Below are 115,343 nucleotides of genomic sequence, written 5' to 3'. Positions count from 1 at the left end.
GACTGTGATGTGCTGGCGCTGGCGGCACTGCAGAACCAGGTGACGGTGGAAAATGCCGACCGGCTCAAATGCAAGCTGCTGGCCGAAGGCGCCAATGGTCCCACCACCCTGGAGGCGGACGATATTCTCGATGAGCGCGGGGTGTTCGTGTTGCCGGACGTGATCGGCAATGCCGGCGGGGTTACGGTGTCCTATTTCGAGTGGGTGCAGGGCACGCAAAACCTGACCTGGACCCTGGAGGAGATCAACGCGCGTTTGAAGTCCATTTTGCTGGATGCGTTTCAGCGCACCTTGCGCCGGGCGCAAGCTGAGCAGCTGGATATGCGCACCGCGGCCCTGATCGAGGGAGTGTCGCGGGTCACGGAAGCGAAGTTACTGCGCGGGTTGTTCCCATAGGCACCTAAAGCCGAAATTGGCGGTCGTTGCCATGGCGTTCAACTGCAATTGGATTCATTGATCTCGCTGACCTTGATAAAACTAATAATATTATCAATCAATAAATCGCGCTTTTTTTGCCGCGATAGCTTGGTGTATGTATACCCTTTTAGTATCCGGGTAATCGGACGCATGGCCAGCACTCCGATCATCATGGAGAAGATCATTACTGGTTGCATGCCTTCACCGCTGCCTTCGATAAATTCGTTGAGCAACACTTTAAGTTCATCGAAGACCCCTTGCAGGGATATATCTACTAAAAACTGATGGTTCTGTTCCCAGTCCTCGACCAGATTGCGTTGCAATAATTTAAAGTAGGCCGGGTTGGATTCCAAACTATCCACCATATTGCCTATAAACGCGCGCAACCGTTTCTCGGGTTGGTCATTGGCGAGCATCGCTTGCAGCAGGCTCTGTGCGTGGGGTGCGTACATGGCCGATTCAACCGCTTTGTACAGCTCCTCCTTATTGCCAAAGTGGTGATAAATAGCGGGCAGGGTGACTTTCGCTGCCTGTGCAATTTGGCGCATCTTTACTCCTTCAAAGCCGTGCTTGGCAAACAATTGAACCGATACGTCGAGAATAGTATCGCGAGAACTTCCCGTTCTCGAGCTAACTTTAGTCATGTGTTGCTCCGTTAAAGCCTGGGCAGTCAGTGGGCTCGTTAGCCCTGCCTGCCACAGCCTGGCTGATTTTGGGAATCTTTACAGTGCATTCATTTTTGCGTCGACCAGCTGTGCTAGCACTCGGCCGCGGCAATCAATCTGGTCCGCTACCGCTTCGTGCCCTGGGGCTGCACTGAGGTGGAAATATTCCCCGTGCCTGTTGACTTCCATAACGTACGTTATATATTATCACTACTTGAGTATAACGATCGTTAAGGGTGGTTGTCGAGTAGGTGGTGCCAATTACCTGATTTAACTGTGATTAATCGGAGGGGTTAAAAGAATGTCATTTACTGAAAAAATGATGGAAATGAGCTACGGCAACTGGCTGCCAGTGCCGGCGGATTATTTTGCCAATGAGGTGGTTGCCTGGGTATTTACTATTTGGGCCGGTGGTTTTGGTATAGCAGTGATACCCTGGGCGCTATATCGCTGGCTCAAACGCGATGACGCAATCGTATTGCTGATGTGTATCGGCGGCTTGATTTGCTCGCTGCTGGAGCCGATGCTGGATTCACTCGGTCACCTCTGGTATCCGACCAATTTGCCGGGGCCTGCCTTTGTTGGGTTTGAGCTGAATATACCGGCGCTGATTCCTCCCTGTTATGTATTCTTTATTGCCATGACCGGCTACTGGGCTTACCTGAAGATGAAAGAAGGGTTGAGCGTGAAAGGTGTGTTTGTAGTTTGGTTCCTGATCTCCATGACCGACGTTATTATGGAGATGCCGGGCACTTACACCGGCGCCTATACTTACTATGGTGATCCCTCCTTCAAGGTGCTGGGTTTTCCGGTCGTCTGGGGCTGGCTGAACGGCACTTCCATGCTGGCGGTAGGCTTTTTGCTGTACCTGGTTGAGCCCTACCTGAAAGGCGCTAATCGCCTGTGGATAATCATGGTGCCGACCACAGCTATGGGTGCAGCTTATGGAATGGTCGCCTGGCCTTACTTTATGTCACTCAACTGGGACATGCCGTGGATAGCCACTCGCCTGCTCGCTATTTTGTCGCTGCTGTTAAGTATTATGGTAGTTCGCTTTATTGCAGCAGTGGTAGCCGCAAAATCAGAGTCACCGGTAGACGTCCTGGTTGGTCAGCCGAAGCTGGCTTGATCGGTTGCGGCTCCAAATGCCCCGTTCTGTTATGGCGGGGCTGCCGCCTCGGTTGAATTTGCTTTGCCAGTATCAAGTGGATCTGAATCGGATTAAGCCTGTAATGATGATAAATGACACGACGCTGCCCATGAAGCTCAACGCCAATGCCAGGGATGAGGCTGAAGACTTGCCCGCTAACGAGACTATCTGGGTATTTGTACTCGGCGATATGAGCGTGTTTTCCATGTTCTTTTGCATGTACATTTACTTTCGCAATAGCAACCTGGAGTTGTATCAGCAGTCACAGGCGTTACTAAACCTGCACTACGGTTCTATCAACACTCTGCTGCTGTTGGCCAGTTCCTGGCTAATAGTGATCGCCGTGGCTGCACTGCGCAAGGGTGAGATCAGGTTGTGTCGCCTGCTGACAGGGGGGGCATTTCTGTGTGGTGCGGCATTCTCGATACTGAAAGTATTCGAATACCATGAAAAAATTAACGCTGGAATCAGTTTTGAAAGCAATGATTTTTTCATGTTTTATTACTTGCTAACCGGCATACATTTTATGCACTTGGTGACGGGGCTGGGAGTGCTTGGCTACCTCTATTTTACTTTTCGTCCCACCGAGTCAGCCACCGCAGAACAAGTGAACAACTTTGAACTGAGCGCGATCTACTGGCATATGGTTGATCTGCTTTGGATACTGATATTTCCCTTACTTTACCTGATGCCGTAACGCCATGTACAAATTAATAAAGTCTCGAGAAACGATGGTCTGGTTATTGCTAATGGTGATCACTGGTGCTTCCTGGATGCTGGGCGCCAACCATAGCATCCTGTTTACAGAGCCGGCCAAAGAGGCCGCGGTCTTGCTGCTGCTTGCCTTCTTTAAAGTACGGCTGGTGATTCGTTATTTTATGGAGGTGAGGCACGCTTCGATATTAATAAAACTGGCTTCCGAAGCCTGGCTGATTGTGTCTTGCGTGGCCATTGTTGCTTTATCATTTGGGGTTAGCTCAAGCTAGGAAGCTGTAGAAATTCCCTGTGCAAGTGTTTTGTGCAATTTTACACGACCTGCAGGTGCAGGAATATTGGTTATGACCAATGGGAAAGTAACGCGTTATACGCCTTATTTTTCGCAGTTACGCCGGTAACCTAAGTGGTACTGGATTGTTTTGGTCTGGCTGTTAAAAATTTTATACAACAATATAGACTGAATCATACACTCGAATAACTTAACCTGGACCAGAGGCTCGATATGTCTGACGTGAAACCGTTTTTTTTAACACCAAACCCCGGATTTGGACAAGCAACGGAAAAAGATGATCTCTTACATCCGGAAAAAAACTCCCTGGTTGATCATGACTCCCTGACCGAAACCCAGTATTTTGGTTTCAGTGTGCCGGAGGCGGGCATTCACGCTCTTTGCTATATGTGGCATCGCCCTAATATGGGCATTGTCACCGGTGGCGCCTGGGTTTGGAAAGGCTTTAAGGACAGCGTGGTTCACTCCGAATTGTGCGATCTTCGCACCTATAAAGACACGGCATTGAATAACGATCTGCATGAGTATCGCTTGAACAATGGCTACGGAATAAAGATCCTGGAACCGCTGAAACGCTTCCATATGACCTACGCTGATCCGGCGGCCAATAATTCCATCGATATTATTCTGCAGGCCGTGTCACCGGTGGTTATGTTTGCTGACGGCAATCACTTCGAGCAGGCCATGCACGCCAAAGGCGAACTGGTATTGCGCGGTGAGCGCTACGAGGTTGACAGTTACAATATTCGCGATCGCTCCTGGGGCAAGCCACGTCCAGAGGACAATATGCCATTGCCACCAACCTCGTGGATGACGGCGACATTTAACGAAAATTTCAGCATCAACTGTAATGTATTCGATCAGGTTAGCCGTGCCCCGGAGTTGCAAGGCTCCAAATTTGCCTTTGCGGATGAAAACACGGTCAACGGTGGCTGGATCTTTCGCGATGGCAAGGTGGGGCGAATCGTTGCCGCAAAAAAACAGATTAGCCGCGCGAAGGGCACGCTATTGCCTGAATCCGTCGAGCTTGAAGCCAGCGACGATCTGGGCCGCACCGTGAAGATGACTGGCACCCTGGTCTGCTCATGCAACTGGTACACCTGGGCCAATGTGCGCATGGCCATCAGCTTGATGCGCTGGGAATGTGAAGGCATGGTCACCCACGGCGATTGCCAGGAAGCCATGTGGAACGACTACCTGGTGTATATGCAGGACAAATAGGTAGCCCCTGTAGCGTAAAAGACTTGAAATTATTTATTGCTTTATTACAATGTAACGAACGATATATAAAATAGTTGTTCAGGCTGTAGCTTTACTATCGTTACTGTATATAAAATTGAGGATATAATAGTGATTAATCAAGCATTTAAAGTCAGTGCACTGGCACTGGCAACCATGTCGTTAGTTTCAGCTAACAGCCACGCGCAGAGTGGTAATACACTTGAAGAAATTGTCGTGACTGCACAGAAACGTTCTGAAAGCTTGCAGGAGGTTCCGGTCGCCATTTCGGCATTTACGGCCAACACGTTGGAAAAGAAAGGTATCACTTCCACCGATGACCTGACCATTGTTACCCCGGGCTTGCAGGCCGGGCGTCAGACCAGTTCCAGTACACCTTATCTGCGTGGGGTCGGTACGCAATCGTCAGCGGCGGGTGATGAAAACAGTATTGCCATGTATGTGGATGGCGTTTACGCGCCAAGCGCCCGCTCCAATACCATGTCGTTCAATAACATTGAACGCATCGAGGTCTTGAAAGGCCCGCAGGGCACCTTGTTCGGGCGCAATGCGACCGGAGGCCTGATCCATGTGATTACCAAAGATCCGCAATATGACACTTCTGGCAAGGTGGAAGTTTCCTACGGCAGCTACGACACCAGCGGAGTGAAGCTCTACGCAACTGGCGGTTTGTCGGAAACGGTGGCCGTGGATTTTGCCGCTATATACGAACATCAGGATGAAGGGTGGGGCACCAATCGGGTTACCGGCCGGGATGTGAATCTATCCGAAACCCAGGCGTACCGCAGCAAGATCCTGTTCGAACCCAACGATGACACGCAGATCAAAGTGGGTATCAACTACTCCAGCAGTGAAGGCGATATTGGCATGACTCGCCAGGTCGCTCCTGGCGCCTTGGGGGGCGACGGACTCGGGGTCTTCCTCGGCTGCACCGCACCGGCCGCCGTGGGCGGGCTAGGTCTAACCGAGGCTGAGTGTGCGCCTCTCGCTGCGTCGCTGGCAACAACCTATACTGGCGACTGGTATGATTCCGCCACCGCCAGGACCACATTTTCAAACGCTGAAGACCAGGGCGCGACGCTGCACATCGAGCACAGTTTTGACGGCTTCGATTTCCTCAGCATCAGCGCTTATCAGTACAGCGATTACGAGCAGTTGATGGTGGTGGATGCTGCGGCGGGTCCCTTTCAGGATGCCGTACTCAACTACGACGTGGAGACCTATTCACAGGAGTTCCAGGTGACATCCTCCAGTGGAGAGCGGCTGGAATGGATTCTGGGCCTGTTTTTTATGGACTCTACCTCGGCCTACAAACCATTTTCGCTGTTTACCCCATTTTCACCGCCACCGGCGCCAACCGTTACCGCGACCAACTCCCAGGATACCCGCTCTATTTCGGCCTACTTCCAGGGGGGCTATGACCTGACCGATGCCACCAAGATAACCCTCGGGCTCCGTGTTACCCAGGACGAGCGTGACATGCAGGCCAACCTGACAGTATTTGATCCGTCTATGGGTTTTATACCGGTTCAAGCGGAGTTGAGTGAAGAGTGGGTTGAGCCTACCTGGCGCCTGGCGCTGGATCACCAACTGGATGACAGTACCCTGTTATACGCCAGTTACAGCCGTGGCTTCAAAAGCGGCGTATACAACCTGGCGGGCTTGCCCGCAGACCCGGTGGACCCGGAAATTCTGGACGCGTTCGAAATCGGCAGCAAGTCAGACCTGTTGGATTCCAGTTTGCGCTTAAACACCTCACTGTTTTTCTACCAATACAGCGATGTGCAGTTGCAACGCGTTGAAGGCGGTTCGGCCTTCCTGGTCAACGCAGCAGAAGCCGAAATTATGGGGCTCGAAATTGATGCTACGTGGTTGGCCACGGAAGCATTAACTTTAACTGCAGGCCTGGCGCTCACCGACAGTGAATACAGCGATTACCCTGACGCGACCTATAATACCCCCACCGGTTTTGGCGGCAACTTGCAGGCATCCGCTGATGCCTCCGGGAATGATGTTATACGAACGCCGGAATTCACCCTCAGTATTGGGGCTGATTATGCCTGGTATACCAGCAGTGGGGAAGTTGCCGCCAGTGTTCACTACTATTATAACGATGGTTTTTACTGGGAGCCGGAAAACCGCCTGCGGCAGGACGCTTACGAGATTGTGAACCTGGAGCTGGCCTGGGCAAACCCGGAAGAAACCTGGCAGGCGCGGGTCTACGCCAAGAACCTGCTGGATGAAGAGTATTCCTACTACAGCAATAGTTCCCAGGCGGGCGATGCCATTTCAGCGGCACCGCCGAGAACTGTTGGTGTGGCACTGGGCTACAACTTTTGATGGCACCAATAATGACACTGATTGACGGTGCACCTGGGCCAACCGTGAGCGAACCAATTCGCTTGCGGTTGGTGGCAACCGCGTCAACAAGCTGGCAAGCATCACTGCTAGCGGTCTTGGCGGGGTTAATATGACTGCATTGGATCTGCATTACACGCAGCCGCCGCCGGAACTGATTATGCCAGCGATGCCACAACTCGTGACCACGGTTATATACGGCATTGGCGCGCTGGTGTTTGTGATTTACGCCTTGCGATTGTGCGTCCGGCACAAATCGGCTATGCCGGTCTATTTTATTCTGGGAGCGCTGCTGAGCATTTATTTTGAACCGGTAGTCGACTTGCTCGGCAACGCCGTTCACCCACAGATTGGCCAGTACAATATTGTAACCAGCAATGGCCACCCGGTTCCCTGGGCGGTTTTTGTCGGATATGTGTGGTATTTCGCTGCACCGCTACTCTTGTGTTATGACCAGTTCAAGAGCCAGCAACTGTCTCCGTCTTTTGTCTGGAAGGTGTTCGCCGCAGTCGTGGTTGGGGCCGCTATTGTAGAGCAGATACCACTCTACTTCGGCACCTGGGTTTACTACGGCTACCAATCGATAAAAATCGGCTTTATACCGGTCTGGTGGGTATTTGCCAATACCGCGGCAGTACTGGTGCCGTTCCTGATTATTTACAAGCTGTTTCCTGCGCTTAAGGGCTGGCGTCAATTACTGGTCATTGTGCTTATCCCCAGCGGCGCTTTTATGGGCCACTCGGCAGCGGGGTGGCCAATGTACAATGCGCTGGGTACCAACACAGAAACTTTTCCACATTGGATTATTCAATGCGCCAGTTTGGCAGCGGTCGGTTTGTCGGTGATTGTCGTTTGGGTGATGTTGAAAATGGCAGATGTGCATGCGCCTGAATAGATATTGCGGCGCCGGCAAAGCTCAAACGTGTAGCGGGATATCGGTCCGATGCCGAGCATAAGACATTAAATGCGGCGCTGGTAACCAGGTGTACCTCGCTATCTAATACTCTTTAACTCAATAAATGGTAGAGCTATGAAACTCAATCCCAATGATCGGAAATTAGCGTTAGTTCTCAAGGCTATGGAAGATGTAGTTGTGCCGGAGCTGACCTCATCCGGTGCGCAGTCAGCCGCTGGAATGATCATCGCAACCTTGACTGACATTTTGAAACAGGAGCACGGCAGTGTAGCGATTCTGCAGGAATGCATTGGTGCGGGTGTCACCCTGGCCAATGAAATCTCGGCACAGCTGGGCAGTTCGAGTGCGGTCTCCGAATTGTCGCTCGCCGAAGCCGACAGTTTGGCAAAGCTATTGCCGCTCCATGAAACGTTGACCGCCGGCCTGGCGCAACTGTGCGAGCAGCTATCGGCATCGACGCTGCCGGCGGAATCGATCTCGGCCACGCTGCGACGAGCGGCGGAATGGGAACTGTCTTACTATACCTGCCAGGCGGCGCTGCCGGTGCCGGAACTGGCACGGGTCGAGACTGCTGGCTCGCCATTGAGTAAGGAGTTGCTGCAGGACTATTTGAACAGCCTGCAGCAGGATTCTGGCGATGGCATAGAAGTTACTGGTTTCCGGCCATTGCCCGGTGGCTTTGGCAAGCAAACTTACCTGTGTGAATATCGCGACCCTGATGGTGTGGATCACGACCTGGTGGTGCGTAAAACCGATCCGACTCCAATTATGATGCACGGTGCCTGTGATCTGGAAAATGAATGTGAGTTGTTAACCGCATTGGCCAAAGTGGATTACCCATCACCCAAGCCGTTACACTTTGCCGCGAGTTTTAAAGACGTAGACGGCAGCTTTTACACCATGGATAAAATTGCCGGCAGTCCACCTGGAGGCTTTTTGGATGGTGTCAGTGGCGAGGTCGACGAACGTGTATTTCTTGAGCTGGCTGAGCTCCTGGGGCGCCTGCACAGCTTGCCGATGGAAACCTTTGCCGATTACATTCACAAGTACGATGACCCGCGCATCCTGGAAGCAACCACTGAAGAGTGCTATCGCTATAATTTGGAGGGCTGGGAACGCTATATGCAGCAGCAAGAGCACCTGCCGTCACCTTATATGTTCTGGTTGTTGGACTGGCTCAAGCGCAATATTCCAAAGGATACGCGCAAGCCGATCCTGATACATGGGGATTTTAATATTCACAATGTACTGGTCGACGCTGATCGGGTGACAGCGGTGCTGGATTGGGAGTGCGCCGGCTTCGGTGCACCGGAGCAGGACCTGGCTTACATCCAGCCCCATATTTCGAAGCACATTGATTGGGATCGCTTTGTGCAGCACTACCGGGACCACGGTGGCAAGGATATTGATCCTGCCGCCATGCCATTCGGGCTGGTCTACTCGGCCTTGCGCACCAATTTGGCGGGTAATCGCGGTACTCACAACCTGCAGGTTGGGGCCAATGAAGATGTCCGCTACGCCATGGTTGAGCTTGGTTTTACTGCTTCTTTCATGGGTATGGCCTTGCAAAGCGCGAAGGGTTAAGTCTCGCGTTTTTTTATTTAATTTATATAACTAACGTTATTTTATTGGCGGTATTTTCTCAGTCGTTTTTTGTAGCTCGCGGTCGGGCTGCAGGTAAAAGGAAAGGCGCCGGTCAAGACAATGACCGGTAGTGGAGTACAGAGAACGGTTTCGCTATTGGTGGCTTGCCTAAGCCGAAAAAATAACATCATCAGTTTTCGAGGGTAAAGATGTTTGATTTTACGAGTTATAACGATACACAACTGGAAGGGAAAACCTTCGACGTTATTGTCGCCGGTGCTGGCCATAATGGACTTGTTTCAGCCTGCTATCTGGCAAAAAGCGGTTTAAAAGTACTGGTGATCGAGGCTCATGATACTCCTGGTGGCATGACGGCAACCAATCCCATGGCGCCGGAGGCACCGGAGCATATCATCAACGAAGCCTCCATCCACGCCTCGCTGTTCAGGCTCTCGCCTATTGACGCGGAGCTTGAGCTGTCCAGCAAATTTGGTTTGCGCCAGCGGCAGATTGATCCCTGCCACATTCAATTGATTTCTCCCGAAGGCGATGAGTCCTTCGCCATGTGGAATGATGCGCGCAAAACCGCTGAGGAAATCAAGTACTTTTCGCCCAAGGATGCAAAAGTATGGCTGGAAATGTCAGAAGTGATCGATTCGGCGTTTAAAATAGCCATGCCCATGATGTTGACCAGCCCGGTAAAACCCGGCTTCTCCGCGATCATGAAGTCGGTTGGATCGACTTTGAAGCACCTGCGACACCTCAAACCCATTATCGACATGGTGACCAACTCCCACGCCGGGCTGGTGGAGGAGATGTTCGAGGCGGACATTGTCCGGGCCGCCTGTTTAACGCCCTTGCCGTTTATGGATTTCAAGGTCGACACCTCCGGGTTTGCCATGGTGTATTTGGCCGCTTTGCAAAGTAGCGGTATTTCCATGTTTGAGGGCGGTACCGGCGCATTTCCCAGGGCCCTGGTGCGCTGCCTGAAACACTATGGCGGTGAATTGAAAACCGGTGCGCCCATTGCAGAAATGATTGCCCGTGACGGTGCTATCAAGGGAGTACGACTGCAGAATGGCGATGAAATTTTTGCGGCGAAAGGTGTGATTACGGCATTTAGCCCGAAAATGGTGCTTAATCATATGTTGCCTGAGGGTCTGCTGCCGGAAAAAATGCAGACTCGGGCCAAACGGATTCCGACCAACCAGCGGGGGCTTGGTGATTACAAGCTGAATATCGCGCTCAAAGGAAGGATAGAGCCCACTCGCCATATCAACTGGCGCAAGCAGCGCGGCTGGAGTGAGGATATGCGTTTGCCGACGCTGCAATGGCAAACCTACCAACAGGCACTGGATGCCTACGACGCCTGTATCCAGGGTGAGGTGCCCGAGCAAATCGGGGGCTTGTCACAGATCACCACGGCCTTTGATCCGAAGATGGCGCCAGAGGGGTGTGACACCTACTGGTTCTGGACAGGGTTAATACCGTCGCAGCCGAAAGCGGACTGGGACCAGGTTCGGAATGAGATAACCGCCAAGACCGTGAAAGATGCCGCTATCATCTATGAGGGTATTGAGGAACTGGAAATCGCCCGCCGGCCACTGGCGCCGCCGGATATCGAGAAGCGCTTTTTTGCCATCGACGGCAGCGTCTATCACGTCGAGCCGTACTTGACCCGCTTTGGCCCGGGCCGGCCAATGTTTGGTATGGCCGATTACAAAACCCCGATCCCGGGTTTGTACCTCAGTGGGTCTGGCACTCATCCCAGTGCGGGTATCTCCGGTATGCCTGGGCGCAACGCCGCGCTGGCGTTCGTAAAAAATGAAAAGTAGCTTACCCTGTAAAGTTATTATGCTCTAAGGTGAATGGCACTGACTTTAGGGCACTTCTATTCGTTGCTCGCGACTTCTGGTTTTTAATGCGTTCAGTTGAAAAGGCGTGTGACTGAGTCGAGCTGGTTGTCCGGTGCATGAGCGGTCCGGTGAATGAGCGCTTAACGCGCTTGGCTTCGTATACTGGTCTTGGCTAAGTGGAGGGGTTGCTGAGTGAGTAAGCATTTGGACCGGCCCGATTCTCGGCGGGGTGGAGGCGGTGCAGTTTTTTGTTTCTGGAAAACCTGTATGCAGCACATTCATGTGCTTAATAGGGCCAAGGATGACCCCTTAGGTGGAGAAGTTCTCACTCATTCAGTAGGTCCGGTAGAATAGCACTTAACCTTTCGCATAAATTTATCTTCAACACGTCTGAAGTGGCTTGAGCCCGGTTTATTTCCCTTTTTGGTGATAATCTTATTCAGAGGTAAAGAAAGCCCCTTCTCGACATTTGCTGGAGGAAGGTTTGGCCTAACAACTAGTGTGCAGGGATTATCCACAAACCATTGGGTAATCTCAGCCACTATCAGCAGTACTTCGTAATTCAAGAAAAATGTTAACGAACCTTTCTATTTGATCTCTGCAGCGCAAATAGCCGGCAAGAGTTTTTGCAACCAAGTTCAGTATCAGTTTTCGCTACTCTGTTCTCGGGCTCATTGATTGGTAATTATGAAGCCTTAGCAGGCGCGCGCTGAGCCGGTCTTGAGGTGGCCTATCAACGGAAAGGGGGCCTGCGCGGCTGAGTTGGAGCGGTATATTCTCCGGCGAATGAGTAATTCCGCGATTTGGCTAGCCGGAGAATATACCGAATGAGTTAAAGATCGAGTGCGAATTTAAGTGCCCGAGCCTGGTACTGCAGCAGTCGCTCAATCGAATGGGTGGCCACGCTGGCGACAATGGCGTCGTCCCGTGCACCGGTATGGTAGTAAGTACGCAGGCGGGTGGCATTGAGGATATGACGGGTAAACAGCAGTATACTGTAGTAGGCGACCGCCTCTGGGTCACAGGCGTTGGCATCCCCGCCGGCGCCGACGTACTGGGTCACAAAATCTTCCCATTTGAAGACGTCGCCAGCTACCATCATGCGTATCATGGCCAGGTCTTCAGCGGGATCTCCCTGGTGTGCCAGTTCCCAATCGACGACGGCAACCAGGTGGCCGTCGCGCACTAGATAGTTGTGCATGCCACAGTCGGCGTGGACCAGACCGCAGGGTCTGTTGTCTGGTAGTGGGCGTTGTAACAGCCATTCAAAACCCAGGTCGACGGCGATGGACATGGGCGGCCGAGAGATTGATTGCCATTCTGCTTGCAGTGCCGATATCTCTTCCAGCAGCGCTGCGCGGGCTTGCTGACGCTGCTCGATGCTGTGTTCTGTGAGCGCGGTTTTGCTGTGCAAGGTCGCCATAGTGGAAGCAATTTCCTGGCAAAATCCTGGGCCCACCCGCACTGGCTCCTGTTTTCTTTCCTTGGCGAAATAGGCGCCGGCAGGTGAAACATTCGCGACTTCTTCCATAAGCAAAAAACTGCCGCCGAGAATGGTTTCATCCTCCTCCGCGAGAATGGGGCGCGGCACCGGCAGCCCCAGCGAGTAAACTCGCTCCATGACTGGAAACTCGTCAAAAGATCGGGTGCCGGTAAAGCTCATAGCCAGGTCGCGACGCAATACTATGGTTGAGGGTAGAGCGTCGTTGGCAACGAGGGTGACTTTCGCCATCTGTTTAACGTAGCCGCCGTAGTAAGGTGTAAAATTGGTTATGATTATTTCCGGTAATTGTGGATATTTATTACGCAGATACTGTTCCAGTTTCGAGCAGATGGTGTCATTACTACTGGCGGCAACGTCTTCGGCCTGCTTTATAGTCGCGCAGTTCACACCGTTTTCAATTTCTTCCCATAACGAAAAGGCGGCTACACCGGCCTTTCGAAACCATTGCCACTCCTTTGAGTGGGCTTCCGTCACCAGGCCGTTGGCGCGAATCAAGGTGCTTTGTGAGAAGGTATTTTGCAATTGTGCCAGCGATGCTTCCAGTTTTTCCCTGGGTTTCATTTCGGCATTGAGCAATCCTGGAGAGGCGTTATTATTCGTACACAGTTCATCCAGTTCCTGCTGAATATTTTCCCACTCTGCCATATGTTCAGTTGCGATGACGTTACGGGCGGGGCTGAGGCGCTCAATCAAACGTCCAAGTACAAGATTGAGTGCATCGGCAACACGGCGGCCGGTATCATCCTCGATAGTTGGTCGCAGGTCGTTGGCAATTGCGTTTCGTACGGTATTGAGGTAACGCGCAGTTTCCTCGGAAATTGTGTCTGCAAAAATATTATTCGAAGTGGTCATCGTTTAACTCTTTAGTAGATAATTACTGCTGCCGAAGAAGTTCCTGCAGCGGCACACAATTGGTGGATTTTTTCAGCTGCTGCTCATTACAGCGGGGCGGTAGCGATACCTCGTTCCGACCAGCCAATGCCCGGGATGCCATCGCAGGTCATGCGTACGGACTCATCGTAGATACAGGCTACATTGCGGTGCTTGACGACCCCAAGGGCGGTATCGAACGGCATTAGCATCGAATAGGGAAAAATGTTGAGTACTTCGATAATTTCAATGTCCATTTGTCCTAATTCACTTTCCAGAATAACTTTGTGAGTTTTGCCCGCATCGCCGACTTTGGTTATCAATTCGGTATGCACAACTTTTGCGCTGTAAAGTTTCCCGTGCGCTATAACTGCAGCGGTTGATAAGCCCAGTTCAGTAGTATCCTGGGCGCGCATGGCGTAGAGAAAAAAGGCACGACCATCCGCAAAACTGCCGTTGATCCAGTTGTGTGCTCCGAAGTGCGTCATGTCGCGAACACCTCGGCTGTGGTCCCTAATCGAGTAGCCGTCGGACAAGTTAAAGGTCTTGCCGTCGTATTCAATGTGGCCATTTGACTTACCGATTTGTTCAATGTGTATGCCGCCTGCCATGGTTGCCGCTTCAGTGGATTCACCTTTCATATTCCATACCGGGGTATCGGAGTCGAACTGCAGGTTCATAACGCAACGCTTCGCCGGTGGTTCATTCAATGGGGCGTTGAGGACCAGAAAATCGCTGCTGGCTTCCGACATCGGGCCGTCAAAAGTTAATTGCACGGATCTTCCGGGCTCGAGAATGTCGTACTTTGAAAGGCATCCTCCGGGACCTTGTGCATCAGCGTTTCTGCCGTACCCGCGGTGAAATAAAAAGCGACCATCGGGAAAGGCTACCATAACAAATTCGCGCCATAGGGTAAGGTCTCCATGCCAGCGGCCGGTACTGTACATTACCGCTAAATTGGATTTGGAGTCGGTAAACATTGCCGCAAAATTTTCACTCCATAACGGCGTATCGGGTAAGACCTTAATGGGGTATTCATCGGGTCCGGTGTAGTGAGTCATGCTGTTCGCGCCCTCTTTAGTTGTTGTGGAACCGCTGCCTGAATCAGTAGTTCCACCGCTGTCAATTAAAAATTTATATTAACGCTGACACCGTAGGTGCGCGGCGCAGAAGGAATGATGAGGTCGCCGTATTCTGAGGATACACCTGAGCGCAAATAGTACTCATCGGTCAAGTTGCGGCCCCACAATACCAGGTTGTAAACCTCATCCATGGAAGTCCAACCCACTGAGGCATTGAGCAGGGTGTAGTTCTGCTGGTTGTGGCGATTGTCAGGAGAATAGTAGAAGCCGTCGTTGAACATGGCAGTCGCTGACAAAAGGTACTCACCGCTGGCAACCGGAATGTTGTAGTCGGCGCTCAGGCTACCAGAGAATTTTGGTGTGCGGACAGTATCCTTGCCCGAAGCGTTGATAACCACAGCTGCACCGGTTGAGGTAAAGGCCTGGAAGCTCTCATAGTCTTCGTATTCACCGTCGAGAATGGCGAAGCCACCACTGATGGTCAAACCTGGCATGGGCAGGTATTCAAAATCCAGATCAAAGCCCTGGATGACGGCTGCTGCTGCGTTACCGGTCTTGGCGGCACCACTGGCGAACGTCTGCACCTGGATGTCCGTGTAATCATAATAGAATACCGATGCGTTTAAACGCATACGGCTATCCAGTAATTCTGACTTTACCCCGAATTCATAGGCGTCCAGTTGCTCCGGGTTGTAGCCATTTTCTGTCGGTGCCGACAATAAGTCATAGCCTCCACTTTTTATTCCGCGGTTGTAGGACAGGTAGGCATGGGCGTTGTTGGAGAATGCATGATCCACTGCCAGGCGCCAAGTAAATTCTTCAAACTCCTGTGTGGCCTTTAAGTGCGGCAGCGACACGCCACCCAGCACAACATCACTTTCGAAGTCCTGGCTCTCGTTGGTGTAGCGTAGACCAGCGGTAAAGTCGGTGCTGTCGCTGATGGCAAAAGTGGATTGACCGTAAAGTGAATGGGATTGGGTGCGTTGTTCAGAATCGAAATCGGCTAAAATTCCTGGGGAATAAAAGGCGGCTAACTGACCGTGACTGTAACCGGCGGTATTTTCAAAGTAGAACGCACCCAGCAACCAGTCGATATCCGAATCTGACGCTGATATCAATTGAAACTCTTGGGAAATGTTGTGCTGATTCAACGGCAATTCTGCGTCCAGAACCTGCAGGGCAATGGCGTCGGTGTCAAACGCCAGTACACCACTAGCTTCGCGGTAGGATGAAATGCTGACAAACTGGGCCCAGTCAAACTCGTGATTGATGCGCAGGGAAGCGCCACTTTGTTTAGCGAGTAAATCATTCAAACCGCCATCATTGAGGACAACGTTGCTGGCCGTATCGTAATCGCCCGCGGGTGGGGCAGCGCCATCCTGGCCATTGATGCCTTTGTCCAATTGGTAGTCGACACGAGAACCTTGCGCGCGGTTGTAATCTGCAGAAAAACGAATCTCAGTCACATCGCTGGGTGTGTAGAGTAATTTACCGCGTATGCCAAAATTACGCTGTTTGTATGTGTCTTCGCCCAGAGTTTGGTTGGTGCCCCAGCCCTCGCCTTGATAATCCGCTTGAATCGCCAGGTCGGCTGCCAGGTTGTCAGTCAAGCCGCCGGTGATATAAAAGGAACCCATCGACGTTTGAAAGTTGTCGTAACCCAGCTGAATGTTACCTGAGGAGTCATGTTCCGGATCACGGGTGACCACCTGGATGACACCGCCGGTAGCGTTGCGTCCAAAAAGGGTGCCCTGAGGTCCTTTTAGCACCTCGACGCGCTGGATGTTATTAAAGTTGGTATAGTTGGCGAAGGGTGCGGCAATATAAACACCATCAACATACATGGCCACGGATGGCTCATCGTTAGGGTTACCGGCATTGGAACCCACGCCGCGCAGGTAAGGTGTGCCGGCCGCACCAGTGGTGGTAAAGTCAAGGCCTGGTACCACCGCTTGCAAGGATGCAGTATCGATAACACCCTTGTTCCTCAGGTCATTGCCCGACATTACATTGACTGCAATAGGGACATCTTGCAGGCGCTCGTCTTTACGCTGTGCGGTTACGATAACCTCTTCGAGTGTCGATGACAGTTGGCGTTCTTGGGCTGTCACGGCGTCAACACCGCCGAGCAGGGTGGTAAAAAATGCGGCCACGCCGGTCAATTGTCTTTTACTTATATTCACGGTTGCTTCCTTATCTGGGGCATCTGCGGCTGCAGCAATTATCACAGTCAGCACGCCATTCGGTTCCAGAACCGGCCTAATACCGGTGCCTTTGAGTAAAATCTTCACCCCGGACTTTACCGTGTGACGACCACTCAAGCGGTTCGAAACCTTGCCCCGGACTTTGTCATAGGGAAACAAAATCGGTTGCTCTGCCTGGCGGGCAAACTCATTTAATGCTGTAGCCAGATCCTGTTTGGGGATGTTAAAACGGTGGATCTTTCTTGATCCATCGGCAGCAATTGCCAAGGGTATAAAAATGATCAGTAGCAGCGCGGCAACGCCCTTTACCATCGATTTAAATCCGACGAGAAATTGTGCAAAATCCTCAAACCGGTGATGCAAGTTATAGATGTGTTGCTGTTTCGACATAAACATTGTCAGTTAATAGGACAGGCGCGGAAGGTGAATCTGCCATAGGAAATATTTAATATTTTGTTTTTGAGTTTACCCGGACTTTTATATTGTTTTATCGTTCTACCGCCCGGAAGCCAGGCAGATTATTGCTATAGGGTCGCCATAATAATTCCAGGAAGCTGTTATTTGGCAGGAATTACAGTTGGCTGTTTTTCCCCAGCAAGACCAGTTTTGGATTAACCCGGGTGACTTTAATGTCAAAGCTGTTTTGCAGGGCGTCCAGCATGGCGTGGGTGTCTCCCGTGCGAAAATAGCCACCAATGGCAATGTTGGCGATGTCGGCGTCATCAATAATAATGCGGGTGTCTGTATAGCGAGTAACTTGCTCAATGACCTCGGCCAGGCGCTCACCATTGAACATTAGCATACCTTTTTGCCAGGCCAGTTTGCGATGAATTTCTTCGGGTTGCAGTTGCCGCACAGCTTGAACACTCTTGTCGATTTTTGCTGATTGGCCCTCACTGAGGGATATTCTGGACGCTGCTGGAGCCGGGGTCCTGTCGGCGAGGGTGGTAAAAAATCCATTAGTCGCGGGGGGGGCAGCATTAATTTCGACCACACCTTCGGTCACCAGCACATCGGCAATGTCGCGACTGTAGTCAATGTTGAACGCGGTTCCGACGGCGGTGACGGAAGCCTCGCCGACCCGCACGGTAAACGGCCGCTGGTTGTCTTTTTTAACATCGAACTGGGCCTCTCCCTGTTGCAGCACGATCAACCGAGTGCTGCCGGAATAGACGACCTTTATGCGGGTGTTGGTATTCATTCGCATGAGGGAGCCATCGGCGAGGGTCATGGTTCGCTGGGTGCCGACCGGGGTGACATAAGTTTTTCCGAACAGCTCTAGCTGCCAACTTAAAAAGACCAGCAGCAGGGTACAGGCCATGGCAGCATAGGCTGTTAATTTTCGTGCCAGCCGTGTGCTGATGCTCTTGGTGCATTGTCGCCACCATTGTGCCAGGCGGCATACCGCAAGAGGCTCAGCCTTGCCGGATGGGAGTAATTCAGAAAGCACTTTGAGCTCATCCGTCACCCCCCAAATTTCAACCATTTCCGCAAATGCCTTGCGGTGAGAAGCACTTTCAGCCAGCCATTGTTGTAATTGTTCTACTTCATGTTGGGTTAGGGCAGAATTATCCATACGCACGACCCATTCACTTGCGGTCTCGAGAATTTGCTCACGGTTTCTGATATTTGTAACTGTCACACCTGCTACCTGTTGCTACCGACCCCTGGATTTCATTGGCGCATGGGCTGTTTACCTGTACTTCGACGGTAAAATTCCAGAATAACTGCTAATAACCTTTAGACTTTAAGTGATTTAGGCACATAACCAGCCCTTTGGCTATATGTTTGTCCACGGTACTCACGCTAATGTCCAGCTGCTCAGCGATTTCCAAGTTGGACATTCCGTTGATTTTTTTCAATACAAATACTCGCCGACATTGCTCTGGCAGCGCACCTACAGCCTGACACAGTTCAATAAACCGTTTGCTGCCATCAAGTTCCTGTTCCGGCGATATGTTATTAACTAAGACACCCAGACTGTCCAAATCTTCTACAGCGTCAGTCAATCGATAATCCGACCGGGCCCGGTAGTTAATGGCTAGGTTGCTGGCAATTTTATACAGGTAGGCTTTGGGCGCCAGCACCGGACGTGCTCCACTGGCTTGAGTGGCGCGCAGGTAGGTCTCTTGCAACAAGTCGTCGACGTCCTCGCGATTGCTTAGATAACCGCCCAGGTGTCGGCGCAACCCCCTGATATTATTGATAAATACATCGGTGATGGGGCTTGTTGGCACGGCGCAGCTTCTTTTCTTTTTATCTGTTCGCAAACCGATCTCCCGCCATGATAGGAATGGCGCTTTCAAAAACTAACGATCGTTATATGGTAGGCCTTCGCGCGGGAAAAATAAATATAAATTCGCTACATCTGTAAAATGGATGGTTAACGGGCGCGAGTCGCGACAGATTGAAGAGCAGAAAATAGGGCTCTGCGGTTGCAATTCAATTCGACCAGATAGCGGGGCTGGTCGCAGCCGTCGGGCTGCAACTTCGGGCGGTGCGGGTCTCTTAGGATGGATGCCACAGCTCATGCAGAAATACCTTGATGTTTACGTTCAAGTTGAATTGTGACTTCTGGAAATGCTGGGCAAAAATGATTAATGGTGGTGTCGGATCGAGTTGTGGTTGGCCCGCTGAGCTGGCGCGATAAAGTACTTGCTGATAGAAGGGGGAGTTTGGTGTCAGAATTCGTATGATTTTCATACAGCACCTAGCGCAAGATTGTTTCCATTGTGTTAAAATCCGCGCCCGGTTTTTAATATTGGCATGAATTATGACTGTACTTGAAAAAGCGCCTGCGCAACAGGATCGTCTGGAATTGGTGCGCGAGCACCTTGCGGTGGTTCCCTCTCAAGTGATGAGCGAGGCCGAACAGGAGGCCTACAAACGCGATATCAAGCAGCTATTAAAGGCGAACAACGCCGTGCTGGTGGCGCACTACTACACTGACCCGGTGATTCAGGCGCTGGCCGAAGAGACCGGTGGCTGCGTGTCCGATTCGCTGGAAATGGCCCGTTTTGGCAAGAACCACGACGCTACCACCCTGATTGTGGCGGGGGTCAAGTTTATGGGTGAGACGGCCAAGATCCTGTCCCCGGAAAAGCGCGTGTTCATGCCGACCCTTGAAGCCACCTGCTCCCTCGACCTGGGCTGCCCGGCGGATGAGTTCTCCGCTTTCTGCGACCAGCACCCGGACCGTACCGTGGTGGTCTACGCCAATACCTCGGCGGCGGTAAAGGCACGGGCGGATTGGGTGGTCACTTCCAGTATCGCCCTCGACGTGGTGGACTACCTGGACTCCCAGGGCGAGAAGATCCTCTGGGCGCCGGACAAGTACCTGGGCGGTTATGTGCAAAAGCAGACTGGCGCCGATATGCTCCTGTGGGACAGCGCCTGTATTGTGCATGAGGAATTCAAGGCCAAGGGCATTGAAGACCTGAAAGCGGCGCACCCCGGCGCGGCGGTGCTGGTGCACCCGGAGTCACCGGCCAGCGTGGTAGAGCTGGCGGATGTGGTGGGCTCAACCTCGCAGCTGATCAATGCCGCCAAAACCATGCCCAATCGCGAGTTTATCGTCGCGACTGACCAGGGTATCTTCTACAAGATGCAGCAGGTATGCCCGGACAAGGTTCTGCACATTGCCCCCACTGCTGGCAACGGTGCCAGTTGTCGCAGCTGCGCCAACTGCCCGTGGATGGCGATGAACGCCCTCGATAACCTGAAAGCAGTCCTGCAGAGTGGTGACGGCAAGGAAATCTTTGTCGATGCCGATTTGGCCCAGCGGGCGCTGCGACCACTCAACCGCATGCTGGAGTTTTCCAAGGGCTAATAGCCCTGCGGTTAGATCCGGGGCGGCACCTGCCCGCCCCGGCAGTTCGGCACCTCAGATTACTTTAAAATTGACCGCTGACTTTTACCGGGGGCTGAATGTATGGTGTTGACGGTTTGCTAGCGCTTACTTACTGGGTCGCAGCAAAGGCCCGACAACTTAGGCGCGGATAAGCCCGGATTTTCCGTTTTATTTTCGCTAGAATGGTGGCCCTGCAAAAACCAGCTAATCCAGGCCCCAATGACCCAGAACTTTGTCCACCTTCGGCTGCACACCGAATTCTCCCTCAACGACAGTCTCATTCGCATCAAGCCCCTGGCTGAAGCTGTGGCCGGCTTGGGCATGGGCGCCTGCGCGATCACCGACGACTGCAATTTCTTCGGCCTGGTCAAGTTTTACAAGGCAGCCCAGGGGGCGGGCATCAAGCCCATCGCCGGCAGTGACTTCCGCATTTGGCCGGACGACCCGGACGCCGCGCCGGCGCTCATCACCCTGCTGGCGATGAACTCCCAGGGCTACAAAAACATCATCGAATTGATTTCCAGGGCCTACCAGCATGGGCAGCATATGGGCCTGCCGTACCTGTCCCGGGACTGGATCAGCGAGCGCGCCGAGGGTGTAATCGCCCTGTCCGGCGGCAAGCAGGGCGATATTGGCCAGGCCCTGCTATCTGGCAAGGGGGAGCTGGCGGCGAATCTGCTGGCGGGCTGGATGAGTGATTTTCCCGGCCGTTTCTACCTGGAGCTGCAACGCACCGGCCGCGCCCGGGATGAAGACTACTTGCACGCTGCCGTGGCGCTGGCGGAGCAGCAGCAGTGCCCGGTGGTGGCCACCAACGACGTGCGCTTTCTCAAGGCCGACGAGTACGATGTGCACGAGGCGCGGGTCTGTATCGGCGAGAGTCGGGTGCTGGATGATCCGCGCCGGGAGCGGCGCTACAGCGAGGAGCAATACCTGCGCAGCCCGGCGGAAATGGCGGAGCTGTTTGCCGATCTGCCGGAGGCGCTGGCCAACAGTGTGGAAATCGCCAAGCGCTGCACCCTGGATATCGAGCTCGGTACCTACTATTTGCCCGATTATCCCATTCCGCCCGACTTTGAGAGCGACCCCTGGTTCCAGAACAAGGTGCCCTACGAAACCCTGGCCGGGCACGCCCGGGCGGCAATGACTGAAAAGTGGGCCGGGCGCGAGTCCGAACCGGCCTACGCCGAAATGCTGCGCACCAATGTGTTCTTCCAGAAAATCTCCTACGAAGGCCTGGATGAGCGGCTGGATTTTCTCTACGACACCAGTGCCGAGGATTTTCCCGGCATCTACCAGACCTACCTGGAGCGCCTGCAGTTCGAGCTCAATATCATCATGCAGATGGGGTTCCCGGGTTACTTCCTGATCGTGATGGACTTTATCCAGTGGGCCAAGGACCACGATATCCCGGTGGGGCCGGGGCGGGGTTCCGGTGCCGGCTCGCTGGTGGCCTACGTGCAGAAGATTACCGACCTGGATCCGCTGGAATACGACTTGCTGTTCGAGCGTTTTCTCAACCCGGAGCGGGTATCCATGCCAGACTTCGACGTCGACTTCTGCATGGAAAATCGCGACCAGGTGATCAGCTACGTGGCCGACAACTACGGCCGCGACGCGGTGTCGCAGATCATCACCTTCGGTACCATGGCCGCCAAGGCGGTGGTGCGGGATGTGGCGCGGGTGCAGGGCAAGTCCTACGGCCTGGCCGACAAATTGTCGAAGATGATTCCCCCGGATCCGGGCATGAAGCTGAAAGTGGCCTACGAGCAGGAAGAAATGCTGCGCGAGTTCCTCGCCAACGACGAGGAGGCGCAGGAAATCTGGGACATGGCGCTGCAGCTGGAGGGCCTGACCCGCAACGTCGGCAAGCACGCCGGGGGTGTGGTAATCGCCCCGACCCGGTTGACGGATTTTGCCCCGCTCTACTGTGACGAAGCCGGTTCCGGCCTGGTTACCCAGTACGACAAGGGCGATGTGGAAGACGCCGGCCTGGTGAAGTTTGACTTCCTCGGCTTGCGCACCCTGACCATCATCGATTGGGCCAAGAAAATGATCAATCGGCAGCGCTCGGCCAAAGGCGAGGAGCCGCTGGTGATCGAGGCCATTCCACTGGACGACGCGCGCACCTTCAAGTTGTTGAAGGCGGCCGAGACCACCGCGGTATTCCAGCTGGAATCCCGCGGCATGAAGGACCTGATCAAGCGCCTGCAGCCGGATAATATCGAAGATATGATCGCCCTGGTGGCACTGTTCCGCCCTGGCCCGCTGGACTCCGGCATGGTCGATGACTTCGTCAACCGCAAACACGGGCGCGCGGCGGTGGCCTACCCCGACGCCAAGTACCAGCACAAAAAACTGGAGCCCATTCTCAAGCCCACCTACGGGGTGATTGTCTACCAGGAACAGGTGATGCAAATCGCCCAGGAACTGGCTGGCTACTCCCTCGGCGGCGCCGATATGCTGCGTCGTGCCATGGGTAAGAAGAAGCCGGAGGAAATGGCCAAGCAGCGCTCGACCTTTGCCGCGGGGGCGAAAGAGCAGGGGGTTGACCCCGACCTGGCGATGAAAATTTTCGACCTGGTGGAAAAGTTTGCCGGCTATGGCTTCAACAAATCCCACTCTGCCGCCTACGCGGTGGTGTCCTACCAGACCGCCTGGTTGAAAGCTCACTATCCGGCCCAGTTTATGGCGGCCACCATGTCGTCGGATATGGACAAGACCGACAAGGTGGTGACCTTTATCGAAGAGTGTCGGGTCATGGGCCTGAAACTGTTGCCGCCGGATGTGAACCAGGGGGAGTTCCAGTTTAATGTCGACGACCAGGACAATATCATCTACGGGCTGGGGGCGATCAAAGGCCTGGGTGAGGGGCCGATTGAAAATATCATCGCCGCGCGCCAGGAGGGTCCGTTCAAGGACTTGTTCGATTTCTGCGCCCGGGTCGACCCGCGCAAGGTCAACAAGCGGGCGCTGGAGGCGCTGATTCGATCCGGCGCCCTCGATGGCATCAGCCCCGGGGTGGATCGCGATTACGACCGCGCGGTAATGTTTGCCGCGATGGGGGAGGCGGTGAAGGCGGCGGAGCAGAGCAGTGCCAATGCCAGTGCCGGTATGGCCGACCTGTTCGGCGAGCTGGTGCCCACGGCCAACGAGGAGGGCGATGCCTACCGCGAGTTTCGCCGGGTGCGCAGCTGGAGCATCAAGGAGCGCCTGGAGGGGGAAAAGGAGACTCTCGGCCTCTACCTGACCGGCCATCCCATCGAAGAGTACCGGGCCGAACTAAAGCACCTGGTCTCGGCCCGGATCGTCGACCTGAAGCCGGATAAGAGCAGCCAAAACGTAGCGGGCCTGGTGGTGGGCTTGCGGGTGATGCGCACCAAGCGCGGCGACAATATGGCCTTTGTTACCCTCGATGATCGCTCCGGCCGGATCGAGTGCGCCGTGTTCAGCGACACCTACAATGAGTTTCGCGAATACCTGGTCAAGGACGCCATGCTGGTGGTGGAGGGGCAGGTCAGCTTCGACGAATACCGCGGCGAATTGAAAATGCGCGCCAACAAGGTGCTGAGCCTGGCGGATGCGCGGGTCGATATGGCCCGCGGTTTGACCATCAGGGTGAGCTCCGACAAGATTCGGCAGGGGTTTCCCCAGCAGTTGGCGAAACTGCTGGAACCCTATAAAAGTGGCCGCTGCCGGGTCAGCCTGGATTACTGCCGCCCGGATGCAGAGGGCCAGTTGCTGCTCGGCAGCGTCTGGCGGGTGCGCCCCGAGGATGCGCTGCTGGAAAATCTGCGCGAGATTTGCGGGCGCGAAAACGTGCAGCTGCAATACAGTTAATGTCCGGCCATAGCCTGGTGCCAATTGTGCGGGGTAGCGCCAGCCGGCGCCCCCTAAAAAGGTCGACTCATAAGGTGCTTTCGCGTATCGTATTTTGCCATCGCAGGGGGCGGCACATGGCCGCGGTTGGCACATGGGGCGGTGGCTGGACCGCCGTTCCGGCACCCCTGGCGACACTTTTTCACACCCTGTTTGGACACCCTGGTTGTTATGAACCCGAACTATCTTGATTTTGAGCAGCCCATTGCGGATCTGGAATCCAAAATTGAAGAGCTGCAACTGGTTGGCACCGACAACGATATTAATATCGTCGAGGAGGTTGCCAAGCTGCGCGAAAAAAGCACCAAGCTGACCGAGAGCATTTATTCCCAGTTAACCCCCTGGCAGGTGGTTAAAGTCGCCCGCCATCCCCAGCGTCCCTACGCCATGGATTACATCAAGCGTATGTTTACCGACTGGGACGAGCTGCACGGCGATCGGCATTTCGGTGACGACAAGGCTATTGTTGCCGGTGTCGCCCGGCTGGACGGCAAGCCGGTGATGGTGATCGGCGAGGAGAAGGGCCGCAGTGTGGCAGAGAAGGTGGCGCGCAATTTCGGCATGCCCAAGCCCGAAGGCTATCGCAAGGCGCTGCGCCTGATGGAAATGGCCGAGCGCTTTAAAATGCCGGTGTTGACCCTGATCGACACGCCCGGGGCCTACCCTGGCATCGACAGTGAGGAGCGCGGTATCAGCGAGGCGATTGCGCAAAACCTGGCGGTGATGTCGCGCCTGCGCACGCCCATTATCTGTACCGTGATCGGTGAAGGCTCATCCGGTGGGGCTTTGGCCATCGGCGTCGGTGACCAGCTCAATATGCTGCAATACTCCACTTACTTTGTTATCTCACCGGAGGGCTGCGCCAATATTATTTGGAAAACCGTCGACAAGGCGCCGTTGGCGGCGGAGGCCATGGGTGTGACCTCCGACAATCTCGAGCGTCTCGGCATCGTCGATGAAACCATCAAGGAGCCTCTCGGTGGTGCCCATCGCGATATCGATGCCATGGCGGAGCTGCTGCAGGAAAGGTTGATCGCCCAGGCGGATCGCCTCTGCGCGACCCCTATCGATGAGCTGCTGGAGACCCGTTACCAGCGCTTGATGAGTTACGGCAATAATATTTAGGTGCCCTGGGCACCTTTATTTTTCACTGCTTTTTGCATCGATTTTGGCCACCACAAGCATTTCACCTATGCAGTAGCGTTCTCCTGGTAGCCGCGGGCAGGCTAACGCCTGCGCCAGATGCCTGCTCAGTTTTTGTTTTTCATGGCCTTGTAGCCGACGATGGACATGGTCTCTGCCGCCACTTCACAGCTGACTTTGGCGGTTTCCTGGGGAGCGTCGACCCGGCTGATGGTCTTGGTTTCAATAAAGATCCGGTACACCTGCTCTTCTTCGCTAAAGCGGCTGGCGACCGGGTCCAGCTCATAGGCAATATGCTTGCCGCTGTTGCTGCTGACCACCTTGTCCTCGCAGATGTACATGGCCTGTGACATGGAGTGCAGTGCCGGTTTCGGCTCGGGGGGGGGTGGTACCGCCTCAGTCACGGCCGGATCCGGGTTTTCCGGCTCGTCTTGCGGCACTTCGCTGGCGGCGGGCGGGTCGCTGGAAAAGTGGCCGGTGGCGAACAGGGTGCCGACCACCGACAGGTTGGTCAGGACAATGGCGCCAATGGCGACGATCGCGATTTCTTTGGGACGCATGCAATTACCCGGTGATAAGGATATGCCGCCAGGCCCGGCGTCTGTCGCTCGAGGCCTTTTGGCGTAGCCGCAATATAACCGGAAATATTATGTGGTTAAAGGCTTTGTTGGCTCCTGGTGAGCCTAGCTGGCCAGTAATCGATCATATTTGTGGCTGAGGATGTCATAAAACTGTTCGCGCAGTTGCAGGATTTCCTGTTTCAGGCGGACAATTTCCTGTTCGCTGATGTCCTGGCGCCCCACGTACACCTGTTTGCGAAACTGGGCTATCCTGGCACCGTACAGGCGCAGGGTTTTCTCCAGGGCTTTCTCCCCCAGCATCAACAAGCGCGCTTCGGCGTCGGCAATCTTGCGAAACTCGTCCACCAGTTCGCTGTTGACCTTGGCCAGTTCTTCCTTGCGCGCCTGGGGCCAGCGCCCGCCAAAGCGAGTTGATTCGATCACCAGCGACGAATATTTGGCGAATATGTGGTTGACGTTGCCAACGTCGCTGGACACCGCCTCGAGTATGTCGATGCGGCGGTTACTGTGGGGTTTGTTGAGGTTGGAGCGATGCTGGCTGAGCCATAGGCTCAGGCCGGCAATGGACGCGCCGAGGGCGATTTTCACGGCGGTGTCGATCAGGGGCCAGAAATCGGTAGGTTGCATCGTGCTGCTCTCTGGGTTGCGGGTTGCCAAAAATGTGGCGGTTACGGGTTGCAACCTATGACAATGCAAGGAATGAGCCAGATATGTGGCGCTCGGCTCGCTGCGAAAGAGGCCCTAGGCGCCGGCCAATTTGACCTGAAAGCCCTTTGCTTCCAGCAGGGATTTGATTTTCTCCCGGTCGTCGGTCTGGATTTCAATCACCCCGTCTTTGATGGCGCCGCCCACGGCACACTTCTGTTTCAGCAATTTGGCCAGTTCCTTCAGTTCGGCGCCTCCCAGGCCCAGGCCGGTGACCAGGGTTACCCCCTTACCCTTCCTGCCCTTGGTCTCCCGCAGCAGGCGCACGGTGCCGTCACCGCGATCAACGGCGGCGGGGCTGCCGGCGTCGTCTTTAATGCGTCCGCGGTCAGTGGAATACACCAGTTTACTGTTTTTGCTCATTGCTTCGCTCCGGAGGATGGTGCCTTGCTCAACTTCTGGGTAAACAGGCCGGCGACGATAATGGCTGTGCCGAGGCCAAACAGGTGGGTGCTGCTGATAAAGTCCAGCTCCCAAAAATGGAACAGCGGCGCCAGGATAACGGCAACGAAGATCCCCATCGACAGCACGGTGTCGGCCTGCTCCGGGAAGACCACCGACTTCTGGCAGTGGGGACAGGGAAACGGCTTGCGCTTGAGAAAGGTTTGCAGCAGGCCGTGGCGGCGCAGCAGGTTTTTGTCGATGGGCTCGTTGCAGTATGGGCAGCGCAGCGGTTTGATAACGAGTGCCAAGTGAGGCTCCGGGGGCAGCTGGAAAAGGCGTTATTCTAACCAGTTGCCGCTGCCGCGCAAAGCCTCGGTCGACGAGCCGCCAGCAGAGACGGTGGCGCGGTGACTGGCGGTGCCGCGGCTGAACTGGTTAAATGGCGGGGTCAATACTCAGGAACCGGCTATGCCCCGCTCAGCCCTGCAGGAAAAACTCTACACCGTTATCTTCGGCACCAATACGCCCGCGGGCAAGCGCTTCGATATGGTGTTGATCTATATGATCTGCCTGAGCGTGCTGGCCATGATCCTGGAGTCGGTGGACCGGATCTCCGATCACTTTGGCGGTTTGCTCAGCGTTCTGGAGTGGACCTTCACCGGCCTGTTTACCCTGGAGTACGCGGTGCGCATCTACTGTGCGCCGGATCGCTGGCGCTATATGCGCAGCTTTTATGGCGTCGTCGACCTGCTGGCGATACTGCCTTCCTACCTGGGTATTTTCCTCAGCAATATGAACTACCTGCTGATTATCCGCTTGTTGCGGGTGCTGCGAGTGTTCCGGGTATTGAAGCTGGTGAAGTACCTGTCGGAGGCCAATATCCTGTTGCGGGCGATGAGCATGGCGCGCCGCAAGATCCTGGTGTTCTTTTCCTCGGTGCTGGTATTGTCGACCATCTTTGGTTCGCTGATGTTCCTGGTGGAAGGGCCGGAGCACGGTTTTACCAGTATCCCGAAAAGTGTTTATTGGACCATCGTCACCATCACCACGGTTGGCTATGGTGACATTACTCCGCAAACGGTGGTCGGGCAGATTATCGCTTCGGCGGCCATGTTGACCGGCTACTCGATTATTGCCATTCCCACCGGTATCCTGACTGCGGAGTTGGCGGCGGAAATGCAGCGCGAGCGCAGTAACCGCTTGTGCCCAAGCTGCACCCATCCCGGTCATGACAGCGACGCCGTCTACTGCAAGAAGTGTGGCCACGACCTCAGTAAAAAACCGGAGGCGGCGGTGCCGGACCAGCCACCCGGGCAGTCCGGTTAGGGCGCTGCCCGTCGCGGCAGAGATTACAGCGGCATGATCATTGCCGGCGCTTTGCGCTCCAGTTCGGCGTCGGCGGATTGGTTGGCGGCGGCCGCAGCGATGGACGTTTTACCGGTCACCGGCACCGGTATGGGCGCCAGCATATCCTCAATTTCATCGATGCTTGTATCGATCGCGTCCAGCGGCCGGGTAGCGCGCTGTTGCCAGCAAAGCAGGCGCATATTGCCATCGAAGTCTTCGGCAATGGCGCTGCAGGAATCCACCCAGTCGCCGGTGTTGTAGTAGTCCACCCCACCGATGCGCTTGCTGGCCGGGTGGTGGATATGGCCGCAAACCACACCGTCGAAGCCCTGTTTTTGCGCCGCCTTGGCCACGCTTTCCTCGTAATCCTGGATATAGGTCTTGGCGCGGGGAATGTGGGTCTTGATGTAGCCCGCCAGCGACCAGTAGCCGTAGCCGTATTTTGCCCGCAGGGCATTGTAGGCCCGATTGAGCAGCATCAGCAGGGCGTTGCCGCGGTCGCCAAAGAACTTCAGCCACTGATGACAGCGGGTCAAACCGTCAAATTGATCGCCGTGGATAACCAGCAGTCGGCGGCCGTCGGCGGTGGTGTGCAGCGCGCGGTTGAGTAAATGAATGTTGTCGAAGCGGTTGTTGGCGAAGCGGCGCAGGAACTCGTCGTGGTTGCCGGTTATATAGTCGATCTGTACGCCGCGTTTGGACAGGGTCAGCAGGCGCCGCAGCACGCGATTGAAGTCGCGCCGCCAATAGACGCCGGTTTTCATATTCCAGCCATCGACAATATCGCCAACCAGGTAGATCTTCTCGGCCCGGTTCTGCTTTAAAAAGTCGTTCAACAGGTCTGCCTTGCAGTCCTTGGTGCCCAGGTGAACGTCTGAAATCCACAGCGTGCGATGTTTTTCCATGATTTATCCTCGCAGCAGAGCTGTTACAATTGATGGTTGAGTTTAGGGCACCTCTAATAATTGATCGCAGCCTCTGCGCAATCTGAGCGGCGCCATTACAAGGCGCCTTGCGAAGGCAAAGGCTCGGTCCGACGTATCGGCGGTCCGGCGTTCCGGTTGTCCTTTGCGAGCAAGGCAACGCAGTAATGGTGCCGCTCAGGCCGCGCCCTTCGGGGCTTTCAGGAAATCCCGCTAGCAGCGTTGCGCTCATTCGCCGGACAACCAGTCCGACTCAATCGCGCGCCTTGCCAGCCGAATTTCCTGAAAGCCAGAGGTCGCGAGCAATTATTAGATGTGCCCTTTAAAGAGTGCCGCCGGGCTGTGACGCAACTGTGAAGGTTTCGTTGCGAGGCCGTGAACAGCTGGTGTCAGTTGCGTTACAGTGGGATCGCGCGCCGGGGTTTGCGCGGGCTGGCGGGCAATATTGGATGGATGATGAAAGTGAGTGCATGTGGTTGCTATACAAGGTGAATTGAGCCCCGGGTTCGAAGAAGTCGGCGAGGCATTTCAGCAATTGTTTGCCTCCTTTGGCGAGGTGGGCGCGGCGGTAGCGGTGCAAGCGCACGGTGAAACTGTGGTCAATCTGTGGGCCGGCGAGCGCGACCGGGCGGGGAGCCAGGCCTGGCAGGAGGATACTCGCTGCAATATCTTTTCCGCCTCCAAGGGGGTGGTGGCGCTGGCCGTGCTGCAGTTGGTGGATCGCGGCCAGCTGGCGCTGGATACGGCCATCGCCGATGTCTGGCCGGAATTTGGCTGTCACGGCAAGGATGCCATTCGGGTGCGCGATGTCCTCTGCCATCGCGCGGGGTTGAATGCGTTCCACCCGCGGCTGGCCGACGACCTGATCTACGACTGGCAGGGCATAGTGCAACAGGTGGCGGCCGAGTCGCCCTGGTGGACACCCGGCAGTGAGCAGGGTTACTCACCCATGATCTTTGGCTGGCTGTTGGGGGAGGTGGTGTGCCGGATCAGCGGCGCCAGCAGCTTCAACGATTACGTGCAGGCCAATATTACCGGGCCGGTTGCCAGCCAGTTGGTGTTTGGTGTCGACCCGGAGCAGCATTCCGGGCTGGCGGAAATGGGGCCGCTGCGCCAGCCACAGAAAGTTGTCGGCAGCAGCCTTATGGAAATTATGCGCGCTGACCCTCGGGGGGTGGTCAACCGCGCGTTTGCCAATCCACCGACGCTGATGATGGGCACCAATAAGCCCGCCTGGCGCAGCGCCCAGATTCCGGCCGCCAATGGCCACGCGTCGGCGCTGGACCTGGCCGCCATCTACGGTTCCCTGGCCGACCTGGACGATGAGCGGCTGCTGTCGGCAGCGGCACGGACCGGTTGCTGGCAGGAGCAATCCAGCGCGATGGACAAAATCCTCCACAGCGAGATCAGCTTTGCGCTGGGATTTATGCGCCTGCTGCCGGCCGGCATTCGTGCGCAAAAATACTTTTGCCATCCGGGCGCTGGTGGCTCCCTGGGTTACGCCGATGCCGGCGAGGGCTTTGGCTTCGGTTATGTCAGCCGGGCCATGGGCCAGTACATTTTACTGGATGAGCGGGCGGAGCATCTGCTCAGCGCTGTCTACCGGGCACTGCGAGGTTGAATAAGAGATGGTTGATATGAAGCGAGACCTTGCGGCACAAGAACTGGACCGGCAGCGGCTGCTGGATTTGCAGCGCGACGTTGAAGATTTACAAGCCCGGCTGGAGTTTCAAGCCGATACTTTGGCGGCGCTGGATAAAGTCGTCACTGAGCAGGATCAATTGCTACTGACCCAGCAGCGACAGCTGTTGCTGCTGGCGGACAAGTTCAGGCAGCTGGAATCCCGGGAGGAACAGGCGCCGGGCAGTGCCGTCGACCAGCCCCCGCCCCACTATTAATCTTTCCTAATTACGCCTATGAATAGGCCAGCTATCGGCGATAGTAAACATATACTCTGTAGCCCTTGGGACAGCAGCTTTGCTCCCCGCCTGGCTCCAGGGACTTGCTTTCAAGACTCGCCGAGGTTCCATATATGCCCAGCCGCACCCATCGCCGGAGGCCAGGGCTCTATAGATCCCGCTCCTGTTGCATCTTGGTCACCTGCTTGAGCTTTTCCTGCAGAATGGCGGTTTTCTGGTAGTTGCCGGCGGTCAGCTTGAGGGCGTTCTGCAGTTGCTGTTGGGCCTTGTCGAACACACCGTTGAGCAGGTAGTACTCGGCCCGGGCTTCGTGCACGCCGAGAATGTTGCCTGCCAGGCCGTGTACTTCTGCCAGCAGGTACCAGACGTAATCGTTTTTCGGCACCCGCCGCACGTGTTTTAACAGCACCTCTTCAGCCAGGGCGTAGCGGCCAGCCTCCATCAGCAGTTCGGCGTAGCGCACATTGTAGGCGTGCAATTGCGGCTGTTGCTGCAAGCCGGCTTTTATAATGGCCAGCGCTTGCTCGAGGTTGCCCGCGGCCGCCTCGATGTCGGCCTGGGCGATCACAAAGGCGGGCTTGTCGGGGTAGTCCCGCAGCAGCGGGGCCAGGGTTTCCCGGGCGCGCTCGGTTTGGTTGCTCTTGGTCAGTGCCAGGGTCAAGCCGTAGCGACTGGCATCGTGGGAGAGGCTCTCGCCGCGCAACTCCTCGGCAAAGCGCTTGACCGAGTCCTGCACAGTCTGGTCGTGCTTGAGGTGAATGCGGGCGCGCATCAGGTGGAAATCCAGGTTGTCGGCGTACTGCTGGCGCGGGTACTTCTGCGCCCGATTGAGGGAATCGGCGATGCGACTCTCGGTTATCGGGTGGGTCAGCAGGAACTCCGGTGGCTTGCGTGTGTAGCGGGTCGATTGCAGCATGCGCTCGAACATCGCCGGCACCGCGTAGGGGTCTTTGCCGGCCTCGACCATGGTCAGCATGCCGATGCGGTCGGCCTCCTGTTCGTTCTGGCGACTGAAGCGCAGCTGGGCATCCAGCGCCGCGGCCTGGGTGACGGTCATGGCGGCCATACCGGCGTCGCCCCCGGCGGTTGCCGCCAGTACCAGGCTGGCCAGCAGGGCGGCCATGGTGGGAATGCTGTTCTGCTGCCTTTTCTCAACCCCGCGGGCGAAGTGGCGCTGGCTCAAGTGGGCCAGTTCGTGGGCCAGCACGGAGGCCAACTGGGCTTCCGTTTCGGCAAACAGGAACAGGCCGGTGTGCACGCCGATCACGCCGCCGGGAACGGCGAAGGCATTCATGGTGGGATTTTCCACCACCACCAGGTCGAGACGCTGGTCCTTCAGCTGGCTGCTTCTGGCCAGCGTGGCGAGCAGGTCTTCAATGTAGGAGTGCAGCAAGGGGTCGGAGGAGACCGGCACCCGGCTGCGATAGGCGCGCAACCAACTCTGGCCGAGCTGGTATTCCTGTTGTGGCGAGACGATCGCCGATGAGGCGTCTCCCAGCTCTGGCAGGTTGAGGCCAGCCGCCCGTGTGCCGACACTGGCCCAGCCGAGCAGGAGAAGTGTCAGGAAAAGGGTGGCGCTGCGGTATTGACGACTGTTAAACACAAATAGATTGCCTGGCAAAAGTGCTGCTAACTCTATCGCAGTTAATGCTTTGGCTCCACACCTGTGCCCAACTGCAAGTAAATTGGAAGTTTTAGCGGCTGCCTATTGTCGAACGGAGACGCGTCCTACATTATACGTAGCCGATGGATATAGACCCCGAATTGGCGGAGAAAGTCCGTGCCGACGTGTTTGCCATAAATCTGACCAGATATTTGAGTTGCGATAATCAGCTGTTTTATGCAGGAATTGGATGCCAGGGGCTTGCAGTGCCCTCTACCTTTGTTAAAAGCCAAACAGGCCTTGAATCAACTGTCGGCGGGAGAGCGTCTGCGGGTGATGGCCACCGACCCGGGCTCGCGCAGGGACTTTGCCACCTTTGCCAGGCTCAGCGGGCATGAGTTGTTGCAGAGCACGGTGGTGGACGGGGTTTATTTGTATGTGTTGCAAAAGGTTTAGGGAGTTGTATTGATGTTGCGCGTAATCAGGGGCTGGGTGGATCGCTACTTCGGCGAGGAAGAGGCGGTGTTGCTGGCGCTGCTGCTGATTGGCAGCATGGCGGTTATTCTCACCATGGGCAATATTCTCGCCCCGGCCATTACCGGCCTGATCGTCGCCTTTCTGCTGGAAGGGCTGGTGGATAAAATGACGACCTGGCGTTTGCCGCGTTGGTTGGCGGTGGCAATCGTCACCTTGTTGTTAATGACCCTGCTGGCGATTTTCTTCTTCTACCTGATGCCGGTGCTGTGGCAGCAAATGGCGCGCCTGGTGGGTGAAATTCCGCGTATGTTGACCGAGTGGCAACAGCTAATGCTGTTATTGCCGCAAAAATATCCGCAACTGGTGAGCGAGCAGCAAGTGCGCGAGATAATGAACTCCGTCGGCAGTGAATTGCGTACTTTAGGCCAGGGGGTCCTGACCTTTTCGGTGGCAAACTTGCCGGTTCTGTTGGGGGTGCTGATCTATATGATACTTCTGCCCATTCTGGTGTTTTTTTTCCTCAAGGACAGCGACCAGATATTGCGCTGGTTGGGGTCTTTCCTGCCCAGCCGGCGGCCGGTGATGAACCGCATTTGGCAGGAAATGAACGATCAGGTTACCAACTACGTGCGCGGCAAAGTGATCGAAATCCTGCTGGTGGGGATTGTCTCCTACGTATCCTTTTTTATTCTCGGTCTCAACTACGCCCTGCTGCTGGGGGTAGCGGTGGGCTTTTCGGTGGTGATTCCCTATATTGGTGCCGCAGTCGTTACCATACCGGTGCTGTTGATCGGTTTTTTGCAGTGGGGCATCGGCAGTGACTTTTATGCGCTGTTGATTGTCTATGCCATTATCCAGGCACTGGATGGTAATGTGCTGGTGCCATTGCTGTTTTCGGAGGCCGTCAATCTGCACCCGGTAGCAATTATTTTGGCGGTATTGGTGTTTGGCGGATTGTGGGGGTTCTGGGGCGTGTTTTTCGCTATCCCCCTGGCCACCCTGGTGAAGGCGGTGTTGAATTCGTGGCCCGTGGCCATCAGGGAAACTTGTCCCTGACCGGTGCTGGAACGGTTGCGGAAACCGGTTTGCCGGCCATTGCGCCCGGGTTGTGCAAAAGACTGTATTAAAGGTAGTGTAATAGGTAGTGCAATAGATAGTGCAATAGATAGTGCAATAGATAGTGCAGAAACAGGAGTAGTTCTTGCGAGTAAATAGGCAAGCCTGGCAGCCGGTGACCTGGTTGCTGGCGTGGGTCGTGATGAGTGGCAGTTTGCTGCTGGCGACAGCTGCGCAGGCAGCGAATATTGAAGTTCACAAGGTTATCAGCAGTGAAAATGACGAGCGGTTGTACCGCTACCTGGTGTTGCCGAACAAGTTGCGGGTGCTGCTGGTTTCCGACGCCGATACCGACAAGGCGGCGGCCTCGCTGGATGTGGGGGTGGGCAGTAACGATGATCCAGTCGAGCGGGAGGGGCTGGCCCACTTTCTTGAACACATGCTGTTTCTGGGCACCAAAAAATACCCTGAGGCGGATGAATACCAGCAGTTTATAGCCTCACACGGCGGCACCCACAACGCCTATACCAGTGGTGAGCACACCAACTATTTCTTTGATGTTGAACATGTGCACCTGGACAGCGCGCTGGACCGGTTCGCCCAATTTTTTATCGCGCCGCTGTTTACCCCGGAGTATGTGGAGCGGGAAAGGCAGGCAGTGCACTCGGAGTTCAGGGCAAAAATCAAGGATGACTATCGGCGCCAGCTGGATGTGTATCGGCAGTTGGCCCGCCCCGAACACCCGCTGGCCAAGTTCAGTGTCGGCAACCTGGAGACACTGGCAGACCGGGAGGGACGGCCGGTGCGGGAGGATTTGCTGCAGTTCTACCGGGACTATTATGTCGCCGGCAATATGACCCTGGTCGTGTTGGGGCGGGAGTCGCTGGATGATTTGCAGGCCATGGTGGTGGATCGCTTTGTCCAGGTCGAGAGCCGGAAGGCCCGGCCCAGGGTTGCCGGTGAAGAGCTGTTTGAGCGCGACCAGTTGCCGCAGCTGGTCAAGGTGAAGCCGCTGCAGGATGCGCGGCGCCTGGCGCTTTCGTTCCCGGTGCCCAGCTCCAGCGCCCTGTATCGCAAGAAGCCACTGCAGTACATCGGCAGCATTATCGGCCACGAAGGTGAAGGCAGCTTGCTGTCGGTATTGAAAAGCAACGGCTGGGCAGAGGGGTTAGGTGCCGGTGGCGACGCCAGCGGTCGCAACCAGGGAACATTCGATATCACCATCCAGTTGACGGAGGAGGGTTTCCGCCAGCAGGAGAAGGTAGTGGCGCTGACCTTTAAAATGATCGGTCTTTTGCAGCAGGACGGTATCGACCGCTGGCGCTACCAGGAGCAGGCGAAGCTGGCAGAAATGGCGTTGCGCTTTGCCGAAGAGCGGGAACCCATTCACACGGTCAGCCGCCTTGCCAGTCAAATGCACGACTACCGACCCGAGGATGTCATCCGCGGTCCCTACGCCTTTGACAGCTTTGACTCCAACCTGATCAAACGATATTTAAGCTATTTGTCGCCGACCAACCTGCTGTGGGTGCTGGTGGCGCCGGAGGTTGAAACCGACCAGGTCTCACCCCTCTACCAGACGCCTTACCGGCTCGAGAAAATGGGCACCACAGCGATCACTGTGCCCCGTGCGCAAACTGCCCGCTTGCAGTTGCCAGGCAAGAACGGGTTTATTCCCGGGCGCCTGGCGGTAAAAGAGATCGTCGACCAGAAGGGCGGTGATAACCCGGTGCTGATCAAGAGCACCGAGCATCTGGACGCCTGGTTTAAGCAGGACCACAAGTTTCGCCAGCCGAAAGCCGATATACGTATCCGGGTCTACTCGGCGCTGGGCGGCAGCGGTGTCAGAGCGGCGGCGATGAGCCAGCTGTACGCCGCGCTGGTCAACGACGCGCTTAATGAATACGCCTACCCGGCCAGCCTGGCGGGCTTGTCATTCAGCGTCCGGGCCAATAGCCGGGGCTTCGATATTGTGCTGTCCGGCTACAACGATCGCCAGGGGTTGCTGTTGAGTCGCATCCTGGATGTTATTCGGCAGGGGCGTTTTGACGCGTCCCGGGTCGAGAACCTCAAACAGGAGTTGCTGCGCAAATGGCGCAACCAAACCCGGCTTACTCCCTATGAGCAACTGTTCCGCAAGTTGCCGGTGCTGCTCTATGCGCCGCTGTGGGATCAGCTGGACATGGCTGACGCGCTGGAGGCAGTGACTGCCACCGAGTTGCACCAGTTCAGTGGCAAGTTGTGGGTGAATTCAAAAATTCAAATGCTGGTGTACGGTAACTTCTTTCGCCAGGAGGCATTGAAGTTTACCTCTATAGTGGAAAACCACTTGTACCGGGAACCGGAGGGCGTGGCGCCGACCATCGCGGCAGCCAGGGTGGCAGACTTGCCGGATGGGCTGCAGCATTATCACCTGCTGACCGATCACCAGGATGTGGCCGCAGTGCTCTATTTACAGGCGCGGGAGGATAAACCGCGCGACCGCGCCGCTATGATGCTTATTCGGCAGATGTTACGCTCCGGTTTTTTCCACCAGCTGAGAACGCAGCAGCAGTTGGGTTATGTGGTATTTTTAAGTGATTTCGAACTCAAGGATGTGGCCGGCAATGTGTTTGTGGCGCAATCTCCCTCGGCCTCACTGAGCGAGGTGATGCGGGCCATCGAGAGGTTTGTGGCGGAATCTGCTGGCGCGGTGGAAGATTTCGAACTCTATCGCCGCGCGGTGCTGGCCGAACTGACAGACGCGCCGAAGAATTTGCAGCAGCAGGCCGAACAGTACTGGTCGGAAATCGTCGCCGGCCATCCCAACTTTGAGCGCCGCACCGATTTGATTGCGGCAGTGCAAAGCCTGACAGCAGAAGAGGTGGCCGAATACAGCCGGGCGATACTGGGCAGTCCCCAGGGCGTGTGGTTGACCGCCGCTGCCGAGCGTAAAGTGGAGGGTTTTTCGCCGCAATTGATGGGATTGGATAAATTTGATTTCAGTCAAATAAAAAACGGTGGTAAGGTCTTTACCTACCGCTGAGAAGAATAAGATGGCGGTGAGTGAGACAGCTCTGCCGGAGAGAGTGCCGGTAGAGTGTCAGTCTGAAAGCAAACAGGTTCTGTAGTAAAGTTACATACTATATATCAAATATTGCCTTAATAATTATGGGTTTAGGGGAATTTCTAAAATTTCACCCGGTCCGGCTTGTATTTCTACAGGCAAATATGTAAAAATACTACAAACCATTTCAAGGTCGAGCTTTGCCTCGGCGTGCGCCTGTTATTTGGGTGTAGCAGTATCGGAAGTATTGGTCTTAAAAAAACAACTTCAATCATTGGTTCAAGCGGGATTGTCATTATGAGTACTGAGGAAAATCGGGCGGTAGAAGACGTAGATGGAATTGAGACCCGTGAGTGGCTGGATGCTTTACAGTCGGTAATTCGTTACGGTGGCAAGGAGAGGGCAGCGTTTTTGATAAAACAGCTGTCTGATCGCGCCACCGACAACGGCGTGCAATTACCTGCGGCAATCACCACTCCTTACTACAACACCATTCCACTCACTGAAGAAAAGCGCATGCCTGGCGACTTGTTCATGGAGCGACGTATCCGCTCCCTGATTCGCTGGAACGCACTGGCTATGGTGATGCGAGCCAATGACAACAACGAGGGGCTGGGCGGTCATATTTCGTCCTTCGCGTCATCGGCAACACTCTACGACGTGGGCTTTAATTACTTTTTCCGCGGCGGTGATGGCGACCAGCAGGGCGATCTTATCTACTACCAGGGTCACTCTTCGCCGGGCATGTACGCCCGCTCATACCTCGAGGGGCGCCTGTCCGAAGAGCAGCTGGATAACTTCCGCCGCGAAGTGGATGGCGATGGCCTGTCTTCTTACCCGCACCCCTGGTTGATGCCCGATTACTGGCAGTTCCCGACTGTCTCCATGGGCTTGGGACCACTCCAGGCCATTTACCAGGCGCACGTTATGCGCTACATGTCAGCCCGCGGTCACGTACCTCGCGGCGACCGCAAAGTGTGGGCGTTCCTCGGCGACGGTGAGTGTGATGAGCCGGAATCTCTGGGTGCCATCTCTCTGGCGGGTCGCGAGCAGCTGGAAAACCTGATCTTTGTGATCAACTGTAACCTGCAGCGTCTCGATGGGCCGGTGCGCGGCAACGGTAAAATTATCCAGGAACTGGAAGGCGTATTCCGCGGCGCTGGCTGGAATGTGATCAAGGTGATCTGGGGTCGTCACTGGGACACTCTGCTGGAGCGCGATAACACCGGATTACTGCAGAAGCGTATGGACGAAGTCTGCGACGGCGAGTTGCAGAACTACAAGGCCAACGGCGGTGCCTATACCCGCAAGCATTTCTTCGGCAAGTATCCGGAGTTGCTGGAGCTGGTCAAAGACCTGAGCGACGAAGACATCATGTATCTCAACCGCGGCGGCCACGACCCGTTCAAGGTCTATGCAGCTTATGCCGAAGCGATGGCCTCCAAGGGCAAGCCCACCGTAATCCTGGCGCAGACCGTCAAGGGCTACGGTATGGGTCAATCGGCGGAAGCGCAGAATGAGACCCACTCGGTGAAGAAGCTGGACCTGGAGAGCCTGAAACGCTTCCGCGACCGTTTTGGCATCCCGATCTCCGACGAAGAATTGAAAAACGTGCCTTACTACCGTCCGGCGCCCGACAGCCCGGAAATGGTGTACATGCGCAAGCGGCGCGAGGCGTTGAACGGTTACCTGCCGGCGCGCAAAGCGGATTTCCCGGCCCTGACTACCCCGGAGCTCGATGCGTTTAAAGCCCATTTGAAGGGCACTGGTGAGCGTGAAATCTCCACCACCATGGCGTTCGTGCGAATTCTGTCGGCGCTGGTGAAAGACAAGAACCTGGGTGAGCGAGTGGTGCCGATTGTACCGGACGAAGCGCGTACCTTCGGTATGGAAGGTATGTTCCGCCAATTGGGGATTTACTCTTCGGCGGGGCAGAAGTACACCCCCCATGACCATGACCAGATCATGTTCTACAAGGAGAGCAAGCAGGGCCAGATCATGGAGGAAGGCATCAATGAAGCCGGCGCCATGTCAGCCTGGATTGCGGCCGCCACAGCTTACAGCAATAGCGCTTGCCCATTGATCCCGTTCTATATTTACTACTCCATGTTCGGCTTCCAGCGCATAGGCGATTTGGCTTGGGCTGCCGGCGATAGCCAGGCGAGGGGCTTCCTGATCGGGGCAACGGCCGGGCGTACCACGCTCAATGGCGAGGGTCTGCAGCACCAGGATGGCCACAGCCATATCCTGGCCAACACCATCCCCAACTGCCGCACCTATGACCCCACCTACAATTACGAGTTGGCGGTGATCATTCAGGACGGTATCAAGCGGATGTTTGGCGAGAAGGAAAACTGCTTCTACTACATCACCACTATGAATGAGAACTACCAGCATCCGGAAATGCCGACGGGTGTGGAAGAGGGCATCATCAAGGGTATGTACCTGCTGCGCGAAGGCAAGAAGACCAAGAAGTCTGAGCTGCGGGTACAATTGCTGGGTGCCGGTTCCATACTGCGTGAGGTGGAAGCCGCGGCGGAAATCCTGCGTGAGGACTACGCCATCGAGTCGGATATCTGGAGCCTGACCAGTGTCAACGAGCTCACCAGGGAAGGTCAGGGTTGCACCCGCCACAACCTGTTGAACCCTACTGCCGAGCCGCGCCAGGCATACATAACCCGGCAATTGGCCGATCGCCAGGGACCTGTAATCGGTGCCACCGACTATATGAAGAACTTCCTCGAGCAGTTGCGTGCATTTATTCCCGGCACCTATGCGGTGCTCGGCACGGATGGCTTTGGTCGCAGTGATACCCGCACCAAGCTGCGTCGCTTCTTTGAGGTCGATCGCCAGTTTGTTGTGTTGGCATCACTCAAGGCGCTGGTTGATGAAGGCAAACTGGAAGCCAGTGTAGTGGCCGATGCTATGGCCAAGTTCGGTATTTCCGCAGACAAGGCAAACCCACTATACAGTTAATCCGGATCACCGGGATTTGAGGAGAGAACGTGGCTATTGAAATAATTCCCGTACCTGATCTGGGTGGTGCGGACAAAGTTGAAGTCATTGAGTTGTGTGTCCAGCCCGGCGATATGGTCGAGGTGGAGCAGTCGCTGGTGGTATTGGAATCGGACAAGGCGTCTATGGAAGTGCCGAGTCCGCTGGCGGGGAAAGTCATTTCCCTGAAGGTCAAGGAGGGGGACTCCCTCTCCGAGGGCGACCAGATTCTGGAACTGGAAGTCGAGGCTGCGGGCGATGCCCCGGCTGAGCCAGTTGCGGCGCCGGCATCCGCTGAAGCTGCGGAGACCACCGCGGCACCGGTGGCGGCGGCAGCGCCCCCGGCAGCCAGTGCGGCCAGCAGCAACGAAACTATTGTTGTCCCTGACCTTGGCGGCGCGGAAGCTGTTGATGTGATCGAGCTGTGTGTGGCGGTCGGTGATACCGTGGCAGAAGGCGACTCGCTGATTGTAGTGGAAAGCGACAAGGCCTCCATGGAAATTCCTGCCTCGGCAGCCGGCAAGGTGCTGGAGTTGAAGGTCGGTGAAGGCGACAAGGTATCCGAGGGCGTTGCTATCGTGGTGCTGGAGGTGGCGCGTGCTGCTGCGCCAGCAGCGGCCGAGCCGGCAGCGGCTCCAAGCACTGCGGCTGAGCCGGCAGCGCCGGTGGCCGAGGCCGAAGTTGCGGACAGCAGCTCAGGCCCGACTGAACAGATCGTCGCAGTGCCCGACCTGGGTGGCAGCGACTCGGTGGATGTTATCGAGCTGTGTGTTGCCGTTGGCGATAGCGTCGCCGAAGGCGACTCGCTGATCGTGGTGGAAAGTGATAAGGCTTCCATGGAGATCCCGGCACCGGCAGCGGGCAAGGTGCTGGAACTCAAGGTGGCCGAGGGCGCCAAGGTGTCTGAAGGCGATGCCATTTTGGTGCTGGAAGTGGCGGGGGCGGCGAAAGCGGCCAAACCCGCAGCGGCAGCACCTGCCCCGGCAGCGGCAGCACCGGCGCCAGCGGCGGCACCTGCCAAAGCAGCTCCGGCGGCCAGTAAGGCCAGCGCTGCAGATACGGTTGTGACCACCGGTGACGCGGACTTATATGCCGGTCCGGCGGTGCGCAAGTTGGCGCGCCAGCTCGGGGTTGACCTGGGCAAGGTGAAGGCGTCGGGCCCGAGGGGACGGTTTACCAAGGACGATGTCCGCGGTTACGTCAAGCAGGTGATTGCCGATGTCGGCAAGGGCAAGGTGGCCGCTGGTGCTGGTACAGGTTCCGGCATTCCGGCCATACCAGCTGTCGACTTCGCCAAGTTTGGCCCGGTCGAGATGCAGAAGCTGAGCAAGATTGCCAAGGTCACGGCGGCCAATATGTCGCGCTCCTGGCTCAACGTCCCCCACGTTACCCAGTTTGACGATGCCGATATCACCGAGCTGGAAGAGTTCCGCAAGTCCATGAAAGCCGAGGCAGAAAAGCGTGGGGTTAAACTGACTCCGCTGCCATTCCTGCTGAAGGCCGCCGCGGCAGCGCTGGTGGCAGAGCCGAGCTTCAATGTCTCCCTGCACTCTGACGGAGAGCACCTGGTGCGCAAGCAGTATGTGCATATCGGAGTGGCAGTGGATACGCCTAACGGCCTGATGGTGCCGGTGATACAGGATGTCGACAAGAAAGGCCTGTGGGAACTGGCGGCTGAGACTACCGAGCTGGCTGGCAAGGCTCGCGCCGGCAAGTTGATGCCGCGGGATATGCAGGGTGGTTGCTTTACCATTTCCAGCCTCGGCGCCATGGGTGGCAACGGCTTTACGCCAATCGTCAACGCACCGGAAGTGGCCATCATGGGTGTCTCTCGGGCGCAGATCAAACCGGTTTGGAACGGCAGTGAATTCGTGCCACGGCAAATGCTGCCGCTGGCCGTTTCCTACGACCACCGGGCGATCAACGGGGCCGACTGCGGTCGCTTCTTCACTTACCTGGTGTCGGTCATCGCCGATATTCGACGTTTGCTGCTCTAACTGGCAAGGGTTGAAGCAGCGGCTATAAACTGCTGCAACTTTTAAAAAAAGGCGCTTATTCCCGGTTGGGGGTAAGCGCCTTTTTTCGTATTGGAGATAGCAGTCTCTCAGTGCAAGTTCGCGTCGGAGGTGCAGTTGAGTTGTGCCAGGGTGGCGCGGGTATCGATGTCGATAGCGGCCTCGGGCAGCGGCACGTCGATTCTGTCGGCGGGGTGTTGCAGCAGCAATTTCCTCGCGCCGCTGTCGCCCTCCAGCTGCAGCAACTCGGCATAGTAGGGCGCCGGAAACAGGGCGGGAATGCCCGGCTTGTTGTGATACCAGGCGCAGCAAATTTTGCCCGGCTGTCGGTGCCAGGCGTCTGTGACTTGCAGCAGATGCGCGCGGGTCAACAGCACCTGGTCAGCGGCGACAAACAACAGGGCCTGGTGGGATTGTGCCAGCCGACTCACCGCCGTGCGGATGGAGGCAGCGATGCCCTCACTCCAGCCGGGATTGCCGAGCACGGTGACCTCACCCAGGGGCAGGCTGCTCTCGATAGCCTGGCGATGGGCTCCCAACACCAGGTAGGTGGTGTTGTCGACGATGCCGCTGCAACTGTCGATGGCGTGCTGGAGCAGACAGGTATCACCCCAGCGCGCCAGTTGTTTGGCGCCGCCAAAACGCCGGCCTGCTCCCGCTGCCAGGATAACCGTGCCCAGTGCGGTGGCCAGGGCAGTCATCGGGCGCTGGCCCCTGCGCGGCAGGTCATCAGACCAGCCCCTGTTGTGCCAGCGTTTGGTGGCATTGGGCCAGCACTGACAGGGCGACGGATTCGGGCAGGTCGCCGCCGATATCAAACCCCATCGGTCCGTGAATGAGTTGGCAGAAGGGTTCGCTGCCGCGCAGGCCGGCCAGCTCGAACACGGTCTGTTTGCGCTGTTGCGGCCCCAGCAAACCGACATAGCGCAGCGAATCGGCCCGCTGCAGTTGCCGCAACCAGGCGGCGTCGGTGTCCAGGTTGTGGGTCATGACAAGGGCGGCATCGGCGCTGATTGGTTCCGGCAATTGCGTCGGTGGCAGCTGGATAAAGCGCGCGGCGTTGGGAAACTTCTGCCGCCTGGCATTGGTCAGGCGATGGTCGGCGATAGTCACCTGCCAGCCCAGCATAGCGGCGATGCGGGCGATGGGCTGGGCATCCATGCCGCCGCCCAGCAGCCACAGTTGCACCGGTGGCAGGTGCCGGGTCAATGACCACTGGCGTTCGTCGCCGTTGAGAAGCTGGTGTTTGGCCGGCTCGATGTCGCTCAGCTTGGGCAGGCTCACACTGCCCGAGCTGGCCAGTAGCGCAAGATTTTCATCCAGCAGCGCCAGGCCACTGAGCTCGGCCGGCTCCGGGCTCTGGAAGCAGTGCAGCAAGTGGGATGGCTGGCCCCGTTGCAGGCGCTGGTAAAGCGTCGCCAGGATTTGCCGGTGGGGGGCGGGCAGCTGCTGGATCAAGACCGTGATGCGGCCGTTGCAGCCCAGTCCCAGTTCGACGGCGATATTGTCTTCTTCAGTGCTGTCGTAGACCACCAGATCCGGTCGGCCCAGCGCCATGACTTTGCGCGCACGCAGCTGGATATCGGCTTCCAGGCAGCCGCCGCTGAGCAGGCCGCTGGTGTGGCCCAGCGGATCGACCAGCATCATGGCGCCGGCTTTGCGGTAGCTGGAGCGGTACCTGGCAACGATGGTGGCGCTGCACCAATCCTCGTCGGCCGGTGCCGCCAGGTAGCGGCGCAGGAGGCTGAACAGGCTGGCGTTGTCGCTGGTCGGGTCGATGAGCATGGAGACGGGTCTTTCGCAGTTATGGCCGGTTCTGGTGTGTGCCCAGTGTACCTTAAATCGAAGTGCCCCGGTGACCTGGCAGTGGTGGCAATGGTTGCGGCGGGAAGCCGTTGCACTCCAGCGCGTGGATAAATTTGAGGGTGCGGAAGGCGTCGAACCAGTGGTGAAAATGCTGCACTCGCCAGGCGCCGTCGGTGGACTGGTTGAGGTGCCGCCAGCAGGTATCGATGCCCAGGGTTTGCAGTGCCACTCGACTGGCGGGGTGCAGGTCGAGGTGAAGTAACGGGTCGCCGGCGATAGCCGTGCCGGCGCTGTGGCGGAGGTAATTTTGCGCCGCGCTCAACCAGTGCTTGAGCTCGATAAATACCTGCGGGTTATAGCTGCGGCAGGGCTCGCCCTGCTGCAGTTGCTCCAGTATGCGCGCGCTGGCCGGGCCGGTGCCAAACGGCACCCGCCGGGACAGGCGCGGCTGCAATTCTACGCAGGCGGACAAGGCCTCGACCCGGCCCAGCTTGGCCAGTTTGTTGAGCAGGTAGAAATCCTCCCCGCCGGCGCGCTTGGGAAACCCGCGGGCCTGGCAATAGGCCCGGCAGTGAAAGGCGAGGATACTGCCGATGGTGTAGAAGGCGTAGGGTGACCCGGCCCGGCGCAAGCCCTCGGTGTAGTTGCGCAGGTGCAGTTCGTAATAGCGGGTGGCCAGGGCGATGTCGCTGCCGTCGTCGCGGTGACTGAAGGCGTAGCAGGCGGCGGCGCTGTCCGCCGTCAGTGCATCGCTCTGGCGCAAGTAAGCTGGGGGCCAGTGAGCATCGGCGTCGCTGCTGTGAATCCAGGGTGAATCAATCTGGCCCCTGTGAACCAGCGCGGCGGCCAGGTCGGAACCCAGTTTGCGCGCCAGTCCCACGCCCTGGCGAGCCGGGATCGGCCGGTTGTGACGATCGACCAGTAATACCCCACAGCGGCCGTCGCCATGCAGGCTCAGGGATCCTGCCGGGTTGCGCCAGAGGGCTGGCAGCTCGGCTGCAACAACGTCCATCAGGCGCTGGTTTTGTTCGCAACTGGCAACAGAGTCGGGCCGGTTGACGACGATAATCGCCAGCGCCCGGTGGTCGGGCAGGGTGTTGGCCAGGAGTCGCTGCAGGAACTCCGGCGACTCGTCGAAAGCCGGCACCACCAGGCCGTAGGCGAAACGACAGTGCGCCGGCCAGTCCTGCAGCTGCCGGACTTCCGGCTCGGCGTAGCTGTGCAGGTACTTGTCGGTGGCGGTGCGGCTCATAATTGCCTGGGTTCTTTGCTTTGCCTGTGTACTTTGCTTTGCCTGTATACTTTGCTTTGCTTGATTGCTGGCGCCACGCTCAGTGCAGTGCCGCCCGCACAGGCAAACCGCTGGCGATCGCCGCCTCGATGTCGAGTAGTTCATCCAGACGCTGCTGAATGGTGGCGGCGGGAAAGTACAGCGCCGCAAGGTCGGTAAACAGGGTGTGGTGTTTGGCCTCAGACCGGGCAATCAATCGGTAGAAATCCTGCAGTTTGCCGGCCGGCAGCGCCTCTCCAACCAGGCCAAAGCGCTCGCAGCCGCGGGCTTCGATAATAGCCCCGGTGAGCAAACGATCGAGAAAATAGGGTTCCTTGCCCTTGCGCATGGCCTGCCGGAATTGATTGATGTAGGGGTCTTTTTCATCAGCGCCCAGCTGCAGCCCGCGCTCGGTCATGATTTTGACCACTTCGCGGAAGTGGGTCATCTCTTCGATCGACAGGTCGATCATGACTTTTACCAGCGCAGTTCGATCCGGGTAGTGAGAGAGCATGGAGATGGCCATGCCAGAAGCTTTCTTTTCCGCGGCGGCGTGATCGACCAGAAACAGATCCATATTGTCGATCACGGTTGCCGTCCAGCGAGCGCTGGTTTGATAACGTAAGGTAAGCATGTGCAGTCAAAACTGTCCTGTTGGCGAATCCGGGGGGCATTATAAGGAAAAGCGGGGGCGGTTTCGTGTTTTTATCGGTGTCATATCCATGCGCGAACATTATAATAGCCGGCAATCGGTCGCCGTTTGGGCGGCTTGCCCACAGGTTTCGATATTTAATTGCAACGGGACAAACTGATGATTATTAAGCCTAAAGTTCGTGGATTCATCTGTACTACCGCTCATCCCCAGGGTTGCGCTGCCAATGTGCAGAGCCAAATCGAGTTTATTAAAGACAAGGGTGCCATTGCCGGCGCCCCGAAGAATGTCCTCGTCATCGGTTGCTCCAATGGCTATGGCCTGGCATCGCGTATTACTGCTGCCTTTGGTGGCGGCGCCAATACCCTGGGCGTGTGCTTTGAAAAACCGCCCACGGACAAGCGAACCGCTTCTGCCGGCTATTACAACACTGCCGCCTTTGAGCAAATAGCTCGCGACGAAGGTCTGTACGCGGAGACCATCAATGGCGATGCGTTTTCCAATGAGTGCAAGGACAAGGCCATAGCCCTGGCGCAAGCCAATATGGGCAAGATTGACCTGATCGTTTACAGCCTGGGTGCGCCGCGGCGCCAGGACCCGATCACCGGCGAGCTCTACACCAGTACCCTGAAGCCCATCAACAAGGGCTACACCGCCAAGAACCTCAACACCGACTCCCTCACGATCACCGATATCACCGTGGAGCCGGCCACCCAGGAAGAAATCGATCACACCGTCAAGGTCATGGGTGGAGAGGACTGGGAGCTGTGGATCAAGGCGCTGAAGCAAGCGGATGTGCTGGCGGACGGCTGTAACACCGTGTCCTACACCTACCTGGGGGACAAGCTGACCTGGCCAATCTATGGGCACGCCACCATCGGCAAGGCCAAGGAAGACCTGGATCGCGCCGCCAAAGCCATCAATGCAGAGCTGCAAGACATCAATGGCAAGGCTAATGTCGCTGTTTTGAAAGCCCTGGTGACCCAGTCCAGTTCGGCGATTCCGATTATGCCACTGTACATTTCACTGCTGTATAAGGTAATGAAAGAAGAGGGTACCCACGAGGGCTGTATCCAGCAGCTCTACCGGCTCTTCACCGAGGGGCTGTACAGCGACTCGCCGCGTCTCGATGACAGCAATCGCTACCGCATGGACGACCTGGAAATGAAAGCCGAAGTACAGGCCAAGGTGGAAGAGTTGTGGCCACAGGTGACCGAGGAAAACCTGTTTCAGCTGACGGATTACAAGAGTTATCACGAGGATTTCCTGCGTCTGTTCGGTTTCGGCTGGGAGGGCGTTGACTACGAGGCGGACGTCAGTCCCATGGTCGAGGCGGACTTCAAGTAGCCCGCAAGAACTGCAGTAATCTTTAACGAGCGGCCGACATGTGCGGCCGCTCGACGTTTATCGCTCTGTTTTATACGACTGGAATCGAATGGCACTTGCTTGAGTTGCGAACGACCCGGCGAGTCATTCCCGCGCAGGCGGGAATCCAGGGGTTCAGGAGCTGGCGTTATATGGATCCCGAGACGCTGGATCTTCGCCTGCGCGGAGATGTCGGTCTGAAGTAAGTGCCACTCCTGCCGGAATCTTTTTATCTGCAGTTACGGTTGCGACTATCGCGGCGCCGTATTGCATTCATTGATCAGGCTAGTGCCAGGGAGTAGCGAGGAGGTATAGCCCATGGCCGATCTGCACACCACGCTGGTGCATTTCGATATCCTTTACGACCAGCCGGTGCGGCTGTCGCCGCTGGTGCAGCGCATTACCGCCAATAATCCCAGCCCGTTTACTGGCGCCGGTACCAATACCTACCTGGTGGGGACTGACCGCTTTACGGTGATTGACCCGGGTCCGGCGGAGCCCGAGCATATCGACGCAATTCTGGCCGCCACCGGCGGCAAAATCGATTACGTGTTTGCCACTCATGCTCACGAGGACCACTCGCCGGCGGCACTGCCACTGGTGCAGGCTACCGGCGCGCAGATGATGGGGTTGCAGGTGGTCAGCGACAGCGAGTCGCTGGATCACACTTTTACCCCGGCCCGGTCGCTGCAGGAGGGGGAGGTGGTTTCTGTGGGGGAGTGTGACCTGCGGGTCATCGCCACCCCTGGCCATTTGCATCAACACCTGAGTTTTTTACTGCCACAGGAACAGTTGCTTTTTGCCGGCGACCATATTATGCAGGGCGCCTCGGTGGTGATTATTCCAGAGCACGGCGGCTGCATGGTGGATTATCTGGACTCCCTGATGAAGTTGAAAGGGATAGGCATCCAGCACCTGGCACCGGCCCATGGACACCTGTTGTCCGATCCCGACCGGGTGTTGCAAGAGCTGCACGATCATCGCCTCGCCCGGGAGCGCATGATAGTCGATGCCCTGCGCACCCTGAAAAAGGCCACCACTGCCCAATTGGCGCCGCTGGTGTACCCGGATGTCGCCGGTGATTTGGTGCACGGCACCTATATGGCTCTCGCTGCCCACCTGCACAAACTGGTGCACGACGGCGTCGCCAGTCGCCACTGGGAGAAACACTGGTTGCTGGGTGAGGTGGTTTGGGAGTGGGTTGAATAGGGCGATTGTCTGACATGGAAAAACCGCAATTTGGTTGGGCACTGTTGCACCCGCGCTACTGGTTTTTGTGGCTGGCTCTCGGGCTGTGGTGGCTGGTGGTGCAGTTGCCCTATCCGCTGCTGGTCATGCTGGCACGTCTGCTGGGGCCGATCTTGCAGCGCCTTGGCAAGTCGCGCCGCAAGGTGATCGCCGCTAACTTGCGCCTCTGTTTTCCCGAGCTGAGCGCGGCGCAGCGCGAGGCTATGTTGCGGGCAAACTTCTTTTCCGTGGCCATGGCGCTGTTTGAAACCGGCATGGCGTGGTTTTGGCCGCGCTGGCGCCTGCGGCGCATCTACCGTATCAGTGGCCTGGAGCACTTGCCGGAGCAGCCCGGGCAGGGAGTGATCCTGATGGCCATGCACTTTACTACCCTCGATATCGGTGCCGCCTTTATGAACCAGGAGCGGCAGGTGACGGGGATGTACCGCCCCCATAAAAATGCCGTCTACGACTATGTGCAGCGCCGGGGGCGGGAGCGGCACTGGCGCGACTGCCGGGCCATCACTCGCAAGGATGTGCGCGGTATGCTGCGGGCGCTGCGCCAGCGCAGTATTGTCTGGTACGCGCCGGACCAGGATTACGGTCCCAAACAGAGTGTCTTCGTGCCCTTCTTCGGGGTGCCGGCGGCCACGGTGACAGCCACGGCCAAGTTTGCCGAGCTCGGCCGGGCGCAGGTAATACCCTTTGTGCAACGGCGCCTGCCCGGCTTCGGCGGCTACCAGGTGACGGTCTACCCACCGCTGCAGGGCTTTCCCTGCGGTGATGAGGCGGCCGACGCAACCTTTATCAATCAGTTTGTCGAGGCGCGGGTGCGGGAGCAACCCGAGCAGTACCTGTGGGCGCACCGGCGCTTCAAGACTCGCCCGCCCGGTGAGCCGCCCCTGTATTGACGGCAGGCGCTATTGAAGATGCCGGCTATTGCAGGCACACGGGGCTGCAAGTGGCGACCGGCGCGGGCCAGCGCCCCGCAGCTAGCGCCCACCCTTCATAACCAGCCAATAAAAGAAAAGCAACAGGGAACTTGTGTCGGCGCGGGGGCGTCAGTACCATTACGCCTTTGCGCAACACCCCACTCGGAGACAATGCATGATTCAAGGTAGTATGGTCGCTCTCGTGACGCCGATGACAGCTGCTAATGAGCTGGACTGGAGCGGCCTGGAAAAACTGGTTGAGTGGCATATAGAGAGGGGCACCCATGCCATTGTCGCCGTGGGCACCTCCGGTGAATCCGCGACCCTGGATGTGGGGGAGCACTTGCAGGTCATTACCCGAGTGGTTGAACAGGTCAACGGCCGCGTGCCGGTGATTGCTGGCACCGGCGCCAACTCCACTTCGGAGGCCATCGAATTGACCCGCTCGGCCAAGGCGGCCGGCGCCGACGCCTGTCTCTCCGTAACCCCCTATTACAACCGCCCTACCCAGGAGGGCCTGTACCTGCATCACAAGGCCATTGCCGAGGCGGTGGCCCTGCCGCAACTGCTGTACAACGTGCCCGCCAGGACGGGGGTGGATATGTTGCCGGCAACGGTGCAGCGGCTCAGCCGGGTGGATAATATCATCGGCATGAAGGAAGCCACCGGCGATCTCAAGCGCGCCGCCTGGCTGATTGAAAACTGCGGCGACGACTTCCTGGTATTGTCCGGCGACGATATCACCGCGGTGGAATTGATGATTCTCGGTGGCAAGGGCAATATCAGCGTCACGGCCAACGTTGCACCGGCAGAGGTGGCGCGCATGTGTGAGCTGGCCATCGGCGGCGAGGCGGACGCGGCCCGCGCCATCAATAAAAAGTTGATGCCGGTGCACAATGCCATGTTCCTGGAGTCCAATCCGATCCCGGTAAAGTGGGCGGTGGCACAGTTGGGCCTGATCGACTCCGGTATTCGCCTGCCCCTGACGCCGCTGGCGCCCCAGTACCACCAGCAAGTCCGCGCCGCCCTGGAAGGGGCCGGCCTGCTGTAAGCACACCAACTTATAACGATGAAAACTTATGAATAATCGATTTTTGCTGCGCATGTCCGCGCTAGTGGCGGTAGGCCTGATGACCGGCTGCAGCTCCATGTTTGGGCCCGAGGGCTATTTCCGCGATCGCGGTGACGACTACCTGAAAGCGGATGTAATGCCGCCAATGGTGGTGCCGGCGGGGGTAGAGCAGCGCGAAGTCGACCAGTTGTATGTGATTCCGGAAATTAGCAGCGAAGCAGAGCTGGCCACTAATTTCCAGGTGCCGCGGCCGCAAAGCCTGTCGGAAAATGCCTTTACAGACCGGGTGAAAATCCAGAAGCTGGACGACAAGCGCTGGATCCTGGTCAGTGCTTCTCCGGCGGAAGTTTGGCCCCAGGTGCGGGGTTTCCTGTCGCGCAATAACCTCGAGGTGGTGTACACAGATGCCGCCACCGGGATTATCGAGACCGGCTGGTTGCGTTTCGTCAACGATGATAAGACTCAGAATAAATACCGCATGCGCATCGAGCAGGGTATTCAGCCTGACAGCACGGAGATCCATGTATTGCACCTGAGTGTCGATAGCAGCGCCGGCAGCAATCGCAACGTGCAGTGGCCGCAGCGGTCCTCCAATCCCGAGCGCGAGAACTGGATGGTGGATGAATTGGCCGGGGTTATCGCCAGCGATACCTCGGGCAGCCAGGCCGCCTCCCTGTTGGCGCAATCCATTGGCTTTAGCAGCAAGGTGGTGCTCGATACCGAGGGTGCAGAGCCGGTGTTGCGCTTGAACGTGGACCGGGCCCGGGCCCTGGCAACGGTTACTCATGCGCTCAACCAGGGCGGCTTTATCCTCTGGGAGCAAGAGGCGAGATTCGGTGTGTTTTATGTGACCTATGATGAAAACGCCGCCGACAAAGAGGAAGAGCCCGGGTTTTTCGGGCGCCTGTTCGGTGGCGACAAGAAGGTTATTCCAGCGCCGCCCTACAGCCTGGCGGACATTCTCGCCAACCTGCAACTGGAAGATACGGAGCTCAACCGTCGTATCTTTGCCGGTCGGGGCAGTAACCCCGGCCAGGTGCTGAGCAAGGTGCCCGGCTATTTATTGGTTGCCCACAGCGAAAACCAGGGCGTGGCCGTGAGAATTCGGGATGGCTACGGCCGCACCCTGGGGAAAAACGAGGCGAAACACTTGCTGGCGGTGGTCCGGCAGAATTTGATCTAGCGGGCGCGCTGGCAGTGGCTGGGGCAGAGGCACTAGGGCTATGAAATTTGCGTCGCTGGGCAGCGGCAGCAAGGGCAACGGCACGCTGGTCGAGTGGCAGGACCAGTTGATCCTTATCGATTGCGGTTTCACCATCAAGGAGGTGGAGCGGCGGCTGGCCCTGCTGCAGCGCTCGCCCGGTGATATCAGCGCCATTCTGGTGACCCACGAGCACGGCGATCACCTTAAAGGGGTGGCGCCACTGGCGCGCAAGTACGGTTTGCCGGTGTATATGACCCCGGGCACTTTTCGCAGCCGCAACCTCGGCGCCCTGCCGCGCTTGCACCTGATCGAGGGCTATCGCAGCTTCCAGTTGGGCGGTGTCTCGGTGCAGCCGGTCGCGGTTCCCCACGACGCCCGGGAGCCGGCCCAGTTCGTGCTGACCGCCGGCGGCAAGCGGCTCGGGGTGCTCACCGATTTGGGCAATATCAGCGCCCATGTGGAGGCCCACTACCAGAATTGCCACGGCCTCTTGCTGGAGGCCAATCACGATTTGGATATGCTCGCCCGCGGCCCCTATCCGGCCTCGTTAAAGCGGCGTGTAGGCGGGCCCTGGGGGCACCTCAATAACCAGCAGACCGCGGCCTTTCTGGCGGGCGTCGATCGCGACTGCTTGCAAACCCTGGTGGTCGGCCATATCAGCCAGCAGAACAATTGCCCGCACAAGGCCCGGGAGGCGCTGGCGGCAGTGACCGCCGGTATTAAACAAGTTGAATTTGCCTGCCAGGACGAAGGGTTCGGTTGGCTGGCTGTGTAGCGGGTACCACATTTTTGTCCACACTGCCAAATGATCTTTGTAAATTTATTCTCTGGCCTTGCATTTTTTATAAGTTCGGGCGAAAAATACTTAACTTATTGATATTTATAGAAATATAGAACTTGTCTAAAAAGTGCGCAACCAGCGCCGGGTGGCGAGACAAGGCGGGTTGGCAAACATACGCAAAGCTCATGCACAGACTTATCCACAGCTTCTGTGGGTAAGTGGGGCCGCCAGCCGTCTCCCTGTATGGGCGCCGGGGCGCTGCCGGCATCGGTTGCAATACTCCAGCGCAGTCAGCGCCAGGGATATCGACAGGGCGAGTTGTCTTCACCGACAACTGTAACTATTCTAAAAGGGAAGATAATCCCAAAGGAGTGCAGCAAGTGGATGAGCGCCGCAGGTTTGAGCGCACCCCGACCTCGATCCGGGTTGAGATGACCCATCCTTCCTTCGGCACAATTGTTGGCTTTGCCCGGGATATATCCGACGGGGGAGCATCGGTGTTGGTTGAGCACTGCCAGATTCCCCCGGCTGGAACTGTGGTGGACGTAATGTTCAAGAAAGTGGTTGGGCCGATAAATTCGGAGCCGGTAAAAATGCAGATCATGCATCAGCACCGCAATGTCATCGGCTTGATGTTCAAGCCCGCTGGCTGATGGCGGGCACCGGTTAATCTTTTCGACACTGTTGGGGTACGCGCAGTTGACCGTTAAAAGACTGCTTCAGTTGCAGCACATCCGCGCAAGCCAGGCCCGGGTTGCTGTCGAGGTCGACCAGGGTCAGGTTGGGTAGCTGCAACAATTCGGCGGCGCTGACCAGCCGATTATCGTTGAGCAACAATATTTTCAGGCGAAAATGGAATTTTAGCGGTTCTATCGACGTCAACTGGTTGTTGCCCAGGTTCAACTCGGTCAGGTGCTGGAATTGCTCCAGTCCGGCGAGACTGGTTATGCCCGCGTGGGTGCAGCTGAGGCGGGTTACCTGGTTGCTGGCGGTGTGGCGATTGTCCTCGATAGTCTGGTCCAGGCAGTCCTTCAACTTGCGGTCTTCCACCTGGAAGTCGGTAAACAGGCTTGGCGGCGAGTACACCACAGTTTCGTTGACTGTCATCTGGTAACGGCTGCAGCCGGCCAGGCTGAGCAGGGCGGCGACAGGCAGCAGGGCGATCAGGCGCAGTCGGCGCCGGGTGATTGTCATACGGATGGGTCCGGTAGCTGGAAAAGTGTGCCGAGTTTAGAGGTATTGGCTGTCGCGAAACAAGGGCAGTAAACGAAACAGTAGATTCAAATGTGAAATGTGAGACTTTTTTAAAGGCGTGATGTCATTACACTTGGCAAATGCCTGCCCTTGCCGGGCGCCACTGAACTGATCAAGGGTGCCGCGGTTTTATTAACAGAGTTTGAAATGAAGAGGTTAGACCCTATGCGTAAATTAATGCCGCTGTTGCTGGCGACCACACTTGCTGCCTGTGTTTCCACCGACCCCTATACCGGGCAACAAAAAACCAGCAACACGGCCAAGGGAGCCGGAGCCGGAGCTGTGGCTGGCGCGGTCATTGGTGCGGCGACAGCGAGCAGCAAAGACCGCAAAAAAGGGGCGCTTACCGGCGCCGTGGCCGGCGGCGCCATAGGCGGCGGCATCGGTTTTTATATGGACAAGCAGGAAGCACAGCTGCGCCAGAAATTGCAGAACAGCGGTGTCCAGGTAGTGCGGGAAGGGGACAACATTCGGCTGGTGATGCCGGGTAACATTACCTTCGCCACGGGCCAAAGTGCTATTCGCGGTGACTTTTACGAAACCCTGAGTTCGGTTGCGCTGGTATTGGTTGAGTTTAAAGATACCGCCATCCGGGTTGCCGGTCATACTGATTCAACCGGGGCTGCCGATATGAACCAGCGCCTGAGCGAGGATCGCGCCAACAGCGTCAAACAGTATTTGATTAGCCAGAACATCCCCGCCGGACGGATCCAGGCCAACGGCTATGGGCCCCGTTATCCAGTGGCCAGCAATGCCACCCCGGAGGGACGCCAGGCAAATCGCCGGGTGGAACTGGAATTGATTCCCCTGACCCAGTAATGCTGCCTAAAAGCGGATGCTTAATGGCGCTGCAGCAACTATACTTGGTCGCATTTGCTGGTTGAAAGTGGTTTTATGAGCGACATACATTTGGATCCGGAACGGTTGCGGCAGTTTCGGCCCTTTGCCGGGTTGGATGCGCACCAATTGCTGTTGTTGAAAAGTCGGGTCGAGCTGTTGCGGGTGCCCAAGGGGAGCATGTTGTTTGAGCTCGGCGACATCGACAGCAACGAGTATTTTTTGCTGGACGGTGAATTCGAGCTGCACTCTGAAGACGGCAAGGTTCACCGGGTCGACCAGGACCACTCCTCGGCCAAGCGCCAGCTGGGAAGCCTGCGGCCACGCCAGTACACGGCGGTAGCCACCAGGCTCTGTGAGGTGGTGGTGCTGGACGCGGATATCCTCGACGAACTGCAACAGGACAGCGCTGAAAGCAGCAGCGGTGAGGAAGGCTACGGCGTCAGCGAAGTGGCCAGCATGGAGGAAATGGAATCCCAGGAGCTGTTGAGTGGTTTTCACAGCGCCCTGCAGCGCAACCAGTTTGTGCTGCCCAGCTTGCCGGAGGTTGCCCTCAAGGTTCGCCATCTGCTGGAAAATGAAAACAGTAATGCCGAGCTTATTGCCGCCGCGGTCAATGCCGACCCGTCCATTGCGGCGAAGTTGATCCGCGCCGCCAACAGCCCCATCTACCACGGCACGACCACCTGTGATTCCACCAAAAACGCCATTGTCCGGCTGGGGCTCGACACCACCCGGCAGCTGGTGGTCAGTTTCGCCATCAAGGATTTGTTCTCATCCCGCTCGCCGCAATTGCACAAGTACATGCTGAAGGCCTGGCGCCACAGTGTCGAAGTGGCCGCCATCAGTTTTGTTATTGCGCGCATGGTCAAGGCCAAATCCATTTCGGCGGAAGAGGCGATGCTGGCAGGGCTGGTGCACGAGATCGGCGTGATTGCCATTCTCGGCTATATGGACAGCCAGGGCGACATCGACAGGACCCCGGAACAACTGGACCAGGTGATCGACAACCTGCGTGGTGAGGTTGGCGAAATGATCTTGCGGCGCTGGAAGTTTCCCCAGGAGATTGTGGTGGTGGCTCGTTCGGTTTCGGAGTGGCAGCGAAAACACCCGCTGAAAGTCGATATTTGCGATATTGTGCAGATTGCCAAATTGCACAGCATTATCCGCAACAAGCAGCCGTTGCCGGTGCATCGAATCGACCAGGTGCCGGCGTTTCACAAGTTGCCGCTGGGCGATTTGACCCCGGAGCTGACCATTCGCATTCTCGATGAAGCGCGGGAGCAAATCGCTGCCATCAAACAGGTCCTCAGCGGTTGAGGCCGGGGCCCGGGTGCGACTGCCGCAAGCAAGCGCCAACCGGACCCGGCAGCAAACAGCCCAATTAACCGATGCAGGCTTCGCATCGATCTGCAGGCGACTCCAACAACGATAACAGCGCTCCATGATAGAAATAGAAAACCTGACCAAACGCTTTGGTCCATTTGTCGCCGTCGATAATCTCTCTTTCTCAGTTGCCGCCGGCCAGGTGCTGGGGTTTCTTGGCCCCAACGGGGCGGGCAAGTCCACCACCATGCGCATGCTGGCGGGATTTTTACGGCCCGACTCGGGCCGTATTCGCATCTTTGGCGACGATCTCAATGAGCGCCCCTTGCAGGTCAAGTCCCGCCTCGGCTATCTGCCCGAGGGAGCCCCCAGTTACGGCGACATGCCGGTGCGTGGGTTTCTGCAATTTATCGCCCAGGCGCGGGGTATCGAGCGCCGCCAGCGATCGGCCAGAATTGCCGCGATTATGGCCAGGTTGCAGCTGGAGACGGTGGCCAACCGGTCCATAGAAACCCTCTCCAAGGGGTTCCAGCGTCGGGTGGGTTTGGCCCAGGCGCTGATACACGATCCCAGTGTGCTGCTGCTGGATGAGCCCACCGACGGGTTGGACCCGAACCAGAAACACGAAGTTCGCCAATTGATCCGGCAGCTATCCGACGACAAGATAGTGATTATTTCCACCCATATCCTCGAGGAAGTGGAGGCGGTATGCCAGCGCGCCGTCATCATTAATCACGGTCGACTGGTGGCGGACGCCACCCCGGCGCAACTGAAATCCAGCTCCGATTATTTTCAGGCGGTGGAACTGGAGCTGGACGATGCCGAGGGCATTGCTCCGGCACTGCGGCAGCTGGCCGGTGTCCGGGAAGTGGTTGTGACCCCCGGCCAGGGCAACCGCGTGCGGGTCATGGCGGCAAAGCACGCGGTTATCTGGCCGGCGGTACAGGCGTTTTTGCAGGATCGGGGAATCCGGCCGCAATCCCTTTCGGTTTCGGCGGGTCGCCTCGACGATGTATTTCGCCGGATCACGGTCGACCAGGACCCGGGTCGGGAGGGTGAGCCATGAACACCTGCGCCCGTGTCGTGGCTGTGTACCGACGCGAACTGGGGGCGTATTTTACCACGCCGCTGGCGTATGTCTTTCTCGCCGCGTTCGTGTTGTTGAGCGGCTTCCTGGCGTTTGAGTTCGGCGGCTTCTTTCGCCGTGAACAAGCTGATCTCTTATCTTTTTTTAATTTTCACCCCTGGCTGTACCTGGTGTTGATGCCGCCGCTGGCCATGCGTATCTGGTCCGAGGAGCGCCAGACCGGCACCATTGAGTTGCTGATGACCCTGCCCTTGACGGCGCTTGATGCGGTTCTGGGCAAGTTCCTCGCCGCCTGGACCTTCGTGGCAGTGGCCCTGTTGTTGACCCTGCCGATGTGGCTGACGGTGAACTACTTGGGCAGCCCCGACAACGGTATCATTGTGGCGGCCTACCTGGGCAGCTGGCTTATGGGTGGCAGCTTCCTGGCCCTCGGTGGTTTTCTCTCTGCCCTCACCAAAAACCAGGTGGTGGCGTTTATTCTCTCCACCATTGCCAGCCTGCTGTTTTTACTGCTCGGCTTTGCGCCGGTGGCCCAGGTGCTGCAAGCGCTGCTGCCGGCAAGCGTGGCGGAGCTCGCCATTTCCCTGAGTTTTCTCTCTCACTTCCAGAATATTGCCAAAGGTGTGGTGGACAGCCGCGACCTCGGCTTTTTCCTGGTGTTTATGCTCAGTTGGCTGCTGGCCACCGCCGCGCTGATCGACTGGAAGAAGGGAGCCTGACAATGTTGCAGCTGTTTATTGGCCTGCGCGGCTGGAGCATTGCCGCCAGTATGCTGTTATTGCTGGCGGTGACGGCCTTGCTGCAGAGCCTGCCGCCCTGGCGCATGGATCTTACCGAAGACAAGCTCTATACCCTCAGCAGCGGTAGCAAGGCACTGTTGGCTGGCTTACAGGAACCGGTCAGCCTGAGCTTGTATTTCTCCCGCTCACTGGCCGCGGAACTGCCGCACATCAACGATTATGCCCGTCGTATCGGCGACTTGCTGGCGGAGTACCGGGCCCTGAACCCGGACCGGATAAACCTGCAGGTGGTGGACCCGAGCCCTTTTAGCGAGGCCGAGGACGCCGCGGTGGCGGCCGGTTTGCGCGGTGCCCCGCTAGCCCTGGGAGGGGATGCGCTCTACCTCGGCCTGGTGGCCAGCAGCGCCAGTGGTGGCACCGAGGTAATCAGTTTTTTCAATCCCGAGCGGGAGCGCTTTCTGGAGTACGACATCAGCCAGTTGCTGTATCGGCTGCAGCGGCCGGAGCCACCGGTGGTGGGCTTGTTGAGCGGGGTGCAGATGAGTGGCGGCTACGATTTTGGCAGCGGCCAGATGCGCACGCCCTGGACCGTGCTGGAACAGCTACAGGAGTCGCTGGCAGTGCGAGAGTTGCAGCCGCCGCTGCAGCGCATCGAGCCCGATATCGGCGTGTTGCTGATCGTGCAGCCGGCTGAACTGGACCAGCGCAGCCTCTATGCCATCGATCAATACGTGCTCGGCGGCGGCGGCGCCATGGTGTTCGTCGATCCGCACAGCGAAATTGCGACTGCGCCCGCCGCCGGCTCCGACTCCAATATCGACACCCTGTTGCAACACTGGGGGGTGGAGTACCAGCGCGATCAAATAGTGACGGATCGGCAGCGCGGCCTGCGTGTCTCCGCCTCCGCTGCGGCAGTGCCGCTGCCCCACGTTGGCATTCTCGGTCTCAGTGCCAGCGATATGAACAGGGACGATATCATTACCGCTGAGCTGGAAAACATCAATCTCGCCAGTGCTGGGGCGCTGGCGCCACGGGACAACGCCAGCACCCGCTTCGCGCCGCTGTTGAGCAGTTCCAGTGACGCCATGTTGATGGCCAGCGCAACCTACCTGGGCGCAGCCGACCCGGGCGAGCTGCTGGCCAACTTTGTCAGTGACAATCGCAGCTACGTGCTGGCGGCACGGGTCAGAGGCCCGGCCAGCTCGGCCTTCACCGCGGCACCGGCGGCAGCGGACAGCAGCTCCGAGACACAGCCGGCGCCGCAGATCGAACCCCATCGATCGACCGGCAATATCAATGTCCTGCTGGTTGCCGATGTCGACCTGCTCAGTGATCGGCTCTGGGTGCAGGTGTCCGATTTCTTTGGCCAGCGAGTGGTGGTGCCCTGGGCCAATAACGGCGATTTCGTGCTCAATGCGGTGGAAAACCTCAGTGGCAGTGGCGCCCTGAGCAGCTTGCGCTCCCGCGGCCAGTATTCGCGCCCGTTCGAAGTGGTCGACCGGTTGCGCAGCACCGCGGCGGCGGAATTCAAGCAGCAGGAGCAGGTATTGCTGCAGCGCCTCGAGGAGCTGGAGGCGAGGATTGCCAGCCTGTCGGCGGATACCGACGAGCAGGGCCAGCTGCTGTTGAGCGATGCCCAGCGGGCGGAAATCGAGGCGTTCGAACAGCAGCGCCTGGCCACCCGCAAGCAGTTGCGCCAGGTGCAGCGACAGCTCAATCGCTCCATCGATGAGCTGGAAAATCGACTGCGCTGGATCAATATGGCGCTGCTGCCGGCGCTGTTATTGCTGGCCATGTTTGCGGTGTTGGGTTGGCGCCGCCACCGAGCGGGTTTGTAAGTCATGGCTGCGATGGCGATTTCTGCATCTGGGCGGAGAGGTGACTGAGTTGCAGTCGAGTAACAACGATCCGCTGGTGCACGCACTTGTCTGCCCGTCGCCGCAACTGCAGGCGCTGGCGCAGGCCATTGCCGCTCGCCTGGGAGTGGCAGTGGTGGATGCACAGCCGAGTGTGGCTGTCGACAAGCTGGACACGGGTTTTATCTTGCAGCTGGACGAGCAGGGCTTGGCCCTGCAGCAGCTGGGCCGCAAAGCGCCCGGCCCGGTACGGGTGGATTTCGGCGCTGGTGCAGTGGAGCACCGGCGCAAATTTGGCGGTGGCAAGGGGCAGATGATCGCCAAGGCGGTGGGCCTGAACAAGGGGGCGGCGTTGACGGTGCTGGACGCCACTGCCGGTCTGGGCAAGGATGGGTTCGTGCTGGCCAGCCTCGGTTGCCAGGTGCAACTGCTGGAGCGCTCGCCGGTGGTGGCGGAGCTGCTGGCGGATGGTCTGCGACGGGGGCTGTTGAGCCAGGACGGGGAGTTGCGGGAGATTGTGCAGCGCCTGACGCTGCAGCGCGGCGACAGCCGCAATTTTCTTGCCGGGCAAGCCGCCGCGGAGTTTGATATCGTCTACCTCGACCCCATGTTTCCCGAGCGTAGCAAGTCGGCGCAGGTGAAGAAGGACATGGCGGCGTTTCATCAGCTGGTGGGCGGCGATGAGGACGCGGGCGAGTTGCTATCCCTGGCGCGAAAGATCGCCCGCTATCGGGTGGTGGTCAAGCGGCCGCGCAAGGCCCCCTGCCTGAACCAGTTGGCCCCCACCTACCAGTTGACGGGAAAAACCAGCCGCTACGATATCTATGTGAACGCCAAAATCGGGATTTAAATTGCTGCTGCTGCCGGCGCAGCGGCCTGTACGAGAGGTAAAAGGATGACTATCGAAGCAAACAGCCAGTCCAGCGAAACCATGGCCAAAATTGTCTATGTGTTGTACCTGGCCAGTGTGGTGATTGGGGTGAGCGGTATTATTGCCGTGGTGATCGCCTACATTCACAAGGACGAGGCGCCGCCGTGGTTGCAGAGCCACTACCACTTTCAAATACGCACCTTCTGGATCGGGGCCCTGTACCTGTTCTTTGGGATTATATTGTCGCTGGCAGTGGTGGGCTGGTTGCTGTTGTTATTTTGGGTGGTCTGGATCGTGGTGCGCTGCGTCAAGGGTATGAAGTGCCTCGACGCCAAACAGGCGCACCCGGATGTAAAGGGCTGGCTGTTTTAGCGGTGCCACTGGCAACAGACTGCGCCGCGGTCTGTGCCAGCTCTATCAATACCAGACCGATAAAAACAGCCGGATCACATCCGCATCGAAGCTGTACAGGGGTTCTTCGCCCACCGCCGCGCCGCTGGTGACATCGCGGAAGTCGTCGTAATCGAACTGGATATGATCCCAGTAGAGATTGATGCTGCTTTTATCCACGTAGGGTAAAAAACCGGGCTTGAATTCGTAGCTGACGCCGACCCCAAAGGTTTGCGAAGCAAAGGTGCTCAGCTCCTTGTCCCGGGCGCGAAAATTTGTGGCCTCGGAAAAGGCGAACAGGTCGCTGTAGAAATCCGCCTTGTCCTGGCTGTAGGCCCGGTACTTGAATTCCAGCATCCAGTGATTTGCCAGCGGGTGAGTGTAGCGCAGCTCGTAGGCGCTGGCGCTGATTCCCCAACTGTCACTGAAGCTGCGCACTTCGCCGCGTAAAGCCGCCCGGTAGGGCAGGTAGTAGAGGGCGCGCAGTGCCACCGCATCGCTGTTGCGAGTGGCCGGGTAGCGCTCCGGCTCGTAACTGTAACCGCTGCCGACACTGGGGTCGAGGTAGCGCACCGAGCGGTAGGGGTTGTTGAGAAAGCCCTCGTCCACCACCGTTTCAACCACCAGGCTGGCAATCAGGCTGGGGGTCAACACCTGGGTCAGGCTGAGGTTGTAGCGGCGGTGCTCGGTGTCCTCCTGGAAACTGGCATCGTTGTTGTTGCCGACGGTGTCGTTGCCGACCGAAAACCCCAGGCCAATGGTGGTCAGGTCACCAAAAAAATCCTGGCTGATGCCAACGCTGACGGTTTTCGCGTCGTAGTCATTCTCGCTGCTGCCAGTAAACGCCAGGCTCAGCAGGGTTTTATCATTGAGGTAGTCAATGCCGACGCTGGCCTCGGTGCGCTCCTCGCTGTAGGGGCTGGCGGTGGCCTCCACATCGATGGAGGCACTGCTCACCATATCCACGTAGTAATTGCCGTAGACGGAGACGGTATCGGCAAACTCCTTGCGCACCAGCACCGAGGGGCCATCAATCTGGGCACCACCGCCGTCGTAGGCGTGGTAGAGAATGTCGGCGCGATCGGCGGGCAGGACCGCGGCCTGCAGTGGCGTTACCGGTGCCAGGGTTGTGACTAAACAGAGCGCCAATAAACAAGCTGTGCGCTGTATTCCCGGCCAGGTTTTAATTGCAGCCACAACCACCTCCTGCGCTGCCCTCGGCACCCCGTGCCGCCTCGCGCGACTCGTAGACGTGATTGAGGTAACGCGTAGCGATGGCGTCGCGATCGAAGCTCATGATCGGGTCGGCCAGGTTCTGGCGCTCGTAAGGCTTTACCCAGGGGGTGAAGTTGCTGCAACCACTGAGCAGGGCGCTGCCGGCGCAGGCAGCGGCTAGCAGCAAGCAACGCGATAGTTTGATCATTCCCGAATCAACTCCTTGATCTGCTCGCGGTAGAGCTCTTCATAACCGGGTTTGTAACCGCGGTGCAGGTAGCGCAGCTGGCCATCGCGATCGATCAATACGGTGGTGGGCATGGCATCGACGTCGTAGAGCTTGCTGGCGGCACTGTCGCTGTCGAACAGCACCGGGAAGCTGACCGGCAGTTTTTTGAGCATGGCCAGTGCCGCGTCGCTATCGGTTTCCACATTGACGCCGAGCACTTTAAAGCCGGCGGCCTGATAGCGTTGGTGGAGCTCATCGAGCTTGGGCATCTCCTGGCGGCAGGGCCCACACCAGCTGGCCCAGAAATTGAGCAGCACCACGTTGCCGCGCTCCTCCTCCAGGCGCAGGTTGTCACCCTGAGTGGATTTGAGGGTGAAGTCCGGCGCCGCGCCGGAGAGATTGTTGGCCAGCAGCCAGGGGGACAGCAGCAGCCCGACCAGGATCAGTAAACTCTGTTTGCGCATGTTTAACTCCCGGGCAATTCGGTTGCCCTAACAAGTCATTCAGTTGCCGTTATTGGCTAATGAATGGTGGTCAAAAGAAAAAGGTAACGCCGGTGTAGGCTTCCAGGTTAAGCACGGTTTTTTCCTCGCCGAGCAGATCGTGCTCAAACATATGGCTGCGAAAATCCAGGTGCAGGGCCAGCCAGTCGTTGGCCAGCAGGCGCAGGCCGACACCGGCGTTATAGGTAAAGTGTTCGTCGTCGGCAAAGTCGGTGTTGCCAACCCCGGCAATCAGGTAGACGGCCGAGGTAAAGGCGCGCTCGCGGCCGATAAAGATTTCCCCCGGCAGCACGTTGTAGCCCACCGAGATATTGTAGTAGCTCAACTCCCGCTGTGCGTCGGTGAGGATGCGGGTGGAGCCACTCAGCAATTCGAAGCTGGTTTCTTCGGTGGTGGTCTGGCCGTAGCCGGCCTCGACAAAAAAGTCCTCACTGACGTGGTAGGCCAGGCGCAACCCGGCCACACCGTTGCTGCCGAAATCCTCGACGCTCATGATGCCGTAGTAGACTCCCACCTCGAAATCCTCGGTGTCGATGTCGGGCCGGGTGATTTGCCGGCGTTCCATATCCGGCGTGATGATTTTATCGAGCACGCTGCGCTCAGCACTGCTGGACTGGGCCTGTACAGCCACGGCCAGGCTGCCCAGCAGGGCCGCTAAAAAAATACGTTGAAGCCAATTTTCCATTCGTTTATCTCCTCGTTTGCGTCGCGACTGGTCAGCAAAAGGTGGTTGTTGTACTCAAGTCGCATAACGAAGCGACGGCTCAGGTAGACGTAGGCGCCGGCACCCACCAGCATGGCGGTGTCGCTGCGATCTTCTGTTTGCACCAGGGTGGCATGGGGCCGGGTGCTGATAACACCGGCACCGAGCATAAAAAACGGTGACACGCGCCAGCCGGGAAAGGGTTGGTGCAGCACCGCGGCACTGACCAGGGTGTTGTCAGAAAACTGGCCGGTTGACTGACTGCCGCGCACCTCGGCACTGAGGTTGGCGGTGAGGCGAAAGCCCAGGTTCAGGGTCAGGGATTCGGCGCCGTTGAAATCGCCCAGGGCGACGCCCGCTTCCCAGCGCCGGCTCAGATAGTCGTCCCAGCCCGGGTCACTGAACAGCAGCCGGCTACCGTCGGCGTCGAGAGAGTTGTTGAGTGCGCCGCGCTTGACCCAGCCCCGCGGTCGGCCGCGCTTGTCGCTGATTTGCAGCCAGTCGGTGCGCTGGCGGTGCACATGGATGGTTTCACCCCGCTCGAGGGCGTAGGTCACCGGGTAACCGCGACCGGGGCCGCTGTGCACTTCGACCAGGGCGGCGTCCACCACCAGTGAATAATAGTCACTGTCGCTGCGCATGGTTACCGTCGCGGGGGTGTCGTGGGGCGTGGCGGCCTGCGCCACTGGTGCCAGTAGCGGGGCGATAAGGCCGCAGAGCAATGCCAGGCAGAGGCTGGGGCGGCGCGAGTTGAACGGGGTTGGCAAGTTAAATAGCATCGTGGCGGGCTCAGTTGCCGGGTGCAGCAAAGGGGTTGTTGTAATACTGGGCGCCGATATCGAGCCACTCCGACAGCAGGCGCAATTCAGCGGCACTGAGCCAGTCCTGGTGATTGCCGCCGCTGCCGAAGGGCAGGTAGAAAGCGCCACTGGCGCGGGCGCCGGCGGGGCTCAGCAGCGGGTTGATGGTGACAGTCACCATGACTTGAATCGGTTCTTCGTTGGCGTCGAGGATCAGCTCACCCTCCGCATCTGTAAGGAATACCGGGTTGCCGTTGGCGTCGGTGAGCGGCTCCAGCAAGTCGACCAGGGCACCGTTGTCGTCCAGGGTCTGCTCGGCGTCCGGGAACAGCAGTTCGCGATAGGAGACCAGGTGTTCGGCGGCGTCCGGCGAGGCGGCGTCGCTCAGGTCCAGCTGGGCCTCGGGTACCTGCAGCATGTCATTGGCGTCGCGGCTGTTGTGGCAACTGGTGCAGGTGCGATCTTCCAGCAGGTTGCCAACCTCATCGAAAATGCGCCGGTCCAGGTTCCAGAGCGGCTGGATATGCAGCGGGTAGTGAATGGTGGTGCGGCAGAGTGCGTTCCAGTTGCTTTGGCAGCTGTCACTGACCGGTGCCGGGGTGGCCAGGTCGGTGTAGCGATAGGCAAAGCTGGCGGCCTTGTTGAGGCCGTCGCTGGGGTCGGTCCACTGGTCGTCAAAAACAATATCTGTGCTCGGCGTGCGAGCACCATTGAGCCGGCGATAAGTCTGCGCCATGCTCTCGCCGGCGTCGGCAAACAGTGCCGGCTCGCTGTTGGGGAAGGGCGAGCCGGTGGTCAGGGCGCCGGGATTGGCGCTGGCGGCTTCGGCATCGGGGCGGCCGTGGGGCAGGGCGCTGTTGGCGCTGTGGCAACCCGCGCACTCGCGCTCTTCGCCGGGGCGCAGTTGCAGCCAGTTCTGGTGGCGTTCACCGAGGCGTTTGCCGCTGCTGTCCAGCACCGAAATCATAAAGGCGATATCCGCCGGCACTTTTACCGTGACCGAACCGTCCGGTTCCACCGGCACATAGCCGATGATTTCGCGCATCAGTTGTTGGCTGCTGCGGCCGAAGGCGCTGTTGTCAAAATCCAGTACGTCGTCATCGGGCATGGATACCGCCTTGACGATGCGCACAAAGCGCGCCGGTCGGGCCGCCACCGGGGTCTGCGCCGGGTCGGCCATGGCGCCGATGCCGGCCGGGGTGCTGTCGACGCCGTCGAAGTCGTAGACGCTGCGGATGTGCAGCGTGCCGAGCCCGGCATCCACCAGTTCGCTGTCGAGATCGATGCCGCTTACTGGCGGCGGGATATAGTCCGGCGCCAGCCGCGGTTCCAGGGTCACCGCGGCGCTGATCATCAGGCCCTCGGTGGGGGGAATTAACGGCTGCTGGCTCTGGGTGTCGAGGTCGTAAATCCACAAACCATAAAGGGGCGGCGCCTCCTCGGCGTCGGGGTCCGCCAGCCCGTTTTCATCGCAGGCCACATAGGCGCCACTGTCGGGATCGATCAGGCGGCACTGGCTCCAGCTCACCAGCAGGCGATTGCTGCCGTCGGCAAAGGGGTAGACCGAACTGAAGGCGCCGTGGGATGAAATCGACTCATCGCTGCTCACTGGCAATTCGGTCAGCGCTTGCTGGCCGCTGCCGGTATCGCCGAGGTTGGCCGCCACCGGCTGGTTGGCATCGATAAAGTTGTCGGCGTCGATGGCCACCAGGTCGCCACCGTAGCGTTGGCTGCTGCGCGGCTTGAGCGATACCAGGATGCGGCCGTCGGACATCTCCTGTGGTCGCTGGAATGACACCTGGGCATTGTTGGTGCCAGTGTTCTGGCTGTGGTAGCCGTACAGCAACGCCAGTTCACTGCCGTCCGGTTTGATAGTGTAGAGACTGACCCGGTTGCGGCCGCCCAGGTTATCCCAGCGATTGAACAGGATGCGGCCGTCGTTGAGTACCGTTGGCTGCAAGTCGTGGCTCTGGTTAAACGTCAGTTGCTGGATATCGGAGCCGTCCGCTTCCATAACGTGCAACAGAAACGTTTCGCTGTTGCGGTCTTCGGTCTGGGCAGTGAACTGCGGTTTGTTGTCGTCCAGCAGTATCGCCTTGCTGCGCCGCTGGCGGGTTGAGGCAAACACAATGCGGCCGTCGGGCAAGTAAGCCGGGTCGATATCATCGCCGGCCTCGGCGTTGATGTCCGAGGCGATAACCCGGCGCAGTTCGCGGCTGTCGAGATTGTATTCCCAGATGTTCCAGCTGGGCTGTTCATCGTCGTCGGCGTTGGCTATCTCCGGTGCCCGCAGGGCAAATGCCAGGCGCCGGCCGTCGGCGGCAACTGTAAGGCTTTTGATGTCGTAGCTGGCGCCCTCGGCAAACAGGTTGGCGGTGAGGTTGGTGGCGGCGGCGCCGGGGGTGGCGCGATCTTTCAGGAACAGTTCGGCACCGGGGTGAAAGTCGGCCGGCGCCAGCAGCTCCTGGCTGACCAGCTCGCCGTCTTCGTCCATGGGCAGGCTGCGTTGAATGTAGGCGATGGGCAGGTCCACCACCACCGGATCAGGCTGTTGTTCGTCACCGCCGCCAGAACCGGCTTTGCAACCCCATAGACTCAGCGTGGCCACTGTGGCCAGCAGTAAAGCAGCTGTTTTGCTGGCAGTGCCAAGGTGCGAACCCGGTCGCGCAATCAATCCCATAGTCGTTCTTGTCTCGTTAGGCGCCTCTCGCGCCGTACCTCGCACAACCGCAGTTGGTTGGCTCTTGCCGCAGCTTGCGGGGCGTCAATGGTTATCAACTTGTACCCCTGTTTCTGTCGAGCCGGTCACGAAAACGCGGTTGGCGTTTTTACTTTGTCGCTTTAGCAACTATAAGTTGGGTAGCGGTAACGGGCGCGGACCAAACCCCGAATGGTTTAGCTGGCGGTTCTCTAGTTATAGCTGCCAGAAAAAAAGTTGTCGGAGTTTGGCGGAAAAATTTGCGCAAAGGGCGGGCTTTTTATTTCAAGTTGCGACCTGGTTAACAGGTTGCGAGGTGAGGGTTACACAGGCTTGCACCATCGGTTTACGCATAATGGCGCCGACAGCAAATGGATCGTGATTGATGTAACACAAGTTGCCGGCAGAAGTGTGCCGCAGCCAGGAAAAAATATGGAGACGCTAAGTTGGTGAGGCTAAAGGCAAGAGTTGGCCGGAAAAACGGGTTGCCGTTAAACAGAAATACAGCGCACGGCGTTGCAAGGTTACTGGTTGCAAGCCTGGCACTGGGACTCGGCAGTCCCGGCGTCAGTGCCGGCGTGCGCGAGCAAGCCAAAGTCATGCACGATCGCCTGGCCGGCGTTCCACCCTCACAAGCAGTCTTGCTGGATATGGCCGCTGACCTGGAGGCGGGCGATTACACCAGTGCCGCCTACACCGCCATGGACAACGAGGCATTTCTCGCGGTGACCCTGAAAAACTGGATCACTCCCTGGACCAATCGCGACCAGGACGTGTTTCGCGATCTCAATGATTACACGGCAACGGTTATTGGTGTGATCCGCGATGAGCGGGATTTTCGCGAGATCCTCTACAGCGATATTCTTTATACCGCTGACCCTGACCTGGGCCTGGCGGCCTACAGCAATAGCAATAACACCCAGTACCAGCAGCTGGAAACTCAGGGCTTGCCGCTGTCCACTGCCCTGGTGCCGGTGCAGCAATCGCAAGTCAACGGTTTGCCGGAGGCGGCCACCGCCGGGGTGATGACCTCCCGTGCCGCGGCGAAAGAATTTTTTATCGCCGGCACCAACCGCGCCATGTTCCGCTTTACCCTCTTGAATCACTTGTGCGTCGACCTGGAGCAGGTGAAAGACACCTCGCGCCCGCCCGATCGCATACGCCAGGATGTGTCCCGCAGTCCCGGTGGCGACAGCCGGGTCTTTCTCAATAACTGCATTGCCTGCCACAGCGGCATGGATCCCATGGCCCAGGCCTTTGCCTATTACGATTTTGAATTCAACCCTGGTGCCGACCCGGACGCGGTCAACGGCAGCATTCACTACAACGGCAGTGGCGATATCGACGCCGCCACTGGTACCCGGGTCGAGGCCAAGTATCACATCAACAGCGCCAATTTTTCCTATGGCTTTGTCACGCCCGACGATCGCTGGGACAACTACTGGCGCCAGGGCCCCAACCGCAACCTCGGTTGGGACAGCGGCTTGCCGGGCAGCGGCAGTGGCGCCAAGTCCATGGGCATGGAGCTGGCTCACAGTGAAGCGTTTGCCCAGTGCCAGGTGAAAAAGGTCTTTCGCGCAGTGTGCCTGCGCGAGCCCGGCGACGCCGATGATCGCAGTCACCTCAGTGGCACCACGGCCTTGTTCCAGGATGGCTACAACCTGAAAAAAGTGTTCGCGGAAACAGCCAACTATTGCAAGCAACCTTGAACATTGGGGCAGCTTTTTGCATTCGCAGCGGGCGAGTGCGCTGCGCAGGCGTGGAAATATTTGTCGGCACCGGGCGCTTGGCCAGCTTGCCGCTATCGAGTTATTTAAAATGATTGAGCCAGGGAGAGACGCGTGATCGCGGATAGACAGACAACGGGTTGGGCCAGCGGGTTGCACAACTTTGGCGCCATAGCAGGCCCCCTCAGGCTGGTGTTTTTTTTGCCCCTGGTGCTGAGCCTGCTGGCCGCCTGCAGTGGCGGCAGTGGCGAGTCCACCAGTGCCAACATCAACGCCCAGGCTGCCCCCGCGGCCGACCCGCTGAACTACACCGGGCCGGCGCCACAAACCGCCGATGTACAGGAGTTTAAACTCAACCTGTGGGACAACCTGGCGCTGGAAAATCGCTGCGGTAACTGCCATGGCACTGGTGGCCAGGCGCCCACCTTTGTGCAAACCGACGATGTCAACCTGGCCTACAACGCCGCCAACACCATTGTCGACCTGGGTGTTCCCGGCAACTCGCGCATGGTGACCAAGGTAGCGGGCGGGCACAATTGTTGGCTCGAGTCCGACACGGTCTGCGGCGATATCATCAGCAATTACATCAGTGGCTGGGCCACAGCCACCGGCAATGCCGCCAATGTGGTGGCACTGACGGCGCCGGCCATCAAGGATGTGGCGGCCAGTAAAAAGTTTCCCGCCGACAGCACCGACTTCACGCCGGTGCACGAATTGCTGCGCGATAACTGCGCCAGTTGCCACGCGGCGGAGTCGGGCGCGGCGCAGCAGCCCTATTTTGCCAGCACCGATATCGATGTCGCCTACGCCGCCGCGCAGGTGAAAATGGACCTGGATGAGCCGCAGAAGTCGCGCCTGGTGGTGCGCCTGGGGGAGGAGTTTCACAATTGCTGGAGCGAGTGCAGCAGTAACGCCAGCGCCATGCAGCAGGTGATTAGCGACTTTGCCGGCACCATTCCGGTGACCCTGGTGGACGCCAGCCTGGTCACCAGCAAGGCGCTCAACCTGGCCGATGACGGCATCGTCGCCAGCAGTGGCGGGCGAGTGGAAACCAACCTGATTGCGCTCTATGAGTTCAAAGCCGGCTCCGGCAGCACGGCCTACGACACCAGCGGGGTAGAACCGGCCACCAATTTGAACCTGATTGGCGCGGTCGACTGGGTTGGCGCCTGGGGCATTCGCATTCACGGCGGCAAGGCCCAGGCATCCACCGCCGACAGCCGCAAGTTGCACAACCTGATTACCGCCACCGGCGAATACTCGGTGGAAGCCTGGGTGGTGCCGGACAATGTCACCCAGGACGGTCCGGCGCGCATTGTCAGTTATTCCGGCGGTGGCACGGCACGCAATTTCACCCTCGGCCAAACTCTGTACAACTACGATTTTCTCAATCGCAGCAGCGCCACCGACGGCAACGGCCAGCCGGCCCTGTCCACTGCCGACGCCGACGAGCGCTTGCAGGCCACCCTGCAGCACGTGGTGCTCACCTACGACCCGATCAGTGGCCGACGCATCTACGTCAATGGCCAGTACAGCGGCGATGTGGATGGTGCCACCGGCGGTACTCTCGGCGACTGGGATGACAGTTTCGCCCTGGTGCTGGGCAGCGAGGTGTCGAACGCGGATGGCTGGGCCGGAACCGTGCGCCTGCTGGCGATCCACAACCGCGCCCTGAGTGAGGCGGATATCCAGCAAAATCACTCGGTGGGGGTGGGGGAGAAATTTTTCCTGCTGTTCGGCATTTCCCACCTGGTGGCAGTGCCCCAGGCCTTTATCGTGTTCGAAGTGCAACAGTTTGACGATCACGGTTACCTCTTTAACGCACCGTTTTTCACCAGCCTCGACAGCAGTGCCAACCCTGACGACATTGCCGTGCGCGGTTTGCGCATCGGTATCAACGGTCGCGAAGCGGAAGTTGGGCAGGCCTGGGCGACTTTGGATACTACGCTCAGCGCCGACGCCAATGTGGATGGCAAGCAAATGTTGTCCAGTCTCGGCAGTGTCGTGGCGCTAGAGCAGGGCCCCGCAATCGATGAGTTTTTCCTTACTTTCGACCAGCTCGGTGACAACAGTTATGTCCGGGTCGAAGGGCAAGTGACGCCGCGCTCAAGCGGGGAAAATATTGCCGACCAGGCGCGCATCGGGCTGCGCGGTTTTGCCGAAATCAACGCCTCCATGGCGGCGGTGACCGGCGTCGACTCCTCCTCGGCCAGCGTCCAGGAGACCTTTAACAAGGTCAAGCAGCAGCTGCCCACGGTGGAGAGTGTCGAGGGCTTTCTGGCTGCCCACCAAATGGGAGTCACCCAGCTGGCGGTGGCCTATTGCAGCAGCCTGGTGGGGGAGTTAAACGCTACTGATACCTCGGCGCGGGACAATTATTTCGCCGGCTTTGATTTCTCTGCCACCCCGGACCAGGCCTTTGATAGCAGTGGTCGCGCCGCTATCATCGACCCGCTGATCAGGAATCTGCTGGCCAATGATCTGCCAGTGGCCGACCCGGATTACCCGCAGCCGGCGCCGTTGGCGACCCAGCCGCTGCCCGCCGACATCACCAGTGAACTGAACAATTTGCTCGACCGCATGGCCGGTTTTTGTCCCGCCGACTGCGCCTCGGAGCCGGACCGCACTATCAAGTTGGTAAAGGCGGCCTGTGCGGCGGCGTTGGGCAGCGCGGTGATCCTGATGCAGTAGCGGGGCGGCGAACGATCGCTGTGATTTAATCCAGGGGCTGGAAGCGGGTGCCGCCGCAGGTTACAGGCACCGGCCAGAGCCAGAATTATTCAGGCGCTGTTGAACCGCAGCGCCAATTTAGCAAGGCAAGCGCATGTTTATTCGCAAACCCAAAAACGCAACAACCTACAAGCTCGACCAGGCCCTGCGCCACGGCGATCACCGTCGCCCGCTGTCGCGGCGCGAATTTATCGCCCAGGGTTTTATGGCCGGCATGGGCACGGCGCTGGGAGGGTCGCTGCTCAGCCTGTTTGCCAACCCGCGCGCCGCCTTCGCGGCACTCTCCAGTGACATTGATATCGACGGCTGCAATATCGCCCTCAGCGGCGCCGGCAAGATTCCGTTTATCTGTTTTGACCTGGCTGGCGGCGCCAATATTGCCGGCTCCAATGTGCTGGTGGGGCAGCGGGGCGGGCAGCGGGATTTTCTCACCACTGCCGGCTACAGCAAGCAGGGTTTGCCCGGTGACCGAATCCCCTCGCTGGTCAATCCCGCCAGTGGCAGCAATGATTTTGTCGACACCAGTCTCGGTCTGGCCTTCCACAGTGAGAGCGCAATGCTGCGCGGCATCCTCGAAAAGGCCCGGGCCGCCGCCGTCACCACTAACGGTGCGGTGCTGCCGGCGCGCTCGGAAAACGATACCGGTAACAACCCGCACAACCCCATGTACGGTATCAATCGGGTCGGTGCCGACGGCCAGCTGGTAACCCTGGTGGGCTCGCGCAGCAGTGAGTCCGGTGGCAATTCCATGGCACCGATGGCCATGATCAACCCGGAAGTGCGCCCTACCAAAGTGGACAGGCCCACGGATGTGACCGGCCTGGTGGATGTGGGTGACCTGGTGGGTCTGTTTAGCCAGGACGAAACGGTGGCGGTGATGGAGTCGATGTTCCGCATCAGCCAAAGCAAAATGGGGCGCATCTCCACGGGTACCGGCAATGACGCGGCAATCAAGGATTTGGCCCGCTGTGTCTACGGCAAGAGCGCCAGCCTGGCCGATCAGTTCGGCGTGCCCTCGGCCCTGGATCCCGCCATCGACCCGGATATTGTCGGCGCTAACGGTATTTTCTCCAGCGCGGAGTTTCTCGGCGACGGTGAATTTCGCAAAACCGCCTCGATAATGAAGCTGGTGGTAAATGGTTTTGCCGGCGCCGGTACGGTCACGATGGGTGGCTACGACTACCACACCGGTGATCGCGCCACCGGCGAATTGCGTGACTTGCGTGCCGGGCGCTGTATTGGCGCCTGCCTGGAATACGCGGCGCGTAAGAATACGCCGCTGATGGTTTATGTCTGCAGTGACGGCTCGGTATTCAGTAATGGCATGACCGATGAGTCTGTCGACGGCGCCGGTAAGGGTGTCTGGACGGGCGATAACCAGCAGACTGCGGCGTCGTTTTTCCTGGTCTACAATCCGGGCCGTCTGCCGGTGCTGTTGGGGGCAACACCGGAGCAGGAGGCGTTGCACCAGCAGTTGGGGTATATGCGTCCCAGTGGCGATGTCGAAACCGCGTCCAGCCCGGGCGCTAATAATGTCAATTTGCTGGTGGAGATGGTGATTCTCAACTATATGGCGTTGCACGGCGAGCAGGGTAATTTCGGTAACTTCTTTCCTCTTAACGGCCTCGGCAGTGCCAGTGGTTGGGACAATTACACGGCCTTTGAGCCGATCGTTAACGGTGTTATTACTAATCCTGTTTAAGGGTTTCCGTGCATTGATGACCGGAGCCCATTCATGCCTGTTTAGCACAGTGAGCCAGACTGGTCGCTTGCTCTGTGTGCTTTTCGTGCTCCCGGTGTCTTGTGAACGTCTTAATTGTCGTTTCTCTGTGTTCCGCTTGGATGTTTGTTTGTAGCAAAACATGGTTTAGCGCGGCGGCCCGGTGGGTGTGCCCTGCCAGACCGGCCGCAGGCTCCTCGCATTTTACGCGCTCCCGGCCCTTGATTAGCGCTAATAAAGACGCTTCGCACAATTATTTGGTTCGTAAAAATCTTGGTTTGGCGCGGCGGCCCGGTGGGTGTGCCCTGCCAGACCGGCCGCAGGCTCTCCGCACTTTTCGCGCTCCCGGAAACTCGCTACGCTGCGCTTCGCTCAAACATCCGTCCGCGAAAGCCCGAAAAGCGCGGAGAGCCTAAACGCGACCTGATTGGTCTGGCAGGGCACACCCACCGAGCCTTGAACAGGCATCGAGTGAGATTCTGGTAATTGCAAAACAGCCCATTTAAGGTCATCCCCGCGGAGGCGGGGATCCAGTACGTACTTATAAATCAATGGATCCCGGTACGCCGGACCGCCGCCTACACGGGGATGACAAAAAATGAGCTGTAGCGGGCTGATAAAGAAATCACACTGCCGTTAAAACGCACAATGTAGTCAGCGGTGGGGGGAGCCCGTTGCGGATCAATCAGGCCATGTTTATCCCCCCGACCACATTTGGGGTAGTCGGCGAGGACTGTTCGAATCCCAATTTTTTGCGCGTCTTCTTGCGCAAAAAATGGTTGAGTTTCACAGCCGCCAAATGTGGTCGGGGGGATATGGCCGATCCGCAATGGGCTCCCCCCATCGATGACGGGCAGTCCACTCATATCTCAACAGTGCATTTCTATTCACTCAGTACCGAGAACCCGTTGGTTCCCGCAATAAGCATGGGTGTCCACGTAAGGATCACAAGCATGGGTGTCCACGTAAGGATCTGATATGGCTGAACTGCAGTGGGTTGGCCTCGCTGGTGACGGGCAGCGTATGCAGCCCTGATTAGCGCAGGAATATAGTAATGCGGGCTAGTGCAACGAGGTCGGGAAATTTAGCTGCTATGCTGGAACATTAAGCGGACAAAATTTGATGGGCAGTATCATGGCGGTTGCAGGGCAGAGGTTGGTGTGGATGTTGGTAGTGGCTGTCCTGGCCGGGCTGAGTGGCGGGGCGGTACAGGCGGAGTGGTACGGTGAGCAGCGGGATATTATGGGCACCCGCGTGGTGGTAAGCCTGTGGCATGATGATGCGGTGCAGGGTAATGCGGCGGTGGCGGCGGCATTGGCGGAGGTGGAGCGGCTCGACCAGTTGCTCAGTCCGTACATCAGTAGTAGTGAGTTGTCCGGGGTCAACGAGCGGGCTGGGCAGGGGCCGATTACTATCAGTGCGGAGTTGGCCACTATTGTTGACAAGGCGCTGTATTACAGCCGTTTAAGTGAGGGCGCGTTCGACATTACGTTTGCTTCGTTGGGCAGGTTTTACGACTATCGCGCTGGGCAAAAGCCGTCCGCTGAGCAGCAGCAACAACTGCTTGGCGCCATTGATTATCGCCATTTGCAGCTGGATCGAGAGGCGCGGCAATTGCGGCTGGCCAGCCCGCAGGTGCAAATTGACCTGGGGGGAATTGCCAAGGGTTACGCGGTGGACCGGGCGGTCGATATTCTGCGCGGCTTTGGCGTGCAGCACGCCAGTGTCAGTGCCGGCGGTGACAGCCGCGTGCTCGGCGACAAGCGCGGCCGGCCCTGGATTGTGGGGATTAAGCATCCGCGCCAGGCCGATGATATGGCGGTGCTGTTGCCACTGGCGAATGTTGCTATTTCTACCTCCGGTGATTACGAGCGTTATTTTCTCGACCCGCACAGTGGTGAGCGTATTCACCATATTTTAAATCCGCGCAGTGGCAAGTCGGCCAGTGGGGTGCGCAGCGTCAGTGTGCTGGGTCCGTCCGGGTTCGATACCGATCCCCTGTCCACCACGGTATTTGTGTTGGGGGTGCAACAGGGGTTGGCGCTGATTGAACGCCTGCCCGGTTTCGATGCGGTGATTATTGATCAACAGGGCCGGACTCATTACAGCGCTGGACTGCAGCCACCGGCAGCCAGGTGAACGGTTATTTTTCTGGCCGGGTTTGCCAAGTGGTTCACGCTTTTGCATTCGCCAGCCATCCCGGCATCGATTCAGCGACTAATCTAAATAAACTTGTGGGGCAGGCTCCAAAAGGTTGTTCCATAAGCGTCTGCAATTACCAGATGTGTCCCCAGGCTTTCGACGAGCAATGACAGCTATGAAAATCCGTGTAGTAAATTCAGTCCTGGGCAGTGTTGTGCTGCCGTTGTTGCTGACTCTGTTGGTGTGGTCGCCGGCCCAGGCGGCGGAGAGCCGCGCGCGCGCCAGCACTGAACTCGACAGCCAGGTGGAAAATTTGAAGCAGGCGGTGCTGGAGCTGAATCGCGATCTGTTGATTCTGGAAGAGGAGTTGTTGTTTCCTGCCAGCACCCAGCTGTCGGTGTTTTTGTCCATGGACGTGGGCGAGTTTTTCCAGCTCGACGGGGTGAAGCTGAAAATAGACGACCAATTGGTGGCCAGTCACCTCTACACTGCGCAGCAGGTAGACGCCCTCTACCGCGGTGGTGTGCAGCGCTTGTACCTCGGCAACCTGAAGTCGGGCCGGCATGAGGTCAGTGCTTTCTTTACTGGTAAAGGGCCACAGGGGCGTGAGTACAAGCGCGGCGCCACCCTCACCCTGGACAAGGAGCAGTCGGCGAAAGTGCTGGAGCTGCGCGTCATTGACTCCAGGGCCAAGTTGCAACCGATGTTTGATATCAAAGAATGGCAACCACTGTAATTATTATTTCCGCTGGAATGCGGCTGCGCCGCTGGTTGTTGTGTTCGCTGTTACTGGCTGTGCCGGCCAGTGCGCAACCCCTGAGCTCGGTAGCGGACCTGCGCTACGGCGTCGTCTTGTACGAGTATTACCAGGGCAATTATCTCGATGCGTTGGCGGAGTTGATGGTGGCCGAGGCGCGCGGCGGCATCCGCGGTCATCGGGAAAATCCGCAACTGATTGCCGGTGGTATCAGTCTGGCCTACGGCATGCACGGCAAAGCGGCCGCGATATTTGATGACTTGCTGGACGACGACACGCCAGTTGAGGTGCGCAACGCCGCCTGGTATTACCTGGCGAAGCTGCTCTATTTGCAATCCGACTGGGACGCTAGCGCCGCCAGTCTGGGCCGGCTGGACGGCAGTCCCGACTCGGCCATAAGCACCCGTCTGCAGAGTTTGCAGTTCAACCTGGCCCTGCGTCGCAACGACCTGGACGCCGCGGCCGCGCTGTTACTGGGCTACCCGAAAAGCGATTTTATGTGGTCCTATCACGCCTACAACCTGGCCGCGGCTTACAGTCGCGCGCAACTGCCAGCCAGGGCACAGGCGTATTTCCAGGCCCTGTTGCAACATGTGCGCGACAACTTCAACCCCGACCCGATGGCCCCGGCCAGTGTCGAGCAGCAGCGAGTGGAAGCGCTGGCGCTGTACGACAAGGCGCAGACTGCTCTCGGTTACAGTCTGCTGCAACAAGGCCGGCAGGCGTCGGCGATCAGCAGCTTCAGTGGCGTGCGCAAGGACAGTGATTATCGCCACGAGGCGCTGCTCGGTTACGGTTGGTCCGCCTTTCAGCAGCGCGATTACCAGCAGGCACTGACGCCCTGGCAATTGGTCAACGCCGGCCCCCTCGATTCCCCGGCGGTGCAGGAGTCACTGCTGGCTGTGCCCTATGTCTACGAACAGATCGGTGCCGAGCAGCAGGCCTTGCAGGCCTACCAACACGCCGAGCAGCGCCTGCAGAGCGAGTTTCAGCGCTTGCAGGCACTGGCTGCCGATATTGAGGCCGGCCAGCTGCCGCTGTGGCTGCAGGCGCAGACCCGCGGCTTTAACTGGCTGGCGCTGGAGCAGGAACTCGACCTGGAGCTGGAGCAAGAACTGCCGGCCAACCCGCGCCAGCTCGAACTGGCGCGGCTGTTTGCGCGCAATCGCTTCCAGGCCAGTCTGCAGGAGTGGCGCGATGTGCGGGCGCTGCAGCAGCAGCTGGCCCGCTGGCAAGAGCAACTGGAGGTTTACCAGTGGTCCTGGCAGGAACGCTATGACCTGCGCCAGCAAAAGCAGGCATTAGTGGCCGGGCAGCCCTGGCGGGCGCAGGGGGCGCAGCTGCAGCAGCAGCGCGATGCCCTGCGCCAGCGTTTGGATAGCGCCCGCCAGCAGCAGGATTATCTGGCCCTGGCCAGCGGCGAGACGGCGGCCAACTGGCGCACGGTGCAGCGCATGCAAGCCAATGTAGAGCGCCTGCAAGCAGCGGGCAAACCGGTGGCGGAGTACGTGCCTGCGGTAGAGCTGTATCGCGGCCTCGTGCTGTGGCAGGCGGCGCAAGATTTTCCCGCCGCCTTGTGGCGCAATGAAAAAAATCTGCGCGCGGCGGACGCGGCGCTGACCTCTCTGGCGCAGGATCGGGATCGGGTAGAAGTTGCGCTGCAATCCGCCGCCGATATCGCCCCGTTTGCCGGGCGCATCCGCAGCCTGCAGCAGCGTTTGACCCAACAGACCCGGCAGTTGGCCAGCGCCCGCGCCAGCATCGAGGGCCAGCTGGCGCAGCAGGTAGTTGTCTACCTGGATGAGCAGCGCCAGCAGTTGCGCCAGTACCTGGCCCAGGCAAGGTTGGCCAAGGCGCGCCTGTATGACAAGGCACTGGAGGCCCAGCCCTGATGAACAGATCCAGGATCACTGCCCACCAGTGCAAGTTACCAAGAGCGGGGTTGGCGTGTGCCCGTTTACCAGGCACCCGCATACTGCGCGTGCGATCGGCGCGCTACAAATTGCTGCCGTTCCTGTTATTACCGAAGCTGTTATTACCGAAAATGTTTTTACCGAAGCTGTTTTCACCGAAGCTGTGGTTTTCGGGTACGGGGTTTTCGGGTATGGGGTTAGCGGGCGTGTTGCTGGCGGCCTTGCTGCAGGCCAGCTGCAGCTGGTTGCCCAATAGTGACGGGCTGGATATCGGGCCGACCCTTGGCCAACTGGCGTCGACGCCGCTGCCACCAGAAGACCACCAGCCCGCGGTGCGCCTCACGATCGACCAGGTGGACAGCAATTACCGCCAGGCGCTGGCGGTGACCACCGATCCGCTGGTGCGGCGCAAGATCATGATTCGCCTGGCCGATTTGGAAATGGCCCGGGCGGAACAGCGACTGCTGGACACCGAGCAACTCGACGCCTCTGGCAGCAATAGCTATTTCGATAGCGCCATTACCCTCTACCAGCAGCTGCTGGACACTGCTCCCGGCAGGGATACTGACCCGGCCGCAGGCACCGATGGGGATGAGCGGGACGTGCTCTTGTACCAGCTGGCCAAGGCCTACTCGCTGGCGGGCAAGCGGGCGTCATCCACGGCGGCGCTGGACCGCATAACCCTGCAGCACCCGCAGTCGCTGTTTGCGGTGGAAGCGGAATTCCGGCGCGGGGAAAAAGCCTTCAGTGAGCAACAGTACGCGCGCGCCGAGCGCAGCTATGCCGCCGTAGTTGCGGCCGGCGAACAGACGCCTTACTACGACAACGCGATTTATATGCGCGGCTGGTCGCAGTTCAAGCAAAACCAGCTGCGCGCATCGCTGCAATCCTTCACCCAGGTGCTGGACAAGCTGGCCCGCCAGGCGCCGCAGCTGGAGACACTCAGCGGTCCGGCTCACAGCCTGCTCAGCGACACCCTGCGGGTTATGGGGCTGGTGTTTTCCTATTTGCACGGTGCCGAGAGCATCAGCAGCGCGCACCCGGAGCTGGCTGAGCGGCCCTATGTGCATCTGCTTTATCGCCAGTTGGCGGCGCTGTACCTGGAAAAGGACCGCTATCGCGACAGCGCCGAGACTTACCAGCACTTTGCCTCCCGGCACCCGTTCAGCGACTACGCGCCGGAGTTTAGTGTCAAAGCCATCGAGGTGTTCCAGCAGGGCAACTTCCCCACCCTGGTATTGCCCGCCAAGGAAGCTTTTGTCCGTCACTACGGTATTTACAGTGACTACTGGCAGCAAAAAGGCCCGGCCCAGCGCCAGGGTTTGTTGCCGCAATTGCGCGAATATCTGCGCCAGCTGGCCGAATACCAGCACGCCCTGGCCCAGGCGCAGCAGCAGGTGCGACAGCAAGCTCAACCGCAGGCACAGCGTCGGGACAGTGCCGGCGGCGAGCCGGACGGACAGAATCTGCGACCGGCCCGGGAGCATTTTTTGCTGGCCGCCGACTGGTACCAGCAGTTTGTCGAGACCTTCCCGGACGCCCCGGAAACGCCGGAAATGCGTTTCCTGATGGCCGAGGCGCGCTTTGAGGCGGGCGCCTACGCGGCGGCCTACGCCGACTACGAGGCGGTGGCTTACCCCGCCGCCGGCTTCCCGGCAGAGAGCGTGGCGGCAGACAGCGTCTCGTCAGGCAGTGTCTCCGCAGATAGTGCCGCGCGGGCGGCGGAAGCCGGTTACAGTGCCATTCTGGCGCTGGATAAACACCTGGCGTCGCTGCATGCCCAAGCCCAACTGCGGGCCTGGCAGCAGCGTAAAATCGCCAGTGCCCGGCGTTTTGCCGACACCTTCGACAGTGATGCGCGGGCCCCCCGGGTACTGGCCCAGGCGGCGCAATTACTGCTGCAAGACGGCCAGAAGGAAGAGGCCATAGTCGTGGCCACACGCCTGACCCAGTGGCCTGGCTCGATTGATGGCGCACTGCGCAAGAGCGCCTGGCTGGTGATCGGCCAGAGCCAGTTTGACTTGCAGCGCTTTGCCGCGGCGGAACAGGCTTACCAGCAGGTACTGGCGTTGTTGCCGGCCGCGGCTGCGGACCGTGCTGGTATCGTCGAGCGCATCGCCGCCAGCGTCTACCAATTGGCCGGCCAACAATTGCAAAGCCAGGATGCCCAGGCGTCGGTCGAACACTTGCTGCGGGTACGCGAGGTTGCGCCCGGCTCCGCGATCGCACTCAAGGCCCACTACGATGCCCTCAATCAATTGCTGGCCCTGCAGGATTGGGAGTGGGCCGAGCGGGAGAGCCTGGCTTTTCGCCGCAGCTACCCCGACAGTGAACTGACCCCGAGCCTGGCGCCCAAGTTGGTAGTGATCTACGAAGCGCAGGGCAACTGGCAGGCGGCGGCGGATGAGTTGATCGCCATTAGCAAGGCCGACGGCGAACCGGAAGTGCGGCGCAACGCCTTGTTGCTGGGCGCGGATTACTATCAGCGCGGCGGCAATACCAGCGCCGCGATCAATTACTATCGCAGCTACGCCCACACCTACCCGGAACCGTTTGCCGAAGTGATGGAAGCGCGTTTTAAAATGACTGAACTGTATGCGCAGACGGCAGAGCCCGGCAAGCGCCGCTACTGGTTGCGCAAATTGATTGCCGGCGACGCCGCTGCCGGTGCCGCGCGCAGCGAGCGCTCCCGCTACCTGGGGGCCTATGCCAGTGCCGCGCTGGCGGATGACCGCTATCGGACGTTCGTTGATATTCCCCTGCGCCTGCCGCTGAAAAGCAGTTTGCAGAAAAAGCAAAAGGCTTTGCAGCAAGCCCTGCAGGCCTATGAGCAGGTGCTGGCCTACGAGGTGGCGGAGTTCACCACCCTGGCCGGCTACAGGCTCGGTGAAGTCTACGCCCAACTGAGTCGCGACCTGCTGCAATCCCAGCGGCCGCCGAACCTGGATGGGGACGCGCTGGCCCAGTACGACATGCTATTGGAGGAGCAGGCCTATCCCTTCGAGGAGCAGGCCATCGCCATTCACCAGCGCAACGCGCAGCGCAGCTGGGACGGCTTCTACGACCAGTGGGTGCAGGCCAGTATTGAGGAGTTGGCGCAATTGCTGCCGGCGCGCTACGGCAAACGGGAACAGCAACTGGAGTACGCCGATGAGATTTACTAGTTGTCGTGGTTTAGCCGCTGGTGGCGTCTTCGATCGCCGGCGATCGGCTATTCGTAGATTGCTGTTGTCACTGCCAAGCTGGCGATTGTCACGGCCAAGCTGGCGATTGTCATGGCCTGGCCGGCGACTGACTTTTTGTTGCATGCGCTCGGTTGCTTGTGGCTGGCGCTCAACACTCGGCGCCCTGGCGCTGGTCGGTTTTTTGGGCGGCTGCAGTGTAGTGCCGGGCGTAGTGCAGGGTCTGGTGCCGGGCATCAGCTTTGTGCCGGCCGGGGAGGGTCCCGACCGCAGCGCTGGCGCTGAGGACGGTGCAGTGGCTGCGTCTGGGCTGGAGCCCAGCGCCAATCCCTATCTGCTCGACCCTCCGGCAGTTCCAGCGGCGGCCAGAGCCGAGTTTGCCGCGGCGCTGCAGGCCCTGCGGGGAAAAGATTATCAGCTGGCAGAAGCCCGCCTGTTGCAACTCACCCAAGCTTACCCGCAGCTGTCCGGCCCGTGGTTGAACCTCGGCCTGCTGTACCGCGATAGCGAGCGCAACCAGCAGGCCGCAGCGGCCCTGCAACAGGCGCTGGCGGTCAACCCGAACAACCTCGAAGCTTACAACCAGCTGGCGATTCTGAAGCGCCAGCAAGGGGATTTCACCGCGGCCCAGGCAGACTACCAGGCGGCCCTGGCGATCTGGCCGCAGCACGCGGCCAGTCATCGCAACCTGGGCATACTGTATGAAGTCTATCTCGGCCAATTGCCCGCGGCGCTGCACCACTATCAACAGTACTTACTTTTGCAGGCCGGCGAGGATGCCGAAGTACAGGCTTGGGTAGTCGATTTGCAGCGCCGGGTAAAGGATCTGGACGTAGCGTCCCATTGACAGTGCCCGCGGCGGCAACCGGCTGCGAGCGAACAGGCCAGCGCTAAAAAGTGAGCGCTAAGAGGGCAGGCGAGCAATGCACAGGCAAGCGAACATTGAGCAAGCGGGCATGGAAATAAACCGGCAGGCAATGCCATCCCCAAAGACAAACAGCGAAAAGACAAGCAGCGAAAAGATGAACCGCCAAACGATAAACTACGCAAAGTTAAACAGCGCAAAGTTAAACCGCCAGGCAATGATCCGCCCGGCGCTGCAGCGGCAGGTGCGACGCCTGCGCAGTTTGGCTGGCGTCACTGGCCTGGGGTTATTGCTGTTGTACCTGCTGGCTCCGGCGCCAGCGGTTGCGGCAGAGGAGACCATCAAATTGCAGTCCCGGGTGACCGGTAACCAGGAGCAACCCAAGGTGCTGTACATCATCCCCTGGAAATCCCCCGGTTCCAGCGCCAACCTGCAATTGCCACTCAACAGTCAGTTGTCAGCCCTGTTCGAACACGTGGAGCGCAGTGAACTGGTGCGCGAACTGCACTATCGGGGACAGCTGCAACAGGCCACCAGCAGCGATGATTGATCGCTTTGGAAGCGCGCCAATAAAACACTGTGGCGGCGCCAGTCCTGGCCGGTTTTAGCCGGAATTTTCCGCGAAAACGCGGCACAGTACACACTTCTTTGGATAACCTCTGCCACCGACTTGCACAATTGGCTGCGGCTGATAAACCTGTAGGTGTCAGTTCGTTATTTACCTGGATTTTGAGGACAACAACCCTATGGATTTTTTGCACACATTGATTGGATTTTTTCAGGATGGCGGCCCGTTTATGTATCCCATCGCTATTGTGCTGGCCGTTGGCATCGCGGTGGTGATAGAGCGCTGGTTGTTCCTCACCCACGCCCGGATGAGCAACCGCTCGGCGTTCAATCGACTGCTGCCCATGTTGCAGCAAAAGGACTACAAGTCGGTGCTGGAGTTCGGTAACGGTACCGCCTCGCCGATTGCTCGCATCGTCACCGCCGGTGTGGCGCGCATGGCCACCAGTCCGCGCCGCGAGGATGTGGAGCTGGCCATGGAAGAGGGGGTGCTGGAGTCCATCCCGCGGCTGGAAAAACGCACCGCCTACCTGGCGACCCTGGCCAATATTTCCACCCTGCTGGGTTTGCTGGGCACGATTATCGGCCTGATTGCAGCGTTTACCGCTGTTGCCAACGCCGACCCCACCGAGAAAGCCACGCTGTTGTCGCAGAGCATCTCGGTGGCGATGAATACCACTGCCTTTGGCCTGATTGCGGCGATTCCGCTGCTGTTGTTTCACTCCATGTTGCAAACCAAAACCAACGAGATTGTCGACAGCCTGGAAATGGCCGGCGTCAAGGTACTGAACCTGATTTCTGGCCACAGCGCCAGCCGCACCCGGGCCAATGATGCGGCTTGAGATTGCACAGGGTTTTAGCGGATTGGAGCAGCGGCAGGGACTGAAGATATGATGCAGCGTGGCAGGAAATTCCGGCAGCAGGAGGCGGATCTCGATATCACCTCATTTATGAACCTGATGATTGTGCTGGTGCCGGTGCTGTTGATGAGCATGGTGTTCTCGCAAATTACCGTGCTGGACTTGAAACTGCCGGATGTGGCCAGTTCGGCCCAGGCGGCAGATCCGGACCATGCACGGCTGGAGCTGGTGATTCACGCCGACTATATCGACGTCAATTATCCTGTCGGTGTGCGCCTTAAACGCATCGAACGCCTGGCCGCAACTGCCACAACGGCAGGGGCTGATTTAACGGCAAGTCCTGATGTAACTGCAGGATCTGGCAGCGCCACCGGGGCTGGCATTTCTCCTGCGGAGCGGGGCTACGACTTGCAGTTGCTGTCGCAGGTTTTGCAACAGGTAAAGCGGCAACTGCGGGACAGGGACATCAGGCGACGGGACATCAGCATCCTGTCCCAACCCAGCACCGATTACCAAACCATCGTCAGTGTTATGGACACAGTGCGCTCCTACAAAGCGGTGGTGGCAACCTCGGTGGTGGACGCCGAGTTGTTTCCGGAGATTTCTCTCGGTGATGCGCCCCTGGGTGTAGACACTCTGGCGGCTGCAGACACTTTGGCGGCTGTGGGCACTTTGGCGGCTGTGGGCACTTTGGCGGCTGTGGGCACTCTGGCGAGCGCGGGGGGCGGGCAATGAAGCAATCCCTGCGCGCGCGCCGCATGGCCAAACAGCATCGCCGTCACGCCCAGCGGGCCAAGCTCAACCTGGTGTCGCTGATGGATATCTTTACCATCATTGTTTTCTTTTTGCTGATGAATACCGGCGAAGTGGAAGTCTTGCAAAATCACAAGTCCATTACCTTGCCGGAGTCGGTGGCGGCGCAAAAGCCCGGCGCCACCCTGGTGGTGATGGTCAATGCCGAGGAATTGATGATCGAGGGCGAGGTGGTGGCCAGGGTCGCCGACGTGCTGGATCGGGACGAGCCCACCATTGCCGGCCTGAGTCGGGCCTTGCAAGCGCGGGCAGCGCTGCTGCCAAAATCTGCGGCGGCAGGAGCTGCCAGGGAGCAGGCGGTGACGATCATGGGGGATGAGGCGGTACCCTACGCACTATTGAAGAAAGTCATGACCACATGCGCCGCGGCGGACTATCGCAATATTTCCCTCGCCGTCACCAAAGTCGCCAGTGCGGCGCTGTATGGTGATGCTGTGCCAACTGTGGCGGGAGGTTGAGAGTGACAGCGGCAGCCTATCTCTATTCCCCCGAACCGCAGTTGGCCTGGTCGGCCAGCAGTGGCGACGACCGGCGCTTTTATCGACTGCTGGGCGGCACGCTGTTGCTGTTGGCAGTGCTGGGCGTTGGCTTACCCTTTGTGCAGCTGCCAGAGGTATTGCGCGAGGCGGCGGTCAAACCGCCGCCGACCCTGACCCAGGTTGTGATCGAAGCCAAACAGTTGCCCGAGCCGAAGCTGGAAAAGCCCCAGCCCCTGCCGGAACCGCCGACGCCGAAAGTCCCACCCAAACCCAAGCCCAGGCCGAAGGTGGTGGAGCAGGTCAAACCGACGCCGAAAATTATCGAGAGCGCCAGGGACAAGGCGGCCAAAAGCGGATTGATGCAGTTCCAGGATGACTTGCAGTCCATGCGTGACAGTCTCGATATGAGCAAAATGCAAGGCGCTCATCTCACCCAGGGCGCGGCCAAAGCACGCCAGCTCGATCGAGCCGTGATTAGCAGCCAGGCGCAGACCACCAGTGGCGGCATCAACACCGCCGCGCTGAGCCGGGATGTGGGCGGTGTGGCCCTGTCCGGTCGGGAAACCACCCGGGTGGAGAGCAAACTGGCCAGTGCCAGCGGCACCAGTCCTCGCCCCGGCGACCCGGCCAATAACGCCTCCGGTCGCAGCGAGGAAGAGATTCGTAAAACCATGGATCGCAACCAGGGCGCCATTTTCTCCATCTACAACCGCGCCCTGCGCAGCAACCCGGCGCTGCAGGGTAAGCTGGTGATTAAAATGGTGATCGAGCCGTCCGGCAAATTGTCGGCGGTAACGCTGATCTCCAGTGAGTTAAAGGATGCGGCGCTGGAGCAAAAACTGCTGGCCCGTATTCGCCTGGTGCAGTTCGGTGTACAGAACGTGATTCGCACCACCCTCAACTACACCTTTGATTTCCTGCCTTACTGATTCTGCTGTGGGTGAGCTCTGCGGGGCTCACCCGCAGCGGCGCCAGTCTCATCAACCGGCATCTACCTCAATAGCCGTCTACCTCAATAGCCATCTAGCTCAATAGCCATCTAGCTCAATAGCAATTTCCTCAATAGCAGTATGAGTCAATAGCCACCCTCCTCAGTAGTCGGTCGTTGTAAACATTGTCGTTAAAGCGGAGCCAGGGTTTGCCCGCAGTGACAGCGGACTGTTACAGTGTTTGCCGCGCAGATCGAAATTGCGCTCGCTGTGCGGCGGCTGGGTAAACACCTGCACTCTGCAGGCGTCGACCGATCGAGAAGGAGGTTGGATGCTGTCCAAATTGGAGTGGTCTTATAACCGGTTGATCCGCAGCCTGTGGTTGCGGGCGAGCCTGGTGGGGGTGCTGGGGGGCGTGGTGGCGCTGGTGGCGATTCCGGTGCAATCGCTGATCGAGGAGCCCCTGCCGTTCAATGTCGGCAGCGAAGCGGTGGGCGAGATCCTCAGTATCCTCGCCACCAGTATGCTCACCGTGACCATCTTTTCACTCAGCGTTATGGTCTCCGCCTACAGTGCCGCCAGCTCCGGAGTGACGCCGCGAGCGACCAAGCTGATCAAGCAGGACCCAACCACCCAGAACACCCTGGCCACCTTTCTCGGCTCTTTCCTCTTCAGCCTGGTGGGTATTATCGCCCTGAGTACCGACCTCTACACCGAGGTCGGCCGCTTTATTCTCTTTGTTGCCACCCTGGTGGTAATCTTCTCGATTGTGGTCACCCTGTTGCGCTGGATCGAACACCTGTCTGGTCTCGGTCGCGTCGGGCGTACCACCGGCCAGGTGGAAGACAAGGTGCGCGCGGCGCTGGTGGATCGCATCCGCTGTCCGGCGTTGGGCGGCAGGCCCATGGCAAGCCCGCAGTTCCTGCCGGTTGATGCCAATGTGGTGTGTACCCAGGAATCGGGCTATGTGCAGCATGTCGACACCAGCGCCCTGTCCGAATGTGGCGCTGCGGCGGACAGGGAAATCGGCGTGTTGGCAATACCGGGAACCCTGGTGCACCCGAGCCGACCGCTGGCCTGGTATCAGGGGCCGGAGGATGAGCAGTTAAACAGCCGTATTCGCGACGCCTTTAGTATCGATGTGGAGCGCTCTTTCGACCAGGATCCCCGTTTTGGTTTTTCCGTACTGGCAGAAATTGCTTCGCGCGCCCTGTCGCCGGGGGTCAACGATGCCGGTACGGCGATCGATGTGATCAACCGGATGATGCGCCTGTTGCTGGTGTGCAGCGCAACCGGTCCCGAGACTTGCGAGGAGGCACCGGTGCACACCAACCTGCAAGTGGCGACGGTTGCCTTGGCGGATTTCTTTGACGATGCATTTTTACCCATTGCCCGGGACGGTGCGGGCCTGGTTGAAGTGCAAGTGCGTTTGCAAAAAGCCCTGTTGGCGCTGGCGGAAAATGATCCGCAGCGTTTTCGGGTCCAGGCCCGGCGCTGTTCGGCGCAAGCGCTGCAGTACGCCGAGGCGGCGCTGCAGCTGGAGTCCGACAAAGCGCGTTTGCGCCAATTGGCGCAGCGGTTGCAAACCAGCTGAGGCTGCAGGTCGGCAATCAGGTGCGGCGGCGTGAGAAGCTGTGTTGCCAGGGGCTGTGTTTCCAGCAGCTGTGTTGCCAGAGGCGATGTTTGCAAAAATCTGTTTGCAAAAAATCTGTTTGCAAAAACTCTACAGCCAGAAACAGCACTGCCAGAAATATTACAGCCACAAGCTGCGTGGCCAAAAAATCAGGGGTCGATAAAAAAGCGCAGCAGGCGGCTGATCAGCATCCTTAGCTGGGCCATCATGGCGATAAGAAAACCGAAGCCGCCGATGACCAGTCCGGCCAGCAACAGGATCTCCTGGCGGGTGGAGGGGGGCAGGGTGGTGCCGGCAATATAGATCAGTACGCCGCCGAAAAAGAACAGCATGGCGCCGAGTTTGAATTGTTTGAAACTCAGCTCCAGTGGCGCAGTGTAATGTTGTTTCAGGAACACCAGCCAGCGATTCGTCGCCATTATTTTTGCCAGCGCTCGGCGGCGTCGGTGTCGCTGTCCCGGGCGTCTACCCAGCGACTGCCCTCGCGGGTGATTTCCCGCTTCCAGAAGGGGGCCCGGGTTTTCAGGTAATCCATGATGAACTCGCAGGCGGCGAAGGCCTCGCCCCGGTGTTGGCCGGAGACGCCGACAAACACAATCTGGTCGCTGGGGCGCAGTTCACCGATGCGATGAATAATGCGGATCTGCTCCACTGGCCAGCGGTCGCGGGCCTGGCTGCAGATGTCCGCCAGTGACTTCTCGGTCATGCCCGGGTAGTGCTCCAGAAACAGGCCCTGGATGTCGTCGCCCTGGTTGAAATCGCGCATCAAGCCGGTAAAGGTGACAATGGCGCCAATGGTCGGGCAGTCGGCCCGCAGCGCTTCGTACTCCTGTTGCAGACTGAAGTCTGCCTGCTGGATTGAGATCATGCAGGTTCACTAGCCTCCGGTCACCGGGGGAAAGAAGGCCACTTCTTCATCGCCGCTCAGGGGTTGGTTCCAGTCCACCACGGTCTGGTTGACCGCCACCAGCAGGCCGCCCATTTGCATGGCCTGTTGCCAGGCTTCATCGCGGCGGCCGAGAAAGTCGCGCAGGTCGGTGACGGTGGCCACTGACTCGGGCAGGGGCAGGCTTTCCTCTCGCTGGCCGACCGCTTCGCGCAGGCGGGCAAAATACTTGATGCGGATCATGCTGTTACCTCGGCTTTATAATTCCCGGACTTGCCGCCGGTCTTTTCCAGTAGCCTCACCTGACTGATGACCATGCCTTTATCCACCGCCTTGCACATGTCGTAGACCGTCAGTGCGGCCACGGAGGCGGCGGTCAGGGCTTCCATTTCCACCCCGGTCTGGCCGTTGAGTTTGCAGGTGCTGGTGATGCGCACCCGCTGTTGCTCCGGTTCTGCCTCCAGCTCCACCTTGATGGAGGTGAGCATTAGCGGGTGACAGAGGGGGATCAGGTCGGCGCATTTTTTCGCCGCCTGGATACCGGCGATGCGGGCCACGGCGAAGACATCGCCCTTCTTGTGACCGCCTTCCATAATGAGCTTGAGGGTTGCGGGCAACATGCTGATACAGGCTTCGGCGCTGGCCTGGCGCTGGCTGCTGGCCTTGGCGCCCACATCCACCATATGGGCGCGGCCGTGTTCGTCGAGATGGGTAAGTTGGCTCATGAGCTCTCTGGGTCGTCTAATTCAAGCCCCCAATGATACCCTCTAGTGCAGATCGCTGCTAATGCAGATGCTCGCTAATGGGATCGAAGCGCCAGTGCAGTCGAAGCGCTAATGGCATTTAGGCAGCGGCAATCGATGCTGTTAGAATAGCCGCCTCGCAACAGGGCAAGCAGAGAGTGGGATATGAGCACTTTACAGGATCAATTGTTAAAAGCCGGGCTGGTGGATAAAAAGCAGGCCAAGCAGGCCAGCAAGGACAAGCGCAAGGTGGCCAAGGTGAAGAAGAGCGAGCGCCAGCTGGTGGTGGATGAGACCAAGCTGCAGGCGCAAAAGGCCCGGGAAGAGAAGGCAGCTCGGGATCGCGAGTTGAACGCCCAGCGCAAGGCCGAAGCCGATCGCAAAGCCATCGCTGCGCAGATCCGGCAGTTGATCGAGACCAACCTGCAGAGCAAGGGCGGCGGCGATATCGCCTACAACTTCACCGACGGCAGCAAGATCAAGAAGATGTACGTCTCCAGTGAGGTGCAGGGGCTGTTGACCCGCGGCCGGCTGGCGATCGTTAAACTGGGCGATAAATACGAGCTGGTGCCGATGCCGGTGGCGGACAAGATCGCCGAGCGGGACGCCGCGGTGATTCTGTCGGCCAACAAGAGCCAGCAGGTGGCGGATGAGGACGATCCCTACGCCGATTACGAAATTCCCGACGATTTGATGTGGTAGGGGCGGGTGGCCGGAGCCAGTGCATATCCCTGGTTTCGTGCCAATCTTTGGTTAAGAGCAAGTCTTTGGTTAAGAGCAAACTCCCGGTTCAGTACAAATCTTTGCTTCAGTACAAAACCGGGGCTCATTGCAGCTTCCGGTTCAGTACAAATCTTTGCTTCAGTACAAAACCGGGGCTCAGTGCAAGCTTCCGGTTCAGTGCAAGTCAGCTCAGTGCGAACTTCCGGGGTCTTGGCCAGTCCCGGGGTCAATGAAAGTCCCGGGGTCAATGAAAATCCCGGGATTTCACTCCAAAGCCGGGCAGCTGATCGCTGTAGTCCTGGATGTCGCCGGCGATGACGTGGATCACATTGTCGCGCCGCTCGAGGATGCCCTTGACCAGCGCGATGCGGCTTTTCAACACCGCCTGGCGGCAGCGCTGCTGCAGGTTTTGCCAGATCACCACATTGCTGTTGCCGGTCTCGTCTTCGAGAGTCATAAACAGGACCCCGCTGGCGGTGCCCGGACGCTGGCGACCGGTGACCACTCCGGCCAGGCGCACAAAGCGGCCGTGCGGCACTCCGTACAAATCCGCCGCGCGCAGGCAGCGGTTAAAGGGATATTGCTGGCGCAGCAGGCTCATGGGGTGCTGGTTGAGGCTGAGGCTGGTGTGGCGATAGTCCTCGATGGTGGTCTCCGCCGCCGATGAGGGCGGCAATTGAATCTCCTCCTCCTGCGGTGTGTCGGCGGCTGCCAGCAGCGGCGTGTGCTCGGTCAATGCCTGTACCTGCCAGTGGGCGCTGTGCCGGTCCTTGCTCAGGTAGCCGAGGGCGTTGGCCGCGGCCAGGCACTCCAGTTCCTGCGACTTGAGGCGGGCGCCGCGGCCCAGGTCGCTGAGGCTGCCGAGCTGGCTGTGCGGCTGCTGGCGCCAGTGGACGATGCGCTCGGCGGCGGCGCGGTTAAAGCCTTTGACCAGGCGCAAGCCCAGGCGCAGGGCCGGCTGCTGTTCCAGCAGCACATCATCGTCGCGCAACTCCAGGCTGTGGTCCCAGTGGCTGTGAAAGATGTCGATGGGGCGCACTTCAATGCGGTGGCGGCGGGCATCCTGCACCAGTTGTGCGGGTGAATAGAAGCCCATGGGCAGGCTGTTGAGGAGGCCGCAGTAAAAGGCGGCCGGATAGTGGCATTTGAGCCAGGCGGAGCTGTACACCAGCAGCGCGAAGCTGGCGGCGTGGGACTCGGGAAAACCGTATTCGCCGAAGCCCTGCATCTGCCGGAACAGGCGCTCGGCAAACTCCTGGCTGTGGCCCCGCGCCCGCATGCCCTCCAACAGCCGCTGCTGAAAACCCAGCAGGTTGCCGTTGCGGCCCCAGCTGGCCATGGCCCGGCGCAACTGGTCGGCTTCGCCGCCGCTGAAACCGGCGGCCACCATCGCCAGCTTGATCACCTGTTCCTGGAAGATCGGTACCCCCAGGGTGCGCTGCAAAACTTCCCTGACCAGCTCATTGGGGTAGCTGACCGGCTCCTCACCGCTGCGCCGTTTCAGGTAGGGGTGCACCATATCCCCCTGGATAGGCCCCGGCCGGACAATGGCCACCTGGATCACCAGGTCGTAATAGCAGCGCGGCTGCAGGCGCGGCAGCATCGCCATTTGGGCGCGGGACTCCACCTGGAAGACCCCGACGCTGTCGCCGCGACAGAGCATGGCGTAGGTTTGCGGATTCTCCCGCGGCATATTGGCCAGACTCACCGGCGGCGACTGGTAGCTGTTGATCAGCGCCAGGCTCTTGCGAATGGCGGTCAGCATACCCAGCGCCAGCACATCCACTTTCAGCAGTTTCAGGGCTTCGATGTCCACCTTGTCCCACTGGATAATGGTGCGTTCGGCCATGGCCGCATTTTCCACGGGCACCAGGTTGCTGATGGGGGTGCGGGTGATAAGAAAGCCGCCGACGTGCTGGGACAGGTGGCGGGGAAAACCGAGTATCTCTTGCACCAGCTGCATAAAGTGGTGGGTCATGGGGCTGTCGCTGGCAATGCCGTGGCGCTGCAAGTGTTCATCGAGCTGGTCGCGCCGCTCCCACCAGGCGATGTCCTTGGCCAGCTGGGCCACCAGTAGCGGGTCAAAGCCCAGCGCCTTGCCGACGTCGCGGATGGCACTGCGGGGACGATAGGTGATGACCGTGGCGGTGAGGGCGGCGCGCTGGCGGGAGTACTTGCGGTAGATGTACTGGATCACCTCCTCGCGTCGCTCGTGCTCAAAATCCACGTCGATGTCCGGCGGCTCGTTGCGCTCTTTGGAGATAAAGCGCTCGAACAGCAGCGCGCTTTGGGACGGGTCCACCTCGGTGATAAAGAGGCAGTAACACACCACTGAGTTGGCGGCCGAGCCGCGCCCCTGGCAGAGGATATTCTGCTGGCGGGCAAAGCGCACAATGTCCTCGACGGTGAGGAAGTAGTGCTCGTAACGCAGCTCGGCAATGACCTCCAGTTCGCGCTGCAATTGCTGCATGACTTTGGGCGGGGTGCCGTTGGGCCAGCGCCGCTCGGCGCCCTGCAGGCTCAGTTCGCGCAAATGCTGGCCGGCGCTCTTGCCGCTGGGGACCAGTTCTTCCGGGTAGTCGTGGCTCAGTTCGTCGAGGGAGAAGCGGCACAGGTCGGCGAGGTGCAGGGTCTCTTCCAGCAGGGCCTGGGGGTAGATGCGCTGCAACTGCTCGATACTGCGCAAGTGGCGTTCACCGTTACAGTAGCGCCGCCGCCCCAGCTGTTCGATGCTGGTGTTGTGGCGGATGGCGCTGAGGGTATCCTGCAGGGCCTGGCGCTGGCGCTCGTGCATGTGCACATCGTTGCAGGCCAGCATGGAGATCTTGTGGGCCTGGGCCAGTTGATAGCAGTGCTGGTAGTGGTCGCGATCTGAACCCTCCTGCAGCAGTTCCACTCCCAGCCACAGGCGCTGTTTGAAATACTGCTGCAGGGTTTGGGCTTGTTGCTGGCACAGGGCTGCTGCTTGGTTCGGGGCTGTTTTTTTGCTCAAGGCTGCTTCTTGGCTCAGGGCTGATTTTTCGCTCAAGGCTGATTCTTGGCTCAGGGCTGATTTTTCGCTCAAGGCTGATTCTTGGCTCAGGGCTGATTTTTCGCTCAAGGCTGCTTCCTCGCTCAAGGCTGTCTCCGGGCTCAAGGCTGTTTGTCCGGTTTGCCCGGTTTGCCCGGCGATCCTGGGCGGCAGCCAGATGGCGAGGCAGTGGCGGGTGCCAAATTGCAGGTCCTTGAGGCTGAGCTGGTACTGTCCCTTGGGGCTGCGGCGGCGGCCCTTGGTAATCAGCAGGGACAGTTCGCTGTAGGCCTTGCGGCTGGGGGCCAGCAACAGCAGCTGGCAGGATTTCGGCTGCTGGCCGAGTTCATCGTCGAGCCGGAACTCGCTGCCGATAATCAGCTTGATGCCCAGCTCCCTGGCGGCGACGTGGGCCTTGACCACGCCGGCAAGGGAGCACTCGTCGGTAATGGCGATGGCGGCGTAGCCCAGCTCCCGGGCGCGGGCAACCAGCTCCTCCGGGCGAGAGGCGCCGCGCAGGAAGGTGAAGTTGCTGAGGCAGTGCAGTTCGGCGAACATGGTCAGGCAGGCGCTCGCATGTCCATCTGTTGTGCGGTAACCATTGCAGCAACCATTACCTTAACTACAGGCAGGTCAATCATTGGCAGGTCACGCGTCAGTACAACAGTCATTGGCAGCTCAGTCGTATTCACTTGCGAGTCAGGGGGTAGTGCCGCAATCACCGCCACGTCAGTCGTTTCCATTTGCGGGTCACGGGTCCGTACAACAATCATTGGCAGCTCAGTCCTATTTACTTGCGAGTCAGGGGGCAGTGCCGCAATCACCGCCACGTCAGTCGTCTTCACTTGCAGTTCACTCCTCCTTACCGCAGTCGTCGGCACAGCAGTTATATGCCTGGCGGCAGGTGGTTCGGCAGCACAGCCAGCATCAGCCAAAATGCCCCTGCAGGAACCACTGCCGGCGCTCGGCATCGTAGTAAATCCAGTGGCTGCCGCGCTGGTCGCGGGCGATAAAGTAGCTGCGCTGCTGGCGCTGGCGCCACCAGTGGCTGTCAATCCGGCAGGCACCGCTGATGATTTCCAGCTGGGTCAAATTCGGCCCCAGTCGCCGCGCTTGTGGCAGTAACCAGAGGGGCAGGGGAGACGCTGGCGGTGTCCCGCCCGGGGAGCTTGCGGCTGGCACTCCGGTGGCCGGCATCCCGGTGGCCGGCATCCCGCTGGAGACCATGGCCTGGCGATACTCCGGCAAGTGCTCATCCAGGCACACCAGTTGATAGAGTCGCTCCCGCCCCAGCCGGGTGTGCAGGGTGTCCAGCAGTTGCGCGCGATCGTGGCGGGCCTGCAGCCCCAGCTCACTGAACAGCGGGCGGCTGTGGGCCTGGCTGGCCAGCAGCATGGAGCTGTGTAATTGCACCGTTTCGACAGGCGCATGCACCCGGAAGCCGTGCAGCTTTAACAGGCTTAAATTGAGAAAGTTCTGGTACTGGTTCTGGGCTGTGGACAGCTCGATGGCCAGCTCTGAGGCGGATTTGTCAAAGTGATAAAAGCGCCAGCTAAAACCCTGGCATTGCAGTTGGCCGTCGAGCAGGAAGCGGTGCAGTTCCTGCAGCAGCTCCTGCAGCGGGTGCTGCAGCATGGCGACGCTGGTGAGGCCGCTGAGGTAGTGGCGCTCGCTGAAAAAGTGCCGGTGCGGCTGGATGTAGTACTGCAGGTCGATCTCGGCCCCGCTGATTTTATCCAGTTGCCGGGCCAGGGCCTTGCTGTAGCGTCGGGCCAGGCTGGCGCGGGGCAGGTCCAGCAGGTCGCCCAGGGTCTTGAAACCCACCTGCCGCAATTGCCGCTGCTGCTTGTCGCTCAAAGGCAACAGCGGCAGCGGCACCTGCCGCACCCGGGCCAGGAAAAAGTCGTTGTCGAGCTCCTGTTCGGCACAGTCGGGCTTTATCCCGCCGTTGCTGGTGAGGGGGTTGAGGTCCGCCACAGCCCCCAGTAGCCAGGCCGCCTGGGGGGTGTGACCGAGGCTGGCGACACAGCAGTAACCCTGCTGCTGGAGGCCGCTATTGATCTGCTGCAACAGGCTGTCGAGGCCATGAAACAGGCGCAGGCAGGTACTGATCTCCAGCAAGAGGGTGTCGTTGGGCGTGTCCTGGTCAGCCTCCGGTTGCGCCGCGCGCAGGCTTACGCAGGGAGTGAACTGGTAGCACCAGTGCGCCAGCGCTTGCAGGCTGGCGGCTTCCTGTTGCCGGTTGCGCGGCAGCGCTTGCAGATCCTTGCACAGCGCCAGGGCGGTGTTGAGTGACATGCCGATATCAATGCCGGCGGCGCGGGCACTGGCAGAGGCGAACTGGATGCGCTGCCGTTCCACCACCACCCGCGGCGCCGTGTCGCGGTGTTCGGTTGTGGCGGTGCCTGAGGGGCGTTGCTCAAGGGACTCATGCTGGTCAGAGTCAGGGCACGCTACCTCAGGGGATGGCTTTTCAGGGCAGGGTGCCGCGGAAAACCGGTTCCGGGAAGGTTGCTCCTGAAAGGGTTGATTCAGGGGAGCTTGATCCAGGGGCAGTTGGGGAAAACGCAGGCAGAGCCATAACAGTTGCACAGCACACCTCTGCCTAGACCTGTGCTGTGGGCAGCGTGGCGACCGAGGCCTGTCGCCGGGTTGCCTGCGGGCTATCTAATCCATGCCCGTTACCCGATACCCGACCGTGCTTTGATGTTTGCTCATAACCCAGGGCTGCACTGTCGGGCAGCGGCCCGTGGTACAGCGGTTGCCGGGCGGGTTGCGGCAGCGGCTGGCTGGCGGGCCGCAACATCAGGGTCTGGCCGGCCCAGCCGCCGCGCTGCTTGATAATCTGCAGTTGCAGCTGGCCTTCTGTCTCGGGCCTGAGGTGAATGCGCAGGGCCGAGGGGGAGGTCTGCAGTTGCTCGCGCTGATGGCGAAACAGCAGGTGCCAGCAGTTGCCGGCGGTGGCCGCCTGCTGTAAACGGCGCAAGTCCCGATCCCGTATTGTCTGGTCGAGGCTCCAGGTCAGCACGGCGCTGCAGGCGCCGGAAGCCAGGCATTGGCTGGCGCACCAGAGCAGCTCCTTGCTGTCGCGCGGCTGCACAATCAGCAGCCGCTGCAGGTCGATGCCCGCCTGCACCAGGGCCGGGGCAAAGGGCTGGTAGGGCGGCGCGATCATCACCAGCCAGGGGGCCAGTGGCTGGCGTGCCAGCAGGCCCGGCAGCAACAGACCCAGCTCGCCAAACCCCGGCTGCTCCAGCAGCAATTCGGTGGTGGCCGCCTGCGGCCAGCCCTGCTGGTGCAGGGCCTGGTCCAGTTGCGGATAGCCGGTGGCGATAACCGCTTGCAGGCGCGGCCCCCTGGAGGCTTGCCAGGTGTTGGGGAGTTTGAGAAGGGCTTCGAGCTTGCTATTCATGGGTACTTCTCATGGGCGCTTCTGGTCATGGGTACTTCTCATGGGCACTTAATGCTGTCTGTAAATACGAGGTATCTGCCTGGTTCCGGTGCTACTAGTTCCGGTGCTACTAGTTTCGGTGCTACTAGTTTCGGTGCTACTAGCTCCAGTGCTACTAGCCCCAGTAAGTTAGCTTTAGCGATATTTTGCTGTATAAATATACAGTACTATCCTATTCTAATGCTGCGTCGGAAGCAATCAAGTTTTTCTTACGCCAGCTATACCGACATAAAGCGGCAGGCCGACATAGAGGGGTAGATTGAGGTAGAGGGGCAGGCTGGCGGTGTCGTCACGACAGCTTTTTGCAGAAGTCGATAAAACAACATGCTGCGAAATTTAGGGCCGATATGGGTGGCGATGGGCGTGGAGATTGAAGCGGCAAGCAAATTCGTTAGCGAGGGATACAGATGTCCGGGTTGCATCGAGTTAAGGTATGTACCGGAATCCAGTGGTGTAACAGCGCTGTCACCCGATGTGCGCCGCTCACCGATACCTGGGCGAGCCTATCGGAGCCAGGTGTGATGACGGGCTGGTGAGTACAACTTTGTTCAGTCCGTAGTCTTTTCAGTCGGTAGGCTGCCGAGCCGTCAGTGCATAGCTGTGAGCCGGCCTCGGCAGTCTCTTGCTCGAAAGGAACAGGATGGAAAGCAGAATCTTATCGATGACATTAAAATAAAAATACGCTAATGCCCTGTCAACTGTTGCCCGGGTAGCACTCCAATACCGACAACCCCGCATCCGATTGGTACTGGAACTGGTCAACTCCTGCAGGACAGAAGAACCGATCCCAGCGTTGCAACTGTGTCACTTCATTGCCAATACGCAAGGTTCCGGAGCCAGCGGTCACGACGCCGAAGAAAAAGGCGTTTTCCTTGCGTTCAAAACAGCCACTGACCGACGCTCGCTTGATGGTGAAACAGGAGGTCTTGTCCGCGCCGATCAACTCTTCTAGGCAATTCCCGTGATTATCGTCGAGCAGAATTTTTGGCTGGCAACGAAATTCCGCGTCGACTTTCTCAGGGGGGATCGGGTCGAAATTGAAGACGTCCAGTGCCGTTTCGATATCCCTGCCCATAAATCTCGCCGCTTCGGGGATCACGTAACCACAGCGCTCAAACTCAAAGCGTACCGCCAGGTCGGAAGGCTCCATGATTTCCAGCATCAGTATGCCTTCACCCAGTGCGTGTGGACGACCTCCCGGGATCAAAAATACATCCCCGGGCTTGACCGGAATACGGTCGAAGCACTTTTCAATGGATTCGATATCCTGGTTTTCAATCCAGGTCTTGAGCTGTTCGCGGCTGGGGGATCTTTGGAATCCGGCGTAGATATAGGGGTCGCTTATTTCAGCGCGAGTCTCAAGAATCACGTAAGCTTCTGTCTTGCCGCGGGGCAGGCCCAGTCTCTTCTGGGCAAAGTCACGGGTCGGGTGAGCCTGGAAGTGCAGACGGGTTGAGCTGTCCAGGTATTTGACCAGGGGGATGTCTTCCATCGAGCGGGCGGAGTCGCCATCAGCCCCTAAAAAGTATTGTTGCTCTTGCCGCAGCAAGTCGCGAAACGGAACCGACTGGCCGTCCTCGTTTGTCACCATGGCCAGGCCTTCTGATATATGTTCGCGCCCAATATTGCGGGCCTCGACAGTGGAGCCAATCCAGTCTTCGGGGAAATGTGAATCCTGCGGGTTCTGCTTGCCTTCGATCATGTCGAGTTGCTTACCGCCCTGATAGGTTCGCCAGACACGGTTGGCGGAGAGCTTGATAATCTGGTTCATGCTTGTGGCTCCAGTTCTGTGGTCGAAGACGCTCGGCAATGCAGCTGCTGCAATAGGAGCAGGCATCCACCAGGGCGTAAAAAAAAGCCCCGGCAAAGAGCCGGGGCAAGGAGGTGAACCGGGCTGCCATCCAGGATGGCAGCCTTTGGTTCGATATTTTACCCGCACAATTTACATGCGATAGCTGAGACCAAAGGTGATTCTGCGATCGGGTATACCCTGGAAGCACAGGATTGCACCTTCGTTAACACAAGATTGTGTTATCTCTTCTTCAAGTACGTTTACAGCTTCGACACCAATATTAAAGTTCTCATTGATATCGTAGTTGATGCTCATATTGAGCTGACCCCTGTCTTCGGTAACAACCGGGAAGCCGTAAGTACTGGAAAGCGTAGCACCGCCCGCTGTGTCTTCGGTACGGAAAGCTTCACGCCAGGTATAACGCGCCCGGGCTGAAATACCATGCTTCTCGTAGAACAGAGTGAAGTTGTAAGCAGTTTCAGAAAAATCCAGTAGACCCTGGACTGCCTCAACGGTTTCAAAGTTGCGATCGTCGTAAACACCATTGATCGCGTTGAAGATATCGGTGCCTCGGGTTGCAGAGGAATTCGTCGCTTCACCACCTTCAAAATCCTGGATGGTGTAGTTAGCGATAATACCAAAGCCTGAAGCCCAGCCGAGTTTGTCCTCAAAATCCGCAAGGTCATACTGGAAGGATAACTCCCAACCTGACTGTGTGGTTTTTTCAGTGTCATTAACTATGGTCTCAATTGGGACACATAGTCCATTGCCTGGCACATTTGACAAAACGTTGCGATCAGGGAGTGGGTTGAAGATACCGCCGCCTTCACAGGGTGGGGTGATATCACGAAAACCATTGCCATCGACCGCAGCATCTTCCAGCTGAGAAACAAACAGGTTGGTGCGCTCTTTGTGGAAATAACCGATGCTCGCAACTGCGGCAGGTGCAAAATACCATTCTACTGAAAGGTCGAATGACTCTACCTCTTCAGGCTCCAGCCCCGGGTTACCGATCTCCACTGAGGTGTTCGGGCCGGTACCAAACAGTACCGAGGTAGACAGATCGTTAAAATCCGGGCGTCGGATATCTTCACCCCAACCCGCACGTACAACCAGGTCTTCCATGGGGGTGACAACCAGGTTCAAACGAGGGAGTAGGTAGCTGTAATTGCCGCTGGTTGTGGTTGTGGTTACATCACCACCACTGACACTGTTGCCTTTGGATTTTACGTCCGTCTCCAGATAGCGCAGACCAAAGTTGCCGCGGAACATACCGTACTCAAAATTTGCCTGGGCATAGAAAGCGTCGGTTGTCTCTTCGATATCAAAGAAGGCGGAATTACTGGATGCGGCATTGTTTAATGGGACTCTGCCGCCGTGTGCTATAACGGCAGCTTGCAGTATCTCCAGTGTGCCATCCGGGTCATTAAAGGCGCGATCCGGATCGATCAGGAGGAAGTTGCGAAACGCCAGATCTCTGCCGTCGCCATCATCAAAGTTGTCAGGACCGCGAACAAGCAGTTCTTCAAACAGAGAACCATTTGGGCTGTCTTGCATTGCACTTACGCCAAAATTTGAACTGACGTTGTCAAAAGTATTGCTCGCTTTGTTCCAGCGATAACCCACATCAACTGACGTCAGTGCTCCCCACTCAAGATAGTAAGTAAGGTCTACACGGAACGCATCGTTGGCATTCTCCCTGGTGTCCCGACCGACAGAAACTGCATCCAGTACAACATTGTTAGGATCGAGCAAATCATCTACTGTAGGGGCGAACGGTGAATCAAAATCAACACCAAAGGTCAGTGCTCCACCAGTCAAATCATAGATAAAGGGTACGCAGTTATCATTGCTGGTCCCGTCGAGGGGGCAATTAGGGTTGATGAAGTTCAAGGTAGTGCTTAAGTCAGGGCTGACCGTATCAGCTTCTGCCATCGCCCCCTCTACAGAGACTAACATCTTGTCGTTTTGCCAGGTTCCACCGATTCGGAAGACTGAGCTGTCAGTAATACGTGCACCGGTATCACTGGAGAAGCGTAAATTTGGATCGTCGTCATCAGCGGCCAGGTTTGGCTGGACGGTGCCTTTGGTTCCCACCTGGATGCTGCCCAGGTTGACACCGCCGAGGGAGCCAAAATTTACTGTTTCAAAATCGGTAGGCACGTTGTAATTAAGCACACTGCTCAAACCGGAGGCCTGGACCCTGGAGCTGTCTTGTCGGCGCTCCTGCTCGGTTATGATGACATCGGCAAACAACTTCAGGTTTTCATTGGGCGCCCACTCAAAGGTAGTGGAAACGTTGGTGGTTTCGTACTCGAAATTCTCGTATTCCTGGTTGAAGAATTGCATACCAACAAAATCGAAATCTTGCGCCGCGGGGCGTCTGGTTGGTTGATCTTCAATGCTTGTGCCGTTATCTCTAATAACAACCGCGTTAACATTCTCAACCAGGCCGCCGTCACGGTCGACACGAGGACGGAATGAGGTTGATTCCTGTTCGGTAATACTGCCGCTAATGACAAAGCCGATATCACCGATGCCGGTGCTCCAGTTGTTGCCAAAGGTTCCTGAAAATCTCGGCTGCAGGCTGGAGTCTGACAGGCTGCTGTCTTCCCCCTGAATGCGCGCAGCCACCAACATGTCTTCGAGATCAAGTGGACGTATGGTTCTCAGGTTGACAGTGCCGCCCACTGAACCTTCAATGGTTTTCGCATCGGGTGCTTTGGTTACTTCAACACCGGCAATAATAGAGGCGGAGAGATCTTCAAAGCTGATGCCGGTACGGCCGGAGCCGGAACCCACAGTGGCCACACCGTTAATCAGGGTTTGGTTGGCGCTGGTACCACGGATTTGAACGCCGGTACCCACACCTGCGGTACGAGTGATTTGGACACCGGTGACGTTCTCAAGAACTTCTGCCAGGTTTTGGTCAGGCAGCTTACCGATATCCTCCGCCATAATGACTTCCACCAGATTGGTGGCATTCTGCTTTTCATTCAGGGCGCTTTGCAGGGCAGAGCGGATACCCGTGACAACGACTTCTTCTACCATTGCCGGTTCGCCTTGAGCAAGCACGCCGCTTGATAAGGCAGAAATTGCCAGTGATAAGCTGCTAATCATCAGCCTTTTGCTCGACAGCCGCGGTGAATTTCCGTTGGCTCTCCTGGTGCGTGATTTCATTATTATCTTCCTCGTGGTCGTTTGGCTTTGTGTTTAAAGCACTTTATTTTGATTTTCTGGACACTTTTCTCGCTGTATGAGGTCGTGCCCCGTACTGCTCGCCGAAGTAAATCAATTTGGTGAGTTTTTGTCAATATATTTGGTAATATAGATTGTTCATTATTGGTAATAAGAGAGATTTTTAATGGAGTGAAAAGTTATTAGCTAATCATTGCTTTAACGGTGACAGTTGTGTTGAGGCTTTCTGTGTTGAACTCAGTGCGTGAAGCGCTGAGTGTCAGGCCAGCACCAGCTTTCCGGTCGACTAATAAAACCGGGGCCTAAAGCCAGAATAGGCGACAGAGGGCAGAGCGGCGCGGCAGCAGGTGTGTATTATGCGTGCATGACATGTTGGCTTCTGATTGTATTACCAATTTTGTTGACATAAAGTTCGTGTGTGAGTACTATCTCGGCGGTAACATAAGCTATTAATAAAAGATTTATTTCATTACGACCCCCGGTTACGACCCCTGGAAAGTAAGCGTCGATGGATGCCTGCAGACACTGTATTTGCGAGGGCCAGACACTGTCTTTGCAAGGATCAAACGCTGCTTTGTGAGGACCAGAATCGTCCGGATAGACCCGCAACTTTGATCTGTAATCTGACCGTGCAGGCCTGGTATCGCCCGGGCATAGAATTGGGAGCCTGATAGAAGATGGAGCGACTCAGCACAACCACCCTGTCCAAAGTGATGCCCGCGGTCGAGACGCCGGGATACGCGCGGGCGTCGGTTAGCAGCGGCATTGTTCACTTCGGTGCCGGCAATTTCCATCGCGCCCACCAGGCGGTGTACTGCGATGCACTGCTGAATGAGGGCGAGACTGGCTGGGGTATCACAGGTGTTTCGCTGCGCTCGCCCGCTATGCGCGACAACCTTGCCCCACAGGATTTCTTCTACACCCAGGCAACCCTGGGAGCCACAACGGCTTACCGCATTATCGGCGCTATCCAAAATGTGCTGGTGGCGCCGGAAAATCCCCAGGCGGTTATCGAGGCGGTGGCCCGCAACCAGACCCAATTGGTCACTACGACAATTACCGAGAAAGGTTACTGCCTGTCCAGCGGGGTGATCGACCGCGCGCATCCGGGCATTAGCCGCGATCTCGAATCTCTCAGCCAACCGCAAACGACCTACGGGTACCTTGCCGCGGCGATGATCAAGCGCTGTGCCGACCAGGGCGCGCCCTTGACCATCCTCTGCTGTGACAATATGCACGCCGGCGGCGAACATCTGCGGAGCGGTGTCCTGATGTTGCTTGAACGCCACAGCCCCGCAACATTGAGCTGGGTGGCGGCGAATGTGGCTTTTTCCTCTTCGATGGTCGATCGGGTAACGCCCGCCACCGATGAACCGTTAAAGAAGACAGTGGCGGAACGACTGGGGCTGTACGACGCAGCGCCGGTCGCCGCAGAGCCCTTCAGCCAGTGGATCATCGAGGATCGTTTTGCCGGGGAGCGTCCCCCCTTCGATCGGGTCGGGGCGCTGTTTGTCGAGGATATTGCCCCCTTCGAGCGCATCAAGCTGCGTTTTCTCAATGCCGGGCACTCCATGCTCGCCGCTTTGGGTTACCTGGCCGGTGACCGTTTTATCCACGAGGCACTGCAGCGCCCGGCCCTTGCCCGTTTTACCGAGCAGGCGCTCAAGGGCAATGTGCTGCCGGTGACCCCGGTACCCGCTGGCGTCAGCGGTGAGGGCTATATCGATCAGGTGCTTGAACGCTTTCGCAATGGCAATTTGCCCTATGCGGTATTGCAGGTCGGTACCGACAGCTCCCAGAAAATTCAGCAGCGCTGGCTGCCGACCATCGACGACGCCCTCAGCCAGGGGCAAGGTGCCACTTATCTGGCGTTTGCCCTGGCGGCCTGGGCAAGTTTTATTCGCCAGGCACTGCTAAACAACGACTTAAACGACCCGCTGCGCGATGCATTTGGCCGCTGTGAGTCCACAGCGACCACCGCTGATGTGGAGGATTTTCTTGCCCTGGCGGGCGCGGGCAAGTTCACTTTTTTCACCGATGTAGAGTTTATGGCGGCGGTGCGCGAGCATCACCGGGCCATTGCGGAGGTGGGTGTAGTGCAAGCGGTAGACAGTTTTTTAACGAACTAAATTTGAGAGACGACTATGCGTGAGTCCTGGAGATGGTTTGGTCCCAATGACCCGGTAACCATAAGCGATATTCGCCAAACCGGCGCAACGGATATTGTCAGTGCGCTGCACAGCATTCCCACCGGCGAGGTCTGGCCGCTCGCAGCAATACGCCAGCACCAGGCGCTGATAGAGGAGTGCGAACCCGGCACTGCACCACTGAAGTGGACGGTGGTGGAGAGTATTCCCGTGCATGAGGATATCAAACTGGCGCGGCCCGGCCATGAGAAGTATGTGGCGAACTGGATCGCGTCGATGGAAAACCTGGCCCAGTGCGGGATAAAAACCATCTGTTACAACTTTATGCCGGTGATCGACTGGACCCGCACGGATCTTAAATACAAACTCCCGAGCGGCGCCTACGCATTGCGCTTTGACCAGAAAAAATTTGCCGCCTTCGACCTCTTTATTCTGCAGCGTGAAAACGCCGCAGCGGAGTACAGTGATGGGGAAATAGCTGAGGCGAAGCAGGTTTTTGAGGCCATGTCTGCCAGTGAGCGGGCTGAGCTCACCAGCAATATTATCGCTGGCCTGCCCGGCAAGATGACGGACGCCTACGGCATTGACGATTTTCGAGCCATGCTGGCCAATTACAAGGATGTTACCAGCGACACCCTGCGCAGCAATTTGTTTGCCTTCCTGTCACAGGTATTGCCCCGGGCCGAGGCGCTGGGGGTGAAATTGGCGATCCACCCCGACGATCCTCCACGGGATATGCTCGGTTTGCCGCGCATTATCTGCACCGCGGATGACCTGGAACTGTTGTTCGCAGCCCTGCCCAGCCCCTCCAACGGTATCACCCTTTGCGTAGGCACTTACAGCAGCCGCCCGGACAACGATCTGCCGGCCATGGCCAGGCAGTTTGGACCGCGCATCCACTTTTCCCACCTGCGCGGAGTCAGCCGGGATCCCGCTGAGCAGCGTTCATTTTACGAGGCCAGTCATCTGGACAGCGATATCGATATGGTCCAGGTGATCAAGGAATTACTGAGTGAGGAGAGGCGCCGCAAACAGGAAGAACCTGAGCCCCAGGATATCTTTATTCGCCCGGACCACGGCCACCAGATGATGGATGATATCGGCAAAACCGTAAATCCGGGTTACTCCGGCATCGGACGCCTGAAAGGGCTGGCCGAGGTGCGCGGTGTGATCCGGGCGCTGTCGGCGCAGCAAAGGGATGCCTTGTCATGACGGCAGTGCCAGAGGCGGGTAGCCCAATCAACGACTCTCTGGCACGCAAGTTCGCCAAGGGATTGGCATTATTTCTGCCGGGTATTTTTTTACTGGGTTTCAATATCGGCACCGGCAGCGTCACCGCTATGGCCAAGGCCGGGGCGGACTATGGCATGTCCCTGTTGTGGACAATTGTTGCCTCCTGCCTGTGCACTTTCTTTATGATCAACCTGTACGGGCGTTTTACGTTAGTCACCGGTGAAACCGCCTTGCAAGCGTTTCGCAAGCACATCCATCCGGCGGTGGGCATCTTCTTTCTGGTGGCCTTGACCACGGGTGTCTGTGGCAGTGTGATGGGGGTGATGGGGATTGTTGCGGAGATCTGTTACGAGTGGTCGAAGTCGGTGGTTAGTGGCGGCATCGCACCGATCTATTTCGCCGCTTTCTTTGTTTCTGTGGTTTATTTCATCTTCTGGAACGGTAAAACCCAGTTCTTCGAACGCAGCCTGGCGGTAATTGTCGCCATTATGTCGGCATGCTTCCTGATCAATTTCTTTATCCTGATGCCGCCCCCAATTGACATTATGCGGGGCTTGATTCCAGGCATTCCAGAGGTCCCTCCCGGATCAGGACAAGGTCCTTTGCTGGTCATTGCCTCGTTGATTGGCACTACCGTCTTTTCCGGCTTGTTTATTATTCGTACCACGCTGGTCAAGGAGGCGGGCTGGTCGCTGGCGGATTACAAGACCCAGCGCAATGATGCCGTTGTTTCCGTAGTTTTGATGTTTGTCATCAGTGCCTCAATCATGGCGGCAGCGGCGGGTACTTTGCACGCTGAGGGAGTGGGTTTATCAAAGGCCTCGCAAATGATCGAATTGCTGGAGCCGCTGGCCGGACCTATGGCGGCTTCGATATTTGCCTTTGGACTTATTGCCGCAGGCGTATCGTCGCAATTTCCGAACGTGCTGATGTTGCCCTGGCTGCTGTGTGATTATACCGGCGCGCAGCGGGACATGACCCTGACCCGCTATCGAGTCATCGTATTTTTGATTTCCCTGCTCGGCCTGGTTGTGCCTGTTTTCGAAGCCCGGCCCGTGTTTGTGATGATTGTTTCCCAGGCCTTCAATGCGGTCATATTGCCGGTTACTGTTGCTTGTATTTTCTATCTCGGCAACCGCAAGGACCTGATGGGGAAATACAAAAATACCTGGGTCGCCAACAGCATCCTCGCCGTGATTCTGTGCTTCTCAATCTTTACCTCGGTGGTCGGAATCAGGGGCGTCTGGCAATTGTTGTGACAACAGCTGCGGCACCCCCCCGTCAATTTCAGCCTGGGCAAAAATTTTGCTGGCGGATCGGCGGCGATTAAAGCTATCATCGCGCGCCTTTGCGCCGAGGCCCTCCCTAACGCCGGTTAGCGCTCGCTAGCTTTTATCACCATTTACCTACTTTTTGCAGGGCAACTCATGTCAGCATTCCCACTGTTTACCGGCGATATGGACGCCGGTGGCCCGCTGTTGCAAGCCAAACTGGTTGATACCGGTTCGATTGCCAGTGATTTGGTTGAAAACGCCCTGTGTGAAAGTTCTCTGTTTGAACGGATGGCCAACGACCTGCTGGAGAAGGGCTACAGCATCAATCCGGCGATGTTGCCTGCTGCCCTGGCCGATACCCTGTGGCAGCACCTGCAGACCATGCCGGGGCAAAAATTTGACTCAGCGGGGATCGGTCGCCAGCAACAACACACACTCAACAACTTTGTCCGCAGTGACGAAATCAGCTGGATTAACGGTGAGTCGACCGCGGGCAGTGCCTGGTTACAGTGGGCGGCGGAGTTACAGCTCTATCTCAACCGGCGCCTGTTCCTGGGGTTGTTTTCTTTTGAAAGCCATTTTGCACACTACGCGCCGGGCGACTTTTACAAGCGTCACCTGGACGCGTTTAAAGGTGAGGCCAACCGGGTGTTATCGCTGGTGGTCTACCTCAACCCGGGTTGGCAGCCAGAAGACGGCGGTGAGCTGGTGCTGTACGGCGAGGCCATTGCAGCGCGGGGCATCAAGGTGACCCCCGGTTACGCCACTGTGGTGGCATTTTTGAGCGAAGAATTTCCCCATGAAGTGCTGCCGGCGGCGCGGGATCGCTACTCCATTGCCGGCTGGTTCCGGGTTAACACCTCTACCGCGGAGCGCATCGACCCGCCCCGCTAACCGTCTGCTATTACGCTCGCCGGCAATTGATTCGCCGGGTTGTCGCTGGTTATCAACCCCCGGCGACAATGCCAACATCGCTGTGTTAACCTCAGTAGGCCCTTATCAACAGGAGTTAACAAAATGAGCGATCACGTTTATAAAATGGTTAATGTTGTTGGTTCTTCCAAAGCCAGTGTGGACGATGCGATCCAGAAAGCCGTCACCAAAGCCTCGCGCTCCATTCACAACCTGGAGTGGTTTGAAGTTGAGAATATTCGCGGCCATATCCAGGATGGCAAGGTCGGTCACTTCCAGGTGACCATGAAGCTGGGCTTTCGGCTCGACGATTGAACTGGCAGGCGACAAAGGCTAACGGGATAGCTGGAATACAGCTGCAACAATACCGCTACGGCAACAGCGAGCTCTCTTAACCAATGCAAGAATTGTGTTTACTGTCCCTGGAGCAGGCCGGGGTTATTGCACTGCAGCCCAGTGGGCTGCTGTTCTGGACCCATGTCGGCGCAGGCGGCGCGGATAACCGAGTCGAGGCCGAGGGGGTGTTCGTGCCGCTCAGCAGCGACCCGCCAGCCGATAGCCCGGAACTGGCACTGGCCGCGCGGCTTGCCAGTGAGGTGCAGAAGGCTGAATGCTTTACCCCGCAGTTGGCCGATGCGGTGGATGAGGTGTTGCTGGAAATATCCTCCAGCGACGCTTACCGGGTGGATCGCCAGCGCTTGTCCGAATCCAGGAATGGCTGGGTTTACGTCACCGTCACGCCGCAGGGCGAGTTCAGTCACTTTCAAGGCTTCGAGTTATTTGCCGCTGTGATTACCTGGCCATTGGGCAGCGGCAACTGAATTTGATTCGAGTCGCTGCAACTGCTTTTTCGAGGCGCTGTGCTTGGGCTGACCGCTGCAGCAAAGCAAAGCGGCAGGCCTGGTTAGCGGTGACAATTTAGCCGTGACAATTTAGTCGTGACCATTTATCAGTGATAGTTTAGCCGTGCAAAGATCAAAGGCTGCGCGCGGCTTGAGTCGCGGCTCCTTTACGCTCGGCACTGATTCGGGTTTTGCGGATCAGGCTGGCCAATTGGTCGAGTTGCTCTGCGCCCGGCGATGAGTTTTGCCTGCTGCAGGATTGCAGCTCCAGCACCAGTTCGTGCAGTGGCCAGGCCTCGATATTGGCGGCCAGGCCTTTGAGGGTGTGCAGTAATTCGGCCAACCAGCTTTCCACCGGTGTGGAGCGCAACAGGGCCAATTTTGTCTGGCAGTCCTCCAGGTCTGCCGCAAACGTCGTGAACAGCACGCGGAGCAAGTCGCCGTCACCACCGATGCGTTGCTGCAGGCGGGCAAAATCGATCAGCGGCGGATTGTCGCCTTGGCCGGAAGCAGTCGTCGTTAGCTCCGCAGCAGCGATATTGTCCGCGGCTTCACTGTGCCCGGGTTCGTTCGAAGAATGCTGGTGCGGGCCCTGTTGCGAGGCCGGTACGGAGTCTTCTATAGTCTGCTGGTTTCCTGCCGGCAGCCACAAGCGCAGTTGCTCCAGCAGGCGTTCATGGTCAATCGGTTTGGCCAGGTGGGCGTCCATTCCCGCCGCAGCGCAAGCTGCGCGATCTTCCGCCATTGCCGAGGCCGTCATGGCGATGATGGGCAGGTGCTGGTCCCGGGTTTCGGTGGCGCGGTAGCGACGGGTGGCCTCCAGGCCATCCATGCCCGGCATCTGTATATCCATCAACACCAGGTCGTAGCTCTGGCTGCCAAGCTGGCTGAGGGCCGCGCTGCCGTTGTTGGCGATATCAACCTCGAGCCCGAGCCGTTCGAGCAGGGCTCGAGCCACCAGTTGGTTGGTTAAATTATCTTCGACCACTAATATTCGGTAGCCCTGCAGGCTGTTGTGATACTTGTTGGCGAGGCTTGAGTCGCCCGCAGGGGCGGTGTCCGTGGCGGTGGTCAGCGCGGCCAGCAGACGCGCCGGGGTCACCGGTTTGACCAGCACCGCCTGGGGCAGAGGCAGATCTTTATAGTCCAGAGCGGGTTCTTGTGAATCGCTCAATAACAGCCATTGCAGAGCCGGGGCCGCCGCGAAGGCGCTTTTCAAAGCTGCAGAACTGTCAGTAAAACTGGCACTGTCGACCAGCAAAAGTTGATCCGCTTGCGGCTCGATCGCCGCGTCTGCGCGCCAAGCGGTAGTGCTGATACCGAAGCGCTGCAGGATAGCGGTGGTGATCCGGGCGCTGGTGGGCTGCTGGTCGAGCAGCAGCACCTGGGCGGGTAAGCCGCGCTGTTGCGCGGCCATTTCTGCCGCCGTAGCGGCCATTGTCCGGGGCGCTACCGCAGCAAAGCTGGCGCTAAAAACAAATTTACTGCCGACCCCCAGGGTGCTCTGTGCCTCGATGCGGCCACCCATCATCTCCACCAGCCTGCGGCAGATAGTAAGGCCCAGGCCGGTGCCGCCATATTCGCGGGTGGTGGAGGTGTCAGATTGGAAAAACGGCTGGAACAGGGACGGAATTTGTGCCGCGGACACACCGATGCCCGTATCTTTTACGCTAAACCGCAGAGTGGTTACCGGGGGCGCACTGGTTTCGCTGTCGGTGTCGGCGGCAAGACTCACGGCAATCAGGATCTCGCCCCGCTCGGTGAACTTGACGGCGTTGCCCAGCAGGTTATTGATTACCTGTTCGAGTCGCAGTGCGTCACCCTGTAGGCTGACCGGCAGGTCGGGGGCGAGGTCGAGGTAGAGCTGCAGACCTTTGTCGTGGGCTTCAATGGCAAACAGGTCCAGCGAGCGGGTGATGGTCTCCTCCAGATCGAATTCCTTGCACTCCAGTTCCAGCCGGTTGGCCTCCACCTTGGCGTGATCGAGAATGTCGTTGAGCAGACCCAGCAGGGCGCGCGAGGAGCTGAGAATGCGCTTGCTGTAATCCCGCGCCTGGTCAGGTAATTCCTGCTCGGCCAGCAGTTGGCTGAAGCCCAGAATGGCGTTCATGGGGGTGCGGATTTCGTGGCTCATATTGGCGACAAAATCGCTTTTGGCGCGATTGGCGGCCTCTGCGTCCAGTCGCGCCTGGTTCAGGTTGGCCGCGTTGCGGCTGCGCTCGGTGATATCGACCAGCGCCGCAATACAGACTTCGCGGCCGCCGTAAAACAGGCTGCGAGCGGTAATCTCGACCCGGATGTCACGGCCATCAGCGGTGCGGTGAAAGGTTTCACTGGTGCCGCCGTGGTCGAGCCAATCGAGCTTGTCGTCCCGGTCCCGGCTGAGGTCGGCGAGGTGCATCTGCAGGAACTGCGCCCGGCTATAGCCGTAGTGCACAATGGCGGCCTTGTTGGCGTCCAGCAGGGCACCGGAATCCGGGTCGATTAACCACATGGGTACCGGCGCGAGTTCGAACACCTCCTGGTAGCGTCGCTCACTGGCGGACAGTTCTTTTTCAGCCTCATAACGACGGGTGACATCGATAATGATGGCCAGTACCAGCGAGCGACGGCCCATTTCTATTTCGCCACTGCGCATTTCCACCAGCCGCACTTCGCCGTTGGCGAGCCGTTGGTAGCTGCGCTGGCAGTCGCCTTCTTTGGCGCCGGCGGCGTGTAGCTGGGAACTGCTGGGAAAGGCTGCCAGCGAGGGGGGCGGGCTGTTGCTGGTGAGCGATGCCAGGGTCATCTGGCGCAGGGTTGTCAGCGGGTAGCCGTAGAAGCTGAGGGCGGCGGCATTGGCGTCGTGGATTTGGCCGGTATCCGGCTCGGTCAGCAGCATCACTGCCCTGGCATTGGTAAACAGCAAGCGGTGCCGCTCTTCACTGAGCACCAATTCCCGGGTGGCATCCTCGGCGAGGTTTTCCGCCCGCTGTTGGGAGCGGCTCAGGTTGATGATGACCAGAAACAGCAGGATATCCACCACCAGGCCACAGATGGCGACGATGGTGGGCTGGCTGGCTTCGGCGCCGGACAGGTAATTGGGCTCGGTGTAGACGTAAAGGGTCCAGTTGTGACCACCCACATTGACGCGGTGGAGGTCCGCAAACAGGGGCCGGTGATCGCTGGCGCCGAGGCGAGGGGGTGCATCATCGACATTGTTGTAGAGCAGGGAATCCGCGCCGGCGCGGTCGCCGTCGTAGATTTCGAAGTCGATCCCACCCTGGTTTGCACCGAGGATCCCCTGCATCAGGTCGCCCATTCGAAAGGCGCTATAGACAAAGCCGCGCAGGGCCTGGCGGCGCTGCTCAACGGTGGCGGTTGGCGCGTTGGCCCGATACAGGGGGTAGTACATCAGGAAACCGTACTGTACATCCCGGTCGGTCTCCTGCACCAGTGTCACCCTCCCGGAGACAGCCGGCTTGCCGCTGTCACGAGCTCGGTCCATAGCCGCGCGGCGGGTGGGTTCGGAATACATGTCGTAGCCGAAGGCGCGCTGGTTGCGCCAGTCGAACGGTTCGAGGTAGACAATAGCGCTGTAGACCTCACGGCGGTGGGTGGGGGTAACCCGGTAATCGGGAAAGCCCTCGGCGCGAATCTCCGTTTCGTGTTGCGGCAGCTGTTGCGGTGTCAGCATCTCGGCGTAGCCCAGCCCCTGGATGCCAGGAAAGTAGGTTTGCAGTTCCAGGGTGCTGGTAAAGTCACGCCAGTCCTTGCGGCTGACGTAGTCTGAGCCATTGAACATACCAACGCCGGCCCGCAGCGCCATGATGTATTCTTCCATGCGGCGCTCGATGGCGGTGGTGACGTCCTGCACCTGGAACTGGAAGCGCTCACCGGCGCGCTTGTTGACTGAGCGGTCGGAAATGTACCAGGCCAGACCGGTGATCAGCAGCGAGGTAACCAGCACCAGCAGGGCAGTGGACAGGCGGTGTGCCAGTAGTGCGCGCCAGAGGCGGGAAGTGGTGCGATGATTGGTGTCTGGCATGTACCGGTTCCGGGTGCTGGGTATGTTAACGTTAGAATTTTCCTGCGCCCAGCGGGGGCAGATAAGGCCGCTGGCGCGCAACCAGTGACAGGTGCGAGCGACCGCTGGCGGCCAGTGTCGGGGCGCACAGGTTTTTCTGTTTTAAGTTCAAGGTTCTATGTAATCAGTGTAGTAAACAACGGCGCAAGCGCAATGTCCTGAGCAGCCAGGGGGCGGCCGTTTGGCCGCCCGGCAGTGGGGCTGTTATTGCTGCTGGTGCTTCTGTTATTGCAGCTAGTGCTACTGTTGTTGTTGCTGGTGCTTTATGGGCGATGGGCGATCCTGGTGTGCGACTTTGGCTTCCGTTGCTGCTGGCACGGCGCTTTGCGCGGGACTGGGGAAGGTCGGGGGCAGTGATGAGGTGTCCATTTCATTGTCGGCGCCGGGCATGGGTTCAGGCATGGGTTCAGGCATAGGCTCGGGCATGGGGTCAGGTATGGGGCCTGGTATAACTCCGGGCACAGTTGCCGGTTCTGCGCCGCCGGGGTACTGGTCGGGTGGGAGCTCCGGCCCGGTGGCGGTGTCGGCGGGTGCAGTACCGCTCTCGGCCGGGGGCGAAACGTCTTTGTGCTTCTGGATGGCGCTGGCGTCAATCCCAATGTGATAGATGGCATAGCCTGGCAACACCACCTGGTTCAGGGCCATGCCGATAATCCTGCCGGCATAGCGGGAGCGCACTACCAGTTCGACGTTGGTAATGGGGTCAGTGATTTGGCCCAGCACCTCGCCTTCGGCCACCTTGTCCCCGGGCTGGCGGCTGGTAATGAAAATACCACCGGCTTCTGCCCGCAGCCAGCGCGAAGCCATATACATCGGCTGCGGGTTGCTCCAGAAAAATGGCCGCTTGATCATTTTCATATTGGTCAACAGCGAGTTCAGGTGTTGCACCCCGGCTTCGATCACATCCTCCTGGATGCGCAGGGCCTCTCCAGCCTCAAGGGTCACGGTGGGTACGCCGGCAAGAGTCGCTTCGCGGCGCAAGGTTCCGGTTGCCCCCGTATTGTGCAGCACCACGATGTGGCCGAATTGTTGCACCAGTGCGCGCACACTCTCCTGGCCCAGGTCTGCCCGCAGCTGCGGGATGTTGGTGCGATTGAAGGAGCCGGTGTGCATATCCACCAGCGCGGTGCAGTGGCGGATCACCTGGGTGAACAGCGAGTGGGCAATGCGGGCGGCGGAGCTGCCGTTGGGGGTGCCGGGAAAGTAACGGTTCAGGTCGCGACGATCGGGTAAATAGCGGGAATTGCGACGAAAGCCCATCTGGTTGACGATGGGAATACCGACCACGGTACCGGACAGCTTGGCCGGATCGAGGTTGTGCATAACCCGGCGGATGGTCTCGATGCTGTTGATCTCGTCGCCGTGAATCGCTCCGGTGATGCACAGTACCGGGCCTCGCTTGATGCCATTGGCCACCAGCACCGGGGTGGGTACCGGTATGCCATCGAACAGATTTTGCGGCGACCACCTGAGGGTTCGCAGAGTGCCAGGTTCGACTTTATCGCCGAGCAGGGCAAACAGCTGCTGGGGATGGTCTGGGTGGGTGACCTCAAGAGGGTGGCCTGCCGGCTTGGGTGAGGGGGCGACCGGGCCTGTCGGCGCAGGTCGGTCGGCGCGCTCCTGCTCGGTTTTTAATAACAGGTCGGTTTGCTTCGCTGGGAATCCGTCCAGCCCCTGTACCGAAATAGCCGTTTCGTTGATAGGCTCCTCGTCGATAACCTCGGTGGCGCACACCTGGGCCCAGGCGAGGGGCAGTAACAGTGCCAGCAACAGTTCGGTGCGAACAGGGATAAGCCACCGGCCACGGATAGGTGGGCGGCACGGTAGGTTGTCTGTAGAGTGAGTCAAGTTAGCCTGCAAAGCCAGGGAGCTGGCGGGTAATGATATGAATCAAGTTTAGCGTAATACACGCCATTTTGCGTGGATGAAATTGGTGAATTCGTTGGCTTGGTGGCCCACCCGGTGTGCCTGTGCTCCAATTGGGGGCAGCAGCAGGCCACAGCAATTGCATCCGGTTACAACGCGGTTGGGGAACATCAGGTTTATGAGTGTAGTTGCTCCGCTGCATTGCGCCAGCGCAGCGTTGGTCAATAGTAAAGTTTATAGCTCGCGATATGCGCTGCTGGCTGTGCCGGTGTTTCGGGACCCGGTTCGGTCCAGGCGACCGGGAAGGCTACCCGCTGCTGGGGCGCAGATTCCTGCAATTGCACTTTGTGGTCAACTTAAACCGGGCTGTTAGCGGGAACCAAGAGCAGAAACTTATACCAGGAGCTATTTAGCAGAAACTTCCAGCAGGAGCTATGGCTGCCCCTGGGGGCAGCCTGCCGCAGGCGATAGTTTGCTGTTAAAGGGTCGCCAGCTTGATCGCCTGCTCTTCCAGCTTACCCAGTGCCGCCTGCATATCCGCCAGCTTGTCCTTTTCCTTCTGCACCACCTCGGCCGGCGCGTTGTCGACAAATTTGGCGTTGCCGAGCTTGCCTTGCACCCGGGCACTCTCCTTTTTCAGCTTGTCGATCTCCTTGTTGAGGCGCGCCGTTTCCGCCGCCACATCGATCAGGCCGGCCATGGGCACCAGGATTTCCATGTCCCCCACCAGGGCGGTGGCGGACATGGGCGCGGTGTCACCGGGGTTGAGCCAGGTAATGGACTCAAGGCTGGCAAGCCGGGTCAGGAACAGACGGTTGTCGTCCAGGCAGCGCCGGTCGTTGGCGGAGCCGTTGGCAAAGAACAGGGGGATGCTTTTCGCCGGCGAGATGTTCATTTCACCGCGAATATTGCGCACCCCTTCAATTACCCCTTGCAGCCATTTTACGTCGGCCATGGCCTGTTGGTCGATCTTGCCGGGCTCGCACTCAGGCAAGCGCGCGGTCATAATGGTTTCGCCCTGGCCGTCTGCAGTGCTGACGCCGGCCAGGTCCTTGATGCGCTGCCAGATTTCTTCGGTAATAAACGGCATCAACGGGTGGGCCAGGCGCAGGGTTGCTTCCAATACCCGGATCAAGGTGCGGCGGGTGCCTTTCTTTTGCGCCGCGCTGAAGTCGGCGCTGGTCAATACCGGCTTGGAGAGCTCCAGGTACCAGGAGCAGTATTCGTTCCAGATAAAATCGTACAGGGCCTGGGAGGCGAGGTCGAAGCGGTAGCTCTCCACGCCCTCGGCG

92 protein-coding genes (2 of these 92 running past the window's edge) are annotated in these 115,343 nt (G+C 58.3%); 55 read left to right on the top strand and 37 right to left on the bottom strand.

Translation table 11 applies throughout. The annotated features are described in order from the left end of the window. A protein-coding gene (locus G8764_RS11030) for a Glu/Leu/Phe/Val dehydrogenase dimerization domain-containing protein (RefSeq protein ID WP_166164688.1) crosses the window boundary here: on the top strand, positions 1-396 show its final stretch. Its footprint begins 1,254 nt before the window's first position; 396 of the gene's 1,650 nt are visible here — the last part of the coding sequence; its start codon lies beyond the left edge, outside the window; it ends in the stop codon at positions 394-396. 38 nt (positions 397-434) lie between these two features. On the opposite strand, the gene G8764_RS11025 is transcribed toward G8764_RS11030, so the two are convergent. Then, positions 435-1,061 carry a TetR/AcrR family transcriptional regulator gene (locus G8764_RS11025; protein ID WP_166164687.1) on the bottom strand — a complete coding sequence of 209 codons (627 nt, stop codon included), beginning with the start codon at positions 1,059-1,061 and terminating at the stop codon, positions 435-437. A gap of 322 nt (positions 1,062-1,383) precedes the next feature. On the opposite strand from G8764_RS11025, the gene G8764_RS11020 reads away from it, so the two are divergent. The 8 genes from G8764_RS11020 (at position 1,384) to G8764_RS10985 (ending at position 11,170) form a co-directional block, all read left to right on the top strand. Then, positions 1,384-2,211 carry a hypothetical protein gene (locus tag G8764_RS11020; RefSeq protein ID WP_166164686.1) on the top strand — a complete coding sequence of 276 codons (828 nt, stop codon included), beginning with the start codon at positions 1,384-1,386 and terminating at the stop codon, positions 2,209-2,211. A 16-nt stretch (positions 2,212-2,227) separates the two neighbouring features. Further along, positions 2,228-2,929, top strand: a complete 702-nt coding sequence (locus G8764_RS11015) for a cytochrome c oxidase subunit 3 (protein ID WP_166164685.1) — start codon at positions 2,228-2,230, stop codon at positions 2,927-2,929. A 4-nt stretch (positions 2,930-2,933) separates the two neighbouring features. Beyond that, positions 2,934-3,218 carry a cytochrome C oxidase subunit IV family protein gene (locus G8764_RS11010; protein ID WP_166164684.1) on the top strand — a complete coding sequence of 95 codons (285 nt, stop codon included), beginning with the start codon at positions 2,934-2,936 and terminating at the stop codon, positions 3,216-3,218. Between the two features lie 233 nt (positions 3,219-3,451). After that, positions 3,452-4,459 carry a DUF7064 domain-containing protein gene (locus G8764_RS11005; protein ID WP_166164683.1) on the top strand — a complete coding sequence of 336 codons (1,008 nt, stop codon included), beginning with the start codon at positions 3,452-3,454 and terminating at the stop codon, positions 4,457-4,459. 129 nt (positions 4,460-4,588) lie between these two features. After that, positions 4,589-6,817 carry a TonB-dependent receptor domain-containing protein gene (locus G8764_RS11000; protein ID WP_166164682.1) on the top strand — a complete coding sequence of 743 codons (2,229 nt, stop codon included), beginning with the start codon at positions 4,589-4,591 and terminating at the stop codon, positions 6,815-6,817. Positions 6,818-6,947: 130 nt separating this feature from the next. Further along, complete coding sequence (locus tag G8764_RS10995; RefSeq protein WP_166164681.1) at positions 6,948-7,730, top strand: hypothetical protein; 783 nt, start codon at positions 6,948-6,950, stop codon at positions 7,728-7,730. A 135-nt stretch (positions 7,731-7,865) separates the two neighbouring features. Continuing rightward, the gene (locus G8764_RS10990) at positions 7,866-9,335 is read left to right on the top strand and encodes a phosphotransferase family protein (protein WP_166164680.1); all 1,470 of its coding nucleotides are present in this window, start codon (positions 7,866-7,868) and stop codon (positions 9,333-9,335) included. Positions 9,336-9,544: 209 nt separating this feature from the next. Continuing rightward, on the top strand, positions 9,545-11,170 hold the full coding sequence (locus G8764_RS10985) for a phytoene desaturase family protein (RefSeq protein ID WP_166164679.1): 1,626 nt from the start codon (positions 9,545-9,547) through the stop codon (positions 11,168-11,170). A gap of 853 nt (positions 11,171-12,023) precedes the next feature. Here G8764_RS10985 and G8764_RS10980 read toward each other — a convergent pair. The 6 genes from G8764_RS10980 to G8764_RS10955 form a co-directional block, all read right to left on the bottom strand. Further along, a complete protein-coding gene (locus G8764_RS10980) occupies positions 12,024-13,547 on the bottom strand; it encodes a phosphotransferase family protein (RefSeq protein ID WP_166164678.1) in 1,524 nt (507 codons plus the stop codon). A gap of 86 nt (positions 13,548-13,633) precedes the next feature. Continuing rightward, positions 13,634-14,626: a hypothetical protein gene (locus tag G8764_RS10975; RefSeq protein WP_166164677.1), complete on the bottom strand. Its 993-nt coding sequence runs from the start codon at positions 14,624-14,626 to the stop codon at positions 13,634-13,636. Positions 14,627-14,691: 65 nt separating this feature from the next. After that, positions 14,692-17,241 carry a TonB-dependent receptor gene (locus G8764_RS10970; RefSeq protein WP_166164676.1) on the bottom strand — a complete coding sequence of 850 codons (2,550 nt, stop codon included), beginning with the start codon at positions 17,239-17,241 and terminating at the stop codon, positions 14,692-14,694. 181 nt (positions 17,242-17,422) lie between these two features. Then, positions 17,423-18,493, bottom strand: coding sequence for a FecR domain-containing protein (locus G8764_RS10965; RefSeq protein WP_166164675.1), 1,071 nt, complete (start codon positions 18,491-18,493; stop codon positions 17,423-17,425). An 88-nt stretch (positions 18,494-18,581) separates the two neighbouring features. Next, positions 18,582-19,121 carry an RNA polymerase sigma factor gene (locus tag G8764_RS10960; protein ID WP_166164674.1) on the bottom strand — a complete coding sequence of 180 codons (540 nt, stop codon included), beginning with the start codon at positions 19,119-19,121 and terminating at the stop codon, positions 18,582-18,584. A gap of 238 nt (positions 19,122-19,359) precedes the next feature. Then, positions 19,360-19,554: a hypothetical protein gene (locus tag G8764_RS10955; RefSeq protein WP_166164673.1), complete on the bottom strand. Its 195-nt coding sequence runs from the start codon at positions 19,552-19,554 to the stop codon at positions 19,360-19,362. Between the two features lie 70 nt (positions 19,555-19,624). On the opposite strand from G8764_RS10955, the gene nadA reads away from it, so the two are divergent. From nadA to G8764_RS10940, 3 genes are all read left to right on the top strand, one after another. Beyond that, a complete protein-coding gene (gene nadA / locus G8764_RS10950) occupies positions 19,625-20,680 on the top strand; it encodes a quinolinate synthase NadA (RefSeq protein WP_166164672.1) in 1,056 nt (351 codons plus the stop codon). 240 nt (positions 20,681-20,920) lie between these two features. Then, the gene (gene dnaE / locus G8764_RS10945; RefSeq protein WP_166164671.1) at positions 20,921-24,541 is read left to right on the top strand and encodes a DNA polymerase III subunit alpha; all 3,621 of its coding nucleotides are present in this window, start codon (positions 20,921-20,923) and stop codon (positions 24,539-24,541) included. 210 nt (positions 24,542-24,751) lie between these two features. Then, positions 24,752-25,705: an acetyl-CoA carboxylase carboxyltransferase subunit alpha gene (locus tag G8764_RS10940; protein WP_166164670.1), complete on the top strand. Its 954-nt coding sequence runs from the start codon at positions 24,752-24,754 to the stop codon at positions 25,703-25,705. 125 nt (positions 25,706-25,830) lie between these two features. On the opposite strand, the gene G8764_RS10935 is transcribed toward G8764_RS10940, so the two are convergent. The 4 genes from G8764_RS10935 to G8764_RS10920 all read right to left on the bottom strand — a co-directional run bounded on the left by G8764_RS10935 (position 25,831) and on the right by G8764_RS10920 (position 27,701). Further along, positions 25,831-26,283: a hypothetical protein gene (locus tag G8764_RS10935; protein WP_166164669.1), complete on the bottom strand. Its 453-nt coding sequence runs from the start codon at positions 26,281-26,283 to the stop codon at positions 25,831-25,833. A gap of 123 nt (positions 26,284-26,406) precedes the next feature. Continuing rightward, positions 26,407-26,931 (bottom strand): energy transducer TonB, encoded by a 525-nt coding sequence (locus G8764_RS10930; protein WP_166164668.1) that lies wholly within the window; start codon positions 26,929-26,931, stop codon positions 26,407-26,409. 114 nt (positions 26,932-27,045) lie between these two features. Next, positions 27,046-27,372 carry a translation initiation factor gene (locus tag G8764_RS10925; RefSeq protein ID WP_166164667.1) on the bottom strand — a complete coding sequence of 109 codons (327 nt, stop codon included), beginning with the start codon at positions 27,370-27,372 and terminating at the stop codon, positions 27,046-27,048. Then, positions 27,369-27,701, bottom strand: a complete 333-nt coding sequence (locus tag G8764_RS10920; RefSeq protein ID WP_166164666.1) for a hypothetical protein — start codon at positions 27,699-27,701, stop codon at positions 27,369-27,371. Before G8764_RS10920 ends, G8764_RS10925 begins: the two co-directional genes overlap by 4 nt. Before the next feature lie 160 nt (positions 27,702-27,861). Here G8764_RS10920 and G8764_RS10915 point away from each other — a divergent pair, with 160 nt between their 5' ends. After that, positions 27,862-28,719, top strand: a complete 858-nt coding sequence (locus tag G8764_RS10915) for an ion transporter (RefSeq protein WP_166164665.1) — start codon at positions 27,862-27,864, stop codon at positions 28,717-28,719. A 23-nt stretch (positions 28,720-28,742) separates the two neighbouring features. On the opposite strand, the gene G8764_RS10910 is transcribed toward G8764_RS10915, so the two are convergent. Next, positions 28,743-29,645, bottom strand: a complete 903-nt coding sequence (locus G8764_RS10910; RefSeq protein WP_166164664.1) for a UDP-2,3-diacylglucosamine diphosphatase — start codon at positions 29,643-29,645, stop codon at positions 28,743-28,745. 490 nt (positions 29,646-30,135) lie between these two features. Here G8764_RS10910 and G8764_RS10905 point away from each other — a divergent pair, with 490 nt between their 5' ends. Together G8764_RS10905 and G8764_RS10900 are read left to right on the top strand one after the other, a co-directional pair. Further along, positions 30,136-31,284 (top strand): serine hydrolase, encoded by a 1,149-nt coding sequence (locus tag G8764_RS10905; protein ID WP_166164663.1) that lies wholly within the window; start codon positions 30,136-30,138, stop codon positions 31,282-31,284. A 16-nt stretch (positions 31,285-31,300) separates the two neighbouring features. Next, positions 31,301-31,561: a SlyX family protein gene (locus tag G8764_RS10900; RefSeq protein WP_166164662.1), complete on the top strand. Its 261-nt coding sequence runs from the start codon at positions 31,301-31,303 to the stop codon at positions 31,559-31,561. Positions 31,562-31,730: 169 nt separating this feature from the next. On the opposite strand, the gene G8764_RS10895 is transcribed toward G8764_RS10900, so the two are convergent. Further along, on the bottom strand, positions 31,731-33,185 hold the full coding sequence (locus tag G8764_RS10895; protein WP_341806369.1) for a M48 family metalloprotease: 1,455 nt from the start codon (positions 33,183-33,185) through the stop codon (positions 31,731-31,733). 237 nt (positions 33,186-33,422) lie between these two features. Between G8764_RS10895 and G8764_RS10890 the strand changes: the two genes are divergently transcribed. From G8764_RS10890 to aceF, 5 genes are all read left to right on the top strand, one after another. Further along, positions 33,423-33,641: a sulfurtransferase TusA family protein gene (locus tag G8764_RS10890; RefSeq protein ID WP_166164660.1), complete on the top strand. Its 219-nt coding sequence runs from the start codon at positions 33,423-33,425 to the stop codon at positions 33,639-33,641. A gap of 12 nt (positions 33,642-33,653) precedes the next feature. Further along, entirely contained in the window at positions 33,654-34,718 is a 1,065-nt protein-coding gene (locus G8764_RS10885) for an AI-2E family transporter (protein WP_166164659.1), read from the top strand. Positions 34,719-34,863: 145 nt separating this feature from the next. Then, entirely contained in the window at positions 34,864-37,743 is a 2,880-nt protein-coding gene (locus tag G8764_RS10880) for an insulinase family protein (RefSeq protein ID WP_166164658.1), read from the top strand. Between the two features lie 318 nt (positions 37,744-38,061). After that, the gene (gene aceE / locus G8764_RS10875; protein WP_166164657.1) at positions 38,062-40,740 is read left to right on the top strand and encodes a pyruvate dehydrogenase (acetyl-transferring), homodimeric type; all 2,679 of its coding nucleotides are present in this window, start codon (positions 38,062-38,064) and stop codon (positions 40,738-40,740) included. 29 nt (positions 40,741-40,769) lie between these two features. Next, positions 40,770-42,755 (top strand): pyruvate dehydrogenase complex dihydrolipoyllysine-residue acetyltransferase, encoded by a 1,986-nt coding sequence (gene aceF, locus G8764_RS10870; protein WP_166164656.1) that lies wholly within the window; start codon positions 40,770-40,772, stop codon positions 42,753-42,755. A gap of 107 nt (positions 42,756-42,862) precedes the next feature. On the opposite strand, the gene G8764_RS10865 is transcribed toward aceF, so the two are convergent. The 4 genes from G8764_RS10865 to G8764_RS10850 all read right to left on the bottom strand — a co-directional run bounded on the left by G8764_RS10865 (position 42,863) and on the right by G8764_RS10850 (position 46,483). After that, entirely contained in the window at positions 42,863-43,474 is a 612-nt protein-coding gene (locus tag G8764_RS10865; RefSeq protein ID WP_166164655.1) for a nucleotidyltransferase family protein, read from the bottom strand. Between the two features lie 28 nt (positions 43,475-43,502). Next, positions 43,503-44,558: an XdhC family protein gene (locus G8764_RS10860; RefSeq protein ID WP_166164654.1), complete on the bottom strand. Its 1,056-nt coding sequence runs from the start codon at positions 44,556-44,558 to the stop codon at positions 43,503-43,505. A 52-nt stretch (positions 44,559-44,610) separates the two neighbouring features. After that, positions 44,611-45,831: a hypothetical protein gene (locus tag G8764_RS10855; RefSeq protein WP_166164653.1), complete on the bottom strand. Its 1,221-nt coding sequence runs from the start codon at positions 45,829-45,831 to the stop codon at positions 44,611-44,613. 79 nt (positions 45,832-45,910) lie between these two features. Further along, a complete protein-coding gene (locus G8764_RS10850) occupies positions 45,911-46,483 on the bottom strand; it encodes a MiaE family protein (protein ID WP_166164652.1) in 573 nt (190 codons plus the stop codon). Positions 46,484-46,660: 177 nt separating this feature from the next. Between G8764_RS10850 and fabV the strand changes: the two genes are divergently transcribed. The 7 genes from fabV (at position 46,661) to G8764_RS22770 (ending at position 53,735) form a co-directional block, all read left to right on the top strand. After that, positions 46,661-47,848 (top strand): enoyl-ACP reductase FabV, encoded by a 1,188-nt coding sequence (gene fabV, locus G8764_RS10845; RefSeq protein WP_166164651.1) that lies wholly within the window; start codon positions 46,661-46,663, stop codon positions 47,846-47,848. Positions 47,849-48,184: 336 nt separating this feature from the next. After that, positions 48,185-49,075 (top strand): MBL fold metallo-hydrolase, encoded by an 891-nt coding sequence (locus tag G8764_RS10840; protein ID WP_166164650.1) that lies wholly within the window; start codon positions 48,185-48,187, stop codon positions 49,073-49,075. Between the two features lie 14 nt (positions 49,076-49,089). Continuing rightward, positions 49,090-50,004: an LpxL/LpxP family Kdo(2)-lipid IV(A) lauroyl/palmitoleoyl acyltransferase gene (gene lpxL / locus G8764_RS10835; protein WP_166164649.1), complete on the top strand. Its 915-nt coding sequence runs from the start codon at positions 49,090-49,092 to the stop codon at positions 50,002-50,004. A 196-nt stretch (positions 50,005-50,200) separates the two neighbouring features. Then, entirely contained in the window at positions 50,201-51,076 is an 876-nt protein-coding gene (gene dapA / locus G8764_RS10830; RefSeq protein WP_166164648.1) for a 4-hydroxy-tetrahydrodipicolinate synthase, read from the top strand. Positions 51,077-51,104: 28 nt separating this feature from the next. After that, positions 51,105-52,280 carry an outer membrane protein assembly factor BamC gene (gene bamC, locus G8764_RS10825; RefSeq protein ID WP_166164647.1) on the top strand — a complete coding sequence of 392 codons (1,176 nt, stop codon included), beginning with the start codon at positions 51,105-51,107 and terminating at the stop codon, positions 52,278-52,280. 40 nt (positions 52,281-52,320) lie between these two features. Further along, positions 52,321-53,076, top strand: coding sequence for an MBL fold metallo-hydrolase (locus G8764_RS10820; protein ID WP_166164646.1), 756 nt, complete (start codon positions 52,321-52,323; stop codon positions 53,074-53,076). Positions 53,077-53,462: 386 nt separating this feature from the next. Then, complete coding sequence (locus tag G8764_RS22770) at positions 53,463-53,735, top strand: PilZ domain-containing protein (RefSeq protein ID WP_166164645.1); 273 nt, start codon at positions 53,463-53,465, stop codon at positions 53,733-53,735. Positions 53,736-53,748: 13 nt separating this feature from the next. Here the strand turns inward: G8764_RS22770 and G8764_RS10810 are convergent, their stop codons facing one another. Next, positions 53,749-54,276: a leucine-rich repeat domain-containing protein gene (locus G8764_RS10810; RefSeq protein WP_166164644.1), complete on the bottom strand. Its 528-nt coding sequence runs from the start codon at positions 54,274-54,276 to the stop codon at positions 53,749-53,751. 225 nt (positions 54,277-54,501) lie between these two features. Between G8764_RS10810 and G8764_RS10805 the strand changes: the two genes are divergently transcribed. From G8764_RS10805 to G8764_RS10775, 7 genes are all read left to right on the top strand, one after another. Then, positions 54,502-55,155, top strand: a complete 654-nt coding sequence (locus G8764_RS10805; protein ID WP_166164643.1) for a YiaD family glycine zipper/OmpA-like lipoprotein — start codon at positions 54,502-54,504, stop codon at positions 55,153-55,155. A 75-nt stretch (positions 55,156-55,230) separates the two neighbouring features. Further along, the gene (locus G8764_RS10800; protein WP_166164642.1) at positions 55,231-56,493 is read left to right on the top strand and encodes an HDOD domain-containing protein; all 1,263 of its coding nucleotides are present in this window, start codon (positions 55,231-55,233) and stop codon (positions 56,491-56,493) included. 124 nt (positions 56,494-56,617) lie between these two features. Further along, complete coding sequence (locus G8764_RS10795) at positions 56,618-57,565, top strand: ABC transporter ATP-binding protein (protein ID WP_166164641.1); 948 nt, start codon at positions 56,618-56,620, stop codon at positions 57,563-57,565. Continuing rightward, a complete protein-coding gene (locus tag G8764_RS10790; RefSeq protein WP_166164640.1) occupies positions 57,562-58,305 on the top strand; it encodes an ABC transporter permease in 744 nt (247 codons plus the stop codon). Before G8764_RS10795 ends, G8764_RS10790 begins: the two co-directional genes overlap by 4 nt. Before the next feature lie 2 nt (positions 58,306-58,307). Then, positions 58,308-60,164 carry a GldG family protein gene (locus tag G8764_RS10785; RefSeq protein WP_166164639.1) on the top strand — a complete coding sequence of 619 codons (1,857 nt, stop codon included), beginning with the start codon at positions 58,308-58,310 and terminating at the stop codon, positions 60,162-60,164. Between the two features lie 49 nt (positions 60,165-60,213). Further along, on the top strand, positions 60,214-61,032 hold the full coding sequence (locus tag G8764_RS10780; RefSeq protein WP_243748732.1) for a class I SAM-dependent methyltransferase: 819 nt from the start codon (positions 60,214-60,216) through the stop codon (positions 61,030-61,032). Positions 61,033-61,077: 45 nt separating this feature from the next. Beyond that, positions 61,078-61,425, top strand: a complete 348-nt coding sequence (locus G8764_RS10775; RefSeq protein ID WP_166164637.1) for a DUF4870 family protein — start codon at positions 61,078-61,080, stop codon at positions 61,423-61,425. Positions 61,426-61,470: 45 nt separating this feature from the next. Here the strand turns inward: G8764_RS10775 and G8764_RS10770 are convergent, their stop codons facing one another. From G8764_RS10770 to G8764_RS10745, 6 genes are all read right to left on the bottom strand, one after another. Further along, a complete protein-coding gene (locus G8764_RS10770; protein WP_341806367.1) occupies positions 61,471-62,640 on the bottom strand; it encodes a DUF3570 domain-containing protein in 1,170 nt (389 codons plus the stop codon). After that, positions 62,627-62,866: a DUF4266 domain-containing protein gene (locus tag G8764_RS10765; RefSeq protein ID WP_166164635.1), complete on the bottom strand. Its 240-nt coding sequence runs from the start codon at positions 62,864-62,866 to the stop codon at positions 62,627-62,629. Before G8764_RS10765 ends, G8764_RS10770 begins: the two co-directional genes overlap by 14 nt. Then, entirely contained in the window at positions 62,863-63,351 is a 489-nt protein-coding gene (locus tag G8764_RS10760; RefSeq protein WP_166164634.1) for a TlpA family protein disulfide reductase, read from the bottom strand. The genes G8764_RS10765 and G8764_RS10760 overlap by 4 nt, the downstream gene beginning before the upstream one ends. Before the next feature lie 70 nt (positions 63,352-63,421). Next, complete coding sequence (locus tag G8764_RS10755) at positions 63,422-64,075, bottom strand: outer membrane beta-barrel domain-containing protein (protein ID WP_166164633.1); 654 nt, start codon at positions 64,073-64,075, stop codon at positions 63,422-63,424. Continuing rightward, positions 64,045-64,872 carry an SH3 domain-containing protein gene (locus tag G8764_RS10750; RefSeq protein WP_166164632.1) on the bottom strand — a complete coding sequence of 276 codons (828 nt, stop codon included), beginning with the start codon at positions 64,870-64,872 and terminating at the stop codon, positions 64,045-64,047. The genes G8764_RS10755 and G8764_RS10750 overlap by 31 nt, the downstream gene beginning before the upstream one ends. Positions 64,873-64,882: 10 nt before the next feature. Further along, complete coding sequence (locus tag G8764_RS10745) at positions 64,883-67,573, bottom strand: HzsA-related protein (protein WP_166164631.1); 2,691 nt, start codon at positions 67,571-67,573, stop codon at positions 64,883-64,885. A gap of 503 nt (positions 67,574-68,076) precedes the next feature. On the opposite strand from G8764_RS10745, the gene G8764_RS10740 reads away from it, so the two are divergent. From G8764_RS10740 to G8764_RS10675, 14 genes are all read left to right on the top strand, one after another. Next, the gene (locus G8764_RS10740; protein ID WP_243748731.1) at positions 68,077-69,300 is read left to right on the top strand and encodes a hypothetical protein; all 1,224 of its coding nucleotides are present in this window, start codon (positions 68,077-68,079) and stop codon (positions 69,298-69,300) included. Between the two features lie 132 nt (positions 69,301-69,432). Next, the gene (locus tag G8764_RS10735; protein ID WP_341806366.1) at positions 69,433-72,009 is read left to right on the top strand and encodes a LamG domain-containing protein; all 2,577 of its coding nucleotides are present in this window, start codon (positions 69,433-69,435) and stop codon (positions 72,007-72,009) included. Positions 72,010-72,142: 133 nt separating this feature from the next. Then, positions 72,143-73,750 carry a general secretion pathway protein GspF gene (locus G8764_RS10730; protein WP_166164630.1) on the top strand — a complete coding sequence of 536 codons (1,608 nt, stop codon included), beginning with the start codon at positions 72,143-72,145 and terminating at the stop codon, positions 73,748-73,750. Between the two features lie 1,182 nt (positions 73,751-74,932). Further along, positions 74,933-75,907 carry an FAD:protein FMN transferase gene (locus G8764_RS10725; RefSeq protein ID WP_166164629.1) on the top strand — a complete coding sequence of 325 codons (975 nt, stop codon included), beginning with the start codon at positions 74,933-74,935 and terminating at the stop codon, positions 75,905-75,907. Between the two features lie 178 nt (positions 75,908-76,085). Continuing rightward, positions 76,086-76,646: an AraC family transcriptional regulator gene (locus G8764_RS10720; protein ID WP_243748730.1), complete on the top strand. Its 561-nt coding sequence runs from the start codon at positions 76,086-76,088 to the stop codon at positions 76,644-76,646. Continuing rightward, complete coding sequence (locus tag G8764_RS10715) at positions 76,631-78,559, top strand: tetratricopeptide repeat protein (protein ID WP_166164627.1); 1,929 nt, start codon at positions 76,631-76,633, stop codon at positions 78,557-78,559. The genes G8764_RS10720 and G8764_RS10715 overlap by 16 nt, the downstream gene beginning before the upstream one ends. Positions 78,560-78,771: 212 nt before the next feature. After that, positions 78,772-81,744 (top strand): tetratricopeptide repeat protein, encoded by a 2,973-nt coding sequence (locus tag G8764_RS10710; protein ID WP_166164626.1) that lies wholly within the window; start codon positions 78,772-78,774, stop codon positions 81,742-81,744. Positions 81,745-81,886: 142 nt separating this feature from the next. Continuing rightward, on the top strand, positions 81,887-82,609 hold the full coding sequence (locus tag G8764_RS10705) for a tetratricopeptide repeat protein (RefSeq protein WP_166164625.1): 723 nt from the start codon (positions 81,887-81,889) through the stop codon (positions 82,607-82,609). Positions 82,610-82,784: 175 nt separating this feature from the next. Next, a complete protein-coding gene (locus G8764_RS10700) occupies positions 82,785-83,177 on the top strand; it encodes a hypothetical protein (RefSeq protein ID WP_243748729.1) in 393 nt (130 codons plus the stop codon). A gap of 196 nt (positions 83,178-83,373) precedes the next feature. Beyond that, positions 83,374-84,036, top strand: a complete 663-nt coding sequence (locus G8764_RS10695; RefSeq protein ID WP_207951820.1) for a MotA/TolQ/ExbB proton channel family protein — start codon at positions 83,374-83,376, stop codon at positions 84,034-84,036. 51 nt (positions 84,037-84,087) lie between these two features. Continuing rightward, a complete protein-coding gene (locus tag G8764_RS10690) occupies positions 84,088-84,789 on the top strand; it encodes a biopolymer transporter ExbD (protein ID WP_166164772.1) in 702 nt (233 codons plus the stop codon). After that, positions 84,786-85,325 (top strand): ExbD/TolR family protein, encoded by a 540-nt coding sequence (locus G8764_RS10685; RefSeq protein ID WP_166164624.1) that lies wholly within the window; start codon positions 84,786-84,788, stop codon positions 85,323-85,325. The genes G8764_RS10690 and G8764_RS10685 overlap by 4 nt, the downstream gene beginning before the upstream one ends. 2 nt (positions 85,326-85,327) lie before the next feature. Then, the gene (locus tag G8764_RS10680) at positions 85,328-86,275 is read left to right on the top strand and encodes an AgmX/PglI C-terminal domain-containing protein (protein ID WP_166164623.1); all 948 of its coding nucleotides are present in this window, start codon (positions 85,328-85,330) and stop codon (positions 86,273-86,275) included. Positions 86,276-86,606: 331 nt separating this feature from the next. After that, positions 86,607-87,869: a DUF2254 domain-containing protein gene (locus tag G8764_RS10675; RefSeq protein ID WP_166164622.1), complete on the top strand. Its 1,263-nt coding sequence runs from the start codon at positions 86,607-86,609 to the stop codon at positions 87,867-87,869. Positions 87,870-88,057: 188 nt separating this feature from the next. On the opposite strand, the gene G8764_RS10670 is transcribed toward G8764_RS10675, so the two are convergent. The 4 genes from G8764_RS10670 to moaC are packed head-to-tail and all read right to left on the bottom strand — an operon-like array spanning position 88,058 to position 89,519. Then, positions 88,058-88,327 carry a hypothetical protein gene (locus G8764_RS10670; protein WP_207951818.1) on the bottom strand — a complete coding sequence of 90 codons (270 nt, stop codon included), beginning with the start codon at positions 88,325-88,327 and terminating at the stop codon, positions 88,058-88,060. After that, on the bottom strand, positions 88,327-88,776 hold the full coding sequence (gene moaE / locus G8764_RS10665) for a molybdopterin synthase catalytic subunit MoaE (RefSeq protein ID WP_166164621.1): 450 nt from the start codon (positions 88,774-88,776) through the stop codon (positions 88,327-88,329). Before moaE ends, G8764_RS10670 begins: the two co-directional genes overlap by 1 nt. Positions 88,777-88,785: 9 nt before the next feature. Then, positions 88,786-89,037, bottom strand: coding sequence for a molybdopterin converting factor subunit 1 (gene moaD / locus G8764_RS10660; RefSeq protein ID WP_166164620.1), 252 nt, complete (start codon positions 89,035-89,037; stop codon positions 88,786-88,788). Further along, on the bottom strand, positions 89,034-89,519 hold the full coding sequence (gene moaC / locus G8764_RS10655; protein ID WP_166164619.1) for a cyclic pyranopterin monophosphate synthase MoaC: 486 nt from the start codon (positions 89,517-89,519) through the stop codon (positions 89,034-89,036). Before moaC ends, moaD begins: the two co-directional genes overlap by 4 nt. Before the next feature lie 183 nt (positions 89,520-89,702). Between moaC and G8764_RS10650 the strand changes: the two genes are divergently transcribed. Next, positions 89,703-90,239 (top strand): DUF2058 domain-containing protein, encoded by a 537-nt coding sequence (locus G8764_RS10650; RefSeq protein ID WP_166164618.1) that lies wholly within the window; start codon positions 89,703-89,705, stop codon positions 90,237-90,239. Positions 90,240-90,504: 265 nt separating this feature from the next. Here G8764_RS10650 and G8764_RS10645 read toward each other — a convergent pair whose 3' ends face one another. The 6 genes from G8764_RS10645 to G8764_RS10620 all read right to left on the bottom strand — a co-directional run bounded on the left by G8764_RS10645 (position 90,505) and on the right by G8764_RS10620 (position 101,693). Beyond that, positions 90,505-93,828, bottom strand: a complete 3,324-nt coding sequence (locus tag G8764_RS10645; protein ID WP_166164617.1) for an error-prone DNA polymerase — start codon at positions 93,826-93,828, stop codon at positions 90,505-90,507. A gap of 2 nt (positions 93,829-93,830) precedes the next feature. Then, the gene (locus G8764_RS10640) at positions 93,831-94,115 is read right to left on the bottom strand and encodes a hypothetical protein (protein WP_166164616.1); all 285 of its coding nucleotides are present in this window, start codon (positions 94,113-94,115) and stop codon (positions 93,831-93,833) included. A gap of 82 nt (positions 94,116-94,197) precedes the next feature. Next, positions 94,198-95,862 (bottom strand): Y-family DNA polymerase, encoded by a 1,665-nt coding sequence (locus tag G8764_RS10635; RefSeq protein ID WP_166164615.1) that lies wholly within the window; start codon positions 95,860-95,862, stop codon positions 94,198-94,200. A gap of 13 nt (positions 95,863-95,875) precedes the next feature. Then, positions 95,876-96,682: a translesion DNA synthesis-associated protein ImuA gene (gene imuA, locus G8764_RS10630; RefSeq protein ID WP_166164614.1), complete on the bottom strand. Its 807-nt coding sequence runs from the start codon at positions 96,680-96,682 to the stop codon at positions 95,876-95,878. A 733-nt stretch (positions 96,683-97,415) separates the two neighbouring features. Beyond that, complete coding sequence (locus tag G8764_RS10625; protein WP_166164613.1) at positions 97,416-98,492, bottom strand: class I mannose-6-phosphate isomerase; 1,077 nt, start codon at positions 98,490-98,492, stop codon at positions 97,416-97,418. A gap of 171 nt (positions 98,493-98,663) precedes the next feature. After that, entirely contained in the window at positions 98,664-101,693 is a 3,030-nt protein-coding gene (locus G8764_RS10620; protein ID WP_243748728.1) for a TonB-dependent receptor, read from the bottom strand. A 695-nt stretch (positions 101,694-102,388) separates the two neighbouring features. On the opposite strand from G8764_RS10620, the gene G8764_RS10615 reads away from it, so the two are divergent. The 6 genes from G8764_RS10615 (at position 102,389) to G8764_RS10590 (ending at position 108,098) form a co-directional block, all read left to right on the top strand. Further along, complete coding sequence (locus G8764_RS10615; RefSeq protein ID WP_166164612.1) at positions 102,389-103,840, top strand: mannitol dehydrogenase family protein; 1,452 nt, start codon at positions 102,389-102,391, stop codon at positions 103,838-103,840. A gap of 15 nt (positions 103,841-103,855) precedes the next feature. Next, the gene (gene uxuA, locus G8764_RS10610) at positions 103,856-105,070 is read left to right on the top strand and encodes a mannonate dehydratase (RefSeq protein ID WP_166164611.1); all 1,215 of its coding nucleotides are present in this window, start codon (positions 103,856-103,858) and stop codon (positions 105,068-105,070) included. Next, the gene (locus tag G8764_RS10605; protein WP_166164610.1) at positions 105,067-106,350 is read left to right on the top strand and encodes an Nramp family divalent metal transporter; all 1,284 of its coding nucleotides are present in this window, start codon (positions 105,067-105,069) and stop codon (positions 106,348-106,350) included. The genes uxuA and G8764_RS10605 overlap by 4 nt, the downstream gene beginning before the upstream one ends. A 168-nt stretch (positions 106,351-106,518) precedes the next feature. Then, positions 106,519-107,259 (top strand): 2OG-Fe(II) oxygenase, encoded by a 741-nt coding sequence (locus G8764_RS10600; RefSeq protein WP_243748727.1) that lies wholly within the window; start codon positions 106,519-106,521, stop codon positions 107,257-107,259. Between the two features lie 123 nt (positions 107,260-107,382). Beyond that, entirely contained in the window at positions 107,383-107,592 is a 210-nt protein-coding gene (locus tag G8764_RS10595; protein WP_166164609.1) for a dodecin, read from the top strand. Positions 107,593-107,675: 83 nt separating this feature from the next. Further along, positions 107,676-108,098, top strand: a complete 423-nt coding sequence (locus tag G8764_RS10590; RefSeq protein ID WP_166164608.1) for a DUF6210 family protein — start codon at positions 107,676-107,678, stop codon at positions 108,096-108,098. A gap of 154 nt (positions 108,099-108,252) precedes the next feature. Here the strand turns inward: G8764_RS10590 and G8764_RS10585 are convergent, their stop codons facing one another. The 3 genes from G8764_RS10585 to G8764_RS10575 form a co-directional block, all read right to left on the bottom strand. Then, positions 108,253-112,146 carry a CHASE domain-containing protein gene (locus G8764_RS10585; RefSeq protein WP_166164607.1) on the bottom strand — a complete coding sequence of 1,298 codons (3,894 nt, stop codon included), beginning with the start codon at positions 112,144-112,146 and terminating at the stop codon, positions 108,253-108,255. Positions 112,147-112,425: 279 nt separating this feature from the next. Further along, entirely contained in the window at positions 112,426-113,955 is a 1,530-nt protein-coding gene (locus tag G8764_RS10580; protein WP_166164606.1) for a succinylglutamate desuccinylase/aspartoacylase family protein, read from the bottom strand. 574 nt (positions 113,956-114,529) lie between these two features. Then, positions 114,530-115,343, bottom strand: the 3' end of a protein-coding gene (locus G8764_RS10575; RefSeq protein WP_166164605.1) for a valine--tRNA ligase. The gene runs 2,000 nt beyond the window's last position; only the last 814 of its 2,814 coding nucleotides appear in the window; its start codon lies beyond the right edge, outside the window — the gene reads right to left on this strand; its stop codon occupies positions 114,530-114,532.

This window comes from Pseudomaricurvus alcaniphilus, from assembly GCF_011440395.1.
GTDB classification, from domain to species: domain Bacteria; phylum Pseudomonadota; class Gammaproteobacteria; order Pseudomonadales; family Cellvibrionaceae; genus Pseudomaricurvus; species Pseudomaricurvus alcaniphilus.
Note: the sequence above shows the minus strand (reverse complement) of the source record. Positions and strands in the feature narration are given on the sequence as shown.

What these genes read in the sequence shown, in the direction of transcription:
- G8764_RS11025 (WP_166164687.1), bottom strand. Translation starts at nt 1,061, where the DNA reads ATGACTAAAGTTAGCTCGAGAACGGGAAGTTCTCGCGATACTATTCTC.
- G8764_RS11020 (WP_166164686.1), top strand. Translation starts at nt 1,384, where the DNA reads ATGTCATTTACTGAAAAAATGATGGAAATGAGCTACGGCAACTGGCTG.
- G8764_RS11015 (WP_166164685.1), top strand. Translation starts at nt 2,228, where the DNA reads ATGCCCCGTTCTGTTATGGCGGGGCTGCCGCCTCGGTTGAATTTGCTT.
- G8764_RS11010 (WP_166164684.1), top strand. Translation starts at nt 2,934, where the DNA reads ATGTACAAATTAATAAAGTCTCGAGAAACGATGGTCTGGTTATTGCTA.
- G8764_RS11005 (WP_166164683.1), top strand. Translation starts at nt 3,452, where the DNA reads ATGTCTGACGTGAAACCGTTTTTTTTAACACCAAACCCCGGATTTGGA.
- G8764_RS10995 (WP_166164681.1), top strand. Translation starts at nt 6,948, where the DNA reads ATGACTGCATTGGATCTGCATTACACGCAGCCGCCGCCGGAACTGATT.
- G8764_RS10990 (WP_166164680.1), top strand. Translation starts at nt 7,866, where the DNA reads ATGAAACTCAATCCCAATGATCGGAAATTAGCGTTAGTTCTCAAGGCT.
- G8764_RS10985 (WP_166164679.1), top strand. Translation starts at nt 9,545, where the DNA reads ATGTTTGATTTTACGAGTTATAACGATACACAACTGGAAGGGAAAACC.
- G8764_RS10980 (WP_166164678.1), bottom strand. Translation starts at nt 13,547, where the DNA reads ATGACCACTTCGAATAATATTTTTGCAGACACAATTTCCGAGGAAACT.
- G8764_RS10975 (WP_166164677.1), bottom strand. Translation starts at nt 14,626, where the DNA reads ATGACTCACTACACCGGACCCGATGAATACCCCATTAAGGTCTTACCC.
- G8764_RS10970 (WP_166164676.1), bottom strand. Translation starts at nt 17,241, where the DNA reads ATGTCGAAACAGCAACACATCTATAACTTGCATCACCGGTTTGAGGAT.
- G8764_RS10955 (WP_166164673.1), bottom strand. Translation starts at nt 19,554, where the DNA reads ATGAAAATCATACGAATTCTGACACCAAACTCCCCCTTCTATCAGCAA.
- nadA (WP_166164672.1), top strand. Translation starts at nt 19,625, where the DNA reads ATGACTGTACTTGAAAAAGCGCCTGCGCAACAGGATCGTCTGGAATTG.
- dnaE (WP_166164671.1), top strand. Translation starts at nt 20,921, where the DNA reads ATGACCCAGAACTTTGTCCACCTTCGGCTGCACACCGAATTCTCCCTC.
- G8764_RS10940 (WP_166164670.1), top strand. Translation starts at nt 24,752, where the DNA reads ATGAACCCGAACTATCTTGATTTTGAGCAGCCCATTGCGGATCTGGAA.
- G8764_RS10935 (WP_166164669.1), bottom strand. Translation starts at nt 26,283, where the DNA reads ATGCGTCCCAAAGAAATCGCGATCGTCGCCATTGGCGCCATTGTCCTG.
- G8764_RS10930 (WP_166164668.1), bottom strand. Translation starts at nt 26,931, where the DNA reads ATGCAACCTACCGATTTCTGGCCCCTGATCGACACCGCCGTGAAAATC.
- G8764_RS10925 (WP_166164667.1), bottom strand. Translation starts at nt 27,372, where the DNA reads ATGAGCAAAAACAGTAAACTGGTGTATTCCACTGACCGCGGACGCATT.
- G8764_RS10915 (WP_166164665.1), top strand. Translation starts at nt 27,862, where the DNA reads ATGCCCCGCTCAGCCCTGCAGGAAAAACTCTACACCGTTATCTTCGGC.
- G8764_RS10910 (WP_166164664.1), bottom strand. Translation starts at nt 29,645, where the DNA reads ATGGAAAAACATCGCACGCTGTGGATTTCAGACGTTCACCTGGGCACC.
- G8764_RS10900 (WP_166164662.1), top strand. Translation starts at nt 31,301, where the DNA reads ATGAAGCGAGACCTTGCGGCACAAGAACTGGACCGGCAGCGGCTGCTG.
- G8764_RS10890 (WP_166164660.1), top strand. Translation starts at nt 33,423, where the DNA reads ATGCAGGAATTGGATGCCAGGGGCTTGCAGTGCCCTCTACCTTTGTTA.
- G8764_RS10885 (WP_166164659.1), top strand. Translation starts at nt 33,654, where the DNA reads ATGTTGCGCGTAATCAGGGGCTGGGTGGATCGCTACTTCGGCGAGGAA.
- aceE (WP_166164657.1), top strand. Translation starts at nt 38,062, where the DNA reads ATGAGTACTGAGGAAAATCGGGCGGTAGAAGACGTAGATGGAATTGAG.
- G8764_RS10865 (WP_166164655.1), bottom strand. Translation starts at nt 43,474, where the DNA reads ATGACTGCCCTGGCCACCGCACTGGGCACGGTTATCCTGGCAGCGGGA.
- G8764_RS10860 (WP_166164654.1), bottom strand. Translation starts at nt 44,558, where the DNA reads ATGCTCATCGACCCGACCAGCGACAACGCCAGCCTGTTCAGCCTCCTG.
- G8764_RS10855 (WP_166164653.1), bottom strand. Translation starts at nt 45,831, where the DNA reads ATGAGCCGCACCGCCACCGACAAGTACCTGCACAGCTACGCCGAGCCG.
- G8764_RS10850 (WP_166164652.1), bottom strand. Translation starts at nt 46,483, where the DNA reads ATGCTTACCTTACGTTATCAAACCAGCGCTCGCTGGACGGCAACCGTG.
- fabV (WP_166164651.1), top strand. Translation starts at nt 46,661, where the DNA reads ATGATTATTAAGCCTAAAGTTCGTGGATTCATCTGTACTACCGCTCAT.
- G8764_RS10840 (WP_166164650.1), top strand. Translation starts at nt 48,185, where the DNA reads ATGGCCGATCTGCACACCACGCTGGTGCATTTCGATATCCTTTACGAC.
- lpxL (WP_166164649.1), top strand. Translation starts at nt 49,090, where the DNA reads ATGGAAAAACCGCAATTTGGTTGGGCACTGTTGCACCCGCGCTACTGG.
- dapA (WP_166164648.1), top strand. Translation starts at nt 50,201, where the DNA reads ATGATTCAAGGTAGTATGGTCGCTCTCGTGACGCCGATGACAGCTGCT.
- bamC (WP_166164647.1), top strand. Translation starts at nt 51,105, where the DNA reads ATGAATAATCGATTTTTGCTGCGCATGTCCGCGCTAGTGGCGGTAGGC.
- G8764_RS10820 (WP_166164646.1), top strand. Translation starts at nt 52,321, where the DNA reads ATGAAATTTGCGTCGCTGGGCAGCGGCAGCAAGGGCAACGGCACGCTG.
- G8764_RS10810 (WP_166164644.1), bottom strand. Translation starts at nt 54,276, where the DNA reads ATGACAATCACCCGGCGCCGACTGCGCCTGATCGCCCTGCTGCCTGTC.
- G8764_RS10805 (WP_166164643.1), top strand. Translation starts at nt 54,502, where the DNA reads ATGCGTAAATTAATGCCGCTGTTGCTGGCGACCACACTTGCTGCCTGT.
- G8764_RS10800 (WP_166164642.1), top strand. Translation starts at nt 55,231, where the DNA reads ATGAGCGACATACATTTGGATCCGGAACGGTTGCGGCAGTTTCGGCCC.
- G8764_RS10795 (WP_166164641.1), top strand. Translation starts at nt 56,618, where the DNA reads ATGATAGAAATAGAAAACCTGACCAAACGCTTTGGTCCATTTGTCGCC.
- G8764_RS10790 (WP_166164640.1), top strand. Translation starts at nt 57,562, where the DNA reads ATGAACACCTGCGCCCGTGTCGTGGCTGTGTACCGACGCGAACTGGGG.
- G8764_RS10785 (WP_166164639.1), top strand. Translation starts at nt 58,308, where the DNA reads ATGTTGCAGCTGTTTATTGGCCTGCGCGGCTGGAGCATTGCCGCCAGT.
- G8764_RS10775 (WP_166164637.1), top strand. Translation starts at nt 61,078, where the DNA reads ATGACTATCGAAGCAAACAGCCAGTCCAGCGAAACCATGGCCAAAATT.
- G8764_RS10765 (WP_166164635.1), bottom strand. Translation starts at nt 62,866, where the DNA reads ATGATCAAACTATCGCGTTGCTTGCTGCTAGCCGCTGCCTGCGCCGGC.
- G8764_RS10760 (WP_166164634.1), bottom strand. Translation starts at nt 63,351, where the DNA reads ATGCGCAAACAGAGTTTACTGATCCTGGTCGGGCTGCTGCTGTCCCCC.
- G8764_RS10755 (WP_166164633.1), bottom strand. Translation starts at nt 64,075, where the DNA reads ATGGAAAATTGGCTTCAACGTATTTTTTTAGCGGCCCTGCTGGGCAGC.
- G8764_RS10750 (WP_166164632.1), bottom strand. Translation starts at nt 64,872, where the DNA reads ATGCTATTTAACTTGCCAACCCCGTTCAACTCGCGCCGCCCCAGCCTC.
- G8764_RS10745 (WP_166164631.1), bottom strand. Translation starts at nt 67,573, where the DNA reads ATGGGATTGATTGCGCGACCGGGTTCGCACCTTGGCACTGCCAGCAAA.
- G8764_RS10730 (WP_166164630.1), top strand. Translation starts at nt 72,143, where the DNA reads ATGTTTATTCGCAAACCCAAAAACGCAACAACCTACAAGCTCGACCAG.
- G8764_RS10725 (WP_166164629.1), top strand. Translation starts at nt 74,933, where the DNA reads ATGTTGGTAGTGGCTGTCCTGGCCGGGCTGAGTGGCGGGGCGGTACAG.
- G8764_RS10720 (WP_243748730.1), top strand. Translation starts at nt 76,086, where the DNA reads ATGAAAATCCGTGTAGTAAATTCAGTCCTGGGCAGTGTTGTGCTGCCG.
- G8764_RS10715 (WP_166164627.1), top strand. Translation starts at nt 76,631, where the DNA reads ATGGCAACCACTGTAATTATTATTTCCGCTGGAATGCGGCTGCGCCGC.
- G8764_RS10710 (WP_166164626.1), top strand. Translation starts at nt 78,772, where the DNA reads ATGGGGTTAGCGGGCGTGTTGCTGGCGGCCTTGCTGCAGGCCAGCTGC.
- G8764_RS10705 (WP_166164625.1), top strand. Translation starts at nt 81,887, where the DNA reads ATGCGCTCGGTTGCTTGTGGCTGGCGCTCAACACTCGGCGCCCTGGCG.
- G8764_RS10700 (WP_243748729.1), top strand. Translation starts at nt 82,785, where the DNA reads ATGAACCGCCAAACGATAAACTACGCAAAGTTAAACAGCGCAAAGTTA.
- G8764_RS10695 (WP_207951820.1), top strand. Translation starts at nt 83,374, where the DNA reads ATGGATTTTTTGCACACATTGATTGGATTTTTTCAGGATGGCGGCCCG.
- G8764_RS10690 (WP_166164772.1), top strand. Translation starts at nt 84,088, where the DNA reads ATGCAGCGTGGCAGGAAATTCCGGCAGCAGGAGGCGGATCTCGATATC.
- G8764_RS10685 (WP_166164624.1), top strand. Translation starts at nt 84,786, where the DNA reads ATGAAGCAATCCCTGCGCGCGCGCCGCATGGCCAAACAGCATCGCCGT.
- G8764_RS10675 (WP_166164622.1), top strand. Translation starts at nt 86,607, where the DNA reads ATGCTGTCCAAATTGGAGTGGTCTTATAACCGGTTGATCCGCAGCCTG.
- G8764_RS10670 (WP_207951818.1), bottom strand. Translation starts at nt 88,327, where the DNA reads ATGGCGACGAATCGCTGGCTGGTGTTCCTGAAACAACATTACACTGCG.
- moaE (WP_166164621.1), bottom strand. Translation starts at nt 88,776, where the DNA reads ATGATCTCAATCCAGCAGGCAGACTTCAGTCTGCAACAGGAGTACGAA.
- moaD (WP_166164620.1), bottom strand. Translation starts at nt 89,037, where the DNA reads ATGATCCGCATCAAGTATTTTGCCCGCCTGCGCGAAGCGGTCGGCCAG.
- moaC (WP_166164619.1), bottom strand. Translation starts at nt 89,519, where the DNA reads ATGAGCCAACTTACCCATCTCGACGAACACGGCCGCGCCCATATGGTG.
- G8764_RS10650 (WP_166164618.1), top strand. Translation starts at nt 89,703, where the DNA reads ATGAGCACTTTACAGGATCAATTGTTAAAAGCCGGGCTGGTGGATAAA.
- G8764_RS10645 (WP_166164617.1), bottom strand. Translation starts at nt 93,828, where the DNA reads ATGTTCGCCGAACTGCACTGCCTCAGCAACTTCACCTTCCTGCGCGGC.
- imuA (WP_166164614.1), bottom strand. Translation starts at nt 96,682, where the DNA reads ATGAATAGCAAGCTCGAAGCCCTTCTCAAACTCCCCAACACCTGGCAA.
- G8764_RS10625 (WP_166164613.1), bottom strand. Translation starts at nt 98,492, where the DNA reads ATGAACCAGATTATCAAGCTCTCCGCCAACCGTGTCTGGCGAACCTAT.
- G8764_RS10620 (WP_243748728.1), bottom strand. Translation starts at nt 101,693, where the DNA reads ATGAAATCACGCACCAGGAGAGCCAACGGAAATTCACCGCGGCTGTCG.
- G8764_RS10615 (WP_166164612.1), top strand. Translation starts at nt 102,389, where the DNA reads ATGGAGCGACTCAGCACAACCACCCTGTCCAAAGTGATGCCCGCGGTC.
- uxuA (WP_166164611.1), top strand. Translation starts at nt 103,856, where the DNA reads ATGCGTGAGTCCTGGAGATGGTTTGGTCCCAATGACCCGGTAACCATA.
- G8764_RS10605 (WP_166164610.1), top strand. Translation starts at nt 105,067, where the DNA reads ATGACGGCAGTGCCAGAGGCGGGTAGCCCAATCAACGACTCTCTGGCA.
- G8764_RS10600 (WP_243748727.1), top strand. Translation starts at nt 106,519, where the DNA reads ATGTCAGCATTCCCACTGTTTACCGGCGATATGGACGCCGGTGGCCCG.
- G8764_RS10595 (WP_166164609.1), top strand. Translation starts at nt 107,383, where the DNA reads ATGAGCGATCACGTTTATAAAATGGTTAATGTTGTTGGTTCTTCCAAA.
- G8764_RS10590 (WP_166164608.1), top strand. Translation starts at nt 107,676, where the DNA reads ATGCAAGAATTGTGTTTACTGTCCCTGGAGCAGGCCGGGGTTATTGCA.
- G8764_RS10585 (WP_166164607.1), bottom strand. Translation starts at nt 112,146, where the DNA reads ATGCCAGACACCAATCATCGCACCACTTCCCGCCTCTGGCGCGCACTA.